Raw genomic sequence first — 112229 nt, forward strand, 5'->3', positions numbered from 1 at the left:
CGCCCGGTTACATTCCGAACCCGGAAGCTAAGCCTTACAGCGCCGATGGTACTGCAGGGGGGACCCTGTGGGAGAGTAGGACGCCGCCGAACAATTCTTCGAGAGAAGCCCCCGCCGGGTGAACCGGACGGGGGCTTCTCTGTTGTAGGGTCAACGTGCATTGTCGTGACAAGGGACAGGAGGCCCCCGGGTGGAGGTCCAGGAGACGCGGGTCCAGACCGATCGCGTCCTCACCATCCCCAACCTGCTGAGCATGGGCCGGCTGGTCGGCGTTCCGCTTTTCCTCTGGCTCATTCTGTGGCCGGTCTTCGATGGGCCCAACAACGACGGCTGGGCTTTGCTGATCCTGGCGCTGAGCGGTATCAGCGACTACCTGGACGGAAAGCTCGCCAGGCGGTGGGGGCAGATCAGCCGGGTGGGGCAGCTGCTGGATCCGCTGGCCGACCGGCTCTATGTGCTGTCCACGCTGGTCGGATTGACCTGGCGTGAGATTCTGCCCTGGTGGCTGACGGCGATTCTGCTGGCCCGGGAGGTGTTTATCGCCGCTCTGCTGCCCATTTTGAACAAGCACGGGTACGGGCCGCTGCAGGTGAGTTTTCTGGGGAAGGCCGCGACCTTCAACCTGATGTACGCGTTTCCGCTTCTGCTGCTCGGCAGTGTGGACAGTTGGATCGCGCGGCCGGCCGAGGTGGTGAGCTGGGCCTTCATCTGGTGGGGCGCCACGCTGTACTGGTGGGCCGCCATTCTTTACGCGGTTCAGGCGCGGCAGATCGTCAAGGGCCGCCCGGCGGGCCCGGCGTCCGCAGTCTGAGACGTGATCTGAGAGAAGCCCCACGCTCCATCGGTGCGTCGGACGATACCTTCCGGGTAGAGAACCCTCTGGAACGGTTTGATGGACCTGCTGGTCCACCACCGCGAAGGAGGACGCACCCGTAATGAAAGCCGTTGTAATGGCAGGGGGCGAGGGCACTCGACTCCGCCCGATGACCTCCAGCATGCCGAAGCCGCTGCTTCCGGTCGCCAATAGGCCGATCATGGAGCACGTGCTTCGGCTGCTGAAGCGGCACGGTCTCCTTGACACCGTCGTCACCGTGCAGTTCCTGGCGTCACTGGTCAAGAACTACTTCGGTGACGGCGAGGAGCTGGGCATGCACCTGACCTATGCCCACGAGGAGACACCACTGGGCACTGCGGGGAGTGTCAAGAACGCCGAAGACGCGCTCAAGGACGACTCCTTTCTGGTGATCTCCGGTGACGCGCTGACCGACTTCAATCTCTCTGAATTGATCGACTTTCACCGCAGCAAGGACGCTCTGGTCACCGTCTGTCTCACCAGGGTGCCGAATCCACTGGAGTTCGGCATCACGATCACGGACGACGAGGGACGGGTCGAGCGGTTCCTGGAGAAGCCGACCTGGGGGCAGGTCTTCTCCGACACGGTGAACACCGGTATCTACGTGATGGAACCCGAGGTCTTCGACTACGTCGCGGCGGGTGAGTCCGTCGACTGGTCGAGCGACGTCTTCCCGCAGCTGTTGAAGGAGGGCAAGCGGGTCTACGGCTACATCGCCGAGGGCTACTGGGAGGACGTGGGCACCCACGAGAGCTACGGCAAGGCCCAGGCCGACGTCCTGGAGGGCAAGGTCGAGGTCGAGCTGGACGGGTTCGAGATCTCGCCCGGCGTCTGGGTCGCCGAAGGGGCCGAGGTTGACCCCGAGGCGGTGCTCCGCGGGCCGCTGTACATCGGGGACTACGCCAAGGTCGAGGCCGGCGTCGAGATCCGCGAACACACTGTGCTGGGCAGCAACGTGGTCGTCAAGCGCGGCGCGTTCCTGCACAAGGCCGTGGTGCACGACAACGTGTACGTCGGGCCGCAGAGCAATCTGCGGGGCTGTGTGGTCGGTAAGAACACCGATGTGATGCGGGCCGCCCGGATCGAGGACGGGGCGGTGATCGGGGACGAGTGCCTGGTCGGCGAAGAGTCGATCATCGGGGCGAACGTCCGGGTGTACCCGTTCAAGACCATCGAGGCCGGCGCCGTCGTCAACACCTCGGTGATCTGGGAGTCGCGCGGCCAGGAACACCTCTTCGGTCTCCGCGGCGTCTCGGGGATCCTGAACGTCGAGATCACCCCGGAGCTGGCCGTGCGGCTGGCCGGGGCCTACGCGACGACGCTGAAGAAGGGGGCCACCGTCACCATTGCGCGTGACCACTCGCGTGGTGCGCGTGCGCTCAAACGGGCGATGATTTCGGCGCTGCAGACCTCGGCGATCGACGTCCGCGACCTCGAGAACGTGCCGATGCCGGTGGCCCGGCAGCACACGGCGCGGGGGAGTGCGGGCGGGATCTTCCTGCGGACCACACCGGGAGTACCCGACTCACTGGACATCCTCTTCTTCGACGAGCGCGGGGCGGACCTCTCACAGGCCGGGCAGCGCAAGCTCGACCGCGTCTACGCGCGGCAGGAGTACCGGCGGGCCTTCCCGGGCGAGATCGGGGACCTGACCTTCCCGTCCAGCGTCTTCGACGCCTACGCGGGCAACCTGCTGCGGGCGGTGGACACCACCGGGGTCCGGGAGGCCGGGCTGAAGGTGGTGGTGGACACCGCGCACGGCAGTGCGGGTCTGGTTCTGCCGAGCATCCTCGGCCGGCTCGGCGTGGAGGCGCTCACCGTCTCCAGCGGGCTCGACGAGGCGCGGCCGACCGAGGACGCGGAAACGCGAAGGGCCGGGCTCGCCAGGCTCGGCGAGCTGGTGGCATCCTCGCGGGCGGCCTTCGGTGTCCGCTTCGACCCGGTCGGTGAGCGCGTCGCGTTCGTGGACGAGCTGGGCCGGGTGATCGACGACGACCGGGCGCTGCTGGTGCTGTTGGACCTGGTGGCGGCCGAGCGGCGCAGTGGGCAGGTGGCGCTGCCGGTGACCACGACCCGGATCGCCGAGCAGGTCGCCGCGTACCACGGCACCCAGGTCATCTGGACCACGACGACGCCGGACGACCTCGCGAAGGCGGCCTCCGCCGAGGGCACGGTGTTCGGCGGGGACGGGCGCGGCGGCTTCGTGGTGCCCGAGTTCAGCGGGGTGCTGGACGGGGCCGCGGCCTTCGTCCGGCTGGTCGGCCTGGTGGCGCGGACCCAGCTCACGCTGAGCCAGATCGACGCGCGGATCCCGCAGGCGCACATCCGGCGCCGGGACATCGCGACGCCGTGGGCGGCCAAGGGCATGGTGATGCGCTCGGTGGTGGAGGCGGCCGGCAGCCGGCGGCTGGACACCACCGACGGTGTCCGGGTCGTGGAGGCGGACGGGCGCTGGACGCTGGTGCTGCCGGACCCGGCCGAGGCGGTCACCCACCTGTGGGCGGAGGGCCCGGACGACGAGGCCACCGAGGCGCTGCTGGACGAATGGGCGGCGGTGGTCGAGGGCGCCGGGCGGTGACGGCCCGGAGCTGAGGACGAGACGGCCCGATCGGCGGGGCGCACGGCATGGTTCGTGCGCCCCGCTGTCCGTTTTCACATCATTCGGAATGGTCCGCCACTTCCGTCTTGTGTGCAGCGTGTGTGCAGCTCAGGGGCCGTGCACAAGGCCCCCTCGCCGCCATGGGACGATGGTTTCCATGCCAGCGACGCCGACACCGAGTGCCCCGAACGGGCGGTACAACCGCCCGGACGCCTCGATGTCCCTGCTGACCAATGTGATGGACCACAGCCTGGACGAGGGCTACGCCGAGGCGGCCGCGGCACGCGGCGGTGCCCGCGACAGCCGGATACCCGGAACGCTCCAGGGGCTGCTCACGCTGGCCGCCGGGCTGGCGCTGGTCGGAGCGGTGGTGACGGTCGGCGCGGTGAACGCGCACGAGGCCGAGCCGACGCTGGCCAAGGAGCGGGACGCGCTGATCCAGCGGATCAACGACAGCAACACCTCGGCCGACCAGCTGCAGAAGCAGGTGCAGGAGCTGCGGCGCAAGGTCGACAGCACCCAGCAGCAGGCGCTCCCCTCGGGGGACGGCGACGCGGGTGCTCTGACCGGAGCGGTGGGCCTGGGTGAGGTCACCGGGCCGGGCGTGAAGGTGGTCCTGGAGGACGCCGCGGGGACGGGCCTGGGCGGCAACGTCGACCCGCGGGCGGGACAGGGCTTCTCCAACAGTGGCCGGCTTCGGGACCGCGACCTGCAACTGGTGGTGAACGGCCTCTGGGGGGCCGGGGCCGAGGCCGTGGCGATCAACGGCCAGCGGCTGACCGCGCTCTCCGCGATCCGGGCTGCGGGCGAGGCGGTGCTGGTGGACAACCGGCCGCTGGTGCCGCCGTACAACATCCAGGCGATCGGGGACGGGCCGAAGCTCCTCACCGCCTTCGAGAACGACATGGCCGGGCAGTACCTGCGGCTGCTCCAGGAGAAGTACGGCATCAAGTCGACGCTCTCCACGCAGAAGAGCCTGACGCTGCCGGCGGCGGTGGGGGTGACGCTGCGGACCGCGCAGCCGGTCACGCCCGAGCCCACGGCGACGGCGACGCCGTCGGCCACGGCCACGCCGAGCGGAACGCGCTCCGCCGGCCCCGGAACCTGGGAGAGCCCGGGCGCGTCCGTCTCACCATCGGCCTTACCAACCGCTTCACCATCGGCGACCAGCGGTGGTGCGACCCCGAAGCGGCATCCGTCGACCGGATCCGCGAAGACCACGACAGGGACAGGAGCAGCCAGACCGTGATTGCCGTACTGGGTCTTGTGATCGGAGTGGTCGTCGGCCTCTTCGTCCAACCCGAGGTGCCGGACGCCGTCGTGCCCTACCTGCCGATCGCGGTGGTCGCGGCCCTGGACGCGGTCTTCGGCGGTGTCCGGGCGATGCTCGACGGGATCTTCAACGACAAGGTGTTCATCGTCTCGTTCCTGTCGAACGTGGTGGTCGCGGCGCTGATCGTGTTCCTGGGCGACCAGCTGGGCGTCGGCTCGCAGCTGTCCACGGGTGTGGTCGTCGTCCTCGGCATCCGCATCTTCTCCAACGCGGCCGCGATCCGGCGCCATGTCTTCCGTGCCTGAGTCGGGCCGCGAGGAGGCGGCGGAGAAGCGGGAGCCGAGGACCGTCGGGAGGACGGTTGAGGAGACGGTCGAGGAGGCCGTCGAGGCGCCCGAGCCGGAGACGGACCGGGAGTCCGGGCCGGACGGCTCTGCGGATCCGGACGGGGCCGCAGAGGAGGCCGGAGCGGCCGTCCCGGCTCCGGAAGCCGAGCCCGGCGAGAGCGCCGTGGAGAACGCGGCCGAGGACGCGGCCGAGGATGCGGCCGAGGACAAGTCTGACGCTAAGGCTGAGCTTGAGGCCGACTCGACCCCGGAGCCGACGCTCCGGCTGGTGAAGGCGGTCCGGCTCGAACCGGAGCCGGAGCCCGAGGCAGCGGCCAAGCCCGAGCCCGTCGAGTCGGGCTCCGGCGCAGGGCCCGTGCCGGAGCCCGAGCCCGAGCCGGTCGCAGCGGAGGCCGTCGAGCAGGCGCCCGCCGTGGACCGCAACGCCGGACGGCGGCGTCTGCAGGCGGCGCTGTGGCCGCCGCGGCTGTCGCGCGGGCAGTTGGTGGTGGCGCTGCTGCTGTTCTCGCTCGGCTTGGGGCTGGCGATCCAGGTGCGGTCGACCAACGACCACCACAGCCAGCTGCGCGGGGCCCGCCAGGAGGACCTGGTTCGGATCCTCGACGAACTGGACAGCCGTCAGCAGCGTCTCCAACAGGAGAAGGCGGAGCTGGAGCAGTCCCTGGCGAAGTTGGAGAACAGCTCCAACCAGGCCAAGGAGGCCCAGGAGCAGACCAGGAAGAAGGTGACGGAACTCGGCGTGCTCGCCGGTACCGTCAAGGCCACTGGTCCGGGCATCGTCCTCACGGTCGATGACCCCCAAGGGCAGGTGAAGGCAGATATGCTGCTGGACACCCTGCAGGAACTTCGAGCGGCGGGGGCGGAGGCGATTCAGATCAACGATGTGCGCGTGGTGGTCAACACCTACTTCACCGACCTGTCGGGCGGTGGGGTGCAGATCGACGGGAAGAAGGTCTCGCAGCCCTATCGGTTCACCGTCGTGGGGAACCCGCAGGACCTGACGCCCGCGCTGAACATCCCGGGTGGTGTCGTCCGCACGTTGGAGAGCCACCAGGCGCGGGCGACGATCACCCAGCAGCAGAAGGTGGTCGTGGACGCCCTCGTGGATCTGAAGACGCCGCAGTACGCCAAGCCGGCTTCGAAGTGACGAGGCGCCCGACGAACGGCCCGTCACGGGCCGGCGGCACCCGGTGCGGGGAGCCGCCGTCACGTGGGCGAGACTGGTTCGCACCAGTTCGCTCCGGAACAACAACCGCAGCATCAACTGTCGGAGTACCGCTCCAGCGGGCCCGAGCCGCAACCGGGCTCGCGGCCTGTCCGAGGTTCTCACCCTGCCCCGCGGGCGGGTCTGTCACACGCAAGGGGATTCGCCCGTGAGTTTCTTCTCGAAGTTGTTCGGTCGCAACAAGGGCCGTGACGCGGCCGCCGTGGAGGCGCCGACCGCGCGGCACCGTCGGCCTGAGGACGAGCCCGCCGTGCCGGGCATGCGACCCGCCCCCGAGGCCGCCCCGTACGCCGGACAGCAGCTGTTCCGGGACGGCGGCGCCCAGTACGCGGGGAATCCGGCGGGCTACGGCGCGTCGGTTGACCCCTCCGGCGACCCGCGCATAGGTTTCCCGTCGGGACCCTCAACCTCTGGTGGAGGGTTTGCTCCGGACCCGTACGCCGGGCACAACCCGTCGGGTGTGCCGCGCCAGGAGGCTGTGAACATGGCTGGCCCCTCTCCGTGCCCCAGGTGCGGCAACCAGAACCCGGCCGCGGCCCGGTTCTGCTCCAACTGCGGTGCGGCGCTGCGCGGCGGCCTGCTGCCGGAGGGGGCGGCGGAGACCACGTCGACCATCTCCATCTCCGGCCTGGAGTCGTACGACCCCACAACCACGACCGGCACCGGTGCCACGCCGGCCCTGTCGGCCGAGGTGCTGTCGGCGATCGACGCGCTGCCGCCGGGCTCGGCCCTGCTGATCGTGCAGCGCGGTCCGAACTCGGGCAGCCGCTTCCTGCTGGACTCGGACGTCACCACGGCGGGGCGTCACCCGCAGGGTGACATCTTCCTGGACGACGTCACGGTCTCGCGCCGGCACGTGGAGTTCCGCCGCACCCCGGCCGGCTTCAGCGTCGCGGACGTGGGCAGCCTCAACGGCACCTACGTGAACCGGGAGCGGATCGACGAGGTGTCGCTGAACAACGGCGACGAGGTCCAGATCGGGAAGTACCGGCTGGTGTTCTTCGCCGGCCACAACCGGGGGTACTGAAACCAACGTCGGCAGGAGCCCGAGTGAATACGAATACCCCTTCCTCTTCTCTCGGGGCGGCCACCCCAGTCCCGTCCGGTCCGCAGGCGGACCGCGGCGGGCGCGGGGTGGTCGCGGGCCCCAGGCAACCGGTCCGTGCGGAGCGGCCCGCCGGGCGGCGGCGCGGCGGTGACGAACTGCTGAGCATCGGCGCGGTGCTGACCTTCCTGCGCGACGACTTCCCCGAGGTCACCATCTCCAAGATCCGCTTCCTGGAGGCGGAGGGACTGGTCGAGCCGCAGCGCACGCCCTCGGGGTACCGCAAGTTCAGCCCGGCCGACGTCGAGCGGCTGGCCTACGTCCTGCGGATGCAGCGGGACCACTACCTGCCGCTGCGGGTGATCCGCGAACACCTGGACGCCATCGAGCGCGGCGAGAGCCCGCCGGCGCTGCCCTCCTCGGCCGACACCCGGCCCGGGCCGATGGAGGAGGCGGACCGCGAGCTGGTGGCCTCCGCCGACGTCCCGTCCGGGGTCCGGCTGGGGCGTGCCGAACTGCTCGCCGCGGCCGAGGCCGGGGAGCGGGAGCTGGCCGAGTGGGAGTCGTACGGGCTGGTCGCGCCCGGCCCGGACGGCGGGTACGACGGCGAGGCCCTGCAGGTGGCCCGGCTGGTCGCGGAGCTCGGCCGGTACGGCCTCGAGCCGCGGCACCTGAGAGCCATGAAGGCGGCGGCCGACCGCGAGATCACACTGGTGGAGCAGGTGGTGGCGCCGCTGCGCCGGCACCGGAACCCGCAGACCAGGGCCCATGCCGAGGCCACCGCGCGGGAGCTCGCGACGCTGTCCGTACGACTGCACGCGGCAATGGTCCAGGCCGGTCTACGGACCCGCGGGTAGCCTCCCGGGCGGCCTCCGCATGCCGGGGGCACCGCGCTGACCAGCGGCGTCGGCTCTGCGCTTTCATATCCGGGACCGGAGCCATAGGGTTGCCTGTGTGAATGAGCTCGACGTCGTGGGTGTCCGAGTGGAGATGCCTTCCAACCAGCCGATCGTGCTGCTGCGGGAGGTCGGGGGAGATCGCTACCTGCCGATCTGGATCGGCCCCGGCGAGGCGACTGCGATCGCCTTCGCCCAGCAGGGCATGACGCCGGTGCGCCCGCTGACGCACGACCTCTTCAAGGACGTCCTGGAGGCGCTCGGCCAGCAGCTCACCGAGGTGCGGATCACCGATCTGCGGGAGGGCGTGTTCTACGCCGAGCTGGTGTTCGCCGGTGGGGTCGAGGTGAGCGCCCGGCCGTCCGACGCGATAGCGCTGGCGCTGCGGACCGGTACGCCGATCTACGGGAGCGAGGAGGTGCTCGCCGAGGCGGGCATCGCGATCCCGGACGAGCAGGAGGACGAGGTCGAGAAGTTCCGGGAGTTCCTCGACCAGGTGTCGCCCGAGGACTTCGGCGGCGGCGGCCCGCAGTAGCGGTTCTGCGAGCATTCGGCTCAGCGTTTTGCCAAAATTCGTCGACCTACCCACACTAGGGGCACGAAAAACCACTCTCCTGAGTGACGTGGATTGTCTGACCCGGCGTGGCGATCGTTGACGGGTCATAGGGGACTGCCTACCGTCAGGAGTGGCTGTCCGGGTGCCCGATGCCCGCAGTCGGGTTGCCCGCAGCACAAGTGGACGGAGGCAGGCATGAGCAGCACCGGCGATGACGCGGCCCTGGGAGGCCTGTGCGCCGTGCACGTGCCGCGCACCGCTCGTACCGTCACGGACATGGCCCGGGTGGGCAGGTTCCCGGCCGTGCAGCCGGGGCAGCCGGCCATCGAGCGGCTGGCCCCGACGTCCGAACTGATCGGCTTCCGCGGCCCGACGGCCTGTGCGGCGGCCGGCATCACCTACCGTCAGCTGGACTACTGGGCCCGCACCGGGTTGCTGGAGCCCAGCGTCCGGACGGTGTACCCGGCGGCCAGTCAGCGGCTCTACAGCTTCCGCGACGTCCTGCTGCTCAAGATCGTGAAGCGGCTGCTCGACGCGGGGGTCTCGCTGCAGAACATCCGGGTGGCCGTCGCCCATCTGCAGGCCGCCGAGCAGGCCGACCTCGCCGGGATGACGCTGATGTGCGACGGCGCGACGGTGTACGAGTGCACCACGCCGCAGCAGGTGGTGGATCTGCTGAAGGGCGGTCAGGGGGTCTTCGGCATCGCGGTGGGAGCGGTCTGGCAGGAGCTGGAGCGCACCCTCGGGCGGCTGCACGCGGAGCGTACGGACACCGGCGAGACCCTGGTCGGGCAGGACCCGGCCGACGAGCTGGCCCAGCGGCGCAACCGGGCGGTCTGAGCAACGAGTCGACGAGGCCGCGGGCCCGGACGGGGAACCGTTCGGACCCGCGGCCTCGTCGTGTTGCCTGGCGAAACGATCGAGGGAGGGCCTGTGGGAGTCGGCACCGGTATAGCGGGACTGCTGCGGCGCAGGGCCGGACTGCTGCGGACACGGCTGGGGCAGCGGAAGACCCAGCGCAGGGTGTTCCAGGTCGGGACGGTGCTCTGCTCGCTGGCGCTGGCACCGAGCGCCTGGGTGTGGCTCTCGGCGGGTGACCGGGTGGGAACGGTGGAGAGCGCTCCCTCGGCGCCGGTCGCGGTGGTCTTCGGCGCCGGACTCGACCAGGGCAAGCCCTCGCCGTACCTGGAGCACCGGCTGGTCGCGGCGGTGGACCTGTACCGGGAGGGCAAGGTGCAGGCGATCCTGGTGACCGGGGACAACGGGCGGATCGAGTACGACGAGCCCGACGCGATGTTCACGTACCTGACCGAGCACGGCGTGCCGGCCGAGCGGGTGGTCCGGGACTACGCGGGCTTCGACACCTGGGACTCCTGCACCCGGGCGCACCGGATCTTCGGCGTGGACCGGGCCGTGCTGGTCAGCCAGGACTTCCACGTCCGGCGGGCGCTGGCGCTGTGTGAGGCGGCGGGCATCCGCTCGTACGCCGTCGGGGTGCCGGAGCTGCATGACGAGACCTGGCTGTACGGCGGGGTGCGGGAGGTGGCCGGGGCGGGCAAGGCGGCGGTCAACGCCTGGCTGCGGCCGGACCCGGTGTTCCTCGGGCCCCAGGAGGACGGCATTCCGAAGGCGCTCGCGGACGCGGCGAAGAAGCAGCCGTAGGCGTCCGACCGCGCCGGGCGTCCGGCCGGGTTCGTACGCACTGTCGGACCCGTACGCGATGATCTGCGGGTGCGATCACTGCCGAGCATCATCCACCTCGACATGGACGCCTTCTTCGCGGCGGTGGAGCAGGCGGCCAAGCCGAGCCTGCGCGGCAAGCCGGTGGTCGTCGGCGGGCTGGGCGGTCGCGGGGTGGTGTCCACGGCCTCGTACGAGGCGCGGAAGTTCGGGGTGCACTCGGCGATGCCGATGGCGCAGGCGCGTCGTCTCTGCCCCAACGCGGCGTTCCTGTCGGGTCGTTTCGAGGCCTACCGGCAGGTCAGCGAGATCGTGATGGGCCTGCTGCGGGAACTGTCGCCGCTGGTACAGCCGCTCAGCCTGGACGAGGCCTTCGTGGACCTGGAGGCCGGTCCGTACGGCCCGGTGCTGGCCGAGGCGGACCACGACACCGGCGAGCGGCTGGTGCTCGCGCTGGCGGAGGACCTGCGGTCGGACATCCAGCGGCTCACCGGGCTGACCGGCTCGGTGGGGGCGGCCGGGTCCAAACTGATGGCCAAGATCGCCTCCGAGCAGGCCAAGCCGGACGGCCTGGTGCTGATCGAACCCGGGCAGGAACGGGCGGTGCTCGGGCCGATGCCCGTACGGGCGCTGCCCGGGATCGGGCCGGCCACCGAGCAGGTGCTGCGGCGGGCCGGGCTGAGCACGGTGGCCGACCTCGCGGAGGCGGGCGAGGCGGAGCTGGTCCAGCTGCTCGGGCGGGCGCACGGGGCCGGGATCCACCACATGTCGATAGGGCTGGACGAGCGGCCGGTGGTGGCCGACCAGGACGCCAAGTCCGTCTCGGTGGAGGACACCTACGAGGTGGACCTGGCCGACCGGGACCGGGTGCTGCGCGAGGTGGAGGCGCTGGCCGCCCGGTGCGTGCGGCGGCTGCGGGCGGCCGGGCGCTCGGGGCGGACGGTGGTGCTCAAGGTCCGGCGGTTCGACTTCTCGACGCTGACCCGCTCGGAAACGCTCGGCGGGCCCACGGACGACGAGGCGGTGATCACCGCGACCGCGCGCCGGCTGGCCGAGCAGGTGGACATCACGGGCGGGGTCAGGCTGCTCGGCGTGGGCGTCGCCCAACTCGCCGACTACACCCAGGAGGACCTGTTCGCGCAGGCCCTGCGCGAGGAGGCGGCGGAACACGCGGAGGCGGCGGCCGAGACCGAGGAGGCCGAGGAGGAGCCGGAGGTCGTCGTGATGCGGCGGTGGATGCCCGGACAGGACGTCCGGCACGCGGAGTTCGGGCCGGGCTGGGTGCAGGGCAGCGGCGTCGGGAGGGTCACCGTGCGGTTCGAGACGCCGTGGAGCGAGCCGGGGCGGGTGCGGACCTTCGCGGTGGACGACCCGGCGCTCGAGCCGACCCGGCCGCTGCCGCTGCGCCGGGGCGAGGACACCGAACCGGACCGGGACGGCGGTGCAGCCGAGCGGGACTGAGACACGAAAACGGCCCCACCCGGTGGGGGATTACCGGGTGGGGCCGCATCACCGTGCCGGACCCCGTGCGTTCGTGATGCCCTCGCGACGTACGGAGACCGGGGCCCCGCGCCCTGTCCCTGAGCGCGGGGGCCGGACGCCTCGTCAGGCGTCGGTCTTCACCAGCTTGTCGCTGGAGTCCTGCTGGGCCGAGTCGCCGACGACGGTCAGCGGAGCGGCCGGCTTGACGGTGCGGATCAGGAACGGGACGACACCGGCGATGATGCAGACCACGGCCGCGGTCCAGAACGCGTGCTTGTACGCGTCCAGGGTGGGCAGCAGCAGCGGGATCTGCGGCGGCAGCTTCATGACGTCGCCGGTCAGGATGGCGGCCATGACGGCGGTGCCGATCGCGCCACCGACGGTGCGCAGCACCGAGTTCATGCCGTTGGCGATGCCGCTCTGCTCGGCCGGGACGGCGCCGTTGATGTAGGCCGGCATCGCGGCGAACGCGAGGCCGACGCCGAGGCCGAAGATCGCCGAGGCGGTGTAGATGTCGCCCTCGTGGCTGTGCCGCAGGGCCAGGTAGGCCATCGCGATGGCGCCGAGGACGCCACCGAGGACCAGCGGCATGCGCGGGCCGCGGCGGGCGATCAGCAGCGCGCCGAGCGGGGCGGCCACCATGGAGCCGATCGCGGACGGCAGCAGCATGACACCGGCGTGCAGGACGGTGGCGGTGAAGCCGTAGTGGGTCAGCTTCTCCGGGGTCTGGGCGAAGTTGCTGATGACCATGAAGGAGCCGTACATGCCGAAGCCGATGAGCAGGCCCGCCAGGTTGGTGAAGGCCACGGCCGGACGGGACATCATCTTCATGTCGACCAGCGGGTGCGCGACCTTGGTCTCGATGATGCCCCAGACCAGGGCGACGACGGCGGCGACGGCGAACAGGCCGAGGGTCTTGGTGGAGGTCCAACCCCAGTGGTTGCCCTGGCTGACCGCGACCAGCAGCGCGGAGAGCCAGCCCGCCAGGGTGATCGCGCCGAGCGGGTCGGCGCCGCCCTCCTTGTCGGTGACCGGGTCGGACGGGACCCGGAAGGCGACCAGGGCGACCGCGATCAGGCCGAAGACCAGGCCCATCCAGAAGATCGACTTGTAGCTCCAGTGCTCCAGCAGGAGACCGGTGGCGACCAGGCCGAGGCCGGAGCCGACGCCCATCGAGGCGCTGATGGCGGCGACGCCGCCGGTCACCTTCTGCTTGGGCAGCTCGTCGCGGACGATGCTGATCGCCAGCGGCATGACGCCACCGCCGGCGCCCTGCAGGACGCGGGCGACGACCAGCCAGGTGAAGGAGTGGGTGCTGACCGCCAGTGCCGAACCGGCGACCAGGCCCGCCAGCGAGATCAGCAGCATCGGCTTACGGCCCCGGAGGTCGCCGAAGCGGCCCAGGAGGGGAGTCAGCACGGCGGCGGAGAGCAGGTTGGCGGTCATCAGCCAGGTGACGCTGGAGGCCGAGACGCTCAGTTCCTTGGCCAGCGAGGGCAGGATCGGGACGACCGCGGTCTGCACCACACTGAACGACAGCATCGCCAGGATGAGGGCCGGCAGGACCCGGGCGCTGCTCTGCTTCTCGGCCGCGATGGTGGGCTGGGGTGCCTCACTCACGGTTGCTTCCTCCCGTACATAGTGAATGAACTGAAGTAACCATGCAGGGAGATACTTCAGAGTGTCAAATATCGAGCGGTTAAGCTTTGGCAAAGGGGAAGGCCCCGACCTCGGATGGTCGGGGCCCTGCTGGGGATCGCGGGTCAGACGAGCGGGCGCATCCCGGTGGCGCGGGAGGCGTCGGGGGTCGGGGTGACGGCGTCCTGGGGCGTGGTGGGGTCGTGGACCTCGACGTGTTCGCGGCGGAGTTCTTCCCGGATCACTTCCTCGTCGGTGTAGCGCTCGACGACCAGGCGGACGCGCTCGATGGGGGCGAGGTACTTGCGGACCGCCGGGCGCTCCTCACGGAGAGTGACTTCCTCGACGGCTTCGGCGATCTCCTTCTCGGTGAGGACGGCGCGCTCGGCCTCACCGACCGGGATCCGCTCGACCCGGATGCGCTCGCGGACCACCGGGACGCGGCGCTCGACCTGCTCGGTCGTCACGTACTTGCGCAGCTTCGCGGTGCCCACGTTGTGCCACTCGGTGGTGACCTCCAGACGCTCCTCGCGGCAGGTGATCTCGATCGGGTTGCCGGGAGCGGAGGAGTCGGCCCCCGAGCCGCGTGCGTGGGTGGTCGCCGCCGGCATCGGGTGCAGCTTGGGTTCCGTGATGGGCGCCGGGGAAGCCGTGGCGGGAGCAGGGGTGCTGAGGGTCCGCATGTTGCTCTCCATGGCGGTTACGGCGGTGGTCGCGCTGGTGCTCTCGGGCTCGGGGGAGTGGAAGGCGTGCGGCTTGGCGGCGACCGCGGCGGCGGCGGGGGTGACGCCGAAGTCGAGGTCGGACTGCGCGGCGTGGCCGCCGTCCTCGCCGCCCGGGTGGTCCTCCGCTCGGGTGTCGAGGCCGTAGTAGCGGTAGAGCTGGAGCTCCTGGGAGGGGGACAGGTGCTGGCCCACGCCGAAGTCGGGGGACTCCTTGACCAGCGACTTGTCGTACGGCACCCGGAGCTCGTCGCCGGAGAACTCGCTCGTGGTGAGCGGGACGAAGGCGTCCCGGCCGAAGATGCCGGTCCGGACGGCGGCCCACTCGGGCTGGCCGGTGGCGTCGTCCAGGTACACCTCGTCGACCGTGCCGATCTTGTCTCCGTTGCGGTCGACCGCCTTGTGGCCGATGAGGTCCCGGGGGTCGATGTCGGTCTGCACTCTTTCCTCCAGTGCGCTGAGCCTGCGGAACTCCCACAGGAAGTCGGCCGGAGTACCCGTGCCGTCCGCCACTTCACACCAAATGCCATGAATCGGACGGGCGCGACCGGGGTGCGCCGGACGGGCTGCGGGCTGAGCCGTCCGGGGGACGCGCGTAGACCCGGGGTGACCCGAAGCACCCGTGATCCGACGGCCTCCCGCTGGTACCCTGGGCGGCGACCGCAGAGCCCGCTCGGGAGAGTCTCCGACCGCGAAAAGCGCTGGTCGGGGCGCCGAAGGAGCAACTCCTCCCCGGAATCTCTCAGGCATCCGTACCGTGTGGGGTAGGTCACTCTGGAAAGCAGGGCAGGAGTCTCGGCACAGAAGCCGGCGACCACCACCCTCACCGACGGTGCAAGCCGACGGAGCGCCCACAGCGCACCGTGCGGGCGAAGCTCTCAGGTCCCGATGACAGAGGGGGAGGCCTGTCGGGTCCGCCCGCCATGGCTCATTCGCTGTCCGCAGCGGGGAAGGCCGGTCGGCGCGCGTACCCCCGCCGGTCCGTGACCAGGAGGCCTCGACCACCATGAACGCCCAGCCGAACGCGGGACGCCCCACCAGCGCCTCGACCCTCACCGAGCTTGAGCTGGCCAGCCCCTTCGAGAACCGCCACATCGGCCCCGACGCCGCCGCGCAGGAGAAGATGCTGGCGTCCGTCGGCTACGGCTCGCTGGACGAGCTCGCCGCCACCGCCGTGCCCGAGGCGATCCGCTCCATCACCGCCCTGGACCTGCCCGCCGGCCGGACCGAGGCCCAGGTCCTCGCCGAGCTGCGCGAGCTGGCCGGCCACAACCGGGTGCTCCAGCCGATGATCGGCCTGGGCTACTACGGCACCTTCACCCCGCCGGTGATCCTGCGCAACGTCATGGAGAACCCGGCCTGGTACACCGCCTACACCCCGTATCAGCCGGAGATCTCGCAGGGCCGCCTGGAGGCGCTGCTCAACTTCCAGACCGTGGTCTCCGACCTGACCGGCCTGCCGACCTCCGGCTCCTCGCTGCTGGACGAGGGCACCGCGGCCGCCGAGGCGATGGCACTGGCCCGCCGCGTCACCAAGGTCAAGGGCGGCGTGTTCCTGGTCGACGCCGAGACCCTGCCGCAGACCATCGCGGTGATCGAGACCCGCGCGGTGCCGACCGGTGTCGAGGTCGTCGTCGCCGACCTGTCCGAGGGCATCCCGGCCGAGATCGCCGAGCGCGGTGTCTTCGGCGTGCTGCTGCAGTACCCGGGCGCCACCGGTGTGGTCCGCGACCTCGCCCCGGTGATCGAGCAGGCGCACGGCCTGGGCGCGATCGTCGCCGTCGCCGCCGACCTGCTGGCGCTGACCCTGCTCAAGTCCCCCGGCTCGCTGGGCGCCGACATCGCCTGCGGCACCTCGCAGCGCTTCGGCGTGCCGATGGGCTTCGGCGGCCCGCACGCCGGCTACCTCTCGGTGCGCGCCGAGTACGCCCGCTCGCTGCCCGGCCGCCTGGTCGGCGTGTCCGTCGACTCCGACGGCAACCGCGCCTACCGCCTCGCGCTGCAGACCCGCGAGCAGCACATCCGCCGCGAGAAGGCCACCAGCAACATCTGCACCGCCCAGGTGCTGCTCGCCGTGATGGCCTCCATGTACGCCGTCTACCACGGCCCGGACGGCCTGGCCGACATCGCCCGCCGCACCCACCGCTACGCCGCCGCCCTCGCCGAGGGCCTGCGGGCCGGCGGCGTCGAGCTGCTGCACGGCGAGTTCTTCGACACCGTCACCGCCGTCGTCCCGGGCCGCGCCGCCGAGATCGCCGCCGCCGCCCGCGCCAACGGCATCAACGTCCACCAGGACGGCGCGGACCGGATCTCCGTCTCCGCCGACGAGACCACCACCCGCGAGCACCTGGCCGGCGTCTGGGCCGCGTTCGGCGTCGAGGCGGTCGAGGTGGCCGAGGGCGCCGAGGCGCTGCCGGCCGCGCTCCTGCGCGACGACGAGTACCTGACCCACCCGGTCTTCCACAGCCACCGCTCGGAGACCGCCATGCTGCGCTACCTGCGCCGCCTGTCGGACCGGGACTACGCGCTGGACCGGGGCATGATCCCGCTGGGCTCCTGCACCATGAAGCTCAACGCGACCACCGAGATGGAGGCCGTGACCTGGCCGGAGTTCGGCCAGCTCCACCCCTTCGCGCCGATCGACCAGGCCCAGGGCTACCTGACCCTGATCCGCCAGCTGGAGCAGCAACTGGTCGAGGTGACCGGCTACGACGCCGTGTCGATCCAGCCGAACGCGGGCTCGCAGGGCGAGCTGGCCGGCCTGCTGGCCGTCCGCGCCTACCACCACGGCAACGGCGACACCCAGCGCGACGTCTGCCTGATCCCGTCCTCCGCGCACGGCACCAACGCGGCCTCCGCGGTGATGGCCGGCATGCGCGTGGTCGTGGTGAAGACCCTGGTCGACGGCGACGTGGACGTCGAGGACCTGAAGGCCAAGATCGAGCAGCACCGCGACAACCTGTCGGTGCTGATGGTCACCTACCCGTCGACCCACGGCGTGTACGAGACCCAGATCACCGAGATCTGCGCGATGGTGCACGAGGCCGGCGGCCAGGTGTACGTGGACGGCGCCAACCTGAACGCCCTGGTCGGCCTCGCCAAGCCGGGCAAGTTCGGCGCGGACGTCTCGCACCTGAACCTGCACAAGACCTTCTGCATCCCGCACGGCGGTGGCGGCCCGGGCGTCGGCCCGGTCGCGGTGCGCGCCCACCTGGCGCCGTACCTGCCGAACCACCCGCTGCAGTCGGAGGCCGGCCCGGCCACCGGTGTCGGCCCGATCTCGGCCGCGCCGTGGGGCTCGGCGGCGATCCTGCCGATCTCCTGGGCGTACGTCCGGCTGATGGGCGGCGAGGGCCTCAAGCGCGCGACGCAGGTCGCGGTGCTGAACGCCAACTACATCGCCAAGCGCCTCGCGCCGCACTTCCCGGTGCTCTACACCGGCCCGGGCGGGCTGGTCGCGCACGAGTGCATCATCGACCTGCGCCCGCTGACCAAGGAGACGGGCGTGACGGTGGACGACATCGCCAAGCGCCTGATCGACTACGGCTTCCACGCGCCGACGATGTCCTTCCCGGTGGCCGGCACGCTGATGATCGAGCCGACCGAGTCCGAGGACCTGCACGAGATCGACCGGTTCTGCGACGCGATGATCGAGATCCGGGCCGAGATCGACAAGGTCGGCTCGGGCGAGTGGGCCGCCGACGACAACCCGCTGCGCAACGCCCCGCACACCGCCGCCGAGCTGGCCGGCGACTGGGCGCACGGCTACTCGCGGCAGGACGCGGTCTTCCCGGCGGGCGTGAACCCGGCGGACAAGTACTGGCCGCCGGTGAGCCGGATCGACGGCGCGTACGGCGACCGCAACCTGGTCTGCTCCTGCCCGCCGCTGGACGAGTACGGCGTCTGACGGAGCCGGGCGCCACGGCGTCCGGACGAACGGCAGGGCCCCGGCGGAACTCTCCGCCGGGGCCCTGCCCGTACTGCCTCGAGTCGGTGTCCGGGCCGGCCGTACGGTCGGGACCGCGGTGCGGTCGCGCCCGGCGTACGGCCGGGGACCGGGTGGTCAGGCCGCGTGGGCGACGGGTCGGCGCGGCGCGATCACCCGGCCGTCCGGCAGCAGCTCTCCGGTGTCCTCGAACAGGACGACGCCGTTGCAGAGCAGGCTCCAGCCCTGCTCCGGGTGGCAGGCCACCGACACGGCCGCTTCGCGGTCCTCGGACTCGGCCGATGGGCACTCAGGACGGTGCTGGCACATACGCGTACCCTCGCTTCGCTCTGCGATCCTCCCCGTGGTGCGGTCGCCGGAGGTCGTGCCGTCCGGAGGCCGCCGCGGTAGTCGGATCCTGTCCGCACGCCGACCAGGTGTTGACCGGCGCTCAAGTGGGTAGGACAGGTGGTCCTTCCACGCTGGTTCCCAGTGTCGGCATCCGTGGACGTGCGCGCAGCGATTTCGTGACATGCGCCACAACTCCCGGGCAGAGATCACCCGTTCAGGTGGGGGCAGGGGGAAATCGCGCACCGGTGGGTCAGGCGGTGGATGGCCCGATCAGGCCATGGGGGATGGCCCGTTCCGGTGGTCGCCGTTCGGGTGATGCACCCGGGCCCGGGTGCGCGGGCACGACGGAGGGCCGCCGGGCGGTGGTCCGGCGGCCCGTGCGGATACGGGTGGTTCAGGAGGAGCCGAGGAGCAGCGGCCTGGCGAGCGGGGCCCGGGCGAGCAGCGGCAGCAGTTCGGCGGCCGGGTAGGCGCGGTGGGCGGTGACGCCGAGCGGGGCCGGGGCGAGCGGGATCAGCAGGTCGGCGGCCGGGCCGGTGTCGGGGCTGTGCAGCCAGAGCGCCGTCGCGTACTGGCCTGGGAAGGTCAGCAGTCTGGGCTGTTGGCGGATCCGGGAGTTCTGGGCGAGCTGCCAGGCCTCGCGCAGCGCCCGGACCGTCGAGTCGAGGTAGGGGCCGGCGGTGAAGTGGGAGAAGGTGTGGCCCTCGACGGCCTGCACCACCTCGGCGGCGGCGGCCACGTCGGCGCCGTCCTTGATCAGGAAGCGCCACCCGGTGCGGCGGGCGGCGGGGAGATCGGGGTGCGGGCCGTGCAGGACATGGACCGCGAGCGGATGGGCGGGGATCAGGGGGCCGGCCGGATGGCGCAGTGCTGCGGCGGCGGGCTGGCGCAGCGCGGTCTCCGAGTCGAGTGCGCCCAGGACGGCACGCAGGGCGCTCGGCGGGGGCTGGGGGGTCTGCAGAGTCATGGCGGGGTCCGCCTCTCCAGGTGAGATCGGCGTGCGAGAGCGGCATACCGGCATGGCGTGGCGCGTCATCGGTGACGGGGGCCGGGCCGTGTCCGGTTGTGCAGGATCGCGGTGCCGGCGCGGTCGCCGCCGTCGACGAGGGCTGCGCGGTGGGAGCGGACCGGCCGGAGCGCTGTGCGAATTTTCATCGAACAGATGCGCAGGGTGATCTGTTTATCACAGGCGGTGGCGCCGAGCAAGTCTGCAGATAGTCTGAATTACCGTCAGTTTCCTTGCATTGCAAGCCAGTACAAGCATTCGGGTATCGATCTTCGAGGTGGGCATGATGCTTGCACGGTCGGTCGGCCGGGTGGCTCAACGGGGTGTCTCAGGAGGAGGGGACCGTGGGCGAGAAGGTCGTGGCGACTCGGGCGGATCTGGCGGACCGACAGCTCTACCGGCGAAAGCTCCAGGCCTGTCAGGAGGCGCTGGGGCGGATGCTGCGGGAGGACCGTTTCGACCGGCCGCGGGCGGTGATGGGGCTGGAGATCGAGCTCAACCTGGCCGACGAGCAGGGCCTGCCGGCCATGAACAACGCCCAGGTGCTCAGCGAGATCGGCTCCAGCGACTTCCAGACCGAGCTGGGCAAGTTCAACATCGAGGTCAACATCACGCCGCACCGGCTCTGCGGGCACGTCTTCGAGGAACTGCGGGAGGAGCTCGACATCGGGCTGCGCTACGCCGACCGGCGGGCCGCCGAAGCGGGCGCCCGGATCGTCATGGTGGGCATCCTGCCGACCCTCGAGCACGCCCACACCGGCCTCGACGCGATGAGCCACAACCAGCGGTACACCCTGCTCAGCGACCAGATACTGGCCGCGCGCGGGGAGGAGATCGCGCTCGACATCGAGGGCGTCGAGCACCTCCAGCTGGAGTCCATCACCATGGTCGCCGAGGCCGCCGCGACCTCGCTGCAACTGCACCTCCAGGTGACCCCCGAGCGCTTCTCCTCGGTGTGGAACGCCGCCCAGGCGCTCTGCGGGCCACAGCTCGCGCTGGGCGCGAACTCCCCCTTCCTGTTCGGGCGGGAGCTGTGGCGGGAGACCCGTCCGGTGCTCTTCCAGCAGGCCTGCGACACCCGTTCGGCCGAGCTCAAGGCGCAAGGCGTGCGCCCGATCACCTGGTTCGGCGAGCGCTGGGTGGACTCGGCGTACGACCTCTTCGAGGAGAACCTGCGCTACTTCCCCGCCCTGCTGCCGATCTGCGACGACGAGGACCCGCTGAAGGTCCTGGCCACCGGCGGCGCGCCCAAGCTCGCCGAGATGCGGCTGCACAACGGCACCATCTACCGCTGGAACCGGCCGATCTACGACGTCTCGGGCGGGGTGGCGCACCTGCGGGTGGAGAACCGGGCGCTGCCGGCCGGGCCGACGGTGGCCGACACACTGGCCAACGCCGCCTTCTACTACGGGCTGGTGCGGGTGCTTGCCGAGCAGCCCCGGCCGGTCTGGACCCGGCTGCCGTTCGAGCGGGCGGACGAGAACTTCCGGCAGGGCGCCCGGTACGGCATCGACGCGGTGTTCCAGTGGCCGCGCCCCGGACGGGCCGGACGCGGCGGCGGGCTGCAGACGGTGTCCGCCGTCGACCTGGTGCTCGGCGAGCTGCTGCCGATGGCCTACCAGGGCCTCGACGAGTGGGGCGTGGAGCCCGCCGACCGGGACCGCTACCTGGGCATCATCGAGCAGCGCTGCCTGCGCCGCACCAACGGCGCGGCCTGGCAGAGCGCGACCTTCCACCGACTGCGCGAGCAGTACGGGATGGACCGGCCGGCGGCGCTCGCGGCGATGACCCGGCGCTACGCCGAGCACATGCGCGGCGGGGAGCCGGTGCACACCTGGCCGGTGGGTTAGCCGGTACGCACCTGGCCGGTGGGTCGGCCGGTGTGTACCCCGGTCGGCCGGTACGCACCTGGCCGGCCGGCTGACCGGGCCGCTGTGTCAGGATGATCGCTCCGGCGGTCGGCCGACGGCCGGAGCGACCGCCCGTCCGCTGGAGCCCCCGTGACCACCGTCCCGACCGCGCCGGAGACCGAGCAGCCCACCCGCCGGCTGCTCGGGGCGGAGCTGCTGATCGTCCTCGGCCTCTCGCTCGGGGCCAGCGGGATCAGCGCGCTGATCAGCTTCGCCGGCTCGCTCACCGAACCGATCAAGCTCGGCCAGCAGGTCGCCACGCTGAACGGCTCGCGGGCGCCCGGGCGGCCCTGGCTGGACCTGGTGTGGCAGCTGTACTACATCGGGCGCGGCCTGATGCCGGTGGTACTGGTCGGCTACCTGCTGGTGCGCGAGGGCGCCGCGCTGCGGGTGCTGGGCTTCGACCTCGGGCAGAAGCTGCGCGACCTCGGCCGGGGCGCGGCCGTCGCGGCGGCGATCGGCGGGTCGGGGCTGGCGCTGTACCTGGCCTCGCAGGCGGCCGGGTACAACCTGACGGTCGCGCCCTCGGGGCTGCCGGACGTCTGGTGGCGGGTGCCGGTGCTGGTGCTGTCGGCCTGGCAGAACGCCATCCTCGAGGAGGTCGTCGTCCTCGGCTACCTGCTGCGCCGGGTCCGGCAGTTGGGGTGGTCCTGGCCGGCGGCGGTGGTGGCGAGCTCGGTGCTGCGCGGCTCGTACCACCTGTACCAGGGGGTCGGCGGGCTGATCGGCAACATGGTGATGGGGGCGGTGTTCTGCCTGCTGTACCGGCGCTGGGGGCGGGTGATGCCGCTGGTGGTGGCGCACGCGCTGATCGACACGGTGGCCTTCGTCGGGTACGCGCTGCTCGCCGGGCACGTCAGCTGGCTGCCGACCCCCTGAGCGCCTTGACGGGGAGGGCCTGGCCGCGCGGCGGTCGGGCGAGCAGCCGGTCGACGTGCCGGCGCTCCAGGCCCTGGCCGGGGTCGATCGGCAGCAGCAGGCGGTCGCGGCGCCAGAGCGATTTGCGGACCAGCCGGGAGGGGATGACGTCGTCCACCCAGGCGAACGGGCGGCCTCCGGCGTAGCGCAGCAGCGGGGCCCACTTGGCGGCGGAGAACAGCTCCATCAGCGGGACGTGCGGGTCGTCGGGCTGCGGGACGTAGCCGCTGAGGCGGACCACCGGGAGCGGGTCCAGGCCGATCGCCGGGGCGATGTGGGTGTTGGCGTGCTCCTCCCAGGTGGTGGCCCAGACCAGTTCGTACGTCCCGGCGAGCTCGCGCAGCCAGTCGCCGTGCCGGGCGGACAGCAGGACGGCGTAGCCGAGCAGGGTGTGGGTGTCGAATCCGGCGTCCGGATGCGGGCAGACCGGGTTCAGGACGCCGTCGACGTCCAGGAACAGCAGTGGCTTCGGCACCGGTGGCCCCCCAGAGCGGTCGTGATTCCTACCTGTCCGGACGTACCACCTGTCCCGTTGGTTGCCCACCGGTGGGCGCACGAGGGGCGCACGGGGCGCTCACGACGTGGGCACGGGCTCGGTGGCGGGCACCGGTGCGTCGGTGGTGCTCCGGCGGCTCAGCCGGCGCACCTGCGGCTCCAGCAGGACCGCCGCGCTGAGCACCAGGCAGGCGACGGCGCAGGTCCAGAGCGCGCCACCCAGGCCGAGCGCCACGGCGGCCGGGCCGGCCAGCGCGGTGCCGACCGGGGCGAGCGAGTAGGAGCCGAGCTCGTCGTACGCGGAGACCCGGGAGAACATCTCGGCTGGGATCTCCTGGCGGAGCGCGACCATCCAGTTGACGCCGAAGACGGTGACGCCGACGCCGGAGAGGAACATCGCGGCGATCAGCAGCGGCAGCGGTGCGGCGGCGGCGAGGGCCAGCGCGGGCACGCCGAACAGGAACACCCCCCAGTTGCCGACCAGCAGGATCCGGCGGGGCCGCCAGCGCGCCATCAGCAGGCCGGTGGCCACCAGGCCGACGCCGTAGGCGGACATCGCCAGGCCCCAGGCGCCCGCGCCGCCGAGCCGCTCCTTGGCGATGGCCGGCCCGTACACCGACTCGACCGCGCCGATGCAGGCGACCAGGACGGAGAACTGGAGCACGATCACCCAGAGCCAGCGGCGGGAGGCGAACTCCCGCCAGCCCTCCCGCAGGTCGCGCAGCATGCTGGCGCCCGAGGGGGCGGGGGCCTGCTCCGGCTCCAGGAAGAAGCGCAGCGCGGCGGCGATCAGGAAGCAGAGGGCGTCCAGGGCGAGCACCCAGCCGGGGCCGACCACGGCGGTGAGTGCTCCGCCGAGGGCGGCGCCGCCGATCTGGGAGGCGTTCTGGCCCATCCGGAAGACCGAGAAGGCGCGGGCCGCCTGCTCCTGGGGGACGGCCTGCATGATCATGCCGCCGGAGGCGGGGGAGTAGAGCGCGTAGCCGGCGCCGCCGGCGGCGGAGAGCACCAGCAGCTGCCAGAGTCGGGCGTTCCCGGCCAGGACCAGCGCGGCCAGTACGGCCTGGGAGGCGCCGCTGAACAGGTTGGCGGCGACCATGATCCGGTGGCGGGGCAGGCGGTCGGCGAGGGCGCCGCCGAGCACCAGGAGCAGCACCGTGGGCAGCAGGCGGGCGGCGGTGACGTAGCCGACCTCGGTGGTGGTGCCGCCGTTGCCGAGGACGGCGAAGGCGGTGGCGATGGGGGCGCCGGCATTGCCCAGGCCGCTGACCACGGTGGCGGCGGTCTGGATGCGGAAGTTGCGGCTGGCCCAGGCGAAGCGGCGGGGGCGCGGGGGTGGGGTGGGCACCTGGCGACTATGGCCGGAGTTCGTACAGGTGTCCATCGGGTTTGCGCACCTGTCGGGCCGCCTCGGTGGGTCGATGCCGGGTCGAGTCCGCCAGCCGGTGTCGAGCCGATCCCGGCAGCGGGGCCGGGCCGGCCCCGTCAGCCGAGGTGGCCCCGGAGGAAGGTGAGGGTGCGGCGCCAGGCGATCCGGGCCTGCAGGGGGTCGTAGGTGCCGAGGAGGTTCTCGTCGTTCATGAAGGCGTGCCCGGCCGGGTAGAAGTGGATCTCGGGGCGGACGTCGGTGGCCTCGCCGATCCGGATCGCGGCCTCGTCCACGGCGGTCATCGGGATCGAGCCGTCCAGCTCGCCGAAGTGGCCGAGGACGTGGGCGGTGAGGCCGCGGTAGTCGAAGTCCGGGTCGGGCGGGAGGCCGTAGAAGGGCGCCACGGCGGCCACCTTGTCGCCGGCCCGGGCGGCCAGCAGCAGGGCGAAGCCGCCGCCCATGCAGAAGCCGACCACGCCGACGGCGTCGCCGACCACCCCGTCCAGCGAGAGCAGATGGTCGACGGCCCCGGAGAGGTCCTCGACGGCCCGCTCGACCGGGAGTTCGCGTTTGAACCGGGCCGCCTCGGTGCGGTCGTGGGTGGTCGCACCGCCGAACAGGTCGGGGGCGAGGACGGTGAAACCCTCGGCGGCGAAGCGGTCGGCCATGGTGGCGACGTGCGTGGTGAGCCCCCACCACTCCTGCACCACCACCAGGCCGGGCCCGGCGCCCTGCGGCGGCCGGGCCAGGTACCCGTGCGCGGTACGGCCGTTGCTCGGGAAGGTGACGTTCTGCCGGGAGCCGCGCTGGTCGGGCATGGCTTCCTCTCGGTGGGTCGGGCCGCGTGCGGCGGGGTGCGGGGGGCGGGGGGCGGGGTCAGCCCATCTCCTCCAGGGGGCGGCCCTTGGTCTCCTTGATGCAGAAGGCCACGAACGGGATGGACAGCAGCGCGAAGGCCGCGTAGATGGCGTACGTCGCCGAGAGGTTCCAGTCGGCGAGGTCGGGGAAGCTGACGGTGATCGCCCAGTTGGCGATCCACTGGGCCGACGCCGCGACGGAGAGGGCGAGCGCGCGGATCCGGTTGGGGAACATCTCCCCGAGCAGGACCCAGACCACGACGCCCCAGGAGAAGGCGAAGCACAGCACGAAGACGTGCGCGGCGACCAGGGCGACGGTGGCGTGGGTGTTGTCCAGGGTGGCGGTGTCGCCGGTGCCGTACCGGAAGGAGAACGCCCAGGCGGCGGTGGAGAGCGCGGCCGCCATGCCGATCGAGCCGGCCAGGGCGAGCGGTTTGCGGCCGATCCGGTCCACCAGGGCCATCGCGATCACCGTGCCGATCACGTTGATGATCGAGGTGGAGAGGCTGATCAGAAGCGAGTTGGACTCGTTGATGCCGACCGACTGCCAGAGCAGGGACGAGTAGTAGAAGATCACGTTGATGCCGACGAACTGCTGGAACGCCGAGGCGCCGATGCCGACCCAGACGATCGGCAGCAGGCCGAAGCGGCCGCCGAGCAGGTCCTTCATCCGGGGCTTGTGGGCGGACTCCAGCACCGCGCGGATCTCCGCCACCCGGGCGTCCAGGTCCACGCCCTCGCCCTCGACCTCGACCAGCACCTTGCGGGCCTGCGCCTCGCGGTGGTCGGCGATCAGGAAGCGCGGCGACTCCGGGATGGCGAGCGCCATCAGCCCGTACACCAGGGCCGGGATCGCCTCGACGCCGAGCATCCACTGCCAGGCCTCGATGCCGCCGAGGTGGTTGGTGGACTCGCCGCCGGCGGCCTGGTTGAGCGCCCAGTTGGCCAGCTGGGAGACGGTGATGCCGAGCACGATCGCCATCTGCTGGAAGGAGGCGAGCCGACCGCGGTAGGCGGTCGGCGCGACCTCGGCGATGTAGGTGGGCGCGATCACCGAGGCGATGCCGATCGCGATGCCGCCGATCACGCGCCAGGTGGCGAGGGTCTCGATGTTCGGCGGGAACATCGAGCCGATGCCGCTGGCCGCGAACAGCGCGGCGGCCAGCAGCATCGTGCGCACCCGGCCGAAGTTGTCGGCGAGCCGGCCGGCGATCACCGCGCCGGCCGCCGAGCCCAGCAGCGCGATGGCGACCACGAAGGCGGTGGTGCCGTGGCCCACCGCGAAGTGTTTCTGGATGCCCGTCACCGCACCGTTGATCACCGCGCTGTCGTAGCCGAACAGGAAGCCGCCCATGGCCGCCGCCGCAGAGATGAACACCACGTGGCCGAGATGGGCCTCGCCGGCCGCCCGTTGGCCGTTGACTGTGGACACGCGCGCTCCCCGGGGTGGACGGGCCCGCTCTGACGCGGAGTGGGCAGGGCTCGTCTCACATTCGAGCAGCGGCGGGGCCGACCTGCCCGCGTTCAGGGCCGATCGGGTGACGCGGGGTCAGTCGGCGGCGCGCGGTGTGGTGGTGCGCCCCCGGGAGGTGGCCGGTTGGGCGGCGCGCCGCTCGTGGCGGCGGAGCAGCTGGGTACGGGCGGCGGCGTACTGGTCGCGGCCGCGCCCGCCGCCGTCCGCGCGCTCGGCGAGGCGGTCGGCCATCGCGTACTGCGTCTCGGCGGGCTTCTTGTCGTCGTACTTGAACTTGGCCCGCACCTCCTTCACGGTCAGCCGGAGCCCGCGCAGGCCGGGCAGCTGCCGGGCCAACTCGCCGCCGCCGGGCACCACTCGGACCTCCGGCGTCTCGGGCTGGAAGTGCGCCAGTTGGCGGTTGAGGATCTCCGCCTTGCCGGCGGCGGACTCCACGACCTCGGCGGTGCAGTGGAAGTGGACCGAGGCGTAGTAGCTGGTCGGTGTGCCGGGGGCGCCGCGCCAGTGGCCCGGGGCGAAGGCGTAGCCGTCGGTGACCGCGAGGGTGACCTGCGGGTCGGCCCGGACGGCGGCCAGCAGCGGGTTGGGCGCGGCGAGGTGGAGCAGGATCTCGCCGTGCTCGGCGTACAGCAGGAAGTGCGTCGGGACGAGGACCGGGCCCTCGCCCGGGCCGCCGTTGGCGGCGAGCAGGCCGAAGTCGCGGCCCTCGGCCAGCCAGGCGCGCCACTCGTTCTCGTCGCCGCGGTCCCAGGACCTGATCAGCATCGGAGCGCTCCTCGTCAGCGGGGGTAGGTGCGCAGGTGGGCGGGGAGCGGGATGGTGCCGTCGTCGTGCGGAACGGGGGTGCCGTGCACGGTGGTGACCGGGATCAGGCCGGACCAGTGCGGCAGGTCGGCGTCCTCGGGGTCGTCGGCGGCGTCGTCCTCGCGGGTCTTGGCCGAGACCTCGTCCAGCTCCAGCCGCAGGACGGCGGTGGCGGCGAGCTCCTTGGCGTTGGCCGGGCGGACCTCGGCGGAGCGGCCGGGTATCGCGTGGTCGACCAGGGCGGCCAGCGCGACGTCCAGCTCCTCGGGGTCGGTGACCTGGTGGGCGGTGCCGTGGGCGACGACCGAGCGGAAGTTCACCGAGTGGTTGAACGCGGACTTGGTCAGCACCAGCGCGTCGACCTGGGTGACGGTGACGCAGACCGGCATGCCCTGCTCGCCGGAGGCGCCGCGCATCGGACGGCTGCCGGTGGAGCCGTGGACGTAGAGCCGGCTGCCGACCCGGGCGTAGATCGTCGGCAGCACCACGGGGGCGCCGTCGGCGACGAAGCCGAGGTGGCAGATGTAGGCGCTGTCGAGGATGGCGTGGATCGCCTCCTGCTCCCAGGTGGCCCGGTCCTTGTACCGGGTGGGGGTGGTCCTGGGGGTACGGGAGTAGGTCGGCGAGCCTTCCGTGGTGTCTGACATGACATCCTCTATGTACTAGTGCATAATTTACTTTGTGCTAGGAGACTATCCGCTGAAAGGGCGACGCGCCAGCGAAATCGCGGCGCACATCGAACAGGGCGTGAGCAGCGGACTGCTCGCCCCCGGAACCGCGCTGCCCCCGCTGCGCGACCTCGCCGCCGAACTGGGCGTCAACCCCAATACCGTCGCCGCCGCCTACCGGCTGCTGCGCGACCGAGGCGTGATCGAGACGGCCGGTCGCAAGGGCAGCCGGATCCTCCCCAGACCCGCACTCACCCCGCGCGACCAGATCCGCATCCCCGTCCCCCCGCACGCCCGGGACCTGTCCGCCGGCAACCCCGACCCGGCGCTGCTGCCCGACCTCGGCCCCGCCCTCGCGGCCGCCGCCGAGGCCGCGCGCGCCGAACCGGTGCTGTACGGACACCCGGCCGTAGACCCGGAACTGCTCGCGCTCGCCCGCGCCTCCTTCGAGGCCGACGGCCTGCCCGGCGGCCCGATCGTCGTCGCCTCCGGCTCGCTCGACACCATCGAACGCATCCTCGATGCCCGGCTGCGCCCCGGCGACGCGGTCGCCGTCGAGGACCCGGGCTGGGGCAGCCTGTTCGACCTGCTGCCCGCGATGGGCCTCAAGCACCTGCCCGTCCGGCTGGACGACGAGGGCCCGCTGCCGGACGCGCTCGCGGCGGCGCTGGCCGAGGGCGCCCGGGCGGTGGTGGTCACCAGCCGGGCGCAGAACCCGACCGGCGCGGCGCTCACCGCGCGCCGGGCCGAGGCGCTGAAGGCCGTCCTGGCCGAGCACCCCGGGGTGCTGCTGATCGAGGACGACCACGGGCACGGCATGGTCGACCAGCCGTTCCACCCGCTGGCCGTGGCCGGGTCGCGGCACTGGGCGGTGGTGCGCTCGGCGGCCAAGGCGTACGGGCCGGACCTGCGGGTCTCGGTGGCGGTCGGCGACCCGGAGACGATCGGCCGGGTGTCCGGACGGCTGCGGCTGGGGGCCGGCTGGGTCAGCCACCTGCTGCAGCGCACCGTCGCCGAGCTGTGGCGCAGCGACGCCGCGCCGGTCGCGCGGGTGGCCGCGACCTACCGGGCCCGGCGGGACGCCCTGCTGGGCGAGCTGGCGGCACGCGGGATCGAGGCGCACGGGCAGAGCGGGCTGAACGTCTGGGTGCCGGTACCGGACGAGACCTCGGCGCTGGCGGCGCTGGTGCAGCGCGGCTGGGTCGCGGCGCCCGGCGCGCGGTACCGGATCCAGTCGCCGCCGGGGCTGCGGTTCACCACGGCCCGGCTGGAGTCGGCGCAGGCCAGGGAACTGGCGGAGGACCTGGCGGCGGTGCTGGGAGCGAGCGGGGACGGCTCCCGGCTGGTGTGAACGGCGAGGTGGGCGGTGGTGAACGGCGGGCTGCCGGTGGGGTGGGCGGGGCTGGTGTGACGGGTGTGCGCGGCGGGCGGCAGCCGGTCCGCGGTTGCCGGTCTGGTCTGAACCCGGCGGTAACAAAAGCGAAACCTGCTGCAGATACCTAGCGGTAACAGGCGAGGGCATGTCATCTTCATCGCGCCACCGGCCGGCGGCCCACCCTCACCTACGCGTCTTCCCGTTCCCCATCCACGGGAAGACCGAGCCGCAGGAGTTCCGCAGTGCCCGAAAACTGTTCGAGCATCAACCGCAGCGCACCTCGACTCGGCCGACGGCTGCTCACCGCAGCCTTCGCCCTCCCGCTCGCCCTCGCGGGCCTGGCCGTCGCCACACCGGCCTCCGCCGCACCGGCCGCCGTGCCCTCCGGGCCCACCGCCAGCGTCACGCTCGGCGACAGCTACATCTCCGGCGAGGCCGGCCGCTGGAAGGGCAACTCCGCCGGCACCAGCGGCAGCCGCAACGGCACCGACCGCGCCTGGACCGGCAGTTCGTACGACCCCTCGCGGGTCTACGGCGCCACGGCGGCGAGCGGCTGCGACCGCTCCGACGTCTCCGAGGTGATCAGCGCCTCCACCGGCGCCCAGAACGAGATCAACCTGGCCTGCTCCGGCGCCGTCACCGCGAACATCTTCCGCGCCTCCAACGGCGGCCAGTCGTACAAGGGCGAGGCCCCGCAGGCCGACCAACTCGCCGGCGTGGCGCGGCAGAACAACGTCAAGCTGATCACCCTGTCGATCGGCGGCAACGACCTGGGCTTCGCGGACATCATCTCCAACTGCGTGCAGGACTACCTGATCTGGTACTCGTACTGCCACGACTCCGCGCAGTCCCAGATCGACGACAAGATGCCCACGGCGATGGCCGGGGTCGGCAAGGCGATCGACGAGATCCGCGCCGTGATGGCCGGCGCGGGCTACGCGCAGTCGGACTACCGCCTGGTGCTGCAGTCCTACCCGTCGCCGATCCCGCGCAGCGCCGAGATGCGGTACCCGGAAAGCGGTTGGACCCGGTCCTCCACCGGCGGCTGCCCGTTCTGGGACGGAGACGCCGACTGGGCCCGCGACACGATGGTGCCGCAGATCTCCCAGGCGCTGGCGGGCGTCGCCGCGTCCAAGGGCGCGCAGTTCCTCGACCTGTCGGACATGCTGCAGGGCCGCGAGGTCTGCTCGACGGCCACCAAGCAGCCGACCGCGAGCTCCGGCCCGTCCGCGACCACCGGCGAGTGGGCGCGCTTCCTGGACGGCGGGCTCAACTCCACGCAGGGCGCACTGCAGGAGTCGATGCACCCCAACTACTACGGGCAGCAGGCGGTCGGGCGCTGCCTGACGCTGCTGTGGGGCCGCCCGAGCGGTGACTACGCGTGCCGCAACACGGCCGGGCAGGACGCGAGCGGGATGTACCTCGCCGCGCGGTGACCGTGTGCTGGGCATACGGTGACCGCGCGCTGAGCGCGCTGTGACCGATTGCTGACCACATGCTTCGGCGCCCCCGCGGCCTTGGCTGCGGGGGCGCCGAAGTGATGTGCTGCGAGCAGGACTTGGTGAGCGCGGTCAGCCCTTGGCAAGCAGGGACTGGGCGTGCGCCCGCACCTGATCCTTCGTCAGATAGGCGTCGGTGTACTCGAAATCCTGAAGCCGGGCGGGCTGGCGGGCGAGGAAGCCGGTACGGACGAAGTCGTCCCCGGCGGTCGCGTTGAGCAGCCAGTTGGCGCCCACCCGGAACTTGGCCACATTGGTGCGCATCGCCATCAGGTGGTAGCCACGCGCGACCAGCTGGGCGGGCACCCCGCGCAGCTCCACACCGACCGGCTTGGAGACCGCGTCCTTGCCGCCGAGGTCGACCACCAGGCCCAAGTCCTTGTGGTAGTAAGGCTCCAGGGGCTGGTTGCGGAGCGAGGCGATCACGTTGTTCGCCACCGCGCGGCCCTGCCTGGCGGAGTGCTGGGCGGTCGGCGGGCACACCGCGCCGTCGCCCTTCGCCAGGTCGGGCACGGCGGCGGCATCCCCGAGCGCGAACACGCCCTCGAACTGCGGCACCCGCATCTCCGCCGTCACGGCGAGCCGGCCGCGGACCGTCTCGGCGTCCAGGGTGCCGATCAGCGGGCTCGCCGCCACCCCGGCGGTCCAGATCAGCGTCCGGCAGGGGAGCACCCGGCCGTCGGTGAACTTGACCGACTCGGCGCCGACCTCGGCCACCGACACGCCCAGCGACACCTCGATGCCGCGCTCCCGCAGGATTTCCAGGGCCGCCTCGCCGAGCGGGTCACCGAGCTCCGGCATCAGCTTCGGGGCGATGTCGATCAGGTGCCACTTGATCTGCCGGGCGTCCAGCCGCGGGTAGCGGTGGGACGCGGCGGTGGTCAGACGCTGCAGACAGGCGGCCGTCTCGGTGCCCGCGTAGCCGCCGCCGACCACCACGAACTGGAGCCGGGACTCCCGCTCCCGCTGGTCCAGGGTGGCCGAGGCGAGGTCGAGTTGGGCGATCACGTGGTCACGGACGTAGGCCGCCTCGGCCAGCGTCTTCATGCCGCGGGCGTAGTCGGTGAGGCCCGGGATGTCGAAGGTGCGGGTGACGCTGCCGGGGGCGAGCACCAGGAAGTCGTACTTCTGCGCGACCACCTCGTCGGTGATCTTGCGGACGACGCACACCTTGGAAGCCGGGTCCACGCCGATGGCGCCGCCCGGAACGATGTGGGTGCGGCGCAGCGAGCGGCGCAGGGAGACGGCCACGGACTGCGGGGTGAGGACGCCCGCGGCGACGTGGGGGAGGAGGGGGAGGTAGAGCTGGTAGCTGAACGGCGTGACCAGCGAGATCTCGGCCTCCGAGGGTGACAGCTTGCGTTCGAGGCGGCGGGCGCACTCCAGGCCGGCGAAGCCACCGCCCACGATCAGGATCCGAGGTCGTTCCATCGCTCATCCCTTTGCCGTGAAGGTCCCCATTACTGTCCGCCACACTCGCACGGAGCAGCGGGGGCTGCCACCGGGGTGGGGCGGATGAGGGAGGGGTGAAGGGTGGGCCGTGGTGGGGCAGTGACTGGGGGTGGGACGGGGGTTGTGGCAGCGGGGGCTGCCACCGGGGTGGGGCGGATGAGGGAGGGGAGGGGTTGTGGGCGTACGGCGGGGACGGATGCACCGATAGGCTGTGGGCGTGCTACCCGAGGTGACGGCGATCCGGTACGTGACGCCACTGAGAGAAGGCGGCTCGATGCCGGGCCTGGTCGAGGCCGATGATCGGCGGCTGTACGCGCTGAAATGGGTCGGTGCGGCGCAGGGGCGCAAGGCCCTGGTCGCGGAGGTGCTGGCCGGGGAGCTGGGGCGGCGGCTCGGGCTGCCGGTGCCGGAGCTGGTGACCGTCGACCTGGACCCGGTCCTCGCGCGCAGTGAGCCGGACCACCAGATCCAGGACCAGATGCGGGCCAGTGGCGGGACCAACCTCGGGATGGCGTTCGTCAGCGGCGCGCTCAACTTCGACCCGCTCTGCTTCGAGGTGGATCCCGAACTCGCGGGCCGGGTGCTCTGGTTCGACGCGCTGATCGGCAATGTCGACCGGTCCTGGCGCAACCCGAACCTGCTGGTGGCGACCGGCGGGCTGCGGCTGATCGACCACGGAGCGAGCCTGATCTTCCACCACAACTGGCCCGGTGCCGCCGCCTGGGTGCGCCGCCCGTACGACGCCTCCGACCATGCGCTGCTGCGCGCCAGGCCCGACCTGGAGTCGGCGGACAAGGCGCTCGCCCCGCTCGCGGAGACGGCGATCGAGGCGGCCGTGGCGCAGATCCCCGAGGTCTGGCTGATGGACGAGTTCGGCTTCGACTCGCCCGACGAGGTGCGCGCCGCGTACCGTTCCCAGCTGACCGGGCGACTGGCCGGTCCGCGTGACTGGCTGCCGGAGGTGCCCGCATGAGCGAGTCGTCGACGCCCGCGCTGCCGGCCATCGTCGAGCTGCACGACTACGAGTACGCCGTGATCCGCGCGGTGCCGAGGGTCGAGCGCGGTGAGTGCGTCAACGTCGGGGTGCTGCTGTACTGCCGGCAGAGTTCGCACCTGGCGGCGCGGACCCACCTGGACCAGGCGCGGCTGCTGGCGCTGGACCCGGTGACGGACGTGCAGGGGGTGCGGCGGGCGCTGCACGGGATCGAGGCGGTCTGCCTGGGCGGGCCGCAGGCCGGGCCGGCGGCGGGGGACAGCCCCGGGCAGCGGTTCCGCTGGCTGACCGCGCCGCGCAGCGCGATCGTCCAGCCGGGGCCGGTGCACACCGGGCTGACCGCCGACCCGGACGCCGAGTTGCGGCGGCTGTTCGACCAGTTGGTGCTGTGACCGCCGGGTGCATGTCTGTGAAGGTGTGAGGCGGCTCGCGACGGTTGCCCCGGTCAAAGCTTGAGTTGCTGAAGCACCTGGTCGTACCCTGACCCCATGGGTTCGACACCGACGACGACCGTACCGACCAACGCCGAGCTGATGGAGGCGTTGGCCGCCGTCGGCGCCGCGTATTTCCAGGACTTCGCGGCGGCCGCGGCCCGGCACGGGCTCTCCTCCTCGCAGGCCAAGGCGCTGGGCGCGGTCCGGGAGCCGGTGCCGATGCGCGCGCTGGCCGGACGGCTGGGCTGCGACGCGTCGAACGTCACCGGGATCGTGGACCGGCTGGAGTCGCTGGGCCTGGCCAACCGGGCGGCGGCGGCCGGTGACCGCCGGGTGAAGATCGTGGTGATCACGGCCGAGGGCCGGGAGATCCTGGGCCTCATCCGCAGCGAGATGGGCCGTACCCACCAGGCGTTCGAGGCGATGAACGACGAGCAGCGGATCGCCCTGCACTCGATCTGCACGCAGGTCCTGCCGGTGCTGGCCGGCCGGACGGGCGGCGCGCAGTAGGCCCTGCGCCGCCCGTACCCGCGGACCCGCGTCGGGCCGAGCGGTCCGGCGGGTTCCGGCGGCCGCGGCCGCCGGTGGAGCAGGGTGCCGACGTCCGGCGTGACCTCGGCTGTTACCCTTGCGAAGCGTGAGCGCGAAGCCCCAGATCCCCAATGTCCTGGCCTCCCGGTACGCCTCGGCGACCCTGGCCCAGCTGTGGTCCCCCGAGCACAAGGTGGTCCTCGAGCGCCACCTGTGGCTCGCCGTCCTGAAGGCCCAGCAGGACCTCGGCGTCGAGGTGCCGGCGAACGCCGTCGCCGACTACGAGCGGGTGATCGACCAGGTCGACCTCGGCTCGATCGCCGCCCGTGAGCGGGTCACCCGCCACGACGTGAAGGCCCGGATCGAGGAGTTCAGCGAACTCGCCGGCCACGAGCAGATCCACAAGGGCATGACGTCCCGGGACCTGACCGAGAACGTCGAGCAGCTGCAGATCCGCCGGTCGCTGGAGCACGTGCGCGACCGCGCGGTCGCCGTGCTGGTCCGCCTGGCCACGCTGTCCGCCCAGCACTCCGAGCTGGTCATGGCCGGCCGCTCGCACAACGTGGCCGCGCAGGCCACCACCCTGGGCAAGCGCTTCGCGTCGATCACCGACGAGCTGCTGGTCGCCTTCCGCCGGCTGGAGGAGCTGATCGCCCGCTACCCGCTGCGCGGGATCAAGGGCCCGGTCGGCACCTCCCAGGACATGCTGGACCTGATGGGCGGGGACACCGAGAAGCTGGCCGAGCTGGAGCGCCGGGTCGCCGCGCACCTCGGCTTCGACAACGTGCTGACCAGCGTCGGCCAGGTCTACCCGCGCTCGCTGGACTTCGAGGTGCTCACCGCGCTCGTCCAGCTGGCCGCCGCGCCGTCCAGCCTGGCCAAGACCATCCGCCTGATGGCCGGCCACGAGCTCGTCACCGAGGGCTTCAAGGAGGGCCAGGTCGGCTCCTCCGCGATGCCGCACAAGATGAACACCCGCTCCTGCGAGCGCGTCAACGGCCTGGCCGTCATCCTGCGCGGCTACGCCTCGATGACCGGCGAGCTGGCCGGCGACCAGTGGAACGAGGGCGACGTCTCCTGCTCGGTGGTGCGCCGGGTCGCGCTGCCGGACGCCTTCTTCGCCTTCGACGGCCTGCTGGAGACCTTCCTGACCGTCCTCGACGAGTTCGGCGCCTTCCCCGCCGTGGTCGAGGCCGAGCTGGACCGCTACCTGCCGTTCCTCGCCACCACCAAGGTGCTGATGGGCGCGGTGCGCGCGGGCGTCGGCCGGGAGACCGGGCACGAGGTCATCAAGGAGCACGCCGTCGCCTCCGCGCTGGCGATGCGCGCGGGCGCCCGGGAGAACGAGCTGCTCGACCGCCTGGCCGCCGACGAGCGGATCCCGCTGGACCGGGCCGCGCTGGACGCGCTGCTGGCCGACAAGCTCTCCTTCACCGGTGCGGCCGGTGCCCAGGTCGCCGAGGTGGTCCGTCAGGTGGAGGCCGTCGCGGCCGCCTACCCGGAGGCCGCCAAGTACGTGCCCGCCGACATCCTCTGACCACTCGTCAGCTGTCGGGCGAGGGCCCCGCCACCGGACCGGTGACGGGGCCCTCGTGCGTGTGGACGTGGCCCGGGTCGAGCGGCGGGGTGGTGCCGCAGGTCCACGCGCAGTCCGGCTCGGCCACCAGGTGGTCCTCGGGGGCGAGGACGTTGCCCCGGACGGTGGCGAAGGCGATCAGCCCGCCGCCGGCCAGCAGACCCGCGCAGATCAGCATCGCGGTGTGGAAGGCGGAGTCGACCGCGGACGGCACCCGGTAGGCGTCGCCGCTCAGTCCGGCCAGGGCCGGGAGGGCGGCCACCGCGAGCAGGCCGGCCGCGCGGGCGGCGGCGTTGTTCACCCCGCTCGCGATGCCCGCGTGCCGGACCTCGACGGCCGCCAGCACGGTGGCCGTCAGCGGCGCGACCAGCAGCGTCATGCCGCAGCCCATCACCGTGACGGCGGGCAGCACGTCCGCCCAGTAGGAGGAGCCCGGGCCGATGCGCAGCATCAGCAGCACCCCGGCGGCGCACAGCAGCGGGCCGACGGTGAGCGGGATCCGCGGGCCGATCCGCTTGCCGAGGCGCCCGGCGCGCGCCGACAGCCCCAGCATCAGCACCGTGATCGGCACCAGCGCGAAGCCCGAGACCAGCGGCGAGAACCCGGCGACGATCTGCAGCTGCACCACCAGCAGGAAGAAGACGCCGCTGAACGCCGCGTACACGCAGAGGGTGACCAGGTTCACGGCGGTGAACAGCCGGGAGGAGAACAGGCCGAGCGGCAGCATCGGATCGGGCGCGCGGCGCTCGACGGCCACGAAGGCGACGCCGAGCACCACACCGATCAACCCGCTGACCCAGACCACGGCGGACACGCCCTCCCCGGCGGCGGTCAGCGCGTAGGTGATCGCGCCGAGGGCGAACGCGGCGAGCACCGCGCCGAGCACGTCGAAGCGGCCGGTGGCGCTCTCGTCCCGGCTCTCCGGCACGTACCGCGTGGTGACCGTGATCACGGCGGCCGCGAGCGGCAGGTTCAGCAGGAAGATCCAGCGCCAGCCCGGGCCGTCCACCAGCCAGCCGCCGAGGAAGGGGCCGACCGCGGCCGACACGCCGCCGAGGCCCGACCACAGCCCGACCGCGGCCGAGCGGTCGTCAGGGTCGAAGACGGCTTGGAGCATGGCGAGCGAGCCGGGGGTGAGCAGCGCCCCGCCGATGCCCTGGACGGCGCGGGCGGCGATCAGCACCTGGATGTTCGGCGCGGCGGCGCAGGCCGCGGAGGCGGCGGCGAACCAGACCACGCCGATGAGGAAGACCCGGCGCCTTCCGTACCGGTCGCCGAGCGCGCCGCCGAGCAGGATCAGGCCCGCCAGGGTGAGCAGATAGCCGTTCAGCGTCCACTGAAGGGACGCCAGGGAGGCGCCGAGGTCGGCGCCGATGCGGGGCAGGGCGACGTTCACCACGGTGCCGTCCAGCATCGCCATGCTGGAGCCGAGCACCGTCGCCAGTAGTACCCAGCGACCCTGCGCGGTGCCCAGGCGCAGGGTGCCGGCCTCGGAAGTGGCCACGGCCCGATCCTGCTCCCCGTGAGGCCCGCGTGACAAGGGTCACCGGCGGGTGTGTCGGTGGTGTGCGGTGCGTGAGCGGACGACCGCGCAGTGCCGTCGATGTCGGCGCACGGTCGTGGATCAGTGGCGCGGGGTGAATGGATCGCGTACGCACCGTGCAGCGGATCATCCGGAGAGTCACCGCACCCCGGGGGATGGTTGCCGATTCAAGAGATCGACATTGCTTCACCCGAACGGATGGGTTTTAGTTCAGCGACCGCCCGGCCAGTCCGGACGGATCCACCGGGTGGAACGCCGAGTCCTGCCGCTTCCCGGTGGTTCGAACTGAACTCTGTACGGCAGGAGCGGGGGACCCACAGGTAAGTCGCCGGACCGGAAGTTCGTGCCTCAGGGCGCGGCGTCCAGGGCCGGCTTGGGGTGAAGCCGCGCATGCGGCCGGGCAACTCCAGCCCGAACCCGACAGCTCACCTCGCAGGCGTCGGAGAGGAAACTTCCATGCCTGCTCAGGCTCGTCGTATCGCCCTGCCCCGCGCCGCCCGCATCGGCATCGCCACCGCCGTCACCGGTGTCTCCTTCGCCCTCCCGCTCGTCACCGCGATGAGCGCCCAGGCCCACACCGCCCCGGTCGCCCCGGCCCCGCAGGCCGCCGCCTCCACCACCGCCGTCGACGCCGCGCCGGCTCAGGCCGCGCCGGCCCAGGCCGCTCCGGCCGCCGCGCACGAGAGCTACCGCGTCGTCAGCGGCGACACCCTGTCCAAGATCGCCGACGCCAAGCACGTCGAGGGCGGCTGGCACGCGCTGTACGAGCAGAACCGCTCGGTCGTCGGCGCCAACCCGAACCTGATCTTCCCGGGCCAGCAGTTCGCGATCGCCGGCCACGCTGCCGCGCCGTCCGCGGACGTCGCCCCGGCCAAGCCCGCCAAGCCGGCCGCTCCGGTCACCCAGGCCGCTTCGGCCGCCAAGCCGCAGGCCCAGGTCCAGGTCAAGACCGAGGCCGCCAAGCCGGCCGCCCAGGTGCAGACCCAGGTTCAGACCGCCGCTCCGGCCCAGGCCGTGACCGCCGCTCCGGTCGCCGCCGCCTCCGGCTTCGTCGCGCCGCTGGCCCACCCGGTGCTCGGCGAGGCCTACGGCGTGGCCGGCTCGATGTGGGCCTCCGGCCACCACACCGGCCAGGACTTCGTGGCCTCCACCGGCACCCCGCTGCGCGCCGTCGCCAACGGTGTCGTGGTCAAGGCCGGCAACGGCGGCGCCTACGGCAACGAGGTCGAGATCAAGCTCGCCGACGGCCACTACGCCGAGTACGCGCACCTCTCCGTGATCGGTGTGAAGATCGGTCAGACCGTCACCGTCGGCCAGCAGCTCGGCCTCTCCGGCGCCACCGGCAACGTGACCGGCCCGCACCTGCACTTCGAGATCCGCACCGGCCCGGAGTACGGCTCGGACATCGACCCGGTCGCCTACCTGCGCGCGCACGGCGTCGCGCTCTGACCCTGTCGGGGTTTCAGGAACCACCGCTGCTGCGGAGCGAATCGATCCTCCGGGATGGTCATGTCGGGTGACCGCTCGACCGGGTGATCGCCGTGCAGTGGACATGGGCGCGGGACACGCCCAGGCCGGCCCGGCTCGCGGGATTCACTTCCTCGCGAGCCGGGCCGGCCGCTGCCGTTTTCGGGGTCGGCGGTTCGTTTTCGGGGCGGGGTCGGGGCGGGGTCGGGGTGGCGTTCGCGGTGCGCCGGTGGTGGTCCGGGCGGTACGTGAGGAGGACGCGGCCGGGCGGTGAGCCGGCGACTCAGCTGCGGTGGGCCGGCTGACCGTACCGGGCGGCGGCCAGCAGGTCGTGCATCCGGTGGCCCAAGTCCTCGGTGTCGCGGGCCGGTTCGGGGAAGACCAGGCGGACGTCGCGGTGGCCGTCGGGGTGGTCCAGGCGCAGCACCAGGCCGTGGCGGTCCAGGGCGAGCGGGCGGACGTCCGGGTTCCGGGCGAGCAGCACCGGGTCGAGCAGGCGGGAAAGGACCTCGAGTGCGTCGGCGTGGTCGTCGGCGAAGTGGGTGAGCATCGCCGCCTCGTGGCGGGCCATCGGGTCGGGGGCGGCGAGGGCGAGGTCGGCGGCGGTGACCGCGCCGGTGCCGTACGGGGTGGCGAGGACGGCGTGGGCGACGTCCACCCGCAGGTGGACGCTGAGGCCGTCGTCGGCGAGGTGGGCCAGGTGCAGCCGGCCGGCCAGGGTGAGGCGGGCGCGGACGCGGTCGCGGACGGCGACGGGGGCGACGTCGGTGACATCGAGGATGACGGCGAGGCCCTCGGCGGCGTGGGCCGCGGCCACGGTGAGCGGGGTGTCCAGCGGGGCGCGCAGCCGCAGGCGGGAGCCGTGGGCGGAGACCGGGCCGTCCAGGTCGTGCTGCTCGCCCAGGGCGCGGACGGCGAGCGAGGAGGTCGTGCTGAGCAGGCTGTGGATCCGTTCGGCGGTGGTGGGCTCGGGCACCTCGGTGTCGCCGGTTGGCAGGCTCATGGACGGACCTCCAGATAGTTAGGTGAGCCTAACCTAATGTTGCTGGCGAAGTGTGGCAAGCAGGCCTCGGGGAACGCCGAGGGCCCGGACGTGCCGTCCGGGCCCTCGGGTCGGCCGGATCGTCAGGCGACGACGGCCTGGGCGTCGATCTCGACCAGCATCGGCTCCTGCGGCAGCTCGACGAAGGCGGTGGTGCGGCAGGGCTTCACGCCGCCGGGCTTGACGTTCTCCTCGATGAACTCGGCGTAGACCTCGTTCATCAACGGGAAGTCCGCGCGCTTGGTGAGGTAGACGCGGAACATCACCACGTCCTCGATGGTGGCGCCACCGGCCTCGACGATGGCCTTGACGTTCTCCAGGGTGCGCCGCGTCTGTGCCTTCACGTCGCCGCGGTGGAGGTACTCGCCGGTCGCGGGATCCTGCGGGCCCTGGCCGGAGACCTGCAGGATCGGGCCCTTGCGGACGCCCTGGGAGAACATCCAGGCGGGGGCGGGGGCCCCGTCGGTGCGGATCTCGATCTTGTCGGAGGACATGGGGGTTCTTTGCTCCTTGGAGTTCTCGGCGGCTGCTTCGGACTGTCTTGATGATCCGTCAACTGTGGTCGAGGAGGCCGCAGTCGGCCGACACCGCGCGGGCGGTGGCGACCAGCTGCGGGAGGAGGTCCAGCACCTGCTCGTACGGGAGGACGACGTCCGGGACGGAGATGGAGGCGGCGGCGACGACCCGCCCGCTGGCGTCCCGGACGGGTGCGGCCACGCAGTTGATGAAGGCCTCGTGCTCGGCGTGGTCCTGCGCCCAGCCCTGGGCGGCGACCTTCTCCAGCTCGGCGAGCAGCGCCCCGGGCGTGGTGAGGGTGCGTTCGGTGTGCGGGGCGAAGTCGATCCCGGCCACCACCCGGCGCCGCTCGGGCAGCGGCAGGTCGGCCAGCAGCACCTTGGAGACGGCGGCGCTGTGCAGGGCGGCGCGCAGACCGATCCGGGAGTACATCCGCACTGGATGGCGGGAGTCGAACTTGTCGATGTAGACCACCTCGCCGCCCTCGTACGCGGCCAGGTGCACGGTCTGGCCGGTGGCGGCGTTCAGCTCGGCCAGGTGCGGGGCGGCGATCCGGCGAATGCCGCGCTGCTCAAGAGCCAGGCCGGACAGGGCGAAGAGGCCGGCGCCCAGGTGGTAGCGGTAGGCCGCGTCGCGGTAGACGAATCGTTCCTCTTCGAGGCTCTGGAGCAGCCGGAGCACGGTCGTCTTGTGGACGCCGAGCACCTCGGCGAGCTGGTCGAGGGAGCGTTCGCCCTCGCCGAGCTGGGCGAGGATGCGCAGGGCGCGGGTGACGGTCTGGCTCATCGTGCTCCGCTTCGAGGGCTGGGGTGGCTGCTCATCGGGCCCGGGCCCGGCCGGCGGGCGGCGTTCGGTCGGTCGGCGGTGCTCCGTCGGTGGGCGGTGCTCCGTTTGTGGGGTGCGGGCGGTCGGTGGGGTGCGGGCGGTCGGCCTTGTGGGCGCCGTCGGTGGGCAGGGTCGGGCCGGTGATGCCGGCCGCGGTGACCCGGGTGGCGGCCCAGTCGGCGGCGGAGGCGTCGAGCAGTGCCGTCACGACGGCGGCGGGCGGCAGCTCGGCCTGGTCGCCGTGGGCGGTCAGCGCGCAGGCGGCGCTCAGGTGGCCGAGCCGCAGTCGGCGGCGCTGGTCCAGGCCCCGGACGGTGCCGGCCAGGTAACCGGCCGCGAAGGCGTCGCCCGCGCCGGTGGCCTCGACCACCTCGACGGCGAGGGCCGGCTCGGTGACCGCCGTGCCGTCCCGCTCCAGGGCGGTGACGTGCCGGTCGGCGTCCTTGACCACGAGGGTGGCGGGGGAGGGGAAGCGGCGGCGCAGGGCGGTGGGGTCGCCGGTGCCGAAGGCGGCCTGCGCCTCGTCGGCGCCGAGCAGCAGCAGGTCGGCGGCGTCCAGCAGCGGCGGCAGTACGGCCGGGTCCCGGTCGTGCCAGAGTGAGGGGCGCCAGTTGAGGTCGAAGCTGACCAGCCGGTCCGGGCGGCGGTCGGCGAACAGGGCGCGCAGCAGGGCGAGGCAGTCGTCGGAGAGCGCGGCGGTGATGCCGGACAGGTGCAGTAGACGGGCGCCGGCCAGCAGTGCGGCGGCGGCCGGGTCGGCGAGCAGTGCGGGGGAGAGCGCGGCGGCCGCGGAACCGCGCCGGTGGTAGTGCAGTCGGCTGCGGCCGGGGCCGAGGTCGTGATCGTGGCCGGTGGTGCCGCCGACCTCCTTGAGGTAGACGCCGGTCGGGCGGTGTGGGTCGACCGCGACCGCCGAGACGTCCACGCCGCGGGCGGCGACCTCGGCGACGAGCCGCCGACCGAAGCCGTCGTCGCCGACCCGGCTGACCCAGGCGGTCGGCACGCCGAGCGCGGCCAGTGCGCCGGCCACGTTGGACTCGGCGCCGCCGACGGCGAGCCGGAAGTTCTCCACCGACTCCAGTGGGCCCGGGCGGTCCGGGAGCAGGACCGCCATCGACTCGCCCACGCACACGGCCGTCGGGGGAGGACCCGGGCGGGTCGGGCCCGGGGTGTCCTGTCGCGGCATGTGCTGGGCTCCTCGTCTGCGGCCGTTCCGTCGGGTGCGGGCCGGGACTCCTGAACGTGGGTCGGGTTCGTTGAGCGTGGGTCAGTTCCGTTCGGCGTGGGTCTGTGTGGGTCGGTCCCGGTCGGCCTGGGACGGTTCCGTTGACCGTGATCCGGCGCCGATGCTAGAACCGTGCTGCCAGCATGTGCAACCCTCGTTGCGCATGTTGCAACATGGCAAATGGAGGAAGACCGTGGAGCAGACCTTCGCAAGCAGCGGCACCGGGCCGGGCATCGCCGGCGGCGCGGTGGCGGCCCTGGCCGACGAGCAGCTGGACTGGCGGTTCAAGGCCGCCCCGCCGGAGTCGTGGGGCCACACCGTGCGGGAGTGGCTGGCCACCGGCCCGACCCTCTCCTCGCTCGGCACCCCGCTGCTCACCCTCGACGCTGCCGCGCTCGAGCACAACGTCCGCACCATGGCCGACTGGTGCGCCAAGGCGGGCGTCGCGCTCGCCCCGCACGGCAAGACCACCATGGCACCCGCCCTCTGGGAGGCGCAGCTCGCCGCCGGAGCCCACGGCATCACCCTCGCCAACCTGCCCCAGGTGCGAGTCGCCAGGGCCTTCGGGGTGCAGCGGATCCTGCTCGCCAACACCCTGCTCGACCCGGCCGGACTGGCCTGGCTCGCCGACGAACTGGCCTCCGACCCGGGCTTCGCCTTCCTCTCCTGGGTCGACTCCACCGAGAGCGTGCGGCTGATGGACGAGGCACTGCGCGCCGCCGGGGCCGAACGGCCGGTCGAGGTACTGATCGAACTCGGCGGCCCCCACGGGCGGACCGGCGCCCGCGGCGTGGACGCCGCCGTCGAGGTCGCCGCCGCCGTGCTGCGCGCCCCCACCCTGCGCCTCGCGGGCGTCGGCGGGTACGAGGGCGCGCTCGCGCACGACGCCACGACCGACGGGCTGGCCACCGTCCGCGGCTACCTCCGGGCACTGGCCCAGCTCCACGGCCGGCTCGCCGGCGCCTACCCCGACGACGCGCCGCCGGTGGTCACGGCCGGGGGCAGCGCCTACTTCGACCTGGTGGTCGAGGAGTTGGCCGACCTGCCGGACGCCCTGGTGGTGCTGCGCTCTGGTGCGTACATCGCCCACGACGACGGCTTCTACCGGGGCATCTCGCCGCTCGCCCGGCACGGCGGTGAGGCACCCTTCCGCGGTGCGCTGCACGGCTGGGCCCGGGTGATCTCCCGCCCCGAGCCGCAACTCGCCCTGCTGGACGCGGGAAAGCGCGACCTGCCCTTCGACGACGGCCTGCCCGAGCCGCAACGGGTCCGCGGCGGAGCCGAGTTGACCGGGACGGCGGCCCGGATCACCGCGCTCAACGACCAGCACGCCTTCCTGCGTGACGCGGGCGACCTCGCGCCGATCGGCGCGGTGCTGCGCCTGGGCGTGTCGCACCCGTGCACCGCCTTCGACAAGTGGACGGCGATCCCGGTGCTGGACTCCGCGGACGCGGCCGAGCCGAAGGTCACCGGATTGGTCAGGACCTTCTTCTGATGGCCGGGGCGACACCGGACGGGGTGCCGGCGGGCAGGGCGAAATCGGACGGGGTGCCGGAGGTTGGGTCGAGTGCGGCCGAGGCGAGGGCGGGCGGGACGGGAGCAGGCCGATCCGGGGCACGGGCAGGCCGATCCGGGCCGGGTGCGACGGTCTTCCGGGGCGCCACCATCGTGGACGGCACCGGCGCGGACCGCTACCGGGCGGACGTACGGATCGCCGACGGCCTGATCACCGAGATCGGCGACCGCCTCGACGCGCCCGAGGTAGTGGACGCCGACGGCCTGGTCCTGGCCCCCGGCTTCATCGACATGCACGCCCACTCCGACCTCGCCCTGCTGCTCGAACCCGAGCACCCGGCCAAGGTCACCCAGGGCGTCACCTGCGAGGTCCTCGGCCAGGACGGCCTGTCCTACGCCCCGGTGGACGACACCACGCTGCCCGCGCTGCGCCGCCAACTCGCGGGCTGGAACGGCGATCCGGCCGAGCTCGACTGGGACTGGCGCGACGTCGCCGGCTACCTGGACCGGATCGACCGCACCGGCGTCGCCGTCAACGCCTGCTACCTCGTCCCGCACGGCACGCTGCGCACCCTCGTCATGGGCTGGGCCGACCGCCCGCCCACCCCGGCCGAACTCGACCGGATGCGGCAGGTGTTGGCGAGGAGCCTGCTGGACGGCGCGGTCGGCATGTCCAGCGGCCTCAGCTACACCCCCGGGATGTACGCGGACACCGCCGAACTGGTCGAGCTGTGCACCATCGTCGCGGCCTACGGCGGATTCCACGCTCCGCACCAACGCTCGTACGGTGAGGGGGCATTGGAGGGCTACGCGGAGATGGTGGAGATCTCCCGGCGGAGCGGCTGCGGGCTGCACCTGACCCACGCCACGATGAACTTCGGCGTCAACCGGGGCCGGGCCGGCGAGCTGCTGGAGCTGGTCGACGAGGCGCTCGCCGACGGCGTCGACCTCACCCTGGACAGCTACCCCTACCTGCCGGGCTCCACCACCCTGGCCGCCCTGCTGCCGAGTTGGGCCACCGAGGGCGGACCGGCGCCGACGCTGGCCAGGCTCACCGACCCGGCGCAGTGCGCCCGGATCCGGTACGAGATGGAGGAGAAGGGCAGCGACGGCTGCCACGGCGTGGTCGCCGACTGGGCGACGGTCCAGATCTCCGGCGTTCGGTCGGCGGAGCTGGCACCGGCCGTCGGCAGGACCGTCGCCGAACTCGCCGACGGGGAGCGGCGGACCGGCACGGAGGTCTTCCTCGACCTGCTGCGCCGGGACGAACTGGCCACCACGATCCTCCAGCACGTCGGGCACGAGGAGAACGTCCGGGCGATCATGCGCCACCGCGCGCACACCGCCGGCAGCGACGGACTGCTGGTCGGCGCCCGGCCGCACCCGCGGGCCTGGGGCACCTTCCCGCGTTATCTCGGCCACTACAGCCGGGAGTTGGGCCTGCTGACACTGGAGGAGACGGTCGCCCGGATGACCGGCCGGCCCGCCGCCCGGCTGGGCCTGCACCGGCGCGGCCGGATCGCCCCCGGCCACCACGCCGACCTGGTACTCCTCGACCCCGAACGGGTCCGGGACGCCGCCACCTTCGAGCACCCCCGGCGGCCCGCCGAGGGCATCGAGTGCGTGTACGTCAACGGCACCGCCGTCGTCCGGCAGGGTCGCACCACCGGCGCCCGGCCCGGGCGCGCCCTGCGCCGCACCGACCGAGGAACCCGAGCCGCATGAACTCTCTCTCAGCCCTGCGGGACGACCGGGTGATCGCGGTGGTCCGCGCGCCGCGCATCCCGGACGCCTCCGCGCTGTGCGACGCGCTCGCCGCCGGCGGCATCGAGTGGACCGAATTCACGTACACCACACCGGATGTGACGAAGCATCTGCGCCGCGCTGCACAGGCCGGCCACCGGGTCGGTGTCGGCACCGTGCTGACCGCGGAGCAGGCCGAGCGCGGGGTCGCGGTCGGGGCGTCCTTCCTGGTCACGCCCGGCTGCCGGCCCGAGGTCGCGGAGGCGGCGAAGGCCGCCGGGGTGCCGGTGGTGCTCGGGGCGCTCACTCCGACCGAGGTGGCCCGGGCGGTGGACCTGGGGGCGGCCGCCGTCAAGATCTTCCCGGCCAGGGCGTTCGGTCCCGGCTACTTCAAGGACCTGCGCGGCCCGTACCCGGACGTCCCGCTGGTGGCCTCCGGCGGGGTGAACGCGGGCAACGCCGCCGAGTTCCTGGGGCAGGGCGCGCTCGCGGTCTGCGCGGGGACGGACGTGGTGCCGCCGGAGGCGGTCGTGGCGGGGGACTGGGCGGAGATCACCCGGCGGGCCCGGGCGTTCACGCAGGCGTGCGGGGCGCCGTAGGAGCGGGGGAGGCGGCGGGGCGAGGCGGGCTGTCGGGACGCCGTAGGAGCGGGGGGAGGCGCCGGCGGGGCGAGGCGGGCTGTCGGGACGGCCGCAATTGGACGAGAATCGGGGGCACCCGGTTCGGCCCCGGCCGAGTCCGGCCCGGCTCAGCCCCGCCCGGTGCACCCCGGGCCCCGGACCCGGTAGGAGGACCTCCGCCCATGACCTCGACCCGCCCCGGCCCCGACTGGCTCGCCGACGCCGTCCTCTACCAGATCTACCCGCAGACCTTCGCCGACTCCGACGGCGACGGCATCGGCGACTTCGCCGGCATTGCGGCGCACCTCGACCACCTCGCCTGGCTCGGCGTCGACACCGTCTGGCTCAACCCCTGCTTCGCCTCGCCGTTCCGCGACGCCGGGTACGACATCACCGACTACCTCGCCCCCGCCCCGCGCTACGGCAGCACCGAGGACCTGGTCGCGCTGGTCGAGGCCGCCCGCGGCCGGGGCATCCGGGTCCTGCTGGACCTGGTCGCCGGGCACACCTCCGACCGCCACCCCTGGTTCCTGGCCGCCGCCGAGGACCCGTCCGACCAGCGGTACATCTGGTCCGACCGCCAGGTGGACGGCTTCGTCCCCTCACCCGGCAGCCGGCCGGGCTGGTACCGGCCGAACTTCTTCGACTGTCAGCCCGCCCTCAACTTCGGCTACGCGCGCAGCAGTTCGGACGAGCCCTGGCGCCAGCCGGTGGACGCCGAGGGCCCGCGCGCCAACCGGGCGGCGCTGCGCGACATCATGGCGCACTGGCTCGGCCTCGGCGTGGCCGGCTTCCGGGTCGACATGGCGTACTCGCTGGTCAAGGACGACCCGGGCAAGGCCGAGACCGCCAAGCTCTGGACCGAGCTGCGCGACTGGCTGGACCGCGCCCACCCCCAGGCCGCGCTGCTCGCCGAGTGGGGTGACCCCTCCGCCGCCGTCGCGGCCGGCTTCCACGCGGACTTCTTCCTGCACTTCGGCGGGGAGGACCACGGCCTCCCGCTGCGCTCCCTGTGGAACAACAACGGCGGGACGGTCGAGGAGTTCTGGCAACAGGAGGCCTGCTACTTCGAGGCCGAGGGCCGCGGCACCCCGCAGCCCTTCCTGGACGCCTGGCGCTCCGCCGCCGAACTCACCGAGGGCAGCGGGCACATCGTGCTGCCGACCGCCAACCACGACTTCTCCCGGTTGGCCGCCGGTCCGCGCACCGCCGAGCAGCTCGCGCCCGCCTTCGCCTTCCTGCTCACCTGGCCCACCCTCCCGGCCGTCTACTACGGCGACGAGATCGGCATGCGCTACCTCCCCGGCCTGCCCGACACCGAGGGCAGCGTGCTGGGGCCGCGCTTCAACCGGGCCGGCTCGCGCACCCCGATGCAGTGGACGCCCGGCCCGACGGCCGGGTTCTCCAGCGCTCCGCCCGAGCGGCTGTACCTGCCGGTGGACCCGGACCCGCACCGCCCTGACGTGCTCTCCCAGCGCGCCGATCCGACGTCGCTGCTGCACACCGTCCGGCGGCTGATCGCCCTGCGTCGGGCGCACCCGGGGCTGGGTTCCGCCGGCGTGGTGGAGGTCCGGCAGGCCGGGTACCCGCTGGTGTACACCAGGGGCGGGCGGTACCTGGTGGTGGTCAATCCGCGGCGGGAGCCGGGGGTGGTGCCGCTGTCGCACCTGTTGTCGGGGCCGGCTGAGGGTGTCCGGTCGTTGGAGGCGCAGGGCGTGCGGGTGGCGGACGGGGAGCTGCGGGCGGACGGGTTCTCGTACGGGGTTTTCGAGCTGGGCTGATCGCGGGCGAAGGGGGCCGGTTGTCGGGGCCGGCTTCCGCTCGATGTCGGATGGTTGTAAGCTACATCAATAGATGGTTGCATTTACCACCTGCATTGGTTGTATTTGCCACCCTCTCGACTGTGCGAGACGCCACCGGAGGACGGTACGAACACCATGAGCACACCCCAGAACCCCGCCGCGGCGCCCACCCTGGGGCACTCGCTCAAGCACCTCGCCGTCCACCTGATCACCCCGCTGCTGATGTGCCTCGGCATGGCGCTCGCCTACCAGGGCGCCTTCCACCAGCCCGAGCCGCACCACCTCAAGGTCGCCGTCGTCGGCACCACGCCGCAGGCGCACGGCCTGGCACAGACGATCCGCGAGAAGGCCGGTGACGCGCTCGACGTCCGTGCCGTCGGCGACCGGTCCGCCGCCGAGCGGCAACTGCGCGACCGCGACCTGGTCGGCGCCTTCGTCCCGGACGCCAGGAGCCCCGAGCTGATCGTGGCCAAGGGCAACTCGGACACCTCGGTGGTGGCCGCCACGGCGGTCTTCACCAACGTCACCGACCAGCAGGGCGTCCCCCTGCACGTCACCGACCTGACCGCCCCCGCCAAGGGCGACCCGACCGGCCAGGGCCTGTTCTTCCTGCTGGTCGCCCTGAGCATCGGCTCGTACGCGAGCGTGGCGGCGATCGGCGCCGCCGGCGCCGCGCTGAGCGTGAAGGTCCGGGCGCTGGTCGGCGTGGCGGTCTCGCTGGTGGTCAGCGTGATCGGGATCGTCACCGCCGGGCCGCTGTTCCACGTCGTCGACCACGACCACGCCGCGATCTGGGCGCTGGGCTGGCTCTACTCGGCGGGCATCGTGCTGATCGGCATCGGCCTGCACAGCTTCCTGAAGAAGTGGACCACGCTGACGATGATGGTCCTGTTCGTGATGCTCAACTTCACCTCCTCGGGCGGTATCTACCGGCCCGAGCTGCAGAACGGCTTCTTCGGCGCCCTGCACGGCTTCTGGACCGGCGCCGGCTTCCTCGAGGGCGCGCGCAGCATCATGTACTTCGACGGCGGCGCGGGCCTCGGCGGGCACGTCGTGACCCTGCTGGTCTGGCTGCTGCTGGGCGGGGCGGCCCTGGTGGCCGCGGCGCTGTACGAGAGCCGTGGGCGCCGTCCGGTGGAGACGCCGGCGGAGGCCGAGGAGGAGACGGAGGAAGCGGTCGCGGTCTGACCGCACCCCTCGGAAAGACTTCACCCGGCGCCAGGGCATCGGCACCGGGTGAGGATTCGCGGCCCGCGCCCGGCCCTGGACAAGCCGGACGCGGGCCGCTTCACGATGCGGCCTGGTCGTGGCTCATGCGTGGTCCGTGCCGTGCGGGTCATCTGTGCCGTGCGCGTTGTCCGTGCCGTGCGCGCCGCGCGTGCCGTCGGGCGTGGCGGACCGGGTGGTGGTGCGGGTGTGACGGCTCCCGTGGGGCGGTAGCGATGCGGCGGTGACGATGACCTTCACTGGTGCAGGTCTCGGTCGCTCCGCTCCCTCCGCGTGGGCGGCTCGGTGAAGCAACAGTCCCCGCAGAGTCCGGCGTTCGGCCCGACCCGGTAGTAGAGGCAGCAGCTGTTCCGCCGGAACGCGGTGCCACGCGGCCCGGCGAGTAGCGGGCTGGTGACCAGTGTGCCGGACCCGGCCAGCGGCGGGCGGTCCAGCAGCTCCGCGACCAACGCCCGTGCCACGCCCGGCGCGTGGGCGTCCAGGACCCGCAGCGTGCCGGCCAGTGCGGAGGCGACGTTGCCGAGCAGCAGGCGCGCCGAGAGCGGGGCGGCGGCCCGGACGGCTGTCGCCAGGGGCGCCAACTGGCCTACCAGGACGGCGGAGTGGAGCTGGTCGGTGAGCGGTCCCGCGTCCGGCCGGACGGGCTCCGGCGGCGTCCAGAGATCGAGCGGGCCCTGGTCCGGGATCCGTACCCAGGCGCGCTCCAGTGTCGGGACCGTCCCCAGCAGGACGGCCGAGCCGAGGCCCACCGACCAGAAGCGGGCGGCCAGTCCCAGGTGCAGGATCGAGGCGGCGACCCGGGGTTCAGCCGTGCCGAGCCGCTGCGCCACCACCCGGAGGCGCGCGGCCAGCGGCGCGTCCGGCCCGGTGCCGTAGAGCTCGGGCAGCGGGCGGAAGCCCTCGGGCGGAGCGCCGGCGGGGGAGGTGTCCAGCGCGAAGTACGGCCCGACGGCGGCGAGTCGGTGGTACTCGGGCAACGGCGACTCGGGCGCGGGGTTCTCGGGCGTGGGGTCCTCGGGTGCGGGGTTTGACGGGTCGGGCGCGGGGTTCAACGGCCGTCCCCTGTGCGGTCGTTGGACCCCGCGCCGGCTTCGGATGGCCCGGGTGCGGTCGGGCGGTCGGGCGAAAGCGGTGGCATCGGTGGCCTCCAGGGGTCCGGGTGCTCGGGGCGCAGCAGCCGAGCGGCAGCGGCCGGGCGGCGGCGCACCGCCCCGTGCGGACCCCGGAGGACCGGGAACGCCCTGGTCGGGCGGGTGTCAGCCGCGCACGGTGAAGTCGCCACCGGTCGTGCGGATGAACGGTACCGTGCCCTGGCAGTCCGCCACCGGCAGGCCCAGCGCGCCCCAGACCCAGCCGAGCCGGTCACCGTGCCGGCCGTTGTCCTCCACCGACAGCGAGACCTTCTGGCCGACCACCTCCAGGCCCGGGAACCACGGTGCCTCGCCCTTGGTGATCACACCGGTGGCGATCGCCTCCCGGCCACCGACGCCCAGGCAGGTGATGTCGCCCTCGAAGTCGGCGACCAGCCGGCCGTCGTTGTGCACGTGGCGGACGTGGAAGTGGCCGCTGGTGCCGCCCGGGTCGGTGCTGGTGGCGGCGCGGGCGTCGACCGAGATCCGGACCGGGTCGCCGGCGAAGCCACCGAACGCGGAGGTGAGGACGGTGTCACCGGTCCCGCGCACGCTCACCGCCCCGGGGCCGCCCGCGGCTGCGGCCGGATGCGCGTCGGCGGTCGACACTGCGGAGACCGATGCTTCGGAGACCGATGCTTCGGAGCCCGGTACTGCGGAGATCGGCACCGCGGAGGCCGGTACGGCGGCGACGACCGTCGCGGCCAGCAGGAGGAGCGAGGCTGCGGCGGTGGCGAGACGACGGTTCATGACGGTTCGTCCTTCTTCGGGGTGGTTGCTTCGACGACAACGAGTCTGCCGCCGCCGGGTCGGGCAAACCTCCCGCTGCGGAGGGGAGTCGGCGGCCACCGGCTCCCTCCCGGGGAGGAGCCCCGCCTCCCCCGGGAGAGCTGCCCGTAGGCTCGGCCGGGTGCGCACCGAATCCCCGACCCGCCCCGCCCGGCCGCGTTCCGTCCGGGTCCGGCGGCCGCTCGCCGTCCTCGCCGCGCTGGTCCTGTCGGCGCCCGTCGCGCTCGCCCACCCGGGCGACCACGGCGCGGCCCTGCTGCTCGCCCTGACGGCCGCGCTCGCGGCGGTGGTGGCGCTCCTGCCGTGGCCTGCCGGACGGATCACGCTCGGCGCGGCCGCCGGGGCGGTGGCCGGCGCCTCGCTGCTGCTCGACGTGCTCTACCCGGGGCCGTACCGGCTGCCCGCGTTCTGGCTGCCCTTCGAGTGGCTCGCCCTGCTCGGGGTGCTGTTCCGGACCGTGCGTCGGCTGCCCGACCGGTGGGCCGGGCCGGTCGGCGGGCTGGTCGGGTCGGCGGCCGTCCTGCTGCCGTTGCGGTTCGCCCTCCGCACGCCCCAGGGCGGCGCGGCCGGCCCGGTGATCAGCGTGCTGCTCTCCCTGCTGCCGGTGCTCGGCGTCGCGGGGGTGGCCCTCTACCTGCGTGTCCTGGACGCCCGCCGGGAGCGGGCCGTCGTGTGGGCCCGGCGCGAGCAGCGGCTCGAAGTGGCCCGGGGGCTGCACGACTTCGTCGCCCACGAGATCACCGGCATTGTGCTGGAAGCCCAGGCCGGTCAACTCCCGGGCCAGGACGCGGAGGAGACCGCCGTGCTGCTGCGCCGCCTGGAGGAGGCCGGGCTGCGGGCGCTGGATTCGATGGACGAGATGGTCGGGGCCCTGCGCGATGGCCCGGACGGGCAGGGCGAGCGGTCCGCCGGGGCGGCCGCGACGACGCGCCGCCTGGGCCTGGCCGATCTCCCCGAGCTGGTCGCCCGCTTCGGTACGACGGGCGGGCCGGGGGCCACCGTCGACGTGGCCCCCGACGCCGTCGACGTGCTCCCCGCCGAGACCCAGGCGACCGCCTACGCCGTCGTGCTGGAGGCCCTCACCAACATCCGCCGCCACGCCCCGCAGGCCACCGAGGTCGCCGTACGGGTGGCCCCCGGTCGGGACGGCGCCGTCGAGGTGACGGTCACCGACAACGCGGGCCCCGCCCGCAAGCCGCTGCTGCGCCGCCGCCCTGGCTCCGGCGGCACCGGACTGGCCGGCCTCACCGCCCGCACCGCCGCCCACGGTGGCGCGTTGACCGCGGGCCCGGTCGAGCCCGCGGGTTGGCGGGTCAGCTGCACGCTGCCGGGGCGGTAGCGCGCGAGGCACGGCACCGGCCGAGGGGGCTCGGCCGGCGTTCGCCGCTTCCGTGCGTGCCGTGCGTGTGGCGCGTGCCGTGCGTGTGGCGCGTGTGGCGCGTGCCACGCGTGCGGAGCGGGTCGGGCATTCCGGGCGGGTCAGCGGCCCCGGCTGCCGCCGCGGGCGCCGCGCGGGCGGGTCAGGGTGAAGCGGTCGACGGGGACCAGGTCGCCGTACGGGCCGCTGACGGAGTAGTAGGTGACGTCGATGGTGGTCCGCCCACCGCGCTCACCCGGGTTGACGTCGAAGGACGCGAAGCCGTACGGGTTGTCGGCGTCGCGGAAGGCCGACCAGGGGGCGTCCTCGATCACGTACACCGGCGGGCGCTTGCCGGTGGCCGGGTCGGCGGCGCCGACGCCGGTGATGACGCGGGCCTTCGGGGGGTTGAAGAACAGCTGGTTGGACGGGGCCGAGGTGCCGCCTCCGCCGATCACCATGTGGACGGTGCCCTTGGTGGTGTCGATGGTCTGGGTGCCGGTGGCGACCGGGATCGGGGTGCGGGTGTCGGTCGGCTGCTGGCCGCGGATCGGGTGGGAGCGCTCGTAGTGGTGCTCGTGGCCGCAGACCACCAGGTCCACGCCGTACTTGTCGAACAGCGGCACCCAGGACTCGCGTACGCCGAGGTCGGCACCGTTGAACTTGTCGGCGGTGGAGATCACCACCTGGTGCATGCAGACCACGATCCAGTCGATCTCCGGGTCCGCGTTCGCCGCGGCCAACTCCCGCTCCAGCCAGCGCTGCTGGGCGCCGCCGGAGTAGCCGTGGACGTAGGAGTTGCCGCCGTCCTGCAGGGCCACGTCGTCGTTGTTGAGGCTGATGACGCGTACCGAGCCGGCGGTGAACGAGTACCAGAGGCCGTGCAGTTCGTCGTCCGAGCCGGAGTCCGGCAGGTCGAAGTAGGCCTGGTAGGCGCCGTAGCCGATCGGGCCGTTGCCCTTCTCGTTCTCGTGGTTGCCGGCCGCGGGCATCCAGGGGCGGTGGCGGGCGGAGCGGGTGTTGTTCTCGAACCAGTCGGACCAGGTGCGGACCCGGTCGGTGGAGATGTTCGCGTAGCAGAGGTCGCCGTTGAGCAGGTGGAACAGTGGGGCGATCCGCTCGACCCCGGCGGTGGTGTCGCCGGCGGCGGGGCTGCCGAGGTTGTCGTTGACGTAGCCGTTGGCGGTCTTCTTTCCGAGGGTGGGGGTGCCCTGGTCGCCGAAGCTGGTGAAGGTGAAGGCGGACCGGCCGCGCGGGGCGGTGCGGACGGTGCCGAGCTCGGGGGTGGTGCCGTCGTGGACGGCCGCGTAGACGTAGTCCGTGTCGGGGTGCAGGCCGGTCAGCCGGGCGTGGTGCACCTGGACCTCGGTGCCGGAGGCGGCGTCCCGGTAGGTGCGGGTCGCGGCCTGCGTGGTCCGGCCGAAGCCGCCGTTCGAAGTCCCGTACATCACCCGCGGGTTGGCGACGGACCTGGTGGTGTGCCACGACACCACCACCTCGCGCGAGGCGTCCGAGCCGAACTGGAGGTGCAGACCGGCCACCCGCGGGGCACCGGAGCGCCCGGGCCGCTGCCACAGCAGCGGCGAGGCCGCGGGGGCGGCGGGGGCAGCGGCGGCGGGAGTGGCCGCGAGGCCGGAGAGGGACACGGCGCCGCCGAGGCCGAGGCCGAGGCCGGAGGCGCCGGCCAGGAGGCCGCGCCGGCTGACGGGGAGACGTCCACTGGAAGCGTTCATGGCGGTCAGCTCACCGTACGGAGGTGAACCGCGCCGGGGTCGCCGCGTGAATTTTCCGGCGGGCCGTACAGGGGTTGCCGGGGGAGCTTCCCGGCGGGCTGCGTGTGACGGATCGCGTGGCAGACTGCTGGGCGTGACGAGCGCGAACGGCGAGTGCCCGCGGGTGATCCGCACCCTGATCGCGGACGACCAGGAGGCCGTGCGGCGCGGCGTGCGGCGGATCCTGGAGGCCCAGCCGGACATCGAGGTGGTGGGGGAGGCCGCGGACGGGCTGGCCGCGCTGCGGCTGGCGGCCGAACTGCGGCCGGACGTCGCACTGGTGGACATCCGGATGCCGCGGATGGACGGGCTGGAGCTGACCCGGCGGCTGGCCGGGCCGGGGGTGGCCGAGCCGGTGCGGGTGGTGGTGCTGACCACCTTCGACTTGGACGAGTACGTGTACCCGGCGCTGCAGTACGGGGCTTCGGGGTTCCTGCTGAAGCGTTCCGGCCCGGCGCTGTTGGCCGAGGCGGTGCGGGCGGCGGCGGACGGGGAGAGTCTGATCAGCCCGTCGGTCACGGTCCGGCTGCTGCGGCACGTGACGGCGCCGCGCCGGCCGGAGCGCCGGGGGCCCGCGGCCGCGGCGCCGTTGACCGAGCGGGAGGTGGAGATCGCCGGGCAGGTCGCGGCGGGCCGCACGAACGCGGACATCGCCGCGGAGCTGTTCATCTCGCCGGGCACGGTGAAGACCCACGTCGCCAGCATCCAGCGCAAGCTCGGGGTGGCGAACCGGGTCGGGATCGCCGTGCACGCCTGGGAGATGGGCTACGCCGTACCGAACTAGGCATACCGAACCGGCGGTACTGATCCAGCGGTACTGATTCAGCGGTGCCGAACGGACCGCGCCGAACGGGCCGTGCCGTACGGGCGGTACGAACGAGTGGCCCGGATGGACATGCTCGGCTGTGCACATGGACGGCGCGTCCACGGAGCCGAGGGGATGCTCCGTGGACGCGGGGAACCTACGAGGTGGGGGCGGCCTCCGGACTTGACGTCCTCCGGCCAGTAGTTCGATCGTCGACCGAGGTAGAAAACCAGCGGCAGACCCTGATCCGTCTCGATCTGTCGCCACTGCCTCCTGCGGTCGAACTTCCTTCAGCTACCTCGCAGGTCCATTTCCCATCATGCGCCTCGTACGCCGTGTGCACCAGGGGTGAACAGCATGAATTCGGGCAATTTTCGCAAATCGATCAATGCGGAGAATCGATCACCGGGGGGCGGTTCAGGACCGCGGCCACCCGTCCACGAAGCTCAGCGTCCGGTGGTACGGCCCCTCGGGCCCGGTACTGCGGTAGTCCTCCGTGCTGCTGCCGGTGCGGACGGTGCGGTCGCCGTCGTGGCGTTGGGCGGTCGGGCGCAGGGTGTGGTCGACGGTGGAGCGCTCGGTGACGTGGCCGCCGGTCGCCGTGCCGGCCTCGCGGTGGTAGCCGAGGTCCATGGCGGTGGTCTGGTCGGTGTTGCCGGCCGCGTCGTGGCTCACCTTGTAGGTGACGTCCAGCGGTTCGCCCTCGTGGACGGTGGTGGTGCGGTGCGGTCCGCCGCCCCAGGTCGAGGTGGTGCGGGTGAGGTCGGTGCCGTTGTGCAGCGTCACGTCGTTGCCGCTGTCGCGCAGTTGCTGGCCGGAGCGGAAGGAGAGGTCGTCGCGGACCTCGGTGGTGATCCGGCCGTGCGAGGTCTGCACCCAGCCCCGGGCGAGATCGTGCCGGGCGGCGGTGACGGTCCAGTCGCCGCTGCCGCCGCCCTGGTCGGCGAGCGCGGTGCTCACGGCGGCCTCGGGGGCGACCCGGTGGTCGGTGAGCTGCCCGGTGGTGCGGGCGGCGCCGTGGTCGACCTCGGCGAACAGGTTGACCTGGCCGGTCCAGGTGTCGTTGCTCTGCGCCTCGGACGCGTTGACCGTGACGCCGACGGTGTGCGGGCGGCCGTCGAGCAGCAGGCCGACGTACGGGGTGAGGTCGAGCCGGTAGGCGGGCAGGTCGAAGGCGAAGATACCGGGGACGGGCCGCCAGAGCAGCGGGTCCCAGCCGCCGGTGTAGATCACCGGGTACGGCCAGACCGCGCCGGCCACCCGGCCGTCCACGGTGAGGCGCAGCTCGCGGAACGGGCCCTTGCCGCAGAGGCCGAGGCCCGGGTTGGCGGTGACGAAGGCGTCCGGCGCGGAGGCGTACGCGAACTCCTCGCAGGCGCCGCCGCCCCGGGTGTAGACCTCGGCGGTGAGGCGTTCGAGGTTCTGCGGGAAGGTGAGTTCGCGCCCGGCGGCGGGGGCGGCCTGGGTGAGCGCGAACGGTCCGGTGGTGAGCAGCCGGTCGGCGCCGCGGGCGGCCGGCCAGCGATCGTTCGCGGTGTAGAAGGTCAGGGTCGCGCTGATCGTGAAGACGCCGGTGTAGGTGGCGTCGGTGACGTTGGCGAGGTCGAAGGAGAAGTCCTGCGGACCGGACGCGAACAGCGGGGCGTAGCGGGTGACGTCGTGCTCGACGTTCCACTCGATGCCGTCCTTGGACGGCTCCGGGGTGGAGGAGAGCAGCACCTGGACGCCGCCGACCCGGACGCTGAACATCCGGTCGAACTGCCGCCCGGCGACCTGCCCGTGGAGGTCCAGCACCACCGCCGACCACGGGCCCGCGCAGTCGGCGGGCGGGGTGAGGGTGGCGGTGTACGGGGTGTCGGGCGGGTTACCGTACCCGTTGCGGAACTCGCGCTGGTGCATCGCCTCGACGGTGCAGGAGCGGGTGTCGGGACGGGTGAGGGGCTTGGTGGCGGTGACCGGGTCGTGGTAGTCGGTGCCGAAGTCGGCGTGGGCGGGGCCGGCGGCGGTGAGGGTGCCGGCGAGGGTGAGCGCGGCGGCACCGAGTAAACCGGCGGCGCGGCGGAGCAGTGGGCGCAGGGTCAAGGCGGATCCCCGGGGTCGGGCGGCCCGTGGCGCTGCCGCGGGCCGGAGGGATGATCCGGCATCCTTCCGGCGGTGGCATGCCAGCGTCAAGGGTGGTGGTCGGGGGTGGTGGTCAGGGGTGCGTGGTGGGGGCCGTGGTCGGCGGTGCCGGGTCGGGGCGCGGCTACTGCTCCTCGAGCGCCGCCGCCTCCTGCCGGATGAGGTCCCGCAGGGTGGCCAGCCGGGGTCGCCGGTCGTCCAGCCGCCACTGCATCTCCAGCGGCAGGGTGGCCCGCCCCTCCAGCCGTACGGTGGCCACGTCCTCGGTGAGGTGGCCGGTCATCGAGCCGGGCACCAGCGAGAAGGCGCGGTTGCGGGCGAGCAGGTAGAGCCGGGACCCGACGATCCGGGGCGGGCTGACCAGCACCGGCGGGTCCACGCCGTGGTCCCCGCAGAGGCCGAGCACGTGGTCGTAGTAGCGGGGGTGCTGTTCGCGCGGCCACAACAGCAGGGGCAGGTCGCGCAGTTCGGCCAGGCCCAGGCCGGTCCGGCCGGCCAGCGGGTGGTCCCGGCCGAGCGCGACCAGCACCGGCTCGTCGGCGATCCGCTCCAGTCGGTAGCCGGCCACCTCGTCCAGGAAGCGGCCGAGCCCGATGTCGGCGAGTTCGGCGGCCAGGGTGGCGGAAACCTGGCCGGTGTCCACGGCGAGTTCGGCGGTGTCGAGCGCGGGCAGTTCCTGCTCGGCCCGGCTGACCACGGCGGGCAGCAGCCGGTTCACCACGCTCGGCGAGGCGACGATCCGGGCGGTGCCCACCCGGGACTCCTCGTGCAGCCGGACCCGGGTCAGCATCGCCTCGGCCTGGCCGAGCAGCCGCGCGCTCTCGGTGGCCATCACCGCGCCGGCCTCGGTGAGCGCGACGGAGCGGCGGCTGCGGTCGAACAGCTCGACGCCGACCGTCCGCTCCAGCCGGGCGACCTCCTGGCTGACCGTCGGCTGCGAGATGTGCAGCCGTTCGGCGGCCCTTCCGAAGTGCAGCGTCTCGGCGACGGTCAGGAAGACCTCCAGCTGACGCAAGGTGAAACCCATGGTCGTCAGGGTAGGCGAAGGGGTGGACGAACCAATAGCTGACGGCCTATCGGAAGCCCCAGGACTCATTCTGGATTCCGATGCGAGCCGTCCATACGCTGGCCATCACGTTGCCCCACCGCAGTGGCATCTCAACAGAGAGTTCGCATCATGACCGGACTTCCGCCCAGCACCCCCAGCACCCCCGCTACCCCCGCCATCCGCGTCGCCGAGGAGGTCGCGCGGGCCCTCGCCGACGGCCGGCCCGTGGTCGCCCTGGAATCGACCATCTTCACCCACGGCCTGCCGCGCCCCCGCAACCTGGCCGTCGCGCTGGAGGCGGAGAAGCAGCTGCGGGAGGCGGGCGTCGTCCCGGCCACCATCGGCGTGCACGCCGGGGTACCGACGGTCGGCCTGAGCACCGAACAGATCACCGAGCTCTCCGCCACCGACGGGCTCGACAAGGTCAGCCTGCGCGACCTCCCGGTGGTTGCCGCGCTCGGCCGGCACGGCGGCACCACCGTCGCCGCCACCGCCTTCCTGGCCCACCGCGCGGGCATCCGGGTCTTCTCCACCGGCGGCCTCGGCGGCGTCCACTTCGGTGCCTCCGAGAGCTTCGACGAGTCGGCCGACATGACCACCCTGGCCGCCACCCCGGTCACCGTGATCAGCGCCGGGGTGAAGTCCATCCTCGACATCCGGGCCACCCTGGAGCGCTTCGAGACCTTCAACATCCCGGTCATCGGCTACCGCACCCGCAAGTACCCCGGCTTCTACATCACCGACTCCGGCCACGAGATCAACTTCAGCGTCGAATCGCCCGAGGAGGCCGCGAAGGTCATCGACGCCCGCGACCGGCTCGCCCTGCCGCAGGCCGTCCTGATCGCCAACCCGGTCGACCCGGCCAAGCAACTGCCGCCGGAGGAACTGGACGGCATCCTGGCCCGCGCCTGGGCCGAGGCGGAGCGCCAGGGCATCACCGGCAACGCCTCCACCCCCTTCCTGCTCGACCACATCCAGCGCGACACCGACGGCCGCAGCCTGGAGGTCAACGTCGAGGTCTACCGGGGCAACGTCCGGCTCGGCGGCGAGATCGCCACTGCCCTGGCTGCGTCAGACGCCTCGGCTGCGTCGGGCGGGTCGGCCGCTTCGGCCGCCGAGACCGGGGCCTGAGCCGTGCTGGGGGTGCTCGGCGACCTCGTCGAGGACATCGTGGTCTGGGTCGACGGCCCGCTGCGGCACGGCACCGACTCCGGGGCCCGGGTCTTCCGGCGGCGCGGCGGCAGCGCGGCCAACGTCGCCCGCTTCGCCGCCGGGCAGTACCCGGCCCGCTTCCTCGGCTGCGTCGGTGCGGACCCGGTCGGGGACGGCGTGGTCGCCGAACTGAACGGCCACGGCGTCGACGTCCGGGTCTCCCGGCAGGGCCGGACCGGGAGCATCGTGGTGCTGATCGACCCGGACGGCGAGCGGACCATGCTGCCCGACCGGGGCGCCGCCACGCTGCTGGAGCGCGTCCCGGACGACTGGCTGGCGGGCCTGACCCACCTGCACGTGCCGGCCTACTCCTTCGACGGCGAGCCGGTCGGCAGCACCGCGGTGGACGCCCTCGCCCGGGTCCGGCAGGCGGGCGGCACCACCTCGGTCGACGCCTCCTCGACCGGCATGCTGGAGCAGTTCGGGCGGGAGCGATTCCTCGACCTGCTAGCGGAGTTGGCACCCACCTTCGTGTTCGCCAACCGCTCCGAGTCCGCCTTCCTCGGCCTGCTGGTCGACGGCCTGCCCGGGCCGGAGCGCGCCCGACTGGCGGCCACCACGGTGGTCACCAAGTCGGGCGCCGAGGCCACCACCGTCGACGTGCCCGGCGAGGGGCTGTTCACGGTGCCGGTACCCCCGGTGGCGGAGGTGCGCGACCTCACCGGGGCCGGGGACGCCTTCGCGGCGGGGTTCCTGGCCGGATTCCTGGACACCGGGGACCTGCGGCTGGCGGCCGGGCTCGGGCACCGCAGCGCTGCCCGGGTGCTGGCCTCGCCGGGGGCCTCCTGCGGCGAGGGGTGACCTGGCGGGGACGTGCTGACGTTCTGACGTTGCTGACGCCCTGATGTCAATGACGCCCTGGTGTTGCTGACGCCCTGCCGTGCTGACCGGCGGCCCCGGCCTCGGCGCGCCGAGGCCGCCCGGTCGGGTGACGGCGGGGTCAGCGCAGGGCGTCCTTGTGGAGGAAGCGCTTCAGCCGTTGCCACGTCCAGGTGTTGACGACGTCCTCGGCGGTGAGCCAGCCGCGCTGCGCCGTGCCGACGCCGTAACGCGGGTAGGCGAGGTGCGGGGTGGCGTGGGCGTCGCTGTCGATGCTGAACCGGACGCCGTGCCGCCTGGCCCGCAGGATGTCCTCGTCGCGCAGGTCGAGCCGCTGCGGGGAACTGTTGATCTCGATCGCGGTGCCGGTGCGAGCGGCGGCCTCGAACACGGCGTCCAGGTCGACGTCGATCGGGCCGCGACTGCCGATCCGCCGGGTGCTGAGGTGGCCGATGACGTGCACGTACGGGTTCTCGCAGGCGCGGACCAGGCGGCGGGTCTGGGCGGCGCGGTCGAGGGCGAAGTGCGAGTGCACGGAGGCCACGCAGACGTCGAAGCCGGCCAGGAACTCGGGTGGCCAGTCCACGCCGCCGTCCGGGTCGATGTTCAGTTCGGTGCCGTGGAGCAGCCGCATCTTCTTGTGCCGGTCGGCGAGTCGGCGCAACTGCTCGCGCTGGGCGAGGATCTTCTCGTCGGTCATCCGCTGCATGACCAGGTTCGGCGCGTGGTCGGTGACGGCGAAGTAGGAGTAGCCGCGCGCGGCGGCGGTGTCGACCATCTCCTCCAGGGTGGCCAGCCCGTCGGTCAGGTCGGTGTGCGTGTGCAGGTCGCCACGCAGGTCGGACTCCTGGACCAGGTCCGGGAGTTCACCGTTCAGGGCGGCCTCGATCTCGCCCCGGTCCTCGCGCAGCTGGGGCGCGATCCACGGCAGGCCGAGCGCGGCGTACACCTCCTCCTCGGTCTCCGAGACCACCTTGGCGCCGCCGTCCACCTCGAACAGCCCGTACTCGGAGAGCTTCAGCCCGGCCCGCACGGCCATCGTGCGCAGCTTGATGTTGTGCGCCTTCGAGCCGGTGAAGTAGACCAGCGCCGCGCCCCAGTCCTCCTCCGGGACGACCCGCAGGTCCACCTGGACGCCCTGGGTGGTGCGCACCGAGGTCTTGGTCGTCCCGCTCCCGATCACCTCGGCCACGTACGGGAGTTCGGTGAGCGCGGCCATCAGCGGGGCGGAGTCCTCGGCGGTCGCCAGCACGTCGATGTCGCCCACCGTCTCGCGCATCCGGCGCAGCGAGCCCGCGTACGCGCAGCGCGTGCAGCCGGGGACGGCGGAGAGCGCGGCGACCAACTGCTCGGCCAGCTCGGTGGCGTTGTCCAGCAGGGACCGGCCGCCGGACTGCCGCATCAGCTCGATGCCGTGCAGGATCTTCTCGCCGCTGCGCTCGCCGAAGCCGGCCAGGTCGGACAGCTTGTCGGCGCGGACCGCCTCGGCGAGTTCGTCCACCGAGGCGATGCCGAGGTCGCGGAACAGGGCCAGGGCGCGCTTCGGGCCGACGCTGGGGACGGCCATCATCTCCCGCACGCCGGCCGGGATCTTGGCGCGCAGCGTCTCCAGGGCGGGGATCCTGCCGGAGGCGAGGTACTCGGCGATCTTCTCGGCGGTGGACTTGCCGACGCCGGGGATCTGCTGCAGACCCTTGACGTCCAGGCCCGCGAGGTCCTCGGGGTGGCCGCCGACCGCGCGGGCGGCCTTCTCGTAGGCGCGGGCCCGGAAGGCGTCCCCGCCGGTGATGTTGATCAGGTCGGCGTACTCCTGGAGCAGCTCCCTGACCTGGTCGTTGAGCCGGGGCATGGGGCAAGTCTAGGTTCGGCGGGGCGGGTTCGCCGGATCGGCGTGGGGAGGGTGCGTCCGGGGCTCGTCCGGGGTGCGTTCCGGGTCCGTTCGGGGTTCGTCCGGGTGCGCGTCAGTCGTACGCGACGGTCATCAGCAGGACCACGGTCAGTCCGCCGCCGGGGGTGGACTCGACCGCGAGCCGGCCGCCCGCCGCGAGCACCAGACTGTGCAGGGCGGGCCCCACCGGGCCGGCGGGCCGTACTCCCGCGAGCAGCCACTCGCGTGCCTCGGGCAGCTCGTAGGCGCCCCGGTCCGAGATCCGGATCTCCACCCGGTCGCGTCCCCGCGCGCCGTTCCTCAGGTCGTTTCGTATGCCGCGCACGTCGAGTGCATCGCGTACGTCCCGTACGTCGCATGCGTCGCCCCGGCGGCCGCCGCCCGACACCTCGGCGCGGACGAGCACCCGGCCGCCCAGCGGGCTGCGCCGGATCGCGTGGTCGACCAGCCCGGCGAGGGCAGCCTCCAGCCGCCGGGCGTCCCCGGCCACCACCGGCAGCCCGGGCGCCACCCGGACCGTGACGGCCGCCGAGCGGCCGCCGCCGCGCATCACCCGGCGGAGCACATCGGCCACCTGGACGTGCCGGGCCATCGGTTCGCAGCCGGCCTGGCGGCCGGTCCACCGCAGCCGCTCCAGCTCCGCGTGGGTGAGCGCCCGGGGCGCGGCCATGGTGTCGGACTGGAACGGCCCGAGGCCCTCCTCGGCCTTGACGGCGACCGTGCCGCCGCCCGCGCGTCCGGTGTCGCTCCTGCGTCCGGTGCCGCCCGTGCCGCCGAACGCCGCGAGCGCCCGGGCCCCCGACGCGACGTAGCCCCAGAGCCTCCCGCGTGTCATCGTCCTGCCCCTCGTGCCTCACCGGCGGCCGTCATCGGTTCCGCGGCCGACCGGGACGGGCCGCTTTCCGGGCCCTCCTGCCAGCCTGCGCCTCACCCGCCCGGGTGACAATCCCGCCCCGGGACGCGAACCCGGCCCGCGCCCCCGCCGAGCGGCCGGTCGTGCACCCGCCGACTGGCGGGGCTCGGGTGGGGCAGCCCGCTGGGGCAGCCCGGCGAGGCCCCGGTGAGGCAGCCCGGCGCGGCCCGGTGACCAGGCCTGCCGGGAACCGCAAAGAACTCTTCGCAGAAAACCCTTTGCAAAGCATTCTTTGCGGTCCTACGCTCCTGCCATGAGCGAAGACCGCGGCTGGAAGCACAGCGACGACCCGCACATCGCCATCACCGCCAAGGGCATGCGGGCGATGGCGCACCCGGTGCGCATGCAACTGGTCGGGCTGCTGCGCAAGCACGGCCCGTCCACGGCGACGAGGCTCGCCGCGCAGCTGGGGCTCAACTCCGGGGCCACCAGCTACCACCTGCGCCAGCTCGCCGCCGCGGGCTTCGTCGAGGAGGACCAGGAGCGCGGCAACGCCCGTGAGCGCTGGTGGCGTTCGGCCCACCGGCTCACCGTCTGGACGGGCGACGACATGGCGGACGAGGAGCCCGACACGGCCGTCGGCTTCCTGCGGTCCGTCCTGGCCGCACACACCCTGACCGGCCAGCGCACGCTGGACGCCTTCGAGACCATGCCGCGCGAGTGGCGCCGGGTGACGGACCTCAGCGACCTGATCCTGCGGCTCACGCCCGCCGAGGCCGAGCAGCTGACCGGCGAGCTGTCCGAGGTGATCGGGCGGTACCGCCCGATCGACGCCGACGGACCGGCCCCGGAGGGCGCCGAGCAGGTCTCCGTGATCGTCCACGTCCTGCCGGATCCGAGCACCACCACCGAGGGGGGAAGCGCATGACCACCACCGCCGTCGACCCGCCCGTGCGCAGCTTCCGGCCGCTGGCCGGGGTGCTGACCGCCACGGTCGTCTCCGTGACCGGCACGCGCGTCTCGGCCATCGCCCTGCCCTGGTTCGTCCTGGCCACCACCGGCAGCGCCACCATGACGGGCCTGGTCGCCTTCGCCGAGATGGCGCCGTATGTGCTGGTCAAGGCGCTGACCGGGCCGGTGGTCGACCGGCTCGGGCCGCGCGTGGTGTCCTGGACGACGGACGCGGTGAGCGCCGTCGCGGCCGGGCTGGTGCCGCTGCTGCACGCGCAGGGGCTGCTCCCGTTCTGGGTGCTGCTGGTGATGGTCGCGGTGATCGGCGGAATGCGCGGCCCGGGGGACCTGGCCAAGTCGGTCATGGTCCCGGAGGCGGCCGACCGCGCCCGGGTGCCGATGGAACGCGCCACCGGGCTGTCGGGCGTCACCGAGCGGCTGGCCTCCACGATCGGTCCGGCGGTCGGCGGCGGGCTGGTCGCACTGATGGGCCCGCTGGCCGGGCTGGCGGTCAACGCGGCCACCTTCGCGCTCGGGTCGCTGGTCATCGCCCTCGCGCTGCCGCGCGGCATGGGGCGCCCGGCGGCGCAGGTCGCTCCGGCGGCTTCGGTTGCTCCGGCGGTGGCCGGCGCGGCCGCCGCGTCGGTGGAGGAGCGGGAGCAAGGCGGCGGCTACTGGCGGATGTTCCGCGAGGGATTCGCCTTCCTGCGGTCCGAGCCGCTGCTGCTCGCCGTGATCGTGATGGTCGGCATCACCAATCTGCTCGACGCCGGCTTCGTGACCGTCCTCGTCCCGGTCTGGGCGCGGGAATCCGGCAACGGCCCGGCCGCCATCGGGCTGACCGCCGGTGTCATGGGTGCCACGGCGGTCGTCGGCAGCCTGATCGCGGCAGCCGTCGCCTCGCGCCTGCCCCGCCGGACGGTCTTCTTCGTCGGCTTCCTGCTGTGCGGTGCGCCCCGGTTCGTGGTGCTCGCCCTCGGCGCGCCGATGTGGGTGGTGCTCACGGTCTTCGCGATCGGCGGCTTCGGCTCCGGCTTCCTCAACCCGATCCTCGGCGCAATGCTCTTCGAGCGGGTGCCCCGCCACCTCCTCGGCCGCGTCCACGCCCTCGGCGACTCCCTCGCCTGGGCGGGCATTCCCCTCGGCGGCCTCGTCGCGGGCGCGTCGGTCGCCCTCGTCGGGCTGATACCCAGCCTGCTCGCGGCCGGCGCCCTCTACTTCGCCACCACGACGCTGGCCGGCCTCCGGCCCGAGTGGCGCGAGATGGACCGCCTCCGGGGGCACGTGGGCGGCTCCGGGAGCTCGGGCAGTTCCGGCAGCTCGGGCGGCTCCGAGAGCCTTGGCAGCTCGGGCAGCGAGGCCGTCGACGGGCAGTCGGCGGCGGACACGACGAGGCAGCCGGCTCCGGCGCACTCGTAGGAGCTGTCCACCCGTCGGAACCGCTCAGCGGATGGGTTCGGGGGCCTCGGCGACAGGTGGGTGGCCCGCCCAGTGGAGCAGCAGGAGCGCGGCCAGGGCCGCGAGGGCACACCAGGTGGAGATGAAGGCGAGGCGCCAGAGCAGGGCACAGACGAGGGCGCCCGCGCCGGTGACCAGGCCGAGGCGGCGGAGCAGGTGGTCGCCGCTCGCGAGGAAGGAACCGACCGTGGCCAGGAGGTATCCGGTCAGGAGGAGGGCCGGATGCGGGATGCCGATGGCGTAGCCGAGCGTGTGGCCGTGCGCGGAGGCCGTCACCGGGTGGGAGCCGACAGCTGCGGCAAGCGGGACGGCGACGGCAACGCCGAGCAGGGTGAGCCCGGCGAGCACGCGCCGGCGCGGTCCGGTGGTCGCGCACCACACGGCCGCCGGGACCAGCACGGGCAGCAGCGGCAGGGCGATCACCGCCCAGGCGGTGCGGGCCGCTCCGGCGACGGCGACGGGCAGTTCACCGTCCGTACCGCGCCAGACCAAGGCCTCGATCAGCTGGTGCAGACCCAGCACCAGCGGGAGCGCGGCGAGCGGTAACCGCTGCGGCCGGCCGACCCGGTGCGCGCGGACCAGACACGCCACCCCGGCGGCCGCGACCACCCCACCGGCCACGGCGTCCGCCTCCGCGCTCCAGCACATCGGGGCCTCTAGCCGGACTTCCCGGGGCCGCCGTCGGGTCCGTCCTCGGGCCTGCTGCCGGTGCCGGTGCCGTTCCCGGTTCCGCCCTCGGGCCGGTCCCCGGTGTCGTCCACGGACTCGTCCTCCGGCGCCGCCCCGATGCTCTCCAGGTTGTCCCGGGCGGTGCCGGGCATCGCCGGGTGGCGGCCGATCACGATCACCCCGATCACGATGGCCAGCATCCCGGCCGATTGCCAGGCCAGCGCGGCCGGGGTAACCCGCAGTCGGTCGCCGAGGAAGCCGACCGCGCAGGCGATCCCGGCCAGCGGCTGGGCGGCGGTCAACGCCGGCAGCGACATCCGCAGTGGCGCGGCCTCGAAGGCGCTCTGCACCAGCAGCAGTCCGACCACGCCCGCCACCACCACCGCGTACGGCTGCCAGCTGCGCAGCACGGCCGACAGTCCCTGGTGGTCGAGGCGCAGGGTGGTGGTTCGGGTGAGTGCGTCCTGGAGGCCGTAGAGCAGACCGGCGGCGAGCGCCAGCAGGGTCGCCTCCTCGAACAGCGGCATCCGCCGAGCCATCGAGACCAGTAGCACGACCAGCCCCACCACCGTGCCGACCACCAGCCAGTGCCGCAGCTCCCCGGCGGGCGCCCCACCGCCGGTCGGCTTCCCGGCCACGATGAAGGCCGTCACTCCGAGACCGAGCAGCAGCACCCCCGCCCAGCCTGAGCGGCCCAGGGTCTGACGGGTCAGCACCCGGGCGAGTGCCATGGCGAACAGCAGGTTGGTGGCCAGCAGCGGTTCGACCAGGGACACCTCGCCCTGGTTGAGCGCGAGCGCCGAGAGGATCAGCCCGCTGACCATGAAGCCGGTGCCGAGCAGCCACTCGGGCATCCGCATCAGGTCCAGCAGCAGCCGCCAGTGCAGGAGATCGGCACGGGGGGCCCGCTGCGCCGCGTGCTGCTGGAGGACGAAGCCCAGACCCAGACAGCAGGCCGCACTGAGGGCGAGGAGGAAGACCGCCACGGAGGGACCACCAGGTTGTCGCTGCCCGCGCCGCGCCGAAGGGCCCGGGGTGGGTCGGCGGTCGCGGCCCGCTTCCGTCAGCGTACCGCCGGGGCGGCGGCCGGGCCGATCGGACGCGACCGGCGGGGCGCGGGGCCGAGCGTTGCGCCGGGCGTTGCGCCGGGCACTGCACCGAGCGGGCGCCGGGCGCTGGGCCGGGCACCCGCCTGCGGGAGGTGGCGCGACGGGGGGTGCCGGGCTGCCGCGCCCGGTGCCGTCGTCCGCGCTTGCCGCCTCGGGCGGGGCAGGCGCACGCTGGTGTGAGCGGCCGCCACGGGTCACCGTCCGTGCCGGTCAGGACAGGCGCGACGGGGGCCTGCGCCAGGAGGTGTGGCATGCACAACCAGTGGGACGTGGAGCTGACATTCGACGAGGACGGCGTGCACACGGCGTGCGACGCCAGGTTGACGGGCGCGAGGGCGCCGGGCCTGAGCGCGCACGGCGAGGCCGTGAAGAGCGCCGACGACCGTCCGCTCGCCAGGATCGGCGAGGAGGTCGCGGCCTCCCGCGCCCTGGAGGAACTGTCCCGCAAGCTGCGGGCCCAGGCCACCGGGGAGATCGACGACGAAGGGCACCGCCCGGGGTACCTGATCTACTGACGGCGGCCCGTCACGGTCCCGGGCGGCACGGTCGTACGGCCAAGGCGACGGCCACGGCAACCCCGCTCGGGTCCGTTCGCTGCCGCCCGGGTCTGCCCCGCCCGGGCCAGCGTCCCGGGCGTGCGTCCCGGGTCTGCCTACCAGGTCGGGAACGGGGTGCGGCAGAGCCGTTCCGCTGCCGAGCGGAGCGCCTTTTCCCAGGCTCGGAAGGCCTCGGGCCGCTCGGCCGCGATGAGGTCGACGTGGTACTCGTAGCCGACGGCGTCCACGAAGTCGCGCTCGGCTTCGGTCCAGCCCGCGAAGAGGCGCCGCCAGACCTCGGCCGCCACCTACGACGGCGTCATCGCACCGGCCACCAGCCGGTCCGCCACATGGTGCAGCACACAGCACTCGGTGATGTCCTGGTCAGGGAGAGCGGTGCCGAACTCGCCCAGCACCACCGGGAACAGCTCGGCATTGCTGTCACTCCGAGACAGCCCCGCGAGTTCGCGCAGGGCCGGGGAGTCCAGGCCGGCGACGAGCAGGTGCGCCGCCGCCATCGGCAGCTCCTCGTTGGGGACCAGCCCGGCACGGTACTGCCAGGCAAGGGTGAGTAGTTGTTCCATGCAGGCAATTTCTGTGGCACCGGACGCGGCCGAGGAGTGGGGCGGTGAATCCTCCGTCGAAGCACCCGCCCCGGGCACCGCGCCCGATCGCCGAAGACGAACGCGAGTCGGCCGTGACGCGTCTCCAGCAGGCTTACGCCGAGGGGCACATCACGCACGAGGAGATGGACCAGCAACTCCACCGGGTGCTCACCGCCGGCACGCGCGGCGAGCCGGCGCTTCTCCTGACCGCGCTCCCGCAGGAGGACCCGGGCCCGACGTCCGTGATCGCCGCCGTCGGCGGACGGATCCGGCACGCCTGGCGCTGACACCGGCCCTTGGCCGACATCGGCGGCTGGCCGGCACCGGCCCTACGCGGCACCTGCCCAAGGCTGACAGGCGCGTCCCGCGCGGCGTCCCCATCCCGAGCGTCCCCGCCAACGTGAGCACCGGGATCGCGAACACCACCGCCGGCGCCATCACATGAGCCGCACTCACCTGCGATCCGCCCGCCCGCGTCCTCTCGGTGATCCGGCAGCGCTACGATCACCACCCGCACCCCCACCCGCACCCCCACCCCCACCCGCGAGACACCGGACCGGCGGCGGCCCGTGCACCTCGTGGCCCAACTCGACACCCGGCATCGGACGGACATGCGCCACTACTGGACCGGCGAGGCCCCTGGGTCCACCACCTGACGCAGGACGCGCAGGGGGCTGCGTTCCTCCTGCCGCCGTCGGGCACCAGCTTTGTGGCCCGGCTGGACGGCGCCGGGATGAGCGACGAGCAAAGGCTCTTCGAACAGCTGAGTGCCCGCCTTCGGCTCCCGGTCTACTTCGAATGGAACCGGAACGCGCTCGCCGACTGCCTGCGCGACATGACATGGGTGCCCGCCGACCACTACCTGCTGGTCATCGAGCGGTCGGCGCTCATGCTGCAGGAGTGCCCCGAGGACCGCGAGACGTTCCTCAGGATCCTCGATGCCGCCGGTCGACACCAGGGGCACCGGTTGGATCGGCCGGGCACGTCGTTCAACTCGCTGCTGCTGTAGGCGCTGACGGCATCCTTGCGCCCGACGGCATCCTTGCGCCCGACGGCATCCTTGCGCCCGACGGCACCCTTGCGACCGACGGCACCCTCGCGCCAGTCCTTCGGCGCCCCCGAACTTCCCTCGAGATCCCTGCGGGCGCTGACGCTCAGGTCCGGGCGGCGGACAGGAAGTCGATGAGGCGCCGGTTGACCTCGGGGGCGGCCGCCATCGGGAGGTTGTGGTGGGTGGCGTCCGGGAGGACGGCGACCTCTGCGGTCGGGAGGGTGCGGCGGGCGGTCTCGGCGACCTGGGTGGGGTTGTGGGTGCGGCTCCGGGCGGCGAAGAGGGTGAGGACGGGCGGGCTGAGGGTGCGGAGGCGGGCGGGGGTGGGCCGGGGGCCGGTGACGACCCGGGAGGCGGGGAAGTCGGCGTAGCCGAGGGCGTAGAGGTCGCGCCAGGCTGGGTCGAGGTGGGGGCCGCCGCCGGTTTCCCAGTCGAGGTAGGCGTGGGCGCGAGCGGGGGTGCGGCCGGGGAGGAAGAGGGGCACCACGCGCAGCAGGTAGCGGGGGCGGTAGCCGGCGAAGCACTGGGTGGGGTCGAGCAGGGCGAGCCGACCGACCCGGGCGGGGGCGTGCAGGGCGTACTCGAGGGCGATCCAGCCGCCGTACGAGTGGCCGCAGAAGTCGGCCTCGGGGACTCCCAGTTCGTCGAGGACGGCGTCCAGCCAGCCGAGCAGTCCGGGGATGCCGTCGAGTGCGGCGCCGTCGTGGACGCTGCGCCCGGGGTCGCCGATGAGGTCGACGGCGAGGACGCGGTGTCCGGCTTCGGCCCAGGCGGCGGCGTTGGCGAACCACATGGTGGAGGTGGCGCCGCCGCCGTGGAGGAGGACGAGGGGGCGTCCGTCGCGGGGGCCGCAGGCGTTGATCCGGGTGGCGCCGTGGGCGGTGCGGACGGTGAGGGCCTCGACCGGAACGGGCCAGCGGGCGAGCAGGGCGTCGTAGGCAGCGAGGAAGGGGGCGGTGCGGGCGGACATGGCGGGCCTCCGCGGGTGTGGTGGGATGGCGTGCGAACCACTCGCCCAGCGAGTATCTTGCCTGGCTGGTACTTTGTTCGCCAAGCAAGTCGCTCGCCAAGCAAATCGCTCGGCAAGTAACTTGCTCAACAACTATCTCGCTGGACGAGAGAATAATGGCACAGGTGTGCCCAGGGAAGGACGGCAGGGTGCCCGAGGTTGAGGAGCCGATGCGGCTGGTTCACCTGCTGCGCGGTCTGACGGTCGAACTCGATCTGTTCGGGGCCGAGTTCGCGTCCCGCAACGGCCTGCATCCGACCGATCTGCGGGCGCTGATCCATCTGCTGGACGCCGCCCGGGCCGGGGAGGTGGTCACCCCGGGCCGGCTCGGTGCGGCGCTGCAGCTGAACTCGGCCGGCACGACCGGCCTGGTGGACCGGCTGGAGCGGCTCGGGCTGATCCGCCGCGAGCGTGACCCGCAGGACCGGCGCAGGGTGCGGCTGCTGGTGGAGGAGCGGGCGATGGAGCTGGGTCAGGGCTTCTTCGGCGGGTTGATCGGCGATCTGCTCGCGGCGATGGGGCGGTTCGACCCGGGGGAGCTGGCCACGGCCCGGCGCTTCCTGGAGGCCATGACCGAGGTGGTGGCCACGGCCAGGCAGGGCGCGTCGGAATGACGGCCGGGCAGGGCGCGCCGGGGTAGGTAGACGAGGGGCTACGCCGGTCCGAGGGTCCAGCTGATCACCGACAGCGTCGCCATCGACGCCAGCGTCGACCAGAGCACCACGTCCCGGGCGAGCTCTGTGTTCTGCCCGTACTCGCGGGCGTAGGTGTACACGTTCTGTGCGGTCGGCAGCGCGGAGAACAGGACGACGGTGAGGAGTTGGTGGGCGGGCAGGTGGAGGAGCGGGCCGGCCACGGCGAGCGCGACGAGCGGCTGGACCAGGGTCTTGACGGCGACCGTCAGCCCGACCTCGGTGCGGCGCGAACGGCCGTCCGCCGGGGGGCGGTTGTGCAGCGATATGCCGAGGGCGATCAGGGCGGTCGGCACGCCGGCGCCGCCGAGCAGTTCGCAGGAACGATTCAGCTCGGCGGGCAGGTGCACCCCGGTCGCCGAGGCGACGGCGCCGAGTGCGGTGGCGAGCAGGATCGGGTTGCGCACCGGCAGGGTGCGCAGGGCCCGGCGGCCGGCCGCGCCGCCGTCGAGCACGGCGAGGACGGCCGGAGTGACCAGCAGGATCTGGAACAGCACCACGGGGGCCACGAAGGAGGCGTCGCCGAGGACCTGCATGGTCACCGGGATGCCCAGGTTGGCGGAGTTGACGTACCCCGAGGCCATCGCGCCGATGGCCAGTTCGCCGGACTTGCGGCGGAACAGCAGGCGCCCGGCGAGCAGCCCGAGGCCGGTCGCGACGGCGGTGCCGGCGGCGAAGGCGAGCATCGACGGGTTGGCGAAGCGCCCCAGCGGGGTGCGGGCGATCATCAGGAAGAGCGCGGCCGGCATCGCCACGTGGAAGACGAACCGGTTGAGCACCGCCTCGGCGTGCGGCCCGAGCAGCTTGGTGCGGCCGACGACGTAACCGACTCCGGTGAGCGCCCAGATCGGGGCGAAGCCGGAGAGCAGCGGATGCAGGGATGGCATGGGTTCCTCGGATCGCTCGGACGTGTCTGCCGGGTGCGGCGGGGATCGCCCGCCGGGGGGCGTCAACACCGGGCCGGTGGACCCTCGAAGCCGTGAACCCCCCGCGGCAGTAAACCAGTGACCCGCGCCACGTCGATCACGGGCCTACGATGAGCCGATGGAGGAGCCGATGGACGACGAATACCTGAGCCTGTCCGAGGTGGAGACGATCGCGCGCGGTGCCCACCAGGGGCAGGTGGACAAGAACGGGCACCCGTACGGCGAGCACATCGCGGCGGTCGCGCGCGGGACGGCCGCACGCGGCGGCAGCGAGGCGCAGATCGCGGCGGGCTGGCTGCACGACACCGTCGAGGACGACCGGTTGAGCTGGGAGTGGCTGGCGGCGGCCGCGCTGCCCGAGGAGACCAAGGCGATCGTGGACGCGCTCACCAAGCGCCCGGAGGAGCCGCTGGAGGACTACACCGCGCGCATCCTGGCCACGCCCGGTGCGCTGCTGGTCAAGCGCGCCGACCTGGCCCACAACTCCGACCCGGCCCGGCTGGCCGCGCTGGACCGGGCGACCGCCGAGCGGCTGGCCGCCAAGTACGCGCGGATGCGCGAGCTGCTGGGGCTGACCGGCGAGCTGTAGGGCGGGCTGCCGGGCGTGCTGTACGGCGGGCTGCCGGGCGTGCTGTAGGGCACGCCGGAGGGATCCCGAGCAGGTCGGGAAAGCGGAAAAACCACGAGAGGGCCCGGGCCACGCGGATCGCGCGGGTCCGGGCCCTCTCGGGCACCCCGGTGGTCCCTGTCCGACCCCCGGGGTGAGGGGAGTGGTCAGGGGACGGGAGGGAATCGGTGGGCCGACGGGGCCGGCTTAGTACCAGTGGTGGTTCTGCCAGAAGGCCCAGGCGGCGTTCGGGCTGCCGTAGCGGGAGTTCATGTAGTCCAGCGCCCACTTGATCTGGGTCCTCGGGTTGGTCTTCCAGTCCGCACCGGCCGAGGCCATCTTGGAGCCCGGCAGCGCCTGGGCCAGACCGTACGCACCCGAGCTCGCGTTGGTCGCGGTCACGTTCCAGCTGGACTCGTGGGAGATGATCTGGCTGAACGAGGCCAGCTGGTTCGCCGGGACGATCTGGGCGGCGATCGCCTGCGGGGAGGCGGTGGCGGCGTTAGCGGTGGCGGGCAGGACACCGGCACCCAGGGCGGTCAGACCAGCGGCGCCGGCAAGAATCGCGGCCGAAGTACGCATACGGAGCTTGAAAGCGGGCATGAAGAACAAAACCTCAATCAGGTTGGGCCGGGTCACACCCCGTCCAGGACCACAGGCCGGACAGGGGCCGATGTAGTCGCGGGGCGTGACTCGGCAGTAAGCCGTTCACCGGCGGGACAGGAGCCGGTGTGGCTGGCGACGAGAGCCATTGTTGCCAGACCGGATCGGCCGCCGCCAAGACCCCCTCATTACGACCGACGGTCGTACGGAAGCGGCGGCCGTGGATTCGAAGGGCCGGTCGCGCCGGGTGCGCGGACCGGCTCTGACGTGCGTGAACGTGGGGGACATAGGGCGGGGGCGGATGGTCCGGCAGTGTCTACTACGGTCCGTCGTGGCCATCGATTCCGTGTGAGCGCACTCACCGTTCGGGCCTGCGCCGCCGTCACCCGCCGGTTCGGGGGAAGCACTTTGGGTACAGACGATCAATCGGCTGCTGAGACCGGCGCCACACCCTGAAACGCACGGCTGGCTGACGGCCGACGGTTACTGACCGCGCAGGTCGCCCAGCCGCCGGTGCCGTACCGCCCGGGCCGCGAGCCGGTCCGCCTCGGGGGTCGCCGCGAGGGCGCCGAGCGCCGCGCCGACCGCCCGGCCGAGCCGGATGCAGAAGGCCTCCGGTTCGTCGGCGGCGTCCGGCAGCTCCGGGACCACCTGGTCCACCAGCCCGACCTCCGCCAGGTGCTGCGCCCCGATGCCCTGCGCCCGGGCCAGCTCGGCGGCGTGCCCGCCGTCGCGGTGGACGATCGCCGAAGCGCCCTCCGGCGGCAGCGGCGCCAGCCAGGCGTGGCTCGCGGCGAGCACCCGGTCGGCCGGGAGCAGCGCGAGCGCGCCGCCGCCCGAGCCCTGGCCGAGCAGCACCGCGAGGACGGGGGTGCGCAGCGCGAGCAGCGTGGTCAGGCAGTGCGCGATCTCCACGGCGATGCCGTCCCGCTCGGCCTCGGCCGACAGCTCGGCGCCCGCCGTGTCCACCACGGTGACCAGCGGCAGCCCGAGCTGCTCGGCCAGGCGCGCGGTGCGACGGACGGACCGCAGGTCGGCAGCCGTGAAGGGGCGCTCGTGCTCCGGGGTCTGTCGCTGCTGGCCGACCACCAGGACGGGCCGCCCGCCGAGGACGGCGAGCGCGCGGACCAGCGCACCGCTGCGACCTCCGGGGGCGTCCAGCAGTACCAGCTCCTCGGTGGTGTGCCGCAGCAGCTCGCGGGTGCCCGGGCGGCCGGGGCGGCGGGTGCGGCGGACGGAGTCCCAGGCGTCGGGGCGCTCGGGGGTCGCGGCGGCGCCCGCGTTCCCGGTAGGAGGGGTGTCGCCTGCGTTCCCGGTAAGCGGAAGGGCACCCGCGTTGCCGGTAAGAGGGGTGTCCATGGGAAGGGTCGGCGGCGTGGTGGCGAGGACGGCGAGGGTGCGGCGGACCAGCTCGCGCAGCTCCTGCGGCGGAACGACGGCGTCCACCAGCCCCTGTTCGGCCAGTGTCTCGGCCCGCTGGACGTCCGGCGGCAGCTCCACGCCGCGCAGCTCCTCGTACACGCGCGGGCCGAGGAAGCCGAGCCGGGCGCCTGGCTCGGCGAGCACCAGCTGGCCGAGCGTGCCCCAGGAGGCGAAGACCCCGCCCATGGTGGGGTTGCGCAGGTAGGTGAGGTAGGGGAGGCCGGCCGCGCGGTGGGCCTGGACGGCGGCGGTGATCCGCAGCATGCAGAGGAAGGCCGCCGAGCCCTCCTGCATCCGGGTGCCGCCGGAGACCGGCAGGGCGAGCAGGGGCAGCCGCTCGGCGGTGGCGCGCTCGACGGCCCGGGTGATCCGTTCGGCGGTCGCGACGCCGATCGAGCCGCCGAGGAAGCCGAACTCGGAGGCGACCAGCGCGACCGGCCGCCCGTCGATCAGGCCGAGGCCGGTGAGGACGGCCTCGTCCAGGCCGGTGCGCTCGCGGGCCCGGTCGAGCGAGGCGCGGTAGTCGGGGTCGGCGGACGGGCCGAGCGGCGGCTCGTCCCAGCTGCGGAAGCTGCCGGGGTCGACCAGCAGGCCGATCAGCTGATGGGCGGTGAGTGCGGTGAGCGCTGTGAGCGGGGGCGGTGCGGTCTGCTGTGTCGGCGTATTCGTCAGCCCCGGAGGCGTGGTCCGCGCGTTGTCCTCGTTCGCTGCCATGGCCCCACCCCGTCAGAGATCGTTCCGGTCCGCCGTGATCCGTCACTCTATGCGGCGCGGTCCGGGGGCGGCGAGAGCCCTCGGGGCGGGGCGGGGCGGCCTCGACGCTAGTTCGATGACTGTCGACCCTTGTGTCGTCCGGGCGGTTCGTGGACGGTGCCCGGGGGATGCCGTCGGACGTCGGGGTACGGGTCAAGTCGCCTTAGGTAAAGGAGAGTTACTCGCCGGTTAATACTTGGATGGAGGGGTTCCGGAGTTGACGGTGTCTCGCCACACTGGGGGCATGACTCGCACTCTACGCGCGTGGAAGTCCCGCGCTGCCGCCATCACCGCCGTTGCCCTGATGACCCTCGCGCCGGTCGCCGTCGCCACCGAGGCGCACGCCGCCGTGAGCGGTTCGGTGTGCCTCTCCACCCTCCCGCCGGAGGCCACCGACACCCTCGACCTGATCGCCTCCGACGGGCCGTTCCCCTACTCCCAGGACGGCGTGGTCTTCCAGAACAGAGAGGGCGTCCTGCCCAGCGAGTCCTACGGGTACTACCACGAGTACACCGTCGTCACCCCGGGCTCCCCGACCCGTGGTGCCCGCCGGATCGTGACCGGCCAGGACTACCAGGAGGACTACTACACCGGCGACCACTACGCCACGTTCTCCCTCGTCGACCAGACCTGCTGACCCTCCCGGCACGACGACGGCCCCGGCGCACGTCCCCGCCGGGGCCACCGTCGTACCGCCGGAGCGGTTGCCCGGTTGCCCGGTTGCCCGGTTGCCCGGTTGCCCGTGCCTGGTTGCCCGGTTGCCCGGTTGGGCGGCAGGGTCGGTCGGGGGCGCCGCGGGACGGTGGGCTGGTGCGGCACGGCAGTTGAGTGGCACGCCGTCACCCGCCCGCGCGCTTGCTAGGGTCGGACGCATGGCACCGAGCAGCGCGAACCCCCCGGGACGGCTCCGGCGAGACGCGCAGCGCAACCGCGACCTGCTGCTCGCCGCCGCCCGCGACCTGTTCTCCCGCCAGGGCCTGGACGTGCCGCTGGACCAGATCGCCAAGGAGGCCGGCGTCGGCAACGCCACCCTCTACCGGCACTTCCCGACCCGTGAGGCGCTGATCGGCGAGGTGTTCGCGGACGCCGGCGCCGCCCTGGCCACCGCCGGGGAGGAAGCACTCGCCGCCGAGGACGCCTGGACCGGCCTCGAACGGTACTTCGAGCGGATCTTCGAACTCGTCGCCGCCGACCGGGGCATCAACGACCTGGTCACCCAGGCCATCCCGACCATCCCCGGCATGATCGAGATCAGCCGGCAGCACGCCGCCACCGTCGGCGCCCTCATCACCCGCGCCCAGGAGCAGGGCGCCATGCGGCGCGACGTGGTCACCATGGACCTGCTGTTCCTGCTCGGCCCGCTCTGCCGCGCCCTGCCCGCCGCCACCGAGCTGCGCCCCGACCTCTGGCGCCGCTACCTCGCCCTCCTCCTGGACGGCTTCCGCGCCCGGGCCACCCACCCGCTGCCGGTCCCGCCGATCGGCGAGGAACACCTGGACCGGATGTTCGCGGACCTCTGGGAAGCGGAGTCCCCGGAAGCCTGAGAGCACGGCTCCGGCTGCATCAGGGACGCGTACGGAACGCCGGGCGTCGCGTCAGAGCTCCGTCAACGGGCGACGGCCACGCGGTCGCGAAGCGCTTTGCTGGGATGCGACGGAGCGCGGTTCGGCGGCCCACCGGGTCCGGCCGGTCCGTCGGTTCGGTGGCACGGCGGGATGGGCCGGGAGGGGCAGGGGCGGGGCATGGCGGACGGCGCGGACAGTGGCACGGACACTGGGGTGGACGAGGGCCGGATCGTGGTCGGCGTCAGCGGCTCGCTCGGCAGCCTCGCCGCCCTCCACCATGCCGTCGCCGAGGCCCGCCGGACGGACGTCGACGTGCTCGCGGTCCTCTGCTGGACCCCGCCCGGCGACGAACTCGGCTACCGTCGCTCCCCCTGCCCGCCGGTGATCACCGCGGGCCGCGACGACGCGGTGGCCCGGCTGCGGCAGGCCCTCGACGAGGCCTTCGCCGGCCGGTTCGCGGGCGTCCGACTGCAGTGCCAGACCGTCCGCGGCGACACCGGCCACACCCTGGTGCGGTGCGCCGACCGCCCCGGTGACCTGCTCGTCCTCGGCGCAGGGCGCGAACGCGGCCGGCTCGCCCGGCTGGTGCACCCGTCCGTCACCGCCTACTGCGTCCGGCACGCGACCTGCCCGGTGCTCACGGTCCCGCGCCCGCCGCTGCAGCGCGACCTGGAGGCACTGGAGCGCGGGCACGGACTGCGGGCGCCGCTCGCGCGGAACTGACCGTTCGCTCACAGTCCGCGATCCGGGCACCGGCCGCCGCCCCGTCGCTACGACAGCCCGGCCGCCTCGGCGAGGACGGCGGCGGTGCGGCGGCCGGCCTCCACGGTGTCGGCGGCTGTCGCGGGGAGGCAGCGCCGGGCCTCGGGGCTGTACGCGGTCATCACCACGCCCGCGTGGTCGGTGGGGAGTTCGAGCAGTGCGGCGGTCGGTACGGCGGCGCTCAGCTTGCGGGTGTGCTCGACGTCCACGATGTCGTCCGCCGTGCCGTGCACCAGCCAGAGCGGGACGGGGGAGGGGCTCGCGGTCAGCTGGTCGAGCGGGGCGTCGCCGGTGGTGACGGCCGGGTCGGCGTAGCGCGAGGCGATGCCGACGGCGGCGGTGGGCCGGAGCTCGGCGGGGGTGTCCGGGTGGGTGGCCACGGCGATCGCCTCCCGGCCGCCCAGGGACCAGCCGGCCAGCACGAAGCGGGTCGGGTCCCCGCCGAAGTCGGTGGCGATGCGGCGGGCCTGGGCGAGGGAGGCGAGCAGCTCGGCGGCGCCGCCGTCCGCCTGCTCGGTGTCGAAGTCCGGGACGAGCACCAGCAGTCCGAGCGCGGCGGCCTCCCGGGCCAGCGGCCGGAGGACGTCCCGCTCGTTCGGCCCGCTGCCGTGCCAGAGCAGGACGACGGGAGTCGGCCCGGTGGCACCGGCGGTCGGCCGGTGGACGTCCAAAAGCCGCCCGTCCGCGTACGGAACGACCTCGGATGGAGTGCTCGTCATGCGGGGTTCGCCTCCGGTTCGGTGACTGATCACTGAACTGGTACTGTACTTCTCGTCGCGAGGGAGATGATCCCTCGCCAGGCGTCAGCGGTGCTACCAGAGCACGTCCTACTTTCAGTAGGAAGAGTCCGTGCAACCCGGGCCTGGCGCTCTACCGTCGGACGGGGTCCGGTGCCTTTCACAGGCGCCGGGCCCCGTTCGCGTTTTCGGGGGCGGTTGTCGGCGGTTGTCGGCGCTTGGTCGGCGGCTGCCGGGGATTGTCCGTGGTTCGGCGCATGGGTGTTGAGCTGCTAATATTCTTCCTGTCGCGAGGGAGATGATCCCTCGTCAGGCGTCAGTGGTGCTACCAGAGCACGTCCTACTTTCAGTAGGAAGAGTCCGTGCAACCCGGGCCTGGCGCTCAACTGTCGGACGGGGTCTGGTGCCTTTCACAGGTGCCGGGCCCCGTTCGCGTTCGCGAGGCGGGCCAGTTCCTCTCCGCTGAGCACCAAGTCCCCTGCAGCGGCGGAGTCGCGGATGGTTTCGGGGCGGCTGGCGCCCGGGATCGGGATGGTCACCGGGGAGGCGGCCAGCAGCCAGGCGAGCGCGACGCGCTGCGGGCTGACTTCGCGTTCGGCCGCGATGGCGGCGAACTCCTCGCCGGCTCCGCCGAGTTCGGCGGAGCGGCCGATGCCGCCGAGGGGGCTCCAGGGGAGGAAGGCCAGGCCCAGTTCGGCGCACAGGTCGAGTACCGGCTGGTGCGTGCGGACGGCGGGGGAGTACTCGTTCTGCACCGAGACCAGGGCGTCGCCGAGGACCTCCCGGGCGAGGCGGACCTGCGCCACGTCCACGTTGGAGATGCCGGCCGCGCGGATCTTGCCCTCCTCGTAGAGCTCCCGGATCGCGCCGAGCGAGTCGGCGTACGGGACGGTCCGGTCCGGGTGGTGCTGCTGGTAGAGGCCGATCGCCTCGACGCCGAGGCGGCGCAGTGAGCCCTCGCAGGCGCGCTTGAGGTGGGCCGGGTCGCCGTTGACGGTCCAGGAGCCGTCGCCGGGGCGGCCGCGGCCGCCCTTGGTGGCGACCAGGACCCGGTCGGCGTCCGAGCCGTAGGCGGCGAGGGCCCGGGCGATCAGCTCCTCGTTGTGGCCGTACTCGTCGGCGTGCCAGTGGTAGGAGTCGGCGGTGTCGATCAGCGTGATGCCCGCGTCCAGTGCGGCGTGCACGGTGGCGATGGCGCGGGCCTCGTCGGGGCGGCCCTCGACGGAGAGCGGCATCGCCCCGAGGCCGATGGCGCTGGTCCGGACGGTGCCGAGGAGGCGGGTGGTGGTGACGGCGGTCATACGGGGAGCTCCTGTCCGCGGGTGGCGGCGATCAGGCCGGGCAGCCAGTCGCGGGTGTGTGAGAGGGGGTGGCCGAGCTGCTGGGCCCGGGAGTTGTCCATGCCGTAGTAGCGGTCGAAGGAGAACGGCGAGGCCTGCTGTCCGGGTTCGGGCGCGGCCGTGCGGTACGGGCGGCCGGCGGCGAGCAGGTCGCAGAGGTCGGTGGCGGTCAGTTCGCCGTGCGAGGCGAGGTTGACCGGGCCGGTGAACGGCTGGCCCGCCGCCCACGCCAGGAAGGCGGCTGCTTCGGCTTCGTGGGTGTAGGAGGAGGGCTGGTTCTCCGGGTGCACCAGGACGGGCAGGCCCGCGTCGATCCGCTCGGCGTAGTGGGCCAGCCGCCCGGTGAAGTCGGCGGCGCCGAGGACGTGCCCGAGCCGGACGGAGACGAACGGGAACGGCGCGTCGCGGGTGAACACCGCCTCCGCCTCGCGCTTGCCCTCGCCGTACGATGCGTCGATGAACTCCGGTGCCGTCCAGGGAAGTTCGAGCCGAACCGGCCACCCGGCCGGGTCGACGGCGGACTCGGCCAGGGGGCGGCCCGCCGGGCGCGGCTCGCCGGTGTCGTAGACCTCGATCGTGGAGGTCATCAGATAGCGGCCGGTCCGCCCGGCGAAGGCACGGACGGCGAGTTCGGCCTGTCGCGGGGTGTAGCAGACCTGGTCGATCACGGCGTCGAAGTCCCGCCCGGCGAGGGCGGCGGTCAGCGCCGTCTCGTCCGCGCGGTCGGCGACGAGCCGGGTGACGCCGGGCGGTGGCGGCGTCGAGCCCCGGTTGAGCACGCTGACCCGGACTCCGGAGTCGCGCAGCCGGGTGACCAACTGCCGTCCGAAGTACCGGTTTCCCCCGATGACGAGCACGTTTTCCATACCCACAAGTGTTATGGTGCGGCGCGGTTCGATGAAGGGGTGATCATGGGAGTTCAGGCGCTGCGACCGAAAGACCAACGGCAGTCCGGCGGTTCGGCCGACGATTCGTCGGCGGGCTCCCGGAGCGGTGTCGGCGGCGGCCTGGACGCGGTCGACCTGCGGCTGCTGGAGCTGCTCCAGTCCGAGGGCCGGATCACGCTCAGCGAGCTGGGCCGGCGGGTGAACCTCAGCCCGGCCGCGGTCGGCGAGCGGGTGCGCCGGCTGGAGGCGAGCGGCACGGTCACCGGCTACGCGGCGCAGGTCGCGCCCCAGCGGCTGGGGTACGGCATCCGGGCCTTCGTCCGGGTCTCGCCGCACGCCCGGATGACGGTGAAGTACCTGCGCAGCCAGGAACTGCTGCACCGGCCGGAGGCGCTGGAGGTGCACCACGTGATCGGCGAGGACTGCTGGGTGTTCAAGGTCGCCGCGCGGGACACCACCCACCTGGAGGAGCTGATCGAGGCGATCGCGGTGCTCGGCCGGACGACGACCTCGGTGATCCTCTCCTCGCCCGTCGAGCAACGGGTGCTGCTGCCCTCGGAATGACCCGGATGTCCTGTTCCGGGGGTCCGTCCCGGGAGGTTCAGGACGACGGCTGCCGGTCGGAGCCCAACTCGCGCGAGATCCGCAGCCCGACCTGCGCCGCGACCGGCCGGAGGGAGCGCACCCGGGCGGCCGTCATCCGCGAGGTGAGCCCGGAGACGGACAGCGCCGCCGTCACCTCGCCGGTGTGGTCGAAGATCGGCGCGGCGACGCACCGCACCTCCGGCTCGTTCTCCCGGTCGTCGATGGAGTAGCCGCGGGCGCGGATCCGGGCGAGGTCGGCGCGCAGCCGGGTCTCGTCCGAGATGGTCCAGGCGGTCACCGGGCGCAGGCCGGCCGCGACCACCTCGGCGACGGCCTCCTCGGGCAGCGGACGGGGAACGAGCTGTGAACGGCCCTCGGAACGGCATCGGGAACGGCATTGGGAACGGCATCCGGGACTCCCTTCGAACTCCCGGAGCCGGTGGCGGCTCGCGGCGAACACCGCCGCGATCGCGCTGGCCGTCGTCACGGCCTTCCCGATCTTCTGGATGGTGCTCTCGGCCTTCAAGCCCATGGGCGGGGAAGGACTGACAGGCAGGGGGGAAGGACCGGCGGGCGCGGGGCCGGGTCAGGCGGCCGCCGCGGACTCGACGGACGGGACGGTGACCAGGACGAACACCGCGCCGGCGTCGTCCCGGACCAGTGCGGCGCGGCCGTACGGCGTCGGCTCGGGCCCGGTGAGGACGGTGCCGCCCAGGGCGCGCAGCCGGTCGGTCGCGCGGTCGGTGTCGGTGGTCCCGAAATGGGCCAGCCAGCTCGCGCCCGTGGCGGACGGGCCGATGCTGCAGGCGGGCAGGCCGGCGGCCCGGGCGAGGGCGTGGCCGGCCTTCGGCCGGTCGTAGGTGTAGCCGAAGACGCGTCGGTAGAAGGCGCGCGCGGTGTCGGGGTCGGGGGAGAGGTGCTCGTTCCAGGCGAGGGCGCCGGGCTCGTCCACCAGGCCGGCGCCGTCGATGGTGCCCGCCTGCCAGAGGCCGAAGGAGGCGCCGAGCGGGTCGACGGCGAGCGCGGACCGGCCCTGCTCGGGCACCTCGTACGGCTCGCGGGTGATCCGGCCGTCCGCGGCGCGGATCAGCGCCGCGGTGTGGCGGAGGTCGGCGCAGGCGAGGTGGGTGGTCCACGCGGCGGGCTCCGGGCTGTCCGCGGGCTGTCCTCCGAGGGCCGCGGGCTGTCCGATGGCCGCGACCTGGGCGCCGTACCGGGTGGCGACCGCCTCGGTGGGGCCGGTCGGGACGAACTCCCAGTCGAACAGCGCGCCGTAGAAGCGCTGAGCGTGTGAGGAGTCCGGCGCCGTCAGGACGACCCAGCACGGGACGCCCTCGCGGTACCTGCCCGCCTTCGGCATGCCGCCTCCTGGTGCCGCCGACCCCACTCGCCAGCCTCCGCGCCGGGCGGGTGTGCGGCAACCGGGGGCAGGCCCGGGGCAAGTCCTGGGCAGGCCCGGGGCTGATCCGCAGGCTCGGGGCGTTCGGCAGCCGAGGGCTCAGGCGACACCGTGCGGCCGGAACTGGATGCTGATCCGCGGGCCCACCGGGCGGGCGGTCTTGGGGATGGCGTGTTCCCAGGTGCGCTGGCAGGAGCCGCCCATCACCACCAGGTCCCCGTGGCCGAGCGGGCGCCGGACGACCGTCCCGCCGCCGTACCGCGGTCGCAGGGCCAGGGTGCGGGGCTCGCCGACGGACAGGATCGCCACCATGGTGTCCTCGCGGGCGCCGCGCCCGATCCGGTCGCCGTGCCAGGCCACGCTGTCCCGGCCGTCCCGGTAGTAGCAGAGCCCGAGGGTGCGGAACGGCTCGCCCAGCTCGTCCGCGTAGTGCCGGCTCAGCGCGGTGCGGGCCTGCCCGAGCACCGGGTGCGGGGGCTCGGCGTCCGCCGGGTAGGAGGCCAGCAGGCGGGGGACGTCGACCGTCCGCTCGTACATCTCGCGGCGCTCGGCCCGCCAGGGCACGGTCTCGGCGAGGTGTTCGAACAGCTCGTCCGCGCCGTGCAGCCACCCGGGCAGCACGTCCAGCCAGGCGCCGTCGCCGAGCACCTGCCGCCGCAGGCCGTCGAGCGGGCCGAGGCGGATGCCGTCGTGTTCCGCGTCGTCGAACAGCGAGGGCTGGCGGGGGAGGGTGCCGTGCATGGGGCCAGCGTACGCCTTCATTCGAACATCTGCTCGAAACTGACGCCCGCCTCCTCCGCTTCCCGGGGCCTGGCGAAAACCTGTTGGCGGACCACGTGACCACTGATACGTTTCCGGAGGCCGTGCGAGAGAACGAGGAGGTGGTACCCGTGAACGCAGTAACGACATGGGTGCTCTCCTCCGGGGTCACGGTCGGGCGATAGGTCGTCCGGGAGCGCCGTTCACGAGCACTCCCGAAAGGCACGACCGTGCACTTCACTTCCGAACAGCGCCTCGACGACGGCGTCCTCGAGCGCGAATTCACCCTCGGCGAGATCCCCGGCATCCTGTGGACCCCTGTGTCCGCGTCCGTACCGGTGCCGCTGATCCTGCTCGGCCATCCCCCGCTCGGACTGCGCAGGATGTACCCCCGCCTGGCGGGGCGGGCCCGGCAGGCCGTGGCGGACGGCTTCGCCGCAGCCACCATCGAGCTCCCCGGGAGCGGCGACCGGCCCCGTTGGGCCGCCGTCGAGCAGGCCCGCGCCGACCTGCGCCGGACCATGGAGGCCGGCGAGCCGGTCGGCGACGAGATCATCGACGCCCTCGTCCTCCCGCTCGTCGAGAAGGCGGTCCCGGAATGGCAGGCCGCGTTGGACGCCCTCCTGTCGCTGCCCGAGATCGGCGGCCCCGTCGGGTACTCGGGGGGAGTGATCTCCATCGGCGTTCGCCTTGCGGTCGTCGAGCCGCGCATCGTGGCCGCCGGTCTCTTCGCCGGAAGTCTCGTGCCCCGCGCCATGTTCGAGGAGGCCCGCCGGGTCACCATTCCGCTGCACGTCCTGCTGCAGTGGGACGACGAGGGCAACGACCGGCAGGCGGCCCTGGACCTGTTCGACGCCTTCGGCTCCGAGGAGAAGTCCCTGCACGCCAATATGGGCGGGCACACGGGCGTCCCGCAGTTCGCGGGGGACGCCGCGGCCCGGTTCTTCACCCGTCACCTGAAGTGAGGCCGGGCCGTCAGGCCGAGGCCGGAGGGTAGGTCGTGTCGGCCGGGATGCCGCGCATCGAGGACGGGACCAGGCCCTCCTCGATGACGGTGACCGGCCGACGCACAACCGCCCCGACCGCAGCGGTACCGGCCATCGGCGGTACCGCTGCGGTCGGGGCGCGCCGGTCGGGCCGGCGGCGGGAGCCTGAGGAGAGGCCCTAGCCTGCGGGTATGGCGATCAACGGCTTCGGGGTGACCGAGTTCCAGTTGGTGCTGCTGCGCCGGATGGCCGACTACCAGCCTGACCTGGTCGAGGACGCGGTGCGGCGGCTGGGTGCCACCCGGGCCTCGATGCGGGAGGCGAACAAGCGCTGGCAGGCGATGGTCCGGGCGCCCCGGTTCCCGCGTGGGGCTGCCCGCCACAGCGCCGTGCTCGGCCCGGCGGAGGCGAGCGTGCCGCGCCGGATCGGGGACCTGGCGTGCACCGCGTGGCAGTGGGCGCTGCCGCTCTGGCCGGAGCTGCGGTTCGAGGTCCTGCTCGGGCCGGCGGAGATCGGCTCGCCGGTGCTGAACGAGTGGCTGGTGCGGGCGGCCGGCGCCCCGGTGCCGGCGTTGCGCGCGGTCGCCGACCTGGTGCCGTGGAGCTGCGTGGTGGGGGACATGGGTGCGGCGTTCCCGCCCGCCGTGCCGCGCGAGGGAAGCGCGCCGACCCGCTTCCAGCTGGACTTCGAGGCTCCGGGCGGCGACGCGCGGGTGTGTCCGTGGACGGCCGACTTCACCTGGGGGCTGCTCCAGGAGGTCCGGCCGACGGACGGCCAGAACCTCGGTGTTGTCGAGTGATACAAGGCGATATTCACTGAATGCCTTCGATTTGCAGGCCTTGGCGCAGATGTGGCAGCATAATCGCAGACATTCAAGAAGCTCGACATCGGAAAGTGAAGGATCATGTCGTCGGACGGCGCTCGCGTCATCGTCGGAGTCAGCGGCTCACTGCACAGCCTCACCGCCCTGCACCGGGCGGCGGAGGAGGCCCGGACCCGGCAGGCCGTCCTGGTCCCGGTGCTCGCCTGGGCGCCGGTGGGCGGCGAGCGCAACTACCGTGCGCGGCCGTGCCCGCCGCTGCTCCGGGCCTGGCAGGACCTCGCCGACGCCCGCATGGAGAGCGCGCTGGAGCAGGCCTTCGGCGGCCTCCGGATCGGGGTGCCGGTGCGACCGCTGGTCGTGCGCGGCGAGGCCGGGGCCGTGCTGACCGAGCTGGCCGACCGCCCGGGCGACCTGCTGGTGGTCAGCACCGGCGAGCAGGGCGGTCTGCGCGCCGGGCTGCGCCGGCTGACGCGGCGCTCGGTCACCCGCCGCTGCCTCGACCAGGCGCGCTGTGGCGTGCTCGTCGTCCCGCCGTCCACGCTGCACGAGGACCTGCGTGCGCTGCACCGCGGTATCGACCTGCGGGAGCTGGTCACGGCCTGACGAACAGTCAGGACGTGTGCACTGTGCGGCCGTTGACCACCGTGAGCGCGGGGAGCAGGTCGCGCAGCGCGTCCGCCGTGCAGTCCAGCGGGTCCTGCGGCCACACCGTGAGGTCGGCGAACGCCCCCGGCCGCAGGCTGCCGCGTACGGCGCTCTCCCCGGTCAGCCGGGCGGCGTTCACGGTGTGCAGCGCGACCGCCTCGGCCCGGCTGATCGCGTGCTCCGGGCCGACCACCCCGGCCGTCGTGCCCCGGGTCGTCATGCCCCACACCGAGACCATCGCGCCGTACGGGCCGACCGGGAAGTCCGAGCCGCCGGTGAGAAGCGCGCCCTCGTCCAGCCATTCGCGCAGCGGGAAGAGCGCGGCCGTGCGCTCCTCGCCCCAGGCCCGCTGCTGGGTGAGCGCGCCGTCGTGCAGCAGCGGGTGCTGGACGGTCACCGGGATGCCGAGCGCGATCGCCCGGGCGCGTTGGTCGGGGCGGGCCAGGCCGCCGTGCTCGACCACCAGGGTGCCGGGCGGCAGGCCCGGGCGGCGCTTGAGCACCCGCTCGAAGACGTCCAGCAGCACGCGCAGGCCGCGGTCGCCCCAGGCGTGCACGCCGACCCGCCAACCGCGCTCGACCACCCGGTCCACCGCCGCGAGCAGCTCGGCCGGCTCCCAGAGCAGTCGGCCGTGGTAGCACGGCTGCCCCTGGTACGGCTCCTCCAGTGCGCCCGCCTCGAAGCCGCCGTCGATGCCGAACTTGACGCCCCACAGCTGTAGTTGCTCGTCGTCGCGGCCATCCGCGCGCCAGGCGTCCATCCGGTCCAGCAGGGCGTCCACCTGTTCGGGCGTCCGGGCGGTGAAGCCGGAGACCAACGCCCGCACCCGGACGGCGAGGGCGCCCTCGGCCCGGGCCGCGTCCAGCACGTCGAGGTCCTCGACCGGGACGAGGCAGTCGCGGACGGTGCCGATCCCGGTGGCCGCGTAGTTCGCGGAGGCGGCGCGCAGGCCGTCGATCCGCTCGGTGAGGGTGGGGCGCGGCAGCACCCGCTCGACCGGCTCGACCGCCCGGTTGATCAGTCGGCCGGTGAGCCGCCCCCGCTCGTCGCGCTCGATCACGCCGCCGGGCGGGGCCTCGGTGGCCTCGGTGATCCCGGCCAGCCGCAGCGCGGCCGAGTTGAGCACCATGTTGTACGCGCCGCGGCGCACCAGCACCGGATGGTCGGCGGTGGCGGCGTCCAACTCCTCGGTGGTGGGCATCCGCTGCTCGGTCAGCAGCACCTCCTGCCAGTTGACCGTGGTGTGGATCCACTCCCCGGCGGGGGTGCGGGCGGCGCGCTCGCGGATCAGGTCGAGGAATTCGGGGAGGTCGCGGGCGCGGTGGACGGGCACGCCGTGGACGCTCTGGGCGGCCAGGATCAGGTGCGTGTGGGTGTCGTCGAACGTGGGCAGCACGGTCGAGGCCGGGGCGTCCACGACCTCGGTGGCCGCTCCGATCAGGGCGTCCAGTCCGTCGGGTGCGGGGGAGAGGGCGGTGATCCGTCCGCCGGTGACGGCGATCGCGCGCCGCGGCGGCTCGCCGGGGACGAGCGTGTGCACGGCCGCGGCACGGATCAGCAGGTCGGCGGGGGGCTGGGGGGTCATGACGGCTCCTGGGAGGGGGACAGACCGGTGACCTTCTCGACGTACCGCAGGCCGGGCTCGGCGAGCAGCCCGTGCAACTCGGTGAAGACCGCGCGGGCCGGGACGGCGTTCCAGTCGGCGGGCAGCAGCTGCGCGGGCAACCCCGGGTCCAGGTAGGGCAGTCGGCGCCACTGGGTGAGCATCGGGACGTAGGCGCGGAACGCCTCGGCCGGGTCGATCCGGGGCGGTGGCAGTTCCCCCGGCTGCCCGCCCGGCCCCTGGTGCTCGCCCGGCCCGCGCAGGTCCTCGGCCACCGGGCGCCACGCGTCGGTGAAGGCCGCGTACTGCGCCTCGATCGCCGGGAGGTCCCACCAACTCGCCACCGCCGTCCGGAGATCGGCGAAGCCGGCGTACTCGGCGGAGAGGAAGAGGTGGACGTAGGCGCTCAGTCCGAGGCGCTCCAGCAGGCGGCGGGCGTCCGGCAGCAGTCGGGCGGGGGCCAGCCAGACGCCGGGGGCGGCGTTGCCGAAGCCGAGCCAGCTCAGCCGGGAGCGCAGCTGGTGGCGGTGGGCGCGCTCGGACTCGGGCACCGAGAAGACCGCCACCACCCAGCCGTCGGCGAGTTCGGCGGGCCCCAGGCTGTGGAAGATCCGGCGGTCGCCTTCCTCGAACACCGGCTCCATCGCGGGGGCGAGCCGGTAGCCGGTGCCCGCGCGGCGTTCCTGGAGGAGGGTGCCGGCCTTCTTCAGCCGGGACATCGCCGAGCGGACCGCCGGACCGTCGACGTCCAGCTCGGCCATCAGCGCGATCAGGTCGGCGATGGATATCCAGCCGCCGAGGCGGCGGACGAACTCGCCGTAGACGGTGTGGATCAGGGAACTCGGCCGGGGTGTGCTCTCCGACATGCGTGGGCGCTCCTCCCCGGCGATCTGCGGCGGCCCGGTGACCGGTGGTGATCATAGCGTTGGTCCGGAAGGTTCAGACCTCTGCGTAGGCACCGGACAGCAGGTGCCCGGCGCCGGGTGCGAAGGCGGGCAGGCCGAGGGCCCGGAGCAGCTGGTGGGCGGTGCAGATCGCGGCCGAGACCACCGGCTTGCCCAACTGCTGCTCGGCCTCCTCGACGGCGGACAACGAGGGCATCTGCACGCATGCCGAGAGCACCACGGCGTCCGCCTCGGCGTACGCGAGACCGCGGGCGATCGCGGGCAGCCGGGCCGGGTCGTGGGCGGCCACGTCCAGGTTGTCGGCGATCTCCAGAGCGGCGTGGTCGAGCACCTCGATGCCCTCCTCGGCGAGGTAGTCGACCACCGTCCGGGCCAGCGGCCGCAGGTACGGGGTGACCATCGCGACCTTCTTGGCGCCGAGCTTCCGCAGCCCGGCGACGAGGGCCCCGGCGCTGGTGACCACGGGCGCGGGCGCGCCGTTCTCCACCGTGCGCCGGTGCAGCCGCTGCTCGGCCTCGCGGTGGTAGCCGGGGCCGGTGGCCATCACGGCGACCAGGCAGGCGTAGCCGATCACGTCCACCCGGGCGTCCGAGAGCTCGGTGGCGCAGCGGTCGGACTCGCCGTCCATGGCGCGCAGTTGCTCGGGGGTGACCCTGGTCATCCGCATCCGGCTGGAGTGGAAGGTGAACCGCTCGGGGGCGACCGCCTCGCGGGCCCGCAGCAGGGCGGGGACCTCGGTTTCCATGGTGACGTTGGAGCTCGGGACGATCTGGCCGATCCGGTACGTCGGCATCAGCGGGGCGCTCCTCTCAGCGGGCGTCGATCACGGGGTTGGCGAGCGTGCCGATCCGTTCGATGGTGGCCTCGACCAGGTCGCCGGGCTGCAGGAACTGCGGCGGCACCATGCCGGCGCCGACGCCCGAGGGGGAGCCGGTGGCGATCACGTCGCCCGGTTCCAGGGTGACGCCGGAGGAGATGTCGGCGATCAGCCGGGCGATGCCGAACAGCATGTGGCGGGTGTTGGAGTCCTGCCGCGGTTCGCCGTTGACCTTCAGCGAGAGGTCGAGCCGCTGCGGGTCGGGGATCTCGTCGGCGGTCACCACGGCCGGGCCGAAGGGCGCGTAGCTGTCCTGGCCCTTGGAGAAGAACCACTGCCCGGAGCGGCGCTGGTCGCGGGCGCTGATGTCGTTGACGATGCTGTAGCCGAACACGTGCCGCAGGGCGTCCCGTTCGGCGACCTGGAAGGCGGGTTCGCCGATCACCACCGCGAGTTCGCACTCCCAGTCGAGCTGCTTGGTGAGGCTCGCGTTGTGCCGGATCGGCTGGCCCGGGCCGGTGACGGCGGTCGACGGCTTGCTGAACAGCACCGGGCGGTCGGGCAGTTCGCGGTCGGTGTCCAGGGTGCGGTGCGACTCGGCGACGTGTTCCACGTAGTTGAGGCCCACGCCGACGATCTTGCCGGGGCGCAGCGGCGCGCGCAGCGACACCTCGGCGAGCGGCCGGGTGTCCGGCGCCCCGGCGATCAGCTCGCGCGCGGTGGCCAGCGCCGGCGCCCCGGCGCGGATCAACCCGAGGAGGTCGCCCGGCAGTTCGGCCCCGGCGGCGGTGGCGAGGGCGGTGAGGTCGGCGACCTTGTCCCCGGCGAGCAGTGCGCCGAGGCGCGGGGTGTCGTCGCCGTCCGCGCAGTAGGTCAGCAGGTGCATGGTGGTGGGTCTCCTGGTCAGGTGGCGGGGGTGGTGGGCTGGTGCCCGTCGTGGTCCGGGTAGGCCTCCTCGCGGTGCAGGCCGAGCGAGTGCGTCACCGGGAAGTCGTTGAAGGAGAACAGGCAGGCGTCCTCGCCTTGATCGAGGTTCGCGTGCTCGTGCCAGGCCCAGGACGGGACGACGAAGATGTCCCCCTGCTGCCATTCGAAGCGCTGTCCGGCGATCACCGAGACGCCGCGCCCCTTGGCCGCCGTGTAGACCACCGAGCCGGTGTGCCGGTGGGCGCGGGTGGCCTGGCCGGGACGCAGCAGCTGCAGGTGGGCGGCCATGGTCGGCATCACCGAGCCGCCGGTGACCGGGTTGGTGTACTCCATGATGACGCCGTCGTACGGCGATCCCTCGCTGGCGCGGGCGAGTTGGCACAGCGCGTGGTAGCTGGGCTCCCAGGGCCAGCCGAGCAGCGGCGAGTAGGGCCGGGTCCACTTCTCGGCGCCGTACGGCAGCAGGTTGCCGCCGTGGCTGAGCAGTGAGGAGTTCACCACCGGGCCGGGGCGCTGGTACAGCTCGGGGTGGACCTCGTAGAAGTTGGCGTCGAGGGTGTTGACCAGCGGGATGTCCAGACCGTCCTGCCAGATCACCGGGGCGTCGTCGGCCTCGTTGCCGTGCTCGTGCCAGGTGTTGTTGGGGGTGATCGCGAAGTCGCGCGGGCCGACCTTGAGCTTCTGGCCGTCCACGATGGTCCAGGCACCGGTGCCCTCGTGGACGAAGCGCAGCGCGGAGGCCTGGTGGCGGTGCGCGGTCATCGCCTCGCCGGGGCCCATGATCTGCAGGCCGGTGTACAACAGGCCGACGGCGGCGCTCAGTTCGCGGCGTCCGGGGTTCACCAGCATCACCACCCGGCGGCCGGCGTCGTCGCCCTTCACCAGGGGCAGCGCCTTGCGCACCAGTGGGCGCAGGTCCGCGTAGCGCCAGAGCACCGGGACGGACTTCGGCTGCGGGTACCAGGGCTCGATCTCGTTCGCCACGGTCCACAGCGCGCCGGCCTCGTGCTTGGCCAACTCCTCGTAGTAGGCGAGAAGTTCCGGGCTGTCGGTGACCCTCGCGCGGCCGATCCGGTCGTCGTCGTAGCTGTTGTCGCGGCCGTCGTTCCGGTCGTCGTCGTGGCTGGTCATGACTCCTCCTCGGGGAACACCAGGGGCCGCAGCGGGCGGTCGTTCACGTGCAGCCGGAAGACGTCGAAGCGGTTGTAGTGGCCGACGATGTCGTGCATCTGCTTGGGTTGGATGCAGCGGCCGAGGTCGATCTCGGCGTAGACGATGCCCTCCTCGTCCACCAGCGGCTCGGTGACGGCACGCCCGTCCGGGCCGAAGATCCCGGACAGCGCGCTGCGCGGGCGGGCGAGCTGCTTGCGGACCTGCTGGTCGTCGCCGGCGATCAGGTCGACGATCTCGGGCGAGACGGTGGAGCAGGAGACCACCGTGAACAGCTTGCCCTCGAAGCAGTGCGCGGCGGCGCGCACCGCGATCGCCTCCGCCATGTCGTAGTCCTCGGGGCCGACCGGCAGGGCGATGTAGCAGGCGGCGTGGACGAGTTCACCCTGGGCCAGCAGGGCGAAGCGGGCGAGGGTGTTGGTGTTCTCGCCGCAGGCGAGCGCGCCGAGCGGGCCGACGGTGGTGGGATGGACCTTCAGGGTGCTGCCGTCGCCCTGGGTCCAGGTCAGCTTCTCGGCCCAGGTCGGCACCAGCTTGCGGTGGACGCTGAGCAGTTCGCCGTCCGAGTCGATGATCAGCAGGGTGTTGTAGAGCGCCCCGAGGCTGTGCCGGCCGCGCTCGTTGACGCCGATCACCAGCACCACGCCGGCCTGCCGGGCGGCGGCGCGCAGGGTGTCGACGTACGGGCCGGGGACGTCCACGGCGGCGCGGTACAGGCGCTCGTACCAGGGCGAGCCCTGCACCGGGTTCATCGTCCAGTTCCAGTACGGGTAGCCGGGCACGAAGACCTCGGGGAAGACCACCAGCTCGGCGCCGTGGCCGGCCGCCTCCTGGATCAGCGCGACGGCCTTGTCGACGGTGGCGGCCGGGTCCAGGTAGACGGGGGCGGCCTGGACGGCGGCGGCGGTGAAGCGGGGCAGATGGGGCATGGGTCCTCGTCACTCCTCGGGCGGGGCCGGCAGCCACCGGCGGTGGACGGGGGCGGGCGGCTCGCGCAGCAGGTGCAGCCGTGGGGCGACCCGGTCGGCGCCCGGGCCGGGCGGTTTGCGGCTGCCCGCCCGCCAGGGCTCGGGCCAGCGGGCGCCCGGCCCGGTGTAGCCCTGCTCGGCGGCGGCGTGCAGCGTCCAGAGCGGGTCGTACAGCTGGGCCCGGCCGACCGCGACCAGGTCGGCCCGCCCGGCCAGCAGGACGGAGTTGGCGTCGTCGGGCCCGGAGATCGCGCCGACCGCGACGGTCGGCAGGCCGGTGGCGGCGCGGACCAGCTCGGCGAAGGGCGTCTGGTAGCCGCGCCCGTACGGCGGCCGCTGGTGCGCCACGACCTCGCCGGTGGAGACGTCCACCGCGTCCGCCCCGGCCTCGGCCAGCGCGCGGCAGATCGCCACGGCCTCGGCCTCGGTGGTGCCGCCGGGCGCCCAGTCGCTCGCCGAGATCCGCACCAGCAGCGGTTGCCCGGCCGGCCAGGCGGCGCGCACCGCCGTGAGCACCTCCAGCGGCAGCCGCAGCCGGTGGGCGAGCGGGCCGCCGTAGCGGTCGGTGCGGTGGTTGGTGAGCGGGGAGAGGAAGGAGGAGACGAGGTGCCCGTGGCCGAACTGCAGCTCCAGCACGTCGAACCCGGCCCGCGCGGCGCGCTCGGCGGCGGCCGCGAAGTCGGCTGTGATGGCCGCCAGTTGGATGTCGTTGGCCTCGTGCGGCACCGGGCTGTCGGCGTCCCACGGGATCGGCGAGGCGGCCGTCAGCGGCCAACCTTCGGCGAGCGGGCGCCCGATGCCGTCCGGCCCGGGGACGGTGGTGGCGCCCCGGCGTCCGGCGTGGGTCAGCTGGATGCCGAGCGGGGTGTCGCTCACCGCCCGTACGGCGCGGAGGAGTTCGCACCAGGCGGCCTCCTGGCGGTCGGTCCACAGGCCCGGGCAGCGGTCGGTGGTCCGGCCCTCGGGGCTGACCGCGGTCATCCCGGCGAGGACCAGCCCCGCGCCGCCGAGCGCGTGCCCGGTCAGCTGGGCCCGGTCGAAGACGCTGGGCAGGGCGTCGGGGGAGGTGAAGGTCGCGAGCGGCGGCACCACGACGCGGTTGCGCAACTCCAAGGCGCCCAGCTTCAGCGGCCGGAACATCGGCGGCCCCCCGGGCGAGCCGCCGAAGGCGGTGTCCACGGCGTCGACGAAGGCGGCGTCGCGGGCCCGGAGGTTGCCGTAGGTGACCCGGCGGCTTCGGGTGAGCAGGTTGAAGGCGAACTGGTCGATGCCCTGTCCGGTGCGCCGCCCGACGGTCTCGAACCACTCCAGGCTGGCCTGCGCGGCGCGCTGGGTGGACTCCACCACGGGGCGACGCTCGGCCTCGTAGGCCGCCAACGCCTCTTCGGGGGAAGGGTTTTCGCTCAGCGCGGCGGCCAGGGCGAGGGCGTCCTCCAACGCCAGCTTGGTGCCCGAGCCGATCGAGAAGTGCGCGGAGTGCGCGGCGTCGCCGAGCAGCACCACGTTGCGGTGGTGCCAACTCGCGTTCCGCACCGTGGTGAAGCGGATCCAGCGGGAGGCGTTGGGGATCAGCCGGTGGCCGTCCAGGTGGCCGGCGAGCAGCTCCGCGCAGCGCCGCACGCTCTCCGTGTCGCTCTCGCCACGCGCGAACTCCCGGGCGGCGAAGGCCTCGAAGCCGGCGCGGCGCCAGGCGTCCTCGGCGATCTCGACGATGAAGGTGGAGCGGGTCGCGCTGTACGGGTAGGCGTGCACCTGCAGTACGCCGAAGTCGTACTGCTCGACGATGAAGGTGAACGCCTCGAAGACCTTGTCGGTGGCGAGCCAGATGTAGCGGCAGCGCCGCTCGTCCGACTCGGGGCGGAAGGCGTCCGGGTAGGCCGCCCGGGTGCCGGAGTGGATGCCGTCGGCGGCCACCACCAGGTCGTACTCGGCGGCGAGCCGCTCGACGGGCGGGGCGGGCGTGCGGTAGCGCACGTCCACCGCCAGCTCGGCGCAGCGCTGTTGCAGGATGGCGCGCAGCCGGTTGCGGTCCAGGGCGGCGAAGCCGTGGCCGCCGCTGGTGCGGACCCGGCCCGCGTAGCGGATGTCGATGTCGCTCCAGCGGGCGAACTCGGCGCTGATCGCGGCGAAGACCTGCGGGTCGGCCTGGGCGATGCCGTCCAGGGTCTCGTCGGAGAAGACCACGCCGAAGCCGAACTCGTCCTCCCGGCCGTCCCGTTCGAAGACGGTGATCTCCCGGTCCGGCGCCAGCTGCTTGGCCAGGGCGGCGAAGTAGAGCCCGCCGGGGCCGGCGCCGATCACCGCGATCCGGCGCGCCCGGGTGCCGGTACCTGTGCTGGTGTCGGGGCCGGGGCCGGGGCCGGGGCTGGTGTCGGGGCCGGGGCCGGGGCCGGGGTTGAGGCTCGGGCCGGTGCCGCTCATGCGACCACCTCCGGCTGCTGCGGCCCCGCCTCGGTCAGCGCCCGGCGCACCCGGTCGGGCCACGGTTCGGCGCCCTTGCTGTGCGGCGCGGCGTGCACCACCGACATCCTCCCGCTCGCGGCCAGGCCCTGCGGGCCGTGCACCTCGAAGGCGTAGTGCAGCGAGGAGCCGCCGACCCGGACCACCCGCAGCTCGGTGCGGACCACGTCCCCGAACCAGAGCCGCTCGCGGTAGTCGGCCTCGAAGTGCACCCGGGGGATCCGCCCGAACAGCTCCGCCAGCCCGAGCCGGCGCAGCAGGGCCGCCTCCGCCGCCTCGGCCCAGCGCTGCACGGCGGAGAAGTGGTAGTGCCCGGCCGCGTCGGTGTCGGACCACTCGACCCGGCGCTCGATCGCGACGCTGGCCGGGGCGAGCGAGGCCCGCCGCCGCAGTTCGGCGCGGTGCAGCTTGCCGGTCGCGGTGCGCGGCAGCTCGGTGACGAACTCCACCACCCGCGGGTACTTGTACGGCGCGATGGTGCGCTTGACGTGCTCCTGGAGGGCACGCACCGTGTCCGGCCCGGCCGGGACGCCCGTGCGCAGCACCACGTACGCCGTGACCACGCTGCCGCGCCGCTCGTCGGGCGTGCCGACCACCGCGCAGTCGGCCACGTCGGGGTGGGCGGCGAGCGCCTGCTCGACCTCGGGCCCGGCGATGTTGTAACCGGCCGAGACGATCATGTCGTCGTTGCGCGCCTGGTACCAGAAGTAGCCGTCCCGGTCACGGACGTAGGTGTCGCCGGTGAGGTTCCAGCCGTCCCGGACGTAGCTCAGCTGGCGCTCGTCGTCCAGGTAGCGGCAGCCGGTCGGGCCCTTGACGGCGAGCAGCCCGGGTTCGCCGTCCGGCACCGGGCGGCCCTGTTCGTCCAGTATCGCGGCGCGGTAGCCGGGGACGGGCCGGCCGGTGGAGCCGGGGCGGGTGGACTCGTCGGCGGCCGAGATGAACACGTGCAGAAGTTCGGTGGCGCCGATCCCGTCGATCAGCCGCTGCCCGGTGGCCGCGTGGAAGGCCCGCCAGACGGCGGCGGGCAACGGCTCGCCCGCCGAGACGCAGCGCCGCACCCCGGCCAGCCGGTCGGCCAGCCCGGCGGCCAGGATCGCCCGGTAGGCGGTCGGCGCGGTGAACAGCACGCTGACCCGGTGCTGCCGGACCTGCTCGGCCAACTGTTCGGGTGTGGCCTGCTCCAGCAGCAGGCCGGCGGCGCCGGCTCGCAGGGGGAAGACCAGCAGGCCGCCGAGGCCGAAGGTGAAGCCCAGCGGCGGGGTGCCGGCGAAGAGGTCGTCGGGGGTGGGGCGGAGCAGGTGGCGGGAGAAGGTGTCGGCGTTGGCGAGCACGTCGCGGTGGAAGTGCAGGGTGGCCTTGGGCCGGCCGGTGGTGCCGGAGGTGAAGGCGATCAGGGCGACGTCGTCGGCGGCGGTCGGGACGGCGGCGAAGCCGGGCGGCTTGGCGGCGCAGCGGGCGGTGAGGTCCTCGGGTCCGCTGCCGCCGTAGGCGACGATCCGCAGGCCGGGGGTCCGCGCTTGCCGCAGCTCGGCCAGGAAGCGGTGGTCGCACAGGGCGAGGACGGGTTTCGCGATGCCGGTCAGTTCGGTCAGTTCGGTGGCGCGCAGCAGCGGCATGGTGGTCACGACCACCCCGCCGGCCTTCAGTACGCCGAGCCAACAGGCGGCCAGCCATGGGGTGTTGGGGCCGCGCAGCAGCACCCGGTTGCCGGTGGCGAGGCCGAGGTCCTCGGTCAGCAGGTGGGCGATCCGGTCGGCGTGGTCGCGCAGTTCGCCGTAGGACCACTGCTCGGTGGGGGTGAGCAGGCAACGGCGGTCGGGTCCGAGGCGGTCGATGGTGTCGTCGAGCAGGGCGGAGGCGCAGTTCAGGCGATCCGGGTAGGCCAACTCCGGGAGTTCGAAGAGGAGTTCGGGCCACTGCTCGAAGGGCGGGAGGTGGTCTCGACAGTATGTGTCCACGTGCGCTGAGGGAGAGAGCTCCATGGGCGGGCACCTCATCGTGCGAGCGGGAGTGAGGCCAGTATGGCGCGTTGGTGACGCCAGTCAAGAGAGCGATACATGCATTCGGGCGACGGGCCCTGCCGATGGTGGCGGTGCGGGGCCTGAACGTGCGGAGGTGAGGGGCTGGACGTACGGAGGGGTGGGCCTGGGCGTACTCCTGCGCTGACCAGCACATCCGGGGCTCCGGTCGGTGCAGAGTGGGAGCATTCGAACGGAGGTCGAGGAGCGGGGATGCTGAGACAGCTGGCTTCATGGGGTGCACGCGTCGGTGTGGGGTTCGCCCGGGCGTGCGCGGTGGCGGTCGTCACCCTGCTGATCCCGGCGGTGTGGGCCGCCGCCGTGGCGCTGGGGATCCGGTGGGGGCCGGCGAACCCGTGGTCGTGGCTGCTGCCGGTGGTGCTGGTGGGCACCGGCACGCTCGCCCTCGCCCCTCCGGTCTGCCGGGCCGTCCGCTTCCTGGTCGAGCGGTGGACCGGCACGGCCGTCCCCGCCGGCTACCGGGAGCCCGGGCCGGTCACCCGGATGTCCACCGGCTACTGGTGGAACGGGCACTCCTACGAGCGCAGCCGCCGGGACGCCGTGCTGGACCAGGCGTGGCGTACCTGGTGGGGCGACCCGGCCACCTGGCGCGACCTGCGCTTCACCGGCATCGCGCCGTTCACCGCCGGCCTGGCCGCGGCCGTCCCGCCGGCCGGGGTGGCCGCGGCGGTCCTCGGGTCGGCCCGGCCGGAGCCCCTGGCCCGCCTGGTCGGGGCGCTCGCCGCGGTCGCGGCCGTCGCCTCCGCCCCGTACGCCTGGCGGCTGGTCGAACCGGTGGCGGTCCGCTTCCTCGGCCCGTCCGCCGCGATGCTGCTGGCCGAGCGGGTAGACGAGCTGACCGCCCAGCGGGCGGACGCGACGGTCGCCCAGGCTGCCGAGATCCGCCGGATCGAACGGGACCTGCACGACGGGGCGCAGGCGGGCCTGGTCGCGCTCGGGCTCTCCCTCGCCACCGCCGAGAAGCTGATGGAGACGAACCCGGAGCGGGCCAGGGCCCTGATGCGGGCGGCGCGGGCCGGCGCCGCGAGCTCGCTGGCCGAACTGCGCGACCTGGTCCGGGGGATCAACCCGCCGGTGCTGACCGAGCGCGGCCTGGTCGCCGCCGTCCACGCGCTCGCCCTCAACAGCCCGCTCGACGTGGCCGTCACCGTGGCCGGCGCCGCCGTCGGCGCTGCGACCGGCATCTTGTGTGGCACCTTGTCCGGCGCCGCCGACCGGCCGTTCCGGTGGGAACCGCCGATCGAGTCCGCCGTCTACTTCGGGATCGCCGAACTGCTCGCCAACGCCACCAAACACGCCCGGGCGACGGCCGTGCGGATCGACATCGCCCCCAACGAGACCGGCATCGTCGTCGATGTCGAGGACGACGGCCGCGGCGGAGCCGTGCCGCGCGGTGAGGGCGGACTCGCGGGCCTGCGCCGCCGACTCGCGGTGTTCGACGGCACCCTGGAGATCACCAGCCCCGAGGGCGGGCCGACGCGTGCGACGATGATGGTGCCATGCGAATCGTCGTAGCCGAGGACCTCTACCTGCTCCGGGACGGAATGGTCCACCTCCTGGAGGCCTACGGGCACCAGGTGGTGGCCACGGCCGCCACCGGCCCCGAAACCCTCGACGCCCTGCTGACCCACCGTCCGGACGCCGCCGTCGTCGACGTGCGCATGCCGCCGACCCAGTCGGACGAGGGCCTGCAGGCGGCCCTCGCCGCACGCCGGGAGGTACCCGGACTGCCGGTGCTGATCCTCTCCCAGCACGTCGAGCAGCTGTACGCCCGCGAGCTGCTGGCCGACGGCACGGGCGGCATCGGCTACTTCCTCAAGGAGAGCGTGTTCGACGGCGAGCAGTTCGTCGACGCCCTGGAGCGGGTCGCAAAGGGCGGCACGGCCATGGACCCGGCCGTCATCGCCGCGCTGGTCTCCTCCGCCCCCTCGAACCGGCGGCTCGACCGGCTCACCGAGCGCGAGCTGGAGGTGCTCGGCCTGATGGCGGAAGGGCTGTCCAACCAGGCCATCGCGCAGCGGCTGTTCCTCAGCGACAGCGCGATCAGCAAGTACACCACCTCGATGTTCGGCAAGCTCGGGCTCATCGACGACGAGAACGGCAACCGGCGGGTCCTCGCGGTCCTCGCGTACCTCAACAAGCCGTGAAACAAGCCGTGAAACAAGCCGTGAAACAAGCCCTGACCGTCAGGTGGTTGCGGTCTGTGCGGCCGCGTCCGGGGTGTGGCCGTCCTGCGCCTGCCGGGCGCGATCGGCCAGCAGCCGGGCGAACATCGTGAGCCAGGGTGCGGTGACGGCGGCACCCGGCCCGTTGTCGTGCACCGTGAGCACCACGCCGCCGACCCGGACCAGCGCCACCGCCGCCGACGAACCGCGCGTCCGGACGGCGCTCTGGTCGCCGATCCGGGGGAGGGCCACCGCCCCCGAATCCTCGCCGGCGGTGCGGTCGAGCGTCGTGTCGAAGGCCCGGGCGGCGGCCTCGGGGGAGACGAAGGTGACCGCGGTGAACTCCACACTCTGGATGTCCGCCGCACTGAACCGCACGGTGGCGTAGGCAAGTTGCTGATCACAGGAGTCCGGCAGCAGACACGGCACCTCGCCGTTCGTACCCGACCCCGACTCCGGCCCGCTCTGCACCTGCCACCCGCTCGGCATCGCCCGCGCGTCGGGCAGCACGCCCTGCACCAGCGCCGGGTCGCGCAACGGCTGTGCGGCGTGCGCCAGACCGGGCCCGCCCGGCTTCAGCAGCGGGCGCGAGCCCAGGTGGATGCCGATTGCGACCAGGGCGGCGATCAGCACCAGCGCCAGGGCCACCACGATCCCGGCGCTGCCACGGCGCGCGGCGAGGGCCTGGGCCCGGGCGTCCGCCGGGCCGACCCGCAGCTGGACGGTCGTCGGGCCCGTCGTCGGCGGCGCGGTGGGCGGCCCGGTCCGCAACTGGACGGTCGACGGATCGGCGGGCCGCCCCAGCCCGGTCGTCGCCAGGTACTGCGCGAACGCCTCGTCGGAGGCCAGCAGATGGGCGACCGCGGCGGTCAGCTGCGCCCGCGCCCCCACGTCCTTCGGGCTCGCCTCGGCCGAGGCCAGTGCCCGCGCCCCCTCCGGCACCATCCGCAGCCGCGCCCGCACCACGTCCGCCACCGCCTGGTGCGGCCCGCCGACCAGCAGCGCCTCCACGACATCGGGTACCATCCCGCGGCCGTCCCCCATGGCAACTCCCCTTGCCGGACCAGTCGTTGCCTCCACGATCCCGGACCGGCCGGTACTTCGTACGCCCGCCGAAACGGAATGGAGACGCAACTGCAACCGCTCCCGGACGATGACGGGGCCGGTGGGGCGGGTGTGGTGCGTGGGGCACGGTGAACGGGGCCGTGGTGCGTGGCGGCGCGGACCGGCCGCCGTGGCCGCCTCGGCTACCGTCCGCCGGAGGAGCGCCGCCGACGCGGACCGGCAGGGCAGGGCGGCTTCGCGGGCGTCCCCGTCACCGGGGGATGACGGCCAGGGCGGCGATGACCTCCGGCGGCAGGGCCGGGTTGCTCGCGGCGGCTTCGGCGGTGCGGGGGTCGGGCGAGGCCAGGCAGCGGGTGAGGGCCTCGGGGCCGGCCTGGGGGTGGGCCGCGATGGCGCGCAGGGCCTTGACCGGTACCGGTTCGGTGGTGGCGATGCGGTCGAGCAGGGCGGTCGGGGTGTCCGGGTTGGCGGCCACGGCGGTGGCGACCTTGGTGCCGAACCGGTCGAGCAGGGCGGCGAGTTGCGCGGGCCTGAGGCCGGGGTGCGGGGCGACGGCCTTCGCCACCGCGGCGTCCGGGTCGGCGGCGAGCGCGTCCCGTACGGAGGCGGGCAGGTCGCGGTGCCGGGCGACGAGCATCCGCACCCGGGGCTCCGAGGAGCCTGCGAGGTGGGCGAGTTCGGCCGGATCGGCGGTGGCGATCCGGGGGAGCAGGGCCGGCCCGATCCGGACGGCGACGGCGAGCCGCTCGAGCAGGTCGAGCGGTATCCGCGGGTGGAAGGCCAGCCGTCGTCGCACGTCGTAGCCGTCGTCGGTGGCGAGCCGGTGCATCAGCGGCAGGTCGATGCCGGGGTTCTCGGCGAGGTTGCCCCGGATCCAGGGGGTGGGGTCCTCGGCGAGCCGGTGGTAGGTCTCCGCGGACAGCCCCGGGTGCTCGGAGAGCTGGCACCGGACCGACAGGTGGTCGTCGACGTGCCGGGCGGCCGCAGCGCCCGGCGTCGCGGGGTTGCCCGCCGCCTGGCCGCGGACCCGGTCGTCGGCGTCGGCCAGCAGCGCCGTCAGCAGCTCCGGCGGCGCGGCCTCGTTCGCCGCGACCCACCGTCGCACCTCGGCCTCCGGGTGTCCCGCGAGCCGGGCCGACAGGTCAGACCGCAGGGTGTGGCGACCGAACTCGGCCAGCACGTCGGTCTCCTCGTCCTCCGCGAGGAGGTCGGCCACCTCGTCCGGGAGGCCGGGACACGAACCGAGCCGCATCCGGACGTACGGGTCCGGGTCCCGGACCAGCTGCCGCGCCCAGGCCGGATCCCCGCGCCCTTCGTCCAGCAGGGCGAGCGCGACGGCCGGCCGGGCGACCGGATCGATGTCCTCCGCGCGCAGCTGCCCGCCGTAGGCGAGCCGGACGGCGGCGTCCTCGTCGCGTTCGGCGAGCCGTCGGACCTGCTCCGGCGCGAGGTCGGCCCGGTCCGCGAGAGCACAGGCCAGCTCCTCGTCGGCGTCGGTGGCGCGGATGAGGTACCCGAGGAGGTCGCGGGGCAGCGCGGGGTTGAGGGCGACGGCGTACAGCAGGGGCGGCATCCGGGCATTGTGCCCGCTGCCAGGCCGGTCCGCCGCCGATTTCCGGCGGACCCGGCCTGGGGCGGTCGGCCCCCGCCGGGGTGCGGTCAGGCCGTCGGAAGCCGTCGGAAGCCGTCGGGGGCCGTCGGGGGCCGTCGGGGGCCGGCGGGGGGCTCAGGCCACCGGCATGGACATGTACACCGCCCGCCGCCCGTAGCTCGCCGGCACCCCCACCTCCCGGTGCGCCCGGTAGCCGAGCAGCCGCAGCAGGATGTCCGCCCCGCGCACCGCGACCATCGAGATCCGCTCGAACCCCTGCTCGCTCGCCTGCTCCCGGAAGTGCCGCATGAACCCCAGCGCGACGTCCCGCCCGCGCAGGTCCTCGGCGATCACCAGGTCGTGCACGTGCAGGTTTCCCGACTCGTACACCGCCTCCTCCGACCGGCGGAGGTCCGGGCAGCGCAGCGGCGGGTACGGCAGGCTCAGCAGGTAGCCGCGCACGACGCCGCGCTCCTCCAGCACGAAGCAGGTGTCGGGCGAGCTGCGGGCCCGGGACTGCAACGCCTCCCGGCCCTCGGACAGGCCGTCGGCCGCGTAGGCGGCGTGTTCCAGGTCGACCACGGCGTCCCAGTCCGGCTCGGCCAGCAGCCGGATCCGGAGATCCTCGCTCACTCGGCCGGCCCCTACGCGCCGGCGCCGATGCCCTCCGCGCGGGCGCCGATCCCTTCTGCACCGCCGCCGATGCCCTCCGCGCGGGCGGCGGCCACCAGCGCCGCCCAGGCTTCCATCAGCACCGCCCACCGCTCGGCGTCCTCCTGTGCCTCGTCCAGGAGCTGCCGGCGCCGCCCGGCCACCACGTCCGCGATCTCGGCGTACTTGCCGCCCAGTTTGCGGTAGGACCGGTCCAGGACGTCCAGGCAGTGCTCGTTCCCGGCCCGGTCCCAGTCGACGCTGCCCCGCACCAGGCCGAGGATCGGCTCGACCTTCAGCCCGTGCCGCTCGTCCAGCATCCCGCGGTCGAGGTCGATCATCCCGCCGTAGACCGGGTACAGGTACAGCATCGAGAGCAGGAACTTGACGAACCGCATCTGGTAGGAGACGAAGCCGGCGCCGGTGCGGCGCTCGGACGTGTAGTAGTTGACGATGTGGCGGTTGTGGGTGACGCCGGGCAGCCGGGAGTGGACCATGGCGTGCAGCAGGGCGTAGTCGCTGCCGATGGTCTCGATCGAGGGCAGCAGCGGCAGCACCTCGTAGGCCCGGTGGTCCAGGGCGATGTTGCACATGTAGACGTCCCAGATGTCGGGCACGCCGAGGACGGAGTGGTCGGTGCCGAACGGCTCGGCGCCGGCGCCCTTGAAGGAGACGTCCACCATCGCGTCCCGGTCCTCCTCCGACCACACCGGCGGGGTCCACAGGCGCACCACGTCGCGGTAGACGGCCGGGTCCAGCTCGTGGATCTCGCTGATGTCCACGTTGAGTTCGCCGATGAAGGAGCCGCTGACCAGCATCACCGGCTTGTCCGCGTCGGCCGGGTCGAGTTCGGAGCGGGACACGCCGGCCGCCGCCTCGCCGGCCGGCCGGCCGATCGAGAGCAACTCGTGGTGGATCGGGAAGACCTTCCGGCCGTCGAGCTCCTGGAAGTCGGCGTCGTCGTTGCGCAGGTGCGCCGAGGTGCAGCCCAGGGCGGCCGCGCCCAGGAACAGCCGGTTGACGCAGGAACCGTACGCGACGGCCTGCGGGAGCATCAGGTCGAGCAGCAGCTCCGGGTCGGGGGCACCGGAGCGCTCGGCCACCCGGCGCAGGAACTCCCGCTGCTGCGCCTCGCCGAGGTGGTGGACGACCACGCTGGGGGTGGGTGCGAGTGCGCTGACGGCGCCCGCGTTCTCCGCGAATCCGGCGGCGTCGGTGGTGTCGAGGATGAGCAGGTGCACCTCGACGTCGAAGGTGGCGACGGCGTAGGCCGCCTCCTCGGCGAGGTCCGCGATGGTGGCGGCGCAGGGGCGCATGGTGGGCAGGGCGAGGCAGACTCTTTGCATGGCGCGGGTGTCTCCGTCGGATCGTCAGATTCGTTGTCATGGAAGCGAGTTGGGCGCACAGGGAGGCCCTGGGGCGGGCTTCGACCGGTCCGTCGGACTACCGTGGACTAGACCATTTGTGATGTCAACGATTGACAGCCGGGCCTCGGCGGGGTGGAATGCGCCCTCCTCGCGCGGCCGCGGGCCCGGCAGCGTGTCCGGGCCCGCGGCTCGCACGCGAGAGCGAAATCCCCTCGCCGAGTCGAACGGCCGGGCGAGTGTGGGCGGTTCAATGCCGCGTATTGAGCCGTCGGGGTCAATCCGGACCGCCGATGTGCCGATACCGGAAGCGATGTCCTCATGCCGTTGGGAGGAGACCGCAATGCCCGACCCGTGGCTGCCCGGTGCCGAGGTCCACGACCTCGGCGACCACGCGCCGACCGACCAGCAGTACCCGCCGAAGGCCATCGCGCACATCACCTGGGACCGCAACGCGACCGCCGCCGCGCCGCAGGACTGGTGCTCCTACGAGGACCTGGTGAACTACTTCACCGGCAGCGGCGCCGGCGACGCGCCGCACCTGGTCTGGGACCCGTTCAGCGGCCGGACGGCGCAGCTGTTCCCCGCCGACTCCCGCTCGAAGAGCCTGCTCAGCCCGACCGGGAGCCCGACCCGCACCAACCGGGCCGGCCGCGTGGTGATCCAGATCGAGGCGGTGTTCTTCCCCTACTGCCGCTACGGCGGAAAGGTCTACCCGCGGCTGGTCGACACCCCGTGCGCGGGCTGGGACCGGATCCACGCTTGGATCGTCTCCTGGGGCGTCCCCGACGCGTGGCCGATGGGACGCCCGGTCGACTTCTCCGGCCACCGCGACGAGCACGTGTGGGAGACCTGCGGCGGCTGGTACGCGCACGCCCACGTACCGTTCAACGACCACACCGACCCCGGATCCTGGCCCGACCTCACGGCCGGCCCCGGCTCCCCGGACACCCCGCCCTCGCAGCAGCACCCGGTGCCCCCGGCCCGCTACCAGGTCTCCATCAACGGCCTGCCGTACGGCTACGGCGCCCAGGGCTACCAGGTGACGGCGGTCGGGCGGGCGCTCGTCTCGCGCGGCTTCGGCGCCCACTACCACTCCGGCCCCGGGCCGACCTGGACGGACGCGGACACCGAGAACTACGCGGACTACCAGGTGAGTCTGGGCTACTCCGGCCAGGCGGCGGACGGCGTCCCCGGCGAGGGCTCGCTGAACCGGCTGCTCGGCTACATCCCCGGGCAGCGGTCGGTGTCGGTCGCCCACGTGGTCTCCGCCGCGCGGACCGACCCGGGCGCCGAGCAGGGCCACCGGACGTACGGGGCCGAGGTGGCGATCGTGGAGCAGGCGCTGGTGGACGAGGGACTGCTCGAACAGCGCTGGGCGGACGGCTCGTTCGGCAGCCGTACGGTCACCGCGTACGCGGCCTGGCAGCGGCGCTGCGGGTACGAGGCGGGCGCGGCGGACGGCATTCCCGGACAGGCCTCGCTCCACCGGCTGGGCGCGGCGCAGGGCTTCGCGGTGACCGACTGAGCGACGCGGTTCTCCGGGGGTGGTACTCCTGGGGAAGGTGTGTCGGCGCGTCCGGACGAGGGAGCGTACTCGCCCGGGAGTAGCCGAGGTTACTTCCGTCGTCAGATGCCCGATGAGGGGCGGGCGGGAGAGTCTGGGGCCGTTCGCGTGGCCAGACTCGAAGGAGGTACCCGTGCGCTCGTCCAGCGGAGTCAACGGCGCCGGCGGAGCATCCGGCGGCGGGGCCGCCGGATCCAACCGGGTCGTCGGAGCTGTCGCGACGCCCGAACCGGTCCCCGGTGGCAGGCGGCGATCGGCGGATCGCCGCCTGCCACCGAGGGCGCGCAAGCCTCTGGTGGTCCTGCACGTCGTCGCCTCGGTGAGCTGGCTGGCACTGATGCTCTGCCTGCTCACCCTGGCGGTGACGGCGCTGACGACCGGGGACGCCGACCGACTGCGCACCGCCTACCGGGCGATGGGCATGCTCGGCGACGCGCTGGTGCTGCCGCTCAGCCTGCTCACCTTCCTGAGCGGGGTGGCGCTCGGGCTCGGCACGTCCTGGGGCCTGTTCCGCTACTACTGGGTGAGCACCAAGTTCTGGCTGACGCTCGCGGCGATGGCGGCCTCGGTCTTCGCCCTCACCGCCCGGCTGCACGATGCGGTGCGCGTGGTGGACGCGCACCCGTACGGCCCGATCCCGGCGGCGGCGCTCGGCTTCGTCCGCTACAACACGGTGATCGTCCCGGCGGTCGCCCTGTCGCTCTACCTGGTGAACGTCATCCTGTCGGTGTACAAGCCCTGGGGTCGCCGTCGCGTCGCCGCCGCGGGTGCGCGTCAGGGCCGAATACCGGGGGCGGGCGCCTGAGTCGCGGGCCGACGGGTCGCCTGAGCCACGGGCCGTCGGCTCCGGGCTCCGGGGCCCGGCCCGGCGGGAATGCCCGCCAGGTGGGCGCGCGTTGTCCAGCCATGTGACAAGCGCTACGCCCGCCGTCAGGCTCTCCGTGCTCGACCGCTCCCGCACCCGACAGGGCGAGGAGCCGGCCAGGGCGCTGCGGGACACGGTGGACTTCGCCCGCGAGGCCGAGCGGCTCGGGTACCACCGGTTCTGGGTCTCCGAGCACCACGGGGTGCCGGGGGTGGCCGGTTCGGCGCCCACCGTGCTCGCCGCGGCGGTGGCGTCGGCCACCTCGCGGATCCGGGTCGGCACCGGCGGGGTGATGCTGCCCAACCACCGGCCCATGGTGGTGGCCGAGCAGTTCGGGGTGCTCGCCGCGCTGTTCCCCGGCCGGATCGACATGGGCCTCGGCCGCTCGGTGGGGTTCACCGACGGTGTCCGGCGGGCGCTCGGGCGGGAGAAGGACGCGGCGGACGACTTCGGCGCCCAGCTGGCCGAGCTGCTCGGCTACTTCGACGGCTCACAGCAGGTGCACCGCGATGTCCACGCCCGGCCCGCCGAGGGCCTGCACGTGCCGGCCTTCGTGCTGGCCACCGGCGCGGGCGCCGACCTGGCCGCCGACGCCGGGCTGCCGCTGGTCATCGCCGCCGCGCGCGGGGACGACCGGATGCTCGCGGCGATCGACCGCTACCGTGCCCGGTTCCGCCCCTCCGCACGGGCCGCCGAGCCGTACGTGGTGGTCGCGGGGACGGTCGCGGTCGCCGAGACCGCCGAGCGGGCCCACGAGCTGTTGGTCCCGGAGGCCTGGTCCGGCGCGTACTCCCGCACCCACGGCGAGTTCCCGCCGCTGGCCCCCGCCGACGAGATCCGCGCCCGGTCGATGACGGCGCGGGAGCGCGCCGCGTACGAGCAGTCACTCAAGGGCCACATCGCGGGCACTCCGGAGCAGGCCGCCGCCGAACTGGCCGCGCTGGTGGAGCGCAGCGGCGCGGACGAGTTCCTGGTCACCACCAGTACCTACGACCGCACCGCGCTGCTCGACTCCTACCGCCTGCTCGCCGAGGCGGTCGGCCAGGCCCGAACCGGGATGCACGATTTCTGACCAGGCGTGATGACCTGCTACTGTTCTTCTCGTCGAGAGGAAGTGATCTTCCGGAGAGCGAAACTCTCGAGCAGGCGTCAGCGGTGCTACCAGAGCACGTCCTACTTTCAGTAGGAAGAGTCCGTGCAACCCGGGCCTGGCGCTCCACCCGAAGGGGCCCGTTCCGTCCAACGGAACGGGCCCCTTCGTCATGTGCGGTACTCATGACTCTCGCCATGAGCGTTCCTCATGACTCTCGCCATGAGCGTTCCTCATGACTCTCGCCATGAGCGTTCCTCATGACTCTCGCCATGAGCGTTCCTCATGGCCCTCGCCATGAGCGTTCCTCATGGCCCTCGCCATGAGCGTTTCTCATCACCTTCGCCATGAGCGTTCCTCATGGCCGGGGCCGCATGTGTTCGCTTCTCGCGTGGATGTCCCTTTATCGCACTTCGGGGCTCGAAACCCTCCGTGGCGGCCTGGTATCGGCCAAGGTCCCGTGCCAGGTGGCCGAGGAATGCCGCTTCCGAACGATCGACCGGCCAGCGGGTTTGCCCATCGGGCAGGTCTGACGCATCGTCATACCTTGGCCGGAACTGGCCGCTAATGATGTGAATATGCCATTGGAATGTTCGTCATACGGAATCCGGCAGTAGCCTTCCGTGTCGAACCTGCCACTGCTGGTGGCGATCCGGCCGGTGCCGCGCAGCGCCCGGCCGCCCAGACCCCGCGAAGGAGCCGGTGTGCCGGGTATCGACGAATGCCTCTCCGGAGCGATGGCGATCGCCGGAGCACGCGCCGCGAGCCTCGTCGACTGGAGTAGCGGGCTCGCCCTCGGCAGCCTCGGAGACAGCCCGACGGGCGAGCATGAGACCTCCGCCGCCGAGGCAACGGACCTGGTGCGAGCTGCTGTTGAGAGCCAGACCTTCACGGTGGCGGAGGACCGGCGATCCCCGCTGGAGGACATCATCGTCACGGCCGGCCGCAGCTACCACCTGATCCGCTTCATCGACACGGTCTTCGACAGCCGGCTCGTCCTGCACCTCTGGCTGGACCGTACGGAGGGCAACCTCGCCGTCGCCCGCTTCCGCCTCCAGGCGCTGGCCGAGGAACTGGTGCTGGGGTGAACTCGACGTCCGTGACACCCGATCCGCGCCGGCCGCCCGTCGCATTTCGGCCGCCGGCCCGCCCCTCTGCCACCCCCGGGGCTGTGCCCGGAGCCGTTCCCGGAGCCGTCTCCCGGCGGTGGACCGCGTGACCGCCGCCACCGGCACTGCCCCGCCCCCGGAGTGCGCCGCGCCGACGACCCCGGGCGAGGCGCTCGCCCTGCTCGCCGACCGCCGCGCCACTGGCACCCTGCACGGCCCGCTCGGCACCCTCCACCTCGTCGACGGCCAGGTGGTCGGCGCTGAGTCCCCCCGGGCGCCCGGTCTGGCCGACCTGCTCACCGGCTGCGGCCGGATCACCCCCGAGGGCTGGGCGGAGCTCCTCCACGCTCACGGCCCGCGGGCACGGGTCGGGGACGTGCTGGTCGAACGCCGGCTGCTCACCCGGGGAGAGCTCGAACTCGGCCACCTGGGAACGCTGTTCGACGCCGCCTTCTTCGTCCTCGCCGATCCGGGCGGCGGCCTGTGGCGGTTCGAGTCCGACGCCCGGCACTGGCTCGGAACGGTCGCGACGGTCGATCCGGACCGGCTCCGCCGCGAGGTCGAACGCCGACGCCGGCTCCTCGACCGGATCTGGCCCTGGGCGCAGCTCGACACCGCGCCGGTCCGCCCGGTCGAGCACAACCGCCGACCGTCCCACCGCCCGCCCGGCCGTCGGAGCCGCGAGCTGCTCGACCACGCCGACGGTCGAAGAACCCCGGCGGACCTGGCCCGCCTGCTCGGCCGCTCCGGCTTCGGTGTCACGGCGGACATCCGCCGCCTGGCCGCCGCCGGACTGCTCGACGCACTGGGGCCTGCCGCACCACCGCACACCACTGCGCCGCCGGCCGTCGTACCGCATGCCACCGCGCCGCCGGCTGCGGGCCCTGCCGCCACGAGCGGGAGGCCGCCCGGCGGCCTGCACCGCCGGATCCCCGGCGCCACCCTGCGCGGTGTCACGGCGACCGGTGCTCCGGCCGCCGACGCAGCCCAGGTCGGCACTCCGTCCGCCGTGCCGACCGGCCCTCCGTTCGCCGCCCAGGTCGTCGCCCCGATCGCTCCGATCGCCGCTCACGCCCGCCCCGAACGCCAGCCCACCCCGGCAGCGGCCCACCCGCTGACCGTCCCCGACCCGGACATCGCGCTGCTGACCCGGGTCCGAGACCTTCTGGAGGCCCGACTTTGACCCACTCCCCGCCCGCGACCCCGTCGTCCCGGCCATGAGGCGGGCGCTCAAGCAGCGTGTCGGAAGGAGACAACTGATCGCCTTGGAGACCGAGCTGCTCGCCGAACTGCGTGCCTGCAAGCACCGCGTCCCGCACCTCGCGGGCGGCCTGGTGGCCAGCGTGGACGGCCTGCTCGTCGCGCACGACACCCATGGGGTCGAACCCTCCGGCCTGGCCGCGATGACGGCGGCCTCGCTCTCGCTGGCCCAACGGCTCGCCGACACCACCGGCCAGGGCGAGTTCCGGGAGTCGCTGGTGCGTGGCGAGTACGGCTACGTGGCCACCTACGCGGCCGGCGGCAGCTGCGTGCTGACCCTGCTGGCGCACCCGGACGTCAACGTCGGCCGCCTCCACCTGGAGGCCCGTCGCAGCGCCCAGCGCATCGCCGGGCTGCTCAACGACACCCTCCTGCCCAAGGACCCGCGCGACGCGGGCTGACCCGAACCGCCCACGCCACCACCTCGCCACCCCCCGACCTCACGACTTCACCACCCCACAGCCCAGCCACCGAAAGGGAGTTACCCAGATGACCGACGCAGCCGGCGCGCTCAAGCAGGCCATGACCAGCATCGAGGGCGCCATCGGCGCCGCCCTGGTCGACTACAACAGCGGCATGGCGCTCGCCACCCTCGACGGCCCCGGCGGCCTGGACCTCAACGTGGCCGCGGCCGGAAACACCGACGTGGTCCGCGCCAAGATGCGCACCATGGACATGCTCGGGCTGCAGGACGGGATCGAGGACATCCTGATCACCCTGTCCAGCCAGTACCACCTGATCCGTCCGCTCACCGGCCGCACCGGCAAGGGCCTGTTCCTCTACCTCGCCCTGGACAAGGCCCGCGCCAACCTGGCCATGGCCCGCCACCAGCTCGTCAAGATCGAGGCCGACCTCGAGGTCTGACACCCACCGGGCACCGGAGGAGTCCCCGGCGGCGGCTCAGGCCCCGCCGGGCTCCGTCCCCCGCGTCCCCTGGGTCCCCTGCGTCGCGGGCGGCTCGGTCCATCGGACCTCGCCGCCCGGCAGTGCCGCACACGCCACACCCCCGGCGGTCAGCACGCTCCATGGCGCCAGCTGCGCGTGCGGTGGGACGGACAGCGCACCGCCCCCGGCGAAGCCCAGCTCGAGTCCGCCGGCCAGGGTGATCCGGGCGGAGTCGACGGTCCGCCCGACCAGCGCCAGTAGCGCGGTGCTCGGCTGGAAGGTCAGTGCCGGGAAGTAGTGCCCGACCTCCTCCGGCGCGGCGAACGACGGCGCCGCGAAGCGGAATTCGTGCGCCACCCGGACGGTCACCTCGCCGTCCAGCAGCAGGTTCAGCCGCCCGCCCCCGCTGACCGACTCCACCCGACGGCCGGCCAGCACCTCCGTGATCGCGTTCTGCATACCCCCAGTCTGTCCCAACCGGCCTGTCCCAACCGGCCTGTCCCAACCGATCTTGTCCCGACCGGGTCGCAGCCCAGGCACCTGCCCGTCCGCCATCCAGCAGCCCGGACGGCCGGCCGCCCGCAGCCCGCCGGCCGCTCGCTGCCCGTCTGCCCGTCTGCCCGCTATCCGGCGGCCCGGCCGCGCACCAGCTCGACCGGTCCGCCCGTCCCCTCCCGGGCGGCCAGGGCCCCGGCCGTACGGTCCCAGGACGGTCCGCTCAGCAGGGCCCGTGCCTCGGCCGGACCGCAGAGCCGCCACTCCACCAGCTCCGCCTCCTGCAGCACGATCGAATCGAGCATCCCGTCGGTCACCGTGCCCCCGTCGTAGACGTACACCAGCACGGCGGTGTCCCGGCCAGTCGCCGGGTCCGCCCCGGGGTCGGCGGCCGCTCCGGGCTGCCAGTCCAGTGCCAGCAGCGGCCCGGGTTCGACCTCCCACCCCAGCTCCTCGCGGATCTCCCGTCGGGCGCCCGCCCGGGGCGTCTCCCGGTCCGCCTCGACCCCGCCGCCCGGCAGCGTCCAGTACGGCTCCTGTCCGCGCGGCCCGTCCCACGGCCGCAGTCGCACCAGCAGTACCCGCCCGGCGGCGTCGGTGAACAGCGCCCGAGCCTTCGCCCGGATCCGCGGCCGGGTGGCGTAGTAGGTCTGCGGGTCGAGCGGCGGCTCGGGCCGCTGCTCGACCTCCGGGTGCAGTCCGGGGGCGGCGGCCAGGCCGAGGTACTCGGGTACCGGCCCGTCGGCGGGCAGCTCCCGCAGCGTGTGTCCGACCGGCCGGCTGTCCTCCAGCTCCAGCGGCCCGGTCGTGCGCGGTGCCCGTAGGCAGGCCGTCACCCGGCGGGACAGCAGGGGCGGCAGCGCCTGACCCGCCCGTTCGGTGGTCAGCCACGTCCACCCGCCGACCTCGGCCGCGTCCGGCCGGATCGCCGCGGCCTGTCGCTCCGTCAACGGCTCGGCCCAGTACAGGTACGCCACGATCGGCGGACGGCCGTGGCGGAGTACCCAGTCGACGCAGGCCAGCGGCCCCAGGCGGGGCGTGAAACCGAGTTCCTCGGCGATCTCGCGCAGCGCGGTG

General features: G+C 73.3%; 105 protein-coding genes, 1 rRNA gene, 1 pseudogene and 3 riboswitches (1 of these 110 running past the window's edge). Of the genes and pseudogenes, 54 read left to right on the forward strand and 53 right to left on the reverse strand.

All coding sequences use genetic code 11. The features are described 5' to 3' along the window. From rrf to ACZ52J_RS30255, 12 genes are all read left to right on the forward strand, one after another. Positions 1 to 92: ribosomal RNA gene (rrf, locus tag ACZ52J_RS30200) — 5S ribosomal RNA — on the forward strand; the annotation flags it as partial. Between the two features lie 98 nt (positions 93 to 190). Next, the gene (locus tag ACZ52J_RS30205) at positions 191 to 811 is read left to right on the forward strand and encodes a CDP-alcohol phosphatidyltransferase family protein (protein WP_360508202.1); all 621 of its coding nucleotides are present in this window, start codon (positions 191 to 193) and stop codon (positions 809 to 811) included. 124 nt (positions 812 to 935) lie between these two features. Then, on the forward strand, positions 936 to 3431 hold the full coding sequence (locus ACZ52J_RS30210) for a sugar phosphate nucleotidyltransferase (RefSeq protein WP_465623255.1): 2496 nt from the start codon (positions 936 to 938) through the stop codon (positions 3429 to 3431). A 178-nt stretch (positions 3432 to 3609) separates the two neighbouring features. Beyond that, positions 3610 to 4701 carry a DUF881 domain-containing protein gene (locus ACZ52J_RS30215; protein ID WP_465623257.1) on the forward strand — a complete coding sequence of 364 codons (1092 nt, stop codon included), beginning with the start codon at positions 3610 to 3612 and terminating at the stop codon, positions 4699 to 4701. Continuing rightward, positions 4698 to 5030, forward strand: coding sequence for a small basic family protein (locus ACZ52J_RS30220; RefSeq protein WP_030062488.1), 333 nt, complete (start codon positions 4698 to 4700; stop codon positions 5028 to 5030). The genes ACZ52J_RS30215 and ACZ52J_RS30220 overlap by 4 nt, the downstream gene beginning before the upstream one ends. Beyond that, positions 5023 to 6219, forward strand: coding sequence for a DUF881 domain-containing protein (locus ACZ52J_RS30225; RefSeq protein WP_465623258.1), 1197 nt, complete (start codon positions 5023 to 5025; stop codon positions 6217 to 6219). The genes ACZ52J_RS30220 and ACZ52J_RS30225 overlap by 8 nt, the downstream gene beginning before the upstream one ends. Positions 6220 to 6445: 226 nt before the next feature. Next, positions 6446 to 7324: an FHA domain-containing protein gene (locus tag ACZ52J_RS30230; protein WP_465623260.1), complete on the forward strand. Its 879-nt coding sequence runs from the start codon at positions 6446 to 6448 to the stop codon at positions 7322 to 7324. A gap of 179 nt (positions 7325 to 7503) precedes the next feature. Beyond that, positions 7504 to 8199: a transcriptional regulator FtsR gene (gene ftsR, locus ACZ52J_RS30235; protein ID WP_360508278.1), complete on the forward strand. Its 696-nt coding sequence runs from the start codon at positions 7504 to 7506 to the stop codon at positions 8197 to 8199. Between the two features lie 97 nt (positions 8200 to 8296). Next, positions 8297 to 8773 carry a bifunctional nuclease family protein gene (locus ACZ52J_RS30240; RefSeq protein WP_030062493.1) on the forward strand — a complete coding sequence of 159 codons (477 nt, stop codon included), beginning with the start codon at positions 8297 to 8299 and terminating at the stop codon, positions 8771 to 8773. A 216-nt stretch (positions 8774 to 8989) separates the two neighbouring features. Continuing rightward, positions 8990 to 9634: a MerR family transcriptional regulator gene (locus ACZ52J_RS30245; protein ID WP_465623261.1), complete on the forward strand. Its 645-nt coding sequence runs from the start codon at positions 8990 to 8992 to the stop codon at positions 9632 to 9634. Positions 9635 to 9727: 93 nt separating this feature from the next. Next, positions 9728 to 10456, forward strand: coding sequence for a SanA/YdcF family protein (locus ACZ52J_RS30250; RefSeq protein ID WP_465623263.1), 729 nt, complete (start codon positions 9728 to 9730; stop codon positions 10454 to 10456). A gap of 69 nt (positions 10457 to 10525) precedes the next feature. After that, complete coding sequence (locus ACZ52J_RS30255) at positions 10526 to 11935, forward strand: DNA polymerase IV (RefSeq protein ID WP_465623264.1); 1410 nt, start codon at positions 10526 to 10528, stop codon at positions 11933 to 11935. 144 nt (positions 11936 to 12079) lie between these two features. Here ACZ52J_RS30255 and ACZ52J_RS30260 read toward each other — a convergent pair whose 3' ends face one another. Further along, positions 12080 to 13576, reverse strand: coding sequence for an MFS transporter (locus tag ACZ52J_RS30260; protein WP_465623266.1), 1497 nt, complete (start codon positions 13574 to 13576; stop codon positions 12080 to 12082). Positions 13577 to 13719: 143 nt separating this feature from the next. Further along, positions 13720 to 14829 carry a PRC and DUF2382 domain-containing protein gene (locus ACZ52J_RS30265; RefSeq protein ID WP_465623267.1) on the reverse strand — a complete coding sequence of 370 codons (1110 nt, stop codon included), beginning with the start codon at positions 14827 to 14829 and terminating at the stop codon, positions 13720 to 13722. 151 nt (positions 14830 to 14980) lie between these two features. After that, a riboswitch (glycine riboswitch) is annotated at positions 14981 to 15084 on the forward strand. Between the two features lies 1 nt (position 15085). Next, positions 15086 to 15218, forward strand: a riboswitch (glycine riboswitch). A 104-nt stretch (positions 15219 to 15322) separates the two neighbouring features. Here ACZ52J_RS30265 and gcvP point away from each other — a divergent pair. Further along, a complete protein-coding gene (gcvP, locus tag ACZ52J_RS30270) occupies positions 15323 to 18223 on the forward strand; it encodes an aminomethyl-transferring glycine dehydrogenase (protein ID WP_360508228.1) in 2901 nt (966 codons plus the stop codon). A gap of 156 nt (positions 18224 to 18379) precedes the next feature. On the opposite strand, the gene ACZ52J_RS30275 is transcribed toward gcvP, so the two are convergent. Next, positions 18380 to 18571 carry a DUF5999 family protein gene (locus ACZ52J_RS30275; RefSeq protein ID WP_030256473.1) on the reverse strand — a complete coding sequence of 64 codons (192 nt, stop codon included), beginning with the start codon at positions 18569 to 18571 and terminating at the stop codon, positions 18380 to 18382. A gap of 415 nt (positions 18572 to 18986) precedes the next feature. After that, positions 18987 to 19559 carry a hypothetical protein gene (locus ACZ52J_RS30280; RefSeq protein WP_360508230.1) on the reverse strand — a complete coding sequence of 191 codons (573 nt, stop codon included), beginning with the start codon at positions 19557 to 19559 and terminating at the stop codon, positions 18987 to 18989. Between the two features lie 383 nt (positions 19560 to 19942). Here ACZ52J_RS30280 and ACZ52J_RS30285 point away from each other — a divergent pair, with 383 nt between their 5' ends. Both ACZ52J_RS30285 and ACZ52J_RS30290 read left to right on the forward strand, forming a co-directional pair. Beyond that, positions 19943 to 21448 (forward strand): glutamate-cysteine ligase family protein, encoded by a 1506-nt coding sequence (locus ACZ52J_RS30285; RefSeq protein ID WP_360508235.1) that lies wholly within the window; start codon positions 19943 to 19945, stop codon positions 21446 to 21448. Positions 21449 to 21598: 150 nt separating this feature from the next. Next, positions 21599 to 22387 (forward strand): CPBP family intramembrane glutamic endopeptidase, encoded by a 789-nt coding sequence (locus tag ACZ52J_RS30290; protein WP_465623270.1) that lies wholly within the window; start codon positions 21599 to 21601, stop codon positions 22385 to 22387. On the opposite strand, the gene ACZ52J_RS30295 is transcribed toward ACZ52J_RS30290, so the two are convergent. The 6 genes from ACZ52J_RS30295 to ACZ52J_RS30320 form a co-directional block, all read right to left on the reverse strand. Further along, entirely contained in the window at positions 22365 to 22901 is a 537-nt protein-coding gene (locus tag ACZ52J_RS30295) for an HAD domain-containing protein (protein WP_465623271.1), read from the reverse strand. The genes ACZ52J_RS30290 and ACZ52J_RS30295 overlap by 23 nt on opposite strands. A gap of 99 nt (positions 22902 to 23000) precedes the next feature. Beyond that, complete coding sequence (locus tag ACZ52J_RS30300; protein WP_465623273.1) at positions 23001 to 24269, reverse strand: MFS transporter; 1269 nt, start codon at positions 24267 to 24269, stop codon at positions 23001 to 23003. A gap of 137 nt (positions 24270 to 24406) precedes the next feature. Beyond that, a complete protein-coding gene (locus ACZ52J_RS30305; protein ID WP_360508247.1) occupies positions 24407 to 25108 on the reverse strand; it encodes a dienelactone hydrolase family protein in 702 nt (233 codons plus the stop codon). Between the two features lie 58 nt (positions 25109 to 25166). Beyond that, complete coding sequence (locus ACZ52J_RS30310) at positions 25167 to 26579, reverse strand: sugar porter family MFS transporter (protein ID WP_465623275.1); 1413 nt, start codon at positions 26577 to 26579, stop codon at positions 25167 to 25169. A 117-nt stretch (positions 26580 to 26696) separates the two neighbouring features. Next, a complete protein-coding gene (locus ACZ52J_RS30315) occupies positions 26697 to 27386 on the reverse strand; it encodes an FMN-binding negative transcriptional regulator (protein ID WP_465623277.1) in 690 nt (229 codons plus the stop codon). Between the two features lie 14 nt (positions 27387 to 27400). Beyond that, positions 27401 to 28072, reverse strand: coding sequence for a pyridoxamine 5'-phosphate oxidase family protein (locus ACZ52J_RS30320; RefSeq protein ID WP_360508255.1), 672 nt, complete (start codon positions 28070 to 28072; stop codon positions 27401 to 27403). Positions 28073 to 28106: 34 nt separating this feature from the next. On the opposite strand from ACZ52J_RS30320, the gene ACZ52J_RS30325 reads away from it, so the two are divergent. Together ACZ52J_RS30325 and ACZ52J_RS30330 are read left to right on the forward strand one after the other, a co-directional pair. After that, positions 28107 to 29444: an aminotransferase class I/II-fold pyridoxal phosphate-dependent enzyme gene (locus tag ACZ52J_RS30325; RefSeq protein ID WP_465623278.1), complete on the forward strand. Its 1338-nt coding sequence runs from the start codon at positions 28107 to 28109 to the stop codon at positions 29442 to 29444. A gap of 266 nt (positions 29445 to 29710) precedes the next feature. Next, complete coding sequence (locus ACZ52J_RS30330; RefSeq protein ID WP_465623279.1) at positions 29711 to 30904, forward strand: GDSL-type esterase/lipase family protein; 1194 nt, start codon at positions 29711 to 29713, stop codon at positions 30902 to 30904. 135 nt (positions 30905 to 31039) lie between these two features. On the opposite strand, the gene ACZ52J_RS30335 is transcribed toward ACZ52J_RS30330, so the two are convergent. Then, a complete protein-coding gene (locus tag ACZ52J_RS30335) occupies positions 31040 to 32398 on the reverse strand; it encodes an NAD(P)/FAD-dependent oxidoreductase (protein WP_360508263.1) in 1359 nt (452 codons plus the stop codon). A gap of 238 nt (positions 32399 to 32636) precedes the next feature. Between ACZ52J_RS30335 and ACZ52J_RS30340 the strand changes: the two genes are divergently transcribed. The 4 genes from ACZ52J_RS30340 (at position 32637) to purB (ending at position 35915) form a co-directional block, all read left to right on the forward strand. Next, positions 32637 to 33392 (forward strand): HipA family kinase, encoded by a 756-nt coding sequence (locus tag ACZ52J_RS30340; protein ID WP_360508266.1) that lies wholly within the window; start codon positions 32637 to 32639, stop codon positions 33390 to 33392. Then, positions 33389 to 33805, forward strand: a complete 417-nt coding sequence (locus tag ACZ52J_RS30345) for a DUF3037 domain-containing protein (protein ID WP_465623281.1) — start codon at positions 33389 to 33391, stop codon at positions 33803 to 33805. Before ACZ52J_RS30340 ends, ACZ52J_RS30345 begins: the two co-directional genes overlap by 4 nt. Before the next feature lie 96 nt (positions 33806 to 33901). Beyond that, complete coding sequence (locus ACZ52J_RS30350) at positions 33902 to 34357, forward strand: MarR family winged helix-turn-helix transcriptional regulator (RefSeq protein WP_465623282.1); 456 nt, start codon at positions 33902 to 33904, stop codon at positions 34355 to 34357. 127 nt (positions 34358 to 34484) lie between these two features. After that, complete coding sequence (gene purB, locus ACZ52J_RS30355; RefSeq protein WP_360508275.1) at positions 34485 to 35915, forward strand: adenylosuccinate lyase; 1431 nt, start codon at positions 34485 to 34487, stop codon at positions 35913 to 35915. Between the two features lie 7 nt (positions 35916 to 35922). Here the strand turns inward: purB and ACZ52J_RS30360 are convergent, their stop codons facing one another. After that, positions 35923 to 37458, reverse strand: coding sequence for a DHA2 family efflux MFS transporter permease subunit (locus tag ACZ52J_RS30360; RefSeq protein WP_465623284.1), 1536 nt, complete (start codon positions 37456 to 37458; stop codon positions 35923 to 35925). Between the two features lie 312 nt (positions 37459 to 37770). Further along, positions 37771 to 37951, forward strand: a riboswitch (cyclic di-AMP (ydaO/yuaA leader). A gap of 2 nt (positions 37952 to 37953) precedes the next feature. Between ACZ52J_RS30360 and ACZ52J_RS30365 the strand changes: the two genes are divergently transcribed. After that, positions 37954 to 38946, forward strand: a complete 993-nt coding sequence (locus ACZ52J_RS30365; RefSeq protein WP_465623285.1) for a M23 family metallopeptidase — start codon at positions 37954 to 37956, stop codon at positions 38944 to 38946. A gap of 301 nt (positions 38947 to 39247) precedes the next feature. On the opposite strand, the gene ACZ52J_RS30370 is transcribed toward ACZ52J_RS30365, so the two are convergent. The 4 genes from ACZ52J_RS30370 to ACZ52J_RS30385 all read right to left on the reverse strand — a co-directional run bounded on the left by ACZ52J_RS30370 (position 39248) and on the right by ACZ52J_RS30385 (position 42533). Beyond that, positions 39248 to 39967, reverse strand: a complete 720-nt coding sequence (locus ACZ52J_RS30370) for a DUF2470 domain-containing protein (RefSeq protein ID WP_465623286.1) — start codon at positions 39965 to 39967, stop codon at positions 39248 to 39250. Between the two features lie 122 nt (positions 39968 to 40089). Continuing rightward, on the reverse strand, positions 40090 to 40500 hold the full coding sequence (locus ACZ52J_RS30375) for a RidA family protein (RefSeq protein ID WP_465623288.1): 411 nt from the start codon (positions 40498 to 40500) through the stop codon (positions 40090 to 40092). 58 nt (positions 40501 to 40558) lie between these two features. Beyond that, positions 40559 to 41308, reverse strand: coding sequence for an IclR family transcriptional regulator (locus ACZ52J_RS30380; RefSeq protein ID WP_465623290.1), 750 nt, complete (start codon positions 41306 to 41308; stop codon positions 40559 to 40561). Positions 41309 to 41339: 31 nt separating this feature from the next. Further along, positions 41340 to 42533, reverse strand: a complete 1194-nt coding sequence (locus ACZ52J_RS30385) for a sugar kinase (protein WP_465623292.1) — start codon at positions 42531 to 42533, stop codon at positions 41340 to 41342. A gap of 232 nt (positions 42534 to 42765) precedes the next feature. Here ACZ52J_RS30385 and ACZ52J_RS30390 point away from each other — a divergent pair, with 232 nt between their 5' ends. From ACZ52J_RS30390 to ACZ52J_RS30410, 5 genes are all read left to right on the forward strand, one after another. Next, positions 42766 to 44067, forward strand: coding sequence for an alanine racemase (locus ACZ52J_RS30390; RefSeq protein ID WP_465623293.1), 1302 nt, complete (start codon positions 42766 to 42768; stop codon positions 44065 to 44067). A 173-nt stretch (positions 44068 to 44240) separates the two neighbouring features. Further along, positions 44241 to 45812, forward strand: coding sequence for an N-acyl-D-amino-acid deacylase family protein (locus ACZ52J_RS30395; protein WP_465623295.1), 1572 nt, complete (start codon positions 44241 to 44243; stop codon positions 45810 to 45812). After that, the gene (locus ACZ52J_RS30400) at positions 45809 to 46429 is read left to right on the forward strand and encodes a bifunctional 4-hydroxy-2-oxoglutarate aldolase/2-dehydro-3-deoxy-phosphogluconate aldolase (RefSeq protein ID WP_465623297.1); all 621 of its coding nucleotides are present in this window, start codon (positions 45809 to 45811) and stop codon (positions 46427 to 46429) included. Before ACZ52J_RS30395 ends, ACZ52J_RS30400 begins: the two co-directional genes overlap by 4 nt. Before the next feature lie 203 nt (positions 46430 to 46632). Next, on the forward strand, positions 46633 to 48231 hold the full coding sequence (locus tag ACZ52J_RS30405; protein ID WP_465623299.1) for an alpha-amylase family glycosyl hydrolase: 1599 nt from the start codon (positions 46633 to 46635) through the stop codon (positions 48229 to 48231). Positions 48232 to 48387: 156 nt separating this feature from the next. Further along, the gene (locus tag ACZ52J_RS30410; RefSeq protein ID WP_465623300.1) at positions 48388 to 49440 is read left to right on the forward strand and encodes a hypothetical protein; all 1053 of its coding nucleotides are present in this window, start codon (positions 48388 to 48390) and stop codon (positions 49438 to 49440) included. Between the two features lie 275 nt (positions 49441 to 49715). On the opposite strand, the gene ACZ52J_RS30415 is transcribed toward ACZ52J_RS30410, so the two are convergent. Then, positions 49716 to 50531 carry a (2Fe-2S)-binding protein gene (locus ACZ52J_RS30415; protein ID WP_465623301.1) on the reverse strand — a complete coding sequence of 272 codons (816 nt, stop codon included), beginning with the start codon at positions 50529 to 50531 and terminating at the stop codon, positions 49716 to 49718. 204 nt (positions 50532 to 50735) lie between these two features. Beyond that, on the reverse strand, positions 50736 to 51359 hold the full coding sequence (locus ACZ52J_RS30420) for a hypothetical protein (protein WP_465623303.1): 624 nt from the start codon (positions 51357 to 51359) through the stop codon (positions 50736 to 50738). Positions 51360 to 51519: 160 nt separating this feature from the next. On the opposite strand from ACZ52J_RS30420, the gene ACZ52J_RS30425 reads away from it, so the two are divergent. After that, positions 51520 to 52737 (forward strand): sensor histidine kinase, encoded by a 1218-nt coding sequence (locus ACZ52J_RS30425; protein WP_465623304.1) that lies wholly within the window; start codon positions 51520 to 51522, stop codon positions 52735 to 52737. A gap of 140 nt (positions 52738 to 52877) precedes the next feature. Here ACZ52J_RS30425 and ACZ52J_RS30430 read toward each other — a convergent pair whose 3' ends face one another. Then, the gene (locus ACZ52J_RS30430; RefSeq protein ID WP_465623305.1) at positions 52878 to 54488 is read right to left on the reverse strand and encodes a purple acid phosphatase family protein; all 1611 of its coding nucleotides are present in this window, start codon (positions 54486 to 54488) and stop codon (positions 52878 to 52880) included. Between the two features lie 133 nt (positions 54489 to 54621). Here ACZ52J_RS30430 and ACZ52J_RS30435 point away from each other — a divergent pair, with 133 nt between their 5' ends. Continuing rightward, positions 54622 to 55311: a response regulator transcription factor gene (locus ACZ52J_RS30435; protein ID WP_360503148.1), complete on the forward strand. Its 690-nt coding sequence runs from the start codon at positions 54622 to 54624 to the stop codon at positions 55309 to 55311. Positions 55312 to 55749: 438 nt separating this feature from the next. Here ACZ52J_RS30435 and ACZ52J_RS30440 read toward each other — a convergent pair whose 3' ends face one another. Together ACZ52J_RS30440 and ACZ52J_RS30445 are read right to left on the reverse strand one after the other, a co-directional pair. Continuing rightward, on the reverse strand, positions 55750 to 57414 hold the full coding sequence (locus ACZ52J_RS30440) for a peptide-N4-asparagine amidase (RefSeq protein ID WP_465623307.1): 1665 nt from the start codon (positions 57412 to 57414) through the stop codon (positions 55750 to 55752). A 163-nt stretch (positions 57415 to 57577) separates the two neighbouring features. Further along, a complete protein-coding gene (locus ACZ52J_RS30445) occupies positions 57578 to 58480 on the reverse strand; it encodes a LysR family transcriptional regulator (protein WP_465623308.1) in 903 nt (300 codons plus the stop codon). 150 nt (positions 58481 to 58630) lie between these two features. Here ACZ52J_RS30445 and ACZ52J_RS30450 point away from each other — a divergent pair, with 150 nt between their 5' ends. Together ACZ52J_RS30450 and ACZ52J_RS30455 are read left to right on the forward strand one after the other, a co-directional pair. Then, complete coding sequence (locus tag ACZ52J_RS30450; protein WP_465623310.1) at positions 58631 to 59632, forward strand: pseudouridine-5'-phosphate glycosidase; 1002 nt, start codon at positions 58631 to 58633, stop codon at positions 59630 to 59632. A gap of 3 nt (positions 59633 to 59635) precedes the next feature. Then, on the forward strand, positions 59636 to 60514 hold the full coding sequence (locus ACZ52J_RS30455; protein WP_465623311.1) for a carbohydrate kinase family protein: 879 nt from the start codon (positions 59636 to 59638) through the stop codon (positions 60512 to 60514). A 139-nt stretch (positions 60515 to 60653) separates the two neighbouring features. Here ACZ52J_RS30455 and polX read toward each other — a convergent pair whose 3' ends face one another. Both polX and ACZ52J_RS30465 read right to left on the reverse strand, forming a co-directional pair. After that, the gene (gene polX, locus ACZ52J_RS30460; protein WP_465623312.1) at positions 60654 to 62381 is read right to left on the reverse strand and encodes a DNA polymerase/3'-5' exonuclease PolX; all 1728 of its coding nucleotides are present in this window, start codon (positions 62379 to 62381) and stop codon (positions 60654 to 60656) included. A 112-nt stretch (positions 62382 to 62493) separates the two neighbouring features. Next, positions 62494 to 63255, reverse strand: a complete 762-nt coding sequence (locus ACZ52J_RS30465) for a histidine kinase (protein WP_465623314.1) — start codon at positions 63253 to 63255, stop codon at positions 62494 to 62496. Between the two features lie 331 nt (positions 63256 to 63586). Between ACZ52J_RS30465 and ACZ52J_RS30470 the strand changes: the two genes are divergently transcribed. After that, complete coding sequence (locus tag ACZ52J_RS30470; RefSeq protein ID WP_465623316.1) at positions 63587 to 64201, forward strand: helix-turn-helix domain-containing protein; 615 nt, start codon at positions 63587 to 63589, stop codon at positions 64199 to 64201. Beyond that, a complete protein-coding gene (locus ACZ52J_RS30475) occupies positions 64198 to 65643 on the forward strand; it encodes an MFS transporter (protein WP_465623318.1) in 1446 nt (481 codons plus the stop codon). The genes ACZ52J_RS30470 and ACZ52J_RS30475 overlap by 4 nt, the downstream gene beginning before the upstream one ends. A gap of 24 nt (positions 65644 to 65667) precedes the next feature. On the opposite strand, the gene ACZ52J_RS30480 is transcribed toward ACZ52J_RS30475, so the two are convergent. Beyond that, positions 65668 to 66330, reverse strand: a complete 663-nt coding sequence (locus tag ACZ52J_RS30480; RefSeq protein WP_465623319.1) for a DUF6629 family protein — start codon at positions 66328 to 66330, stop codon at positions 65668 to 65670. 8 nt (positions 66331 to 66338) lie between these two features. Continuing rightward, entirely contained in the window at positions 66339 to 67337 is a 999-nt protein-coding gene (locus ACZ52J_RS30485) for a DMT family transporter (RefSeq protein WP_465623321.1), read from the reverse strand. A 374-nt stretch (positions 67338 to 67711) separates the two neighbouring features. Here ACZ52J_RS30485 and ACZ52J_RS30490 point away from each other — a divergent pair, with 374 nt between their 5' ends. After that, positions 67712 to 67975: a dsRBD fold-containing protein gene (locus ACZ52J_RS30490; RefSeq protein ID WP_350524766.1), complete on the forward strand. Its 264-nt coding sequence runs from the start codon at positions 67712 to 67714 to the stop codon at positions 67973 to 67975. Between the two features lie 137 nt (positions 67976 to 68112). Here ACZ52J_RS30490 and ACZ52J_RS30495 read toward each other — a convergent pair whose 3' ends face one another. Both ACZ52J_RS30495 and ACZ52J_RS30500 read right to left on the reverse strand, forming a co-directional pair. After that, positions 68113 to 68304: a hypothetical protein gene (locus tag ACZ52J_RS30495; protein ID WP_465623323.1), complete on the reverse strand. Its 192-nt coding sequence runs from the start codon at positions 68302 to 68304 to the stop codon at positions 68113 to 68115. Beyond that, on the reverse strand, positions 68305 to 68580 hold the full coding sequence (locus ACZ52J_RS30500) for a hypothetical protein (protein ID WP_465623325.1): 276 nt from the start codon (positions 68578 to 68580) through the stop codon (positions 68305 to 68307). It abuts the gene before it with no gap. A gap of 44 nt (positions 68581 to 68624) precedes the next feature. On the opposite strand from ACZ52J_RS30500, the gene ACZ52J_RS30505 reads away from it, so the two are divergent. Together ACZ52J_RS30505 and ACZ52J_RS30510 are read left to right on the forward strand one after the other, a co-directional pair. After that, on the forward strand, positions 68625 to 68888 hold the full coding sequence (locus ACZ52J_RS30505; RefSeq protein ID WP_465623327.1) for a DUF1707 SHOCT-like domain-containing protein: 264 nt from the start codon (positions 68625 to 68627) through the stop codon (positions 68886 to 68888). A gap of 422 nt (positions 68889 to 69310) precedes the next feature. Further along, entirely contained in the window at positions 69311 to 69610 is a 300-nt protein-coding gene (locus ACZ52J_RS30510) for a barstar family protein (protein WP_465623328.1), read from the forward strand. Positions 69611 to 69755: 145 nt separating this feature from the next. On the opposite strand, the gene ACZ52J_RS30515 is transcribed toward ACZ52J_RS30510, so the two are convergent. Beyond that, a complete protein-coding gene (locus ACZ52J_RS30515) occupies positions 69756 to 70622 on the reverse strand; it encodes an alpha/beta fold hydrolase (protein WP_465623330.1) in 867 nt (288 codons plus the stop codon). Positions 70623 to 70831: 209 nt separating this feature from the next. On the opposite strand from ACZ52J_RS30515, the gene ACZ52J_RS30520 reads away from it, so the two are divergent. Then, entirely contained in the window at positions 70832 to 71275 is a 444-nt protein-coding gene (locus ACZ52J_RS30520) for a MarR family winged helix-turn-helix transcriptional regulator (RefSeq protein WP_465623401.1), read from the forward strand. 38 nt (positions 71276 to 71313) lie between these two features. Here ACZ52J_RS30520 and ACZ52J_RS30525 read toward each other — a convergent pair whose 3' ends face one another. Beyond that, entirely contained in the window at positions 71314 to 72240 is a 927-nt protein-coding gene (locus ACZ52J_RS30525) for an AEC family transporter (protein ID WP_360503190.1), read from the reverse strand. Between the two features lie 169 nt (positions 72241 to 72409). Here ACZ52J_RS30525 and ACZ52J_RS30530 point away from each other — a divergent pair, with 169 nt between their 5' ends. Further along, positions 72410 to 72868: an HD domain-containing protein gene (locus ACZ52J_RS30530; protein ID WP_465623402.1), complete on the forward strand. Its 459-nt coding sequence runs from the start codon at positions 72410 to 72412 to the stop codon at positions 72866 to 72868. A 225-nt stretch (positions 72869 to 73093) separates the two neighbouring features. Here the strand turns inward: ACZ52J_RS30530 and ACZ52J_RS30535 are convergent, their stop codons facing one another. Both ACZ52J_RS30535 and ACZ52J_RS30540 read right to left on the reverse strand, forming a co-directional pair. Continuing rightward, on the reverse strand, positions 73094 to 73489 hold the full coding sequence (locus ACZ52J_RS30535) for an aggregation-promoting factor C-terminal-like domain-containing protein (RefSeq protein WP_465623331.1): 396 nt from the start codon (positions 73487 to 73489) through the stop codon (positions 73094 to 73096). A 483-nt stretch (positions 73490 to 73972) separates the two neighbouring features. Continuing rightward, complete coding sequence (locus ACZ52J_RS30540; RefSeq protein ID WP_465623333.1) at positions 73973 to 75625, reverse strand: carboxyl transferase domain-containing protein; 1653 nt, start codon at positions 75623 to 75625, stop codon at positions 73973 to 73975. A gap of 283 nt (positions 75626 to 75908) precedes the next feature. Here ACZ52J_RS30540 and ACZ52J_RS30545 point away from each other — a divergent pair, with 283 nt between their 5' ends. The 3 genes from ACZ52J_RS30545 (at position 75909) to ACZ52J_RS30555 (ending at position 77952) form a co-directional block, all read left to right on the forward strand. Next, positions 75909 to 76301, forward strand: a complete 393-nt coding sequence (locus ACZ52J_RS30545) for a ribonuclease (RefSeq protein WP_465623334.1) — start codon at positions 75909 to 75911, stop codon at positions 76299 to 76301. A 235-nt stretch (positions 76302 to 76536) separates the two neighbouring features. Beyond that, positions 76537 to 77208: a TetR/AcrR family transcriptional regulator gene (locus ACZ52J_RS30550; protein ID WP_465623336.1), complete on the forward strand. Its 672-nt coding sequence runs from the start codon at positions 76537 to 76539 to the stop codon at positions 77206 to 77208. Between the two features lie 198 nt (positions 77209 to 77406). Further along, complete coding sequence (locus ACZ52J_RS30555) at positions 77407 to 77952, forward strand: universal stress protein (protein ID WP_465623337.1); 546 nt, start codon at positions 77407 to 77409, stop codon at positions 77950 to 77952. Positions 77953 to 77999: 47 nt separating this feature from the next. On the opposite strand, the gene ACZ52J_RS30560 is transcribed toward ACZ52J_RS30555, so the two are convergent. The 3 genes from ACZ52J_RS30560 to ACZ52J_RS30570 all read right to left on the reverse strand — a co-directional run bounded on the left by ACZ52J_RS30560 (position 78000) and on the right by ACZ52J_RS30570 (position 80934). After that, positions 78000 to 78710, reverse strand: a complete 711-nt coding sequence (locus ACZ52J_RS30560) for an alpha/beta hydrolase family protein (protein ID WP_465623339.1) — start codon at positions 78708 to 78710, stop codon at positions 78000 to 78002. Between the two features lie 428 nt (positions 78711 to 79138). Then, entirely contained in the window at positions 79139 to 80029 is an 891-nt protein-coding gene (locus tag ACZ52J_RS30565) for an aldo/keto reductase (protein WP_465623340.1), read from the reverse strand. Next, on the reverse strand, positions 80026 to 80934 hold the full coding sequence (locus ACZ52J_RS30570; protein ID WP_465623342.1) for an NAD-dependent epimerase/dehydratase family protein: 909 nt from the start codon (positions 80932 to 80934) through the stop codon (positions 80026 to 80028). Before ACZ52J_RS30570 ends, ACZ52J_RS30565 begins: the two co-directional genes overlap by 4 nt. Before the next feature lie 45 nt (positions 80935 to 80979). Between ACZ52J_RS30570 and ACZ52J_RS30575 the strand changes: the two genes are divergently transcribed. Next, complete coding sequence (locus ACZ52J_RS30575; RefSeq protein ID WP_465623344.1) at positions 80980 to 81519, forward strand: Lrp/AsnC family transcriptional regulator; 540 nt, start codon at positions 80980 to 80982, stop codon at positions 81517 to 81519. A gap of 37 nt (positions 81520 to 81556) precedes the next feature. On the opposite strand, the gene ACZ52J_RS30580 is transcribed toward ACZ52J_RS30575, so the two are convergent. The 3 genes from ACZ52J_RS30580 to ACZ52J_RS30590 form a co-directional block, all read right to left on the reverse strand. After that, the gene (locus ACZ52J_RS30580) at positions 81557 to 82072 is read right to left on the reverse strand and encodes an IclR family transcriptional regulator (RefSeq protein WP_465623345.1); all 516 of its coding nucleotides are present in this window, start codon (positions 82070 to 82072) and stop codon (positions 81557 to 81559) included. Between the two features lie 54 nt (positions 82073 to 82126). Next, entirely contained in the window at positions 82127 to 82900 is a 774-nt protein-coding gene (locus tag ACZ52J_RS30585) for a VOC family protein (protein ID WP_465623346.1), read from the reverse strand. Positions 82901 to 83038: 138 nt separating this feature from the next. Continuing rightward, entirely contained in the window at positions 83039 to 83680 is a 642-nt protein-coding gene (locus ACZ52J_RS30590; RefSeq protein ID WP_465623348.1) for an alpha-ketoglutarate-dependent dioxygenase AlkB, read from the reverse strand. A gap of 248 nt (positions 83681 to 83928) precedes the next feature. On the opposite strand from ACZ52J_RS30590, the gene ACZ52J_RS30595 reads away from it, so the two are divergent. Next, entirely contained in the window at positions 83929 to 84663 is a 735-nt protein-coding gene (locus tag ACZ52J_RS30595) for an alpha/beta hydrolase (protein ID WP_465623349.1), read from the forward strand. Positions 84664 to 84673: 10 nt separating this feature from the next. Here ACZ52J_RS30595 and ACZ52J_RS30600 read toward each other — a convergent pair whose 3' ends face one another. Continuing rightward, complete coding sequence (locus ACZ52J_RS30600) at positions 84674 to 84799, reverse strand: hypothetical protein (protein WP_465623351.1); 126 nt, start codon at positions 84797 to 84799, stop codon at positions 84674 to 84676. A gap of 76 nt (positions 84800 to 84875) precedes the next feature. On the opposite strand from ACZ52J_RS30600, the gene ACZ52J_RS30605 reads away from it, so the two are divergent. Next, positions 84876 to 85484, forward strand: a complete 609-nt coding sequence (locus ACZ52J_RS30605; RefSeq protein WP_465623352.1) for a hypothetical protein — start codon at positions 84876 to 84878, stop codon at positions 85482 to 85484. A 105-nt stretch (positions 85485 to 85589) separates the two neighbouring features. Next, positions 85590 to 86111 (forward strand): universal stress protein, encoded by a 522-nt coding sequence (locus ACZ52J_RS30610; protein ID WP_360503225.1) that lies wholly within the window; start codon positions 85590 to 85592, stop codon positions 86109 to 86111. Positions 86112 to 86118: 7 nt separating this feature from the next. On the opposite strand, the gene ACZ52J_RS30615 is transcribed toward ACZ52J_RS30610, so the two are convergent. The 9 genes and pseudogenes from ACZ52J_RS30615 to ACZ52J_RS30655 form a co-directional block, all read right to left on the reverse strand. After that, positions 86119 to 87738 (reverse strand): amidohydrolase, encoded by a 1620-nt coding sequence (locus tag ACZ52J_RS30615; protein ID WP_465623354.1) that lies wholly within the window; start codon positions 87736 to 87738, stop codon positions 86119 to 86121. After that, positions 87735 to 88622, reverse strand: coding sequence for a PaaX family transcriptional regulator (locus ACZ52J_RS30620; protein ID WP_465623355.1), 888 nt, complete (start codon positions 88620 to 88622; stop codon positions 87735 to 87737). The genes ACZ52J_RS30615 and ACZ52J_RS30620 overlap by 4 nt, the downstream gene beginning before the upstream one ends. A 73-nt stretch (positions 88623 to 88695) precedes the next feature. Next, positions 88696 to 89454, reverse strand: coding sequence for a maleate cis-trans isomerase family protein (locus tag ACZ52J_RS30625; RefSeq protein WP_465623357.1), 759 nt, complete (start codon positions 89452 to 89454; stop codon positions 88696 to 88698). A 16-nt stretch (positions 89455 to 89470) separates the two neighbouring features. Beyond that, positions 89471 to 90364: a fumarylacetoacetate hydrolase family protein gene (locus ACZ52J_RS30630; RefSeq protein WP_465623358.1), complete on the reverse strand. Its 894-nt coding sequence runs from the start codon at positions 90362 to 90364 to the stop codon at positions 89471 to 89473. Positions 90365 to 90381: 17 nt separating this feature from the next. Next, a complete protein-coding gene (locus ACZ52J_RS30635) occupies positions 90382 to 91536 on the reverse strand; it encodes a cupin domain-containing protein (protein ID WP_465623360.1) in 1155 nt (384 codons plus the stop codon). Further along, positions 91533 to 92504: a carbon-nitrogen hydrolase family protein gene (locus ACZ52J_RS30640; RefSeq protein ID WP_360503240.1), complete on the reverse strand. Its 972-nt coding sequence runs from the start codon at positions 92502 to 92504 to the stop codon at positions 91533 to 91535. The genes ACZ52J_RS30635 and ACZ52J_RS30640 overlap by 4 nt, the downstream gene beginning before the upstream one ends. Before the next feature lie 9 nt (positions 92505 to 92513). After that, a complete protein-coding gene (locus ACZ52J_RS30645; RefSeq protein ID WP_465623362.1) occupies positions 92514 to 94964 on the reverse strand; it encodes an oxidoreductase in 2451 nt (816 codons plus the stop codon). After that, positions 94961 to 95395 (reverse strand): acyl-CoA thioesterase, encoded by a 435-nt coding sequence (locus ACZ52J_RS30650; RefSeq protein ID WP_465623404.1) that lies wholly within the window; start codon positions 95393 to 95395, stop codon positions 94961 to 94963. Before ACZ52J_RS30650 ends, ACZ52J_RS30645 begins: the two co-directional genes overlap by 4 nt. Beyond that, positions 95378 to 96988 (reverse strand): annotated as a pseudogene (locus tag ACZ52J_RS30655) (AMP-binding protein); the annotation flags it as partial. The pseudogene ACZ52J_RS30655 and the gene ACZ52J_RS30650, both read right to left, overlap by 18 nt. Positions 96989 to 97237: 249 nt before the next feature. Between ACZ52J_RS30655 and ACZ52J_RS30660 the strand changes: the two are divergent. Then, complete coding sequence (locus ACZ52J_RS30660) at positions 97238 to 98560, forward strand: sensor histidine kinase (RefSeq protein WP_465623364.1); 1323 nt, start codon at positions 97238 to 97240, stop codon at positions 98558 to 98560. Further along, positions 98545 to 99192 (forward strand): response regulator transcription factor, encoded by a 648-nt coding sequence (locus tag ACZ52J_RS30665; protein WP_360503245.1) that lies wholly within the window; start codon positions 98545 to 98547, stop codon positions 99190 to 99192. The genes ACZ52J_RS30660 and ACZ52J_RS30665 overlap by 16 nt, the downstream gene beginning before the upstream one ends. A 39-nt stretch (positions 99193 to 99231) precedes the next feature. On the opposite strand, the gene ACZ52J_RS30670 is transcribed toward ACZ52J_RS30665, so the two are convergent. The 4 genes from ACZ52J_RS30670 to ACZ52J_RS30685 all read right to left on the reverse strand — a co-directional run bounded on the left by ACZ52J_RS30670 (position 99232) and on the right by ACZ52J_RS30685 (position 103863). Continuing rightward, positions 99232 to 100236 (reverse strand): hypothetical protein, encoded by a 1005-nt coding sequence (locus ACZ52J_RS30670; RefSeq protein WP_465623366.1) that lies wholly within the window; start codon positions 100234 to 100236, stop codon positions 99232 to 99234. Positions 100237 to 100525: 289 nt separating this feature from the next. After that, the gene (locus ACZ52J_RS30675; protein WP_465623368.1) at positions 100526 to 101848 is read right to left on the reverse strand and encodes a hypothetical protein; all 1323 of its coding nucleotides are present in this window, start codon (positions 101846 to 101848) and stop codon (positions 100526 to 100528) included. A gap of 153 nt (positions 101849 to 102001) precedes the next feature. After that, positions 102002 to 102499, reverse strand: coding sequence for a GNAT family N-acetyltransferase (locus tag ACZ52J_RS30680; protein WP_465623369.1), 498 nt, complete (start codon positions 102497 to 102499; stop codon positions 102002 to 102004). 11 nt (positions 102500 to 102510) lie between these two features. Next, positions 102511 to 103863 carry a DUF6271 family protein gene (locus ACZ52J_RS30685; protein WP_465623371.1) on the reverse strand — a complete coding sequence of 451 codons (1353 nt, stop codon included), beginning with the start codon at positions 103861 to 103863 and terminating at the stop codon, positions 102511 to 102513. Between the two features lie 361 nt (positions 103864 to 104224). On the opposite strand from ACZ52J_RS30685, the gene ACZ52J_RS30690 reads away from it, so the two are divergent. The 7 genes from ACZ52J_RS30690 to ACZ52J_RS30720 all read left to right on the forward strand — a co-directional run bounded on the left by ACZ52J_RS30690 (position 104225) and on the right by ACZ52J_RS30720 (position 110636). Continuing rightward, positions 104225 to 105409, forward strand: coding sequence for a peptidoglycan-binding protein (locus ACZ52J_RS30690; RefSeq protein WP_465623372.1), 1185 nt, complete (start codon positions 104225 to 104227; stop codon positions 105407 to 105409). Between the two features lie 334 nt (positions 105410 to 105743). After that, the gene (locus ACZ52J_RS30695; RefSeq protein WP_465623374.1) at positions 105744 to 106253 is read left to right on the forward strand and encodes a DUF2269 domain-containing protein; all 510 of its coding nucleotides are present in this window, start codon (positions 105744 to 105746) and stop codon (positions 106251 to 106253) included. Positions 106254 to 106356: 103 nt separating this feature from the next. Further along, complete coding sequence (locus ACZ52J_RS30700; protein ID WP_465623406.1) at positions 106357 to 107385, forward strand: MsnO8 family LLM class oxidoreductase; 1029 nt, start codon at positions 106357 to 106359, stop codon at positions 107383 to 107385. A gap of 722 nt (positions 107386 to 108107) precedes the next feature. Beyond that, positions 108108 to 108491 (forward strand): hypothetical protein, encoded by a 384-nt coding sequence (locus ACZ52J_RS30705; protein WP_360503350.1) that lies wholly within the window; start codon positions 108108 to 108110, stop codon positions 108489 to 108491. 127 nt (positions 108492 to 108618) lie between these two features. Next, complete coding sequence (locus tag ACZ52J_RS30710) at positions 108619 to 109695, forward strand: hypothetical protein (RefSeq protein ID WP_465623375.1); 1077 nt, start codon at positions 108619 to 108621, stop codon at positions 109693 to 109695. Between the two features lie 82 nt (positions 109696 to 109777). Further along, complete coding sequence (locus ACZ52J_RS30715; protein ID WP_360503266.1) at positions 109778 to 110173, forward strand: roadblock/LC7 domain-containing protein; 396 nt, start codon at positions 109778 to 109780, stop codon at positions 110171 to 110173. Positions 110174 to 110261: 88 nt separating this feature from the next. Beyond that, positions 110262 to 110636: a hypothetical protein gene (locus ACZ52J_RS30720; protein ID WP_189917531.1), complete on the forward strand. Its 375-nt coding sequence runs from the start codon at positions 110262 to 110264 to the stop codon at positions 110634 to 110636. Positions 110637 to 110672: 36 nt separating this feature from the next. Here the strand turns inward: ACZ52J_RS30720 and ACZ52J_RS30725 are convergent, their stop codons facing one another. Next, positions 110673 to 111116 (reverse strand): DUF6188 family protein, encoded by a 444-nt coding sequence (locus ACZ52J_RS30725; RefSeq protein ID WP_465623377.1) that lies wholly within the window; start codon positions 111114 to 111116, stop codon positions 110673 to 110675. A gap of 164 nt (positions 111117 to 111280) precedes the next feature. Further along, positions 111281 to 112229: the 3' portion of an NUDIX hydrolase gene (locus tag ACZ52J_RS30730; RefSeq protein WP_465623378.1), read on the reverse strand. Its footprint extends 182 nt past the window's final position; the window shows 949 of its 1131 coding nt (coding positions 183-1131); its start codon lies off the right edge, out of view; its stop codon occupies positions 111281 to 111283.

The organism is Kitasatospora sp. NPDC034035 (assembly GCF_055575755.1).

Coding starts and splice junctions, on each gene's coding strand:
- ACZ52J_RS30280 (WP_360508230.1), bottom strand. CDS start 19,559: ATGACTCTGCAGACCCCCCAGCCCCCGCCGAGCGCCCTGCGTGCCGTC.
- ACZ52J_RS30445 (WP_465623308.1), bottom strand. CDS start 58,480: ATGGGTTTCACCTTGCGTCAGCTGGAGGTCTTCCTGACCGTCGCCGAG.
- ACZ52J_RS30315 (WP_465623277.1), bottom strand. CDS start 27,386: ATGCTGATCAGGTCCTGGGACCGCGGCGACGAGAACGAGTGGCGCGCC.
- ACZ52J_RS30490 (WP_350524766.1), top strand. CDS start 67,712: ATGCACAACCAGTGGGACGTGGAGCTGACATTCGACGAGGACGGCGTG.
- ACZ52J_RS30210 (WP_465623255.1), top strand. CDS start 936: ATGAAAGCCGTTGTAATGGCAGGGGGCGAGGGCACTCGACTCCGCCCG.
- ACZ52J_RS30620 (WP_465623355.1), bottom strand. CDS start 88,622: ATGTCGGAGAGCACACCCCGGCCGAGTTCCCTGATCCACACCGTCTAC.
- ACZ52J_RS30215 (WP_465623257.1), top strand. CDS start 3,610: ATGCCAGCGACGCCGACACCGAGTGCCCCGAACGGGCGGTACAACCGC.
- ACZ52J_RS30350 (WP_465623282.1), top strand. CDS start 33,902: ATGGGTTCGACACCGACGACGACCGTACCGACCAACGCCGAGCTGATG.
- ACZ52J_RS30500 (WP_465623325.1), bottom strand. CDS start 68,580: ATGGAACAACTACTCACCCTTGCCTGGCAGTACCGTGCCGGGCTGGTC.
- ACZ52J_RS30555 (WP_465623337.1), top strand. CDS start 77,407: ATGGCGGACGGCGCGGACAGTGGCACGGACACTGGGGTGGACGAGGGC.
- ACZ52J_RS30690 (WP_465623372.1), top strand. CDS start 104,225: ATGCCCGACCCGTGGCTGCCCGGTGCCGAGGTCCACGACCTCGGCGAC.
- ACZ52J_RS30640 (WP_360503240.1), bottom strand. CDS start 92,504: ATGCCCCATCTGCCCCGCTTCACCGCCGCCGCCGTCCAGGCCGCCCCC.
- ACZ52J_RS30380 (WP_465623290.1), bottom strand. CDS start 41,308: ATGAGCCAGACCGTCACCCGCGCCCTGCGCATCCTCGCCCAGCTCGGC.
- ACZ52J_RS30430 (WP_465623305.1), bottom strand. CDS start 54,488: ATGAACGCTTCCAGTGGACGTCTCCCCGTCAGCCGGCGCGGCCTCCTG.
- ACZ52J_RS30685 (WP_465623371.1), bottom strand. CDS start 103,863: ATGCAAAGAGTCTGCCTCGCCCTGCCCACCATGCGCCCCTGCGCCGCC.
- gcvP (WP_360508228.1), top strand. CDS start 15,323: ATGAACGCCCAGCCGAACGCGGGACGCCCCACCAGCGCCTCGACCCTC.
- ACZ52J_RS30540 (WP_465623333.1), bottom strand. CDS start 75,625: ATGGCAGCGAACGAGGACAACGCGCGGACCACGCCTCCGGGGCTGACG.
- ACZ52J_RS30725 (WP_465623377.1), bottom strand. CDS start 111,116: ATGCAGAACGCGATCACGGAGGTGCTGGCCGGCCGTCGGGTGGAGTCG.
- ACZ52J_RS30525 (WP_360503190.1), bottom strand. CDS start 72,240: ATGCCATCCCTGCATCCGCTGCTCTCCGGCTTCGCCCCGATCTGGGCG.
- ACZ52J_RS30720 (WP_189917531.1), top strand. CDS start 110,262: ATGACCGACGCAGCCGGCGCGCTCAAGCAGGCCATGACCAGCATCGAG.
- polX (WP_465623312.1), bottom strand. CDS start 62,381: ATGCCCCGGCTCAACGACCAGGTCAGGGAGCTGCTCCAGGAGTACGCC.
- ACZ52J_RS30565 (WP_465623340.1), bottom strand. CDS start 80,029: ATGACCGCCGTCACCACCACCCGCCTCCTCGGCACCGTCCGGACCAGC.
- ACZ52J_RS30335 (WP_360508263.1), bottom strand. CDS start 32,398: ATGGAACGACCTCGGATCCTGATCGTGGGCGGTGGCTTCGCCGGCCTG.
- ACZ52J_RS30645 (WP_465623362.1), bottom strand. CDS start 94,964: ATGAGCGGCACCGGCCCGAGCCTCAACCCCGGCCCCGGCCCCGGCCCC.
- ACZ52J_RS30475 (WP_465623318.1), top strand. CDS start 64,198: ATGACCACCACCGCCGTCGACCCGCCCGTGCGCAGCTTCCGGCCGCTG.
- ACZ52J_RS30365 (WP_465623285.1), top strand. CDS start 37,954: ATGCCTGCTCAGGCTCGTCGTATCGCCCTGCCCCGCGCCGCCCGCATC.
- ACZ52J_RS30635 (WP_465623360.1), bottom strand. CDS start 91,536: ATGACCAGCCACGACGACGACCGGAACGACGGCCGCGACAACAGCTAC.
- ACZ52J_RS30580 (WP_465623345.1), bottom strand. CDS start 82,072: ATGGGCTTGAAGGCCGAGAGCACCATCCAGAAGATCGGGAAGGCCGTG.
- ACZ52J_RS30570 (WP_465623342.1), bottom strand. CDS start 80,934: ATGGAAAACGTGCTCGTCATCGGGGGAAACCGGTACTTCGGACGGCAG.
- ACZ52J_RS30585 (WP_465623346.1), bottom strand. CDS start 82,900: ATGCCGAAGGCGGGCAGGTACCGCGAGGGCGTCCCGTGCTGGGTCGTC.
- ACZ52J_RS30545 (WP_465623334.1), top strand. CDS start 75,909: ATGACTCGCACTCTACGCGCGTGGAAGTCCCGCGCTGCCGCCATCACC.
- ACZ52J_RS30470 (WP_465623316.1), top strand. CDS start 63,587: ATGAGCGAAGACCGCGGCTGGAAGCACAGCGACGACCCGCACATCGCC.
- ACZ52J_RS30615 (WP_465623354.1), bottom strand. CDS start 87,738: ATGACCCCCCAGCCCCCCGCCGACCTGCTGATCCGTGCCGCGGCCGTG.
- ACZ52J_RS30675 (WP_465623368.1), bottom strand. CDS start 101,848: ATGCCGCCCCTGCTGTACGCCGTCGCCCTCAACCCCGCGCTGCCCCGC.
- ACZ52J_RS30660 (WP_465623364.1), top strand. CDS start 97,238: ATGCTGAGACAGCTGGCTTCATGGGGTGCACGCGTCGGTGTGGGGTTC.
- ACZ52J_RS30400 (WP_465623297.1), top strand. CDS start 45,809: ATGAACTCTCTCTCAGCCCTGCGGGACGACCGGGTGATCGCGGTGGTC.
- ACZ52J_RS30515 (WP_465623330.1), bottom strand. CDS start 70,622: ATGTCCGCCCGCACCGCCCCCTTCCTCGCTGCCTACGACGCCCTGCTC.
- ACZ52J_RS30370 (WP_465623286.1), bottom strand. CDS start 39,967: ATGAGCCTGCCAACCGGCGACACCGAGGTGCCCGAGCCCACCACCGCC.
- ACZ52J_RS30420 (WP_465623303.1), bottom strand. CDS start 51,359: ATGAACCGTCGTCTCGCCACCGCCGCAGCCTCGCTCCTCCTGCTGGCC.
- ACZ52J_RS30345 (WP_465623281.1), top strand. CDS start 33,389: ATGAGCGAGTCGTCGACGCCCGCGCTGCCGGCCATCGTCGAGCTGCAC.
- ACZ52J_RS30670 (WP_465623366.1), bottom strand. CDS start 100,236: ATGGTACCCGATGTCGTGGAGGCGCTGCTGGTCGGCGGGCCGCACCAG.
- ACZ52J_RS30405 (WP_465623299.1), top strand. CDS start 46,633: ATGACCTCGACCCGCCCCGGCCCCGACTGGCTCGCCGACGCCGTCCTC.
- ACZ52J_RS30480 (WP_465623319.1), bottom strand. CDS start 66,330: ATGTGCTGGAGCGCGGAGGCGGACGCCGTGGCCGGTGGGGTGGTCGCG.
- ACZ52J_RS30450 (WP_465623310.1), top strand. CDS start 58,631: ATGACCGGACTTCCGCCCAGCACCCCCAGCACCCCCGCTACCCCCGCC.
- ACZ52J_RS30305 (WP_360508247.1), bottom strand. CDS start 25,108: ATGCCCGACCAGCGCGGCTCCCGGCAGAACGTCACCTTCCCGAGCAAC.
- ACZ52J_RS30625 (WP_465623357.1), bottom strand. CDS start 89,454: ATGCCGACGTACCGGATCGGCCAGATCGTCCCGAGCTCCAACGTCACC.
- ACZ52J_RS30605 (WP_465623352.1), top strand. CDS start 84,876: ATGGCGATCAACGGCTTCGGGGTGACCGAGTTCCAGTTGGTGCTGCTG.
- ACZ52J_RS30465 (WP_465623314.1), bottom strand. CDS start 63,255: ATGACACGCGGGAGGCTCTGGGGCTACGTCGCGTCGGGGGCCCGGGCG.
- ACZ52J_RS30245 (WP_465623261.1), top strand. CDS start 8,990: ATGAGCAGCACCGGCGATGACGCGGCCCTGGGAGGCCTGTGCGCCGTG.
- ACZ52J_RS30520 (WP_465623401.1), top strand. CDS start 70,832: ATGCGGCTGGTTCACCTGCTGCGCGGTCTGACGGTCGAACTCGATCTG.
- ACZ52J_RS30550 (WP_465623336.1), top strand. CDS start 76,537: ATGGCACCGAGCAGCGCGAACCCCCCGGGACGGCTCCGGCGAGACGCG.
- ACZ52J_RS30560 (WP_465623339.1), bottom strand. CDS start 78,710: ATGACGAGCACTCCATCCGAGGTCGTTCCGTACGCGGACGGGCGGCTT.
- ACZ52J_RS30665 (WP_360503245.1), top strand. CDS start 98,545: ATGCGAATCGTCGTAGCCGAGGACCTCTACCTGCTCCGGGACGGAATG.
- ACZ52J_RS30275 (WP_030256473.1), bottom strand. CDS start 18,571: ATGTGCCAGCACCGTCCTGAGTGCCCATCGGCCGAGTCCGAGGACCGC.
- ACZ52J_RS30610 (WP_360503225.1), top strand. CDS start 85,590: ATGTCGTCGGACGGCGCTCGCGTCATCGTCGGAGTCAGCGGCTCACTG.
- ACZ52J_RS30600 (WP_465623351.1), bottom strand. CDS start 84,799: ATGGCCGGTACCGCTGCGGTCGGGGCGGTTGTGCGTCGGCCGGTCACC.
- ACZ52J_RS30575 (WP_465623344.1), top strand. CDS start 80,980: ATGGGAGTTCAGGCGCTGCGACCGAAAGACCAACGGCAGTCCGGCGGT.
- ACZ52J_RS30375 (WP_465623288.1), bottom strand. CDS start 40,500: ATGTCCTCCGACAAGATCGAGATCCGCACCGACGGGGCCCCCGCCCCC.
- ACZ52J_RS30385 (WP_465623292.1), bottom strand. CDS start 42,533: ATGCCGCGACAGGACACCCCGGGCCCGACCCGCCCGGGTCCTCCCCCG.
- ACZ52J_RS30590 (WP_465623348.1), bottom strand. CDS start 83,680: ATGCACGGCACCCTCCCCCGCCAGCCCTCGCTGTTCGACGACGCGGAA.
- ACZ52J_RS30630 (WP_465623358.1), bottom strand. CDS start 90,364: ATGCACCTGCTGACCTACTGCGCGGACGGCGACGACACCCCGCGCCTC.
- ACZ52J_RS30530 (WP_465623402.1), top strand. CDS start 72,410: ATGGACGACGAATACCTGAGCCTGTCCGAGGTGGAGACGATCGCGCGC.
- ACZ52J_RS30535 (WP_465623331.1), bottom strand. CDS start 73,489: ATGCCCGCTTTCAAGCTCCGTATGCGTACTTCGGCCGCGATTCTTGCC.
- ACZ52J_RS30410 (WP_465623300.1), top strand. CDS start 48,388: ATGAGCACACCCCAGAACCCCGCCGCGGCGCCCACCCTGGGGCACTCG.
- ACZ52J_RS30320 (WP_360508255.1), bottom strand. CDS start 28,072: ATGTCAGACACCACGGAAGGCTCGCCGACCTACTCCCGTACCCCCAGG.